This is a genomic window from Labilibaculum filiforme (assembly GCF_002843315.1).
Taxonomy (GTDB): Bacteria; Bacteroidota; Bacteroidia; order Bacteroidales; family Marinifilaceae; genus Labilibaculum; species Labilibaculum filiforme.
The window spans coordinates 230,685-342,011 of sequence record NZ_MVDD01000005.1; the positions used below are offsets into that span (position 1 = coordinate 230,685).

Annotated in this window: 88 protein-coding genes and 2 tRNA genes; 28 read left to right on the top strand and 62 right to left on the bottom strand. The window is 34.0% G+C overall.

All coding sequences use genetic code 11. The features are described 5' to 3' along the window. The first annotated feature begins 280 nt into the window (after positions 1 to 280). Positions 281 to 1,969: a S41 family peptidase gene (locus tag BZG02_RS09120; RefSeq protein ID WP_101261112.1), complete on the top strand. Its 1,689-nt coding sequence runs from the start codon at positions 281 to 283 to the stop codon at positions 1,967 to 1,969. A gap of 170 nt (positions 1,970 to 2,139) precedes the next feature. Here BZG02_RS09120 and BZG02_RS09125 read toward each other — a convergent pair whose 3' ends face one another. Then, entirely contained in the window at positions 2,140 to 2,907 is a 768-nt protein-coding gene (locus BZG02_RS09125) for a LytR/AlgR family response regulator transcription factor (RefSeq protein WP_101261113.1), read from the bottom strand. Between the two features lie 220 nt (positions 2,908 to 3,127). Here BZG02_RS09125 and BZG02_RS09130 point away from each other — a divergent pair, with 220 nt between their 5' ends. Continuing rightward, the gene (locus BZG02_RS09130) at positions 3,128 to 3,508 is read left to right on the top strand and encodes a MotA/TolQ/ExbB proton channel family protein (protein ID WP_101261114.1); all 381 of its coding nucleotides are present in this window, start codon (positions 3,128 to 3,130) and stop codon (positions 3,506 to 3,508) included. 73 nt (positions 3,509 to 3,581) lie between these two features. On the opposite strand, the gene polA is transcribed toward BZG02_RS09130, so the two are convergent. The 3 genes from polA to BZG02_RS09145 form a co-directional block, all read right to left on the bottom strand. Next, entirely contained in the window at positions 3,582 to 6,356 is a 2,775-nt protein-coding gene (gene polA, locus BZG02_RS09135; RefSeq protein WP_101261115.1) for a DNA polymerase I, read from the bottom strand. A gap of 171 nt (positions 6,357 to 6,527) precedes the next feature. After that, on the bottom strand, positions 6,528 to 6,977 hold the full coding sequence (locus BZG02_RS09140) for a 6-pyruvoyl trahydropterin synthase family protein (protein ID WP_101261116.1): 450 nt from the start codon (positions 6,975 to 6,977) through the stop codon (positions 6,528 to 6,530). 49 nt (positions 6,978 to 7,026) lie between these two features. Next, a complete protein-coding gene (locus BZG02_RS09145) occupies positions 7,027 to 7,326 on the bottom strand; it encodes an ArsR/SmtB family transcription factor (RefSeq protein WP_101261117.1) in 300 nt (99 codons plus the stop codon). Positions 7,327 to 7,529: 203 nt separating this feature from the next. Here BZG02_RS09145 and BZG02_RS09150 point away from each other — a divergent pair, with 203 nt between their 5' ends. Continuing rightward, a complete protein-coding gene (locus BZG02_RS09150) occupies positions 7,530 to 8,516 on the top strand; it encodes a polyprenyl synthetase family protein (RefSeq protein WP_101261118.1) in 987 nt (328 codons plus the stop codon). 4 nt (positions 8,517 to 8,520) lie between these two features. Here the strand turns inward: BZG02_RS09150 and BZG02_RS09155 are convergent, their stop codons facing one another. The 5 genes from BZG02_RS09155 to dtd form a co-directional block, all read right to left on the bottom strand. After that, complete coding sequence (locus tag BZG02_RS09155; protein ID WP_101261119.1) at positions 8,521 to 10,428, bottom strand: PAS domain-containing protein; 1,908 nt, start codon at positions 10,426 to 10,428, stop codon at positions 8,521 to 8,523. A 99-nt stretch (positions 10,429 to 10,527) separates the two neighbouring features. Further along, a complete protein-coding gene (gene deoC / locus BZG02_RS09160) occupies positions 10,528 to 11,427 on the bottom strand; it encodes a deoxyribose-phosphate aldolase (RefSeq protein WP_101261120.1) in 900 nt (299 codons plus the stop codon). A 286-nt stretch (positions 11,428 to 11,713) separates the two neighbouring features. Next, positions 11,714 to 18,691: a cadherin domain-containing protein gene (locus BZG02_RS09165; protein WP_101261121.1), complete on the bottom strand. Its 6,978-nt coding sequence runs from the start codon at positions 18,689 to 18,691 to the stop codon at positions 11,714 to 11,716. Between the two features lie 365 nt (positions 18,692 to 19,056). After that, on the bottom strand, positions 19,057 to 19,392 hold the full coding sequence (locus BZG02_RS09170) for a nucleotide pyrophosphohydrolase (protein WP_101261122.1): 336 nt from the start codon (positions 19,390 to 19,392) through the stop codon (positions 19,057 to 19,059). Positions 19,393 to 19,395: 3 nt separating this feature from the next. After that, complete coding sequence (gene dtd, locus BZG02_RS09175) at positions 19,396 to 19,848, bottom strand: D-aminoacyl-tRNA deacylase (RefSeq protein ID WP_101261123.1); 453 nt, start codon at positions 19,846 to 19,848, stop codon at positions 19,396 to 19,398. Between the two features lie 178 nt (positions 19,849 to 20,026). On the opposite strand from dtd, the gene lplA reads away from it, so the two are divergent. Further along, complete coding sequence (gene lplA, locus BZG02_RS09180) at positions 20,027 to 21,010, top strand: lipoate--protein ligase (protein ID WP_180335681.1); 984 nt, start codon at positions 20,027 to 20,029, stop codon at positions 21,008 to 21,010. A 15-nt stretch (positions 21,011 to 21,025) separates the two neighbouring features. Here the strand turns inward: lplA and uvrC are convergent, their stop codons facing one another. The 29 genes from uvrC to BZG02_RS09325 all read right to left on the bottom strand — a co-directional run bounded on the left by uvrC (position 21,026) and on the right by BZG02_RS09325 (position 57,112). Beyond that, a complete protein-coding gene (gene uvrC / locus BZG02_RS09185; protein WP_101261125.1) occupies positions 21,026 to 22,849 on the bottom strand; it encodes an excinuclease ABC subunit UvrC in 1,824 nt (607 codons plus the stop codon). A gap of 25 nt (positions 22,850 to 22,874) precedes the next feature. Further along, positions 22,875 to 24,518, bottom strand: a complete 1,644-nt coding sequence (gene ade / locus BZG02_RS09190) for an adenine deaminase (RefSeq protein ID WP_101261126.1) — start codon at positions 24,516 to 24,518, stop codon at positions 22,875 to 22,877. Positions 24,519 to 24,686: 168 nt separating this feature from the next. After that, positions 24,687 to 26,564 (bottom strand): tRNA uridine-5-carboxymethylaminomethyl(34) synthesis enzyme MnmG, encoded by a 1,878-nt coding sequence (gene mnmG / locus BZG02_RS09195; protein WP_101261127.1) that lies wholly within the window; start codon positions 26,562 to 26,564, stop codon positions 24,687 to 24,689. Between the two features lie 148 nt (positions 26,565 to 26,712). Then, entirely contained in the window at positions 26,713 to 27,138 is a 426-nt protein-coding gene (ybeY, locus tag BZG02_RS09200; RefSeq protein ID WP_101261128.1) for an rRNA maturation RNase YbeY, read from the bottom strand. 5 nt (positions 27,139 to 27,143) lie between these two features. Then, positions 27,144 to 27,551 (bottom strand): ATP-binding protein, encoded by a 408-nt coding sequence (locus BZG02_RS09205; protein ID WP_101261129.1) that lies wholly within the window; start codon positions 27,549 to 27,551, stop codon positions 27,144 to 27,146. Continuing rightward, positions 27,544 to 30,837 (bottom strand): DUF4175 family protein, encoded by a 3,294-nt coding sequence (locus BZG02_RS09210; protein ID WP_101261130.1) that lies wholly within the window; start codon positions 30,835 to 30,837, stop codon positions 27,544 to 27,546. Before BZG02_RS09210 ends, BZG02_RS09205 begins: the two co-directional genes overlap by 8 nt. A gap of 21 nt (positions 30,838 to 30,858) precedes the next feature. Further along, a complete protein-coding gene (locus BZG02_RS09215; RefSeq protein WP_101261131.1) occupies positions 30,859 to 32,085 on the bottom strand; it encodes a murein hydrolase activator EnvC family protein in 1,227 nt (408 codons plus the stop codon). Positions 32,086 to 32,092: 7 nt separating this feature from the next. Further along, positions 32,093 to 32,956 (bottom strand): lipoprotein insertase outer membrane protein LolB1, encoded by an 864-nt coding sequence (lolB1, locus tag BZG02_RS09220; protein ID WP_101261132.1) that lies wholly within the window; start codon positions 32,954 to 32,956, stop codon positions 32,093 to 32,095. Then, entirely contained in the window at positions 32,946 to 34,718 is a 1,773-nt protein-coding gene (locus BZG02_RS09225; RefSeq protein ID WP_101261133.1) for a tetratricopeptide repeat protein, read from the bottom strand. The genes lolB1 and BZG02_RS09225 overlap by 11 nt, the downstream gene beginning before the upstream one ends. A 6-nt stretch (positions 34,719 to 34,724) precedes the next feature. Then, a complete protein-coding gene (locus BZG02_RS09230; protein ID WP_101261134.1) occupies positions 34,725 to 35,729 on the bottom strand; it encodes a sugar phosphate nucleotidyltransferase in 1,005 nt (334 codons plus the stop codon). Between the two features lie 104 nt (positions 35,730 to 35,833). Then, positions 35,834 to 36,268 carry a dUTP diphosphatase gene (gene dut / locus BZG02_RS09235; protein WP_101261135.1) on the bottom strand — a complete coding sequence of 145 codons (435 nt, stop codon included), beginning with the start codon at positions 36,266 to 36,268 and terminating at the stop codon, positions 35,834 to 35,836. Between the two features lie 175 nt (positions 36,269 to 36,443). Beyond that, positions 36,444 to 37,940, bottom strand: coding sequence for an oligosaccharide flippase family protein (locus BZG02_RS09240; RefSeq protein ID WP_101261136.1), 1,497 nt, complete (start codon positions 37,938 to 37,940; stop codon positions 36,444 to 36,446). Positions 37,941 to 38,309: 369 nt separating this feature from the next. Continuing rightward, positions 38,310 to 38,678 (bottom strand): YccF domain-containing protein, encoded by a 369-nt coding sequence (locus tag BZG02_RS09245; RefSeq protein WP_101261137.1) that lies wholly within the window; start codon positions 38,676 to 38,678, stop codon positions 38,310 to 38,312. A 20-nt stretch (positions 38,679 to 38,698) separates the two neighbouring features. Continuing rightward, positions 38,699 to 39,688: a DUF3187 family protein gene (locus BZG02_RS09250; protein ID WP_101261138.1), complete on the bottom strand. Its 990-nt coding sequence runs from the start codon at positions 39,686 to 39,688 to the stop codon at positions 38,699 to 38,701. Between the two features lie 47 nt (positions 39,689 to 39,735). Continuing rightward, positions 39,736 to 40,683: an ROK family protein gene (locus BZG02_RS09255; protein ID WP_101261139.1), complete on the bottom strand. Its 948-nt coding sequence runs from the start codon at positions 40,681 to 40,683 to the stop codon at positions 39,736 to 39,738. 76 nt (positions 40,684 to 40,759) lie between these two features. Next, positions 40,760 to 42,058, bottom strand: coding sequence for an HlyD family secretion protein (locus BZG02_RS09260; protein WP_101261140.1), 1,299 nt, complete (start codon positions 42,056 to 42,058; stop codon positions 40,760 to 40,762). A gap of 414 nt (positions 42,059 to 42,472) precedes the next feature. Beyond that, positions 42,473 to 42,889, bottom strand: a complete 417-nt coding sequence (locus BZG02_RS09265; RefSeq protein WP_218972201.1) for a GxxExxY protein — start codon at positions 42,887 to 42,889, stop codon at positions 42,473 to 42,475. A gap of 24 nt (positions 42,890 to 42,913) precedes the next feature. Beyond that, a complete protein-coding gene (locus BZG02_RS09270) occupies positions 42,914 to 45,121 on the bottom strand; it encodes a peptidase domain-containing ABC transporter (RefSeq protein ID WP_101261142.1) in 2,208 nt (735 codons plus the stop codon). 267 nt (positions 45,122 to 45,388) lie between these two features. Next, the gene (locus BZG02_RS09275; protein WP_101261143.1) at positions 45,389 to 46,309 is read right to left on the bottom strand and encodes a thiopeptide-type bacteriocin biosynthesis protein; all 921 of its coding nucleotides are present in this window, start codon (positions 46,307 to 46,309) and stop codon (positions 45,389 to 45,391) included. Positions 46,310 to 46,329: 20 nt separating this feature from the next. Next, positions 46,330 to 48,582 carry a lantibiotic dehydratase family protein gene (locus BZG02_RS09280; RefSeq protein ID WP_101261144.1) on the bottom strand — a complete coding sequence of 751 codons (2,253 nt, stop codon included), beginning with the start codon at positions 48,580 to 48,582 and terminating at the stop codon, positions 46,330 to 46,332. A 40-nt stretch (positions 48,583 to 48,622) separates the two neighbouring features. Further along, entirely contained in the window at positions 48,623 to 49,837 is a 1,215-nt protein-coding gene (locus tag BZG02_RS09285) for a lanthionine synthetase C family protein (RefSeq protein ID WP_101261145.1), read from the bottom strand. 77 nt (positions 49,838 to 49,914) lie between these two features. Then, complete coding sequence (locus BZG02_RS09290; protein ID WP_101261146.1) at positions 49,915 to 50,142, bottom strand: class I lanthipeptide; 228 nt, start codon at positions 50,140 to 50,142, stop codon at positions 49,915 to 49,917. Between the two features lie 254 nt (positions 50,143 to 50,396). Then, positions 50,397 to 50,594, bottom strand: a complete 198-nt coding sequence (locus BZG02_RS09295) for a hypothetical protein (protein ID WP_101261147.1) — start codon at positions 50,592 to 50,594, stop codon at positions 50,397 to 50,399. 216 nt (positions 50,595 to 50,810) lie between these two features. Continuing rightward, entirely contained in the window at positions 50,811 to 51,308 is a 498-nt protein-coding gene (locus BZG02_RS09300) for a hypothetical protein (protein ID WP_101261148.1), read from the bottom strand. A gap of 53 nt (positions 51,309 to 51,361) precedes the next feature. Further along, positions 51,362 to 52,519, bottom strand: coding sequence for a hypothetical protein (locus BZG02_RS09305; RefSeq protein WP_143470439.1), 1,158 nt, complete (start codon positions 52,517 to 52,519; stop codon positions 51,362 to 51,364). Between the two features lie 208 nt (positions 52,520 to 52,727). Further along, the gene (locus BZG02_RS09310; protein ID WP_143470440.1) at positions 52,728 to 53,855 is read right to left on the bottom strand and encodes a hypothetical protein; all 1,128 of its coding nucleotides are present in this window, start codon (positions 53,853 to 53,855) and stop codon (positions 52,728 to 52,730) included. Between the two features lie 674 nt (positions 53,856 to 54,529). Further along, positions 54,530 to 55,681, bottom strand: a complete 1,152-nt coding sequence (locus BZG02_RS09315) for a hypothetical protein (protein ID WP_143470441.1) — start codon at positions 55,679 to 55,681, stop codon at positions 54,530 to 54,532. Between the two features lie 110 nt (positions 55,682 to 55,791). Next, positions 55,792 to 56,181: a transposase gene (locus tag BZG02_RS09320; RefSeq protein WP_143470442.1), complete on the bottom strand. Its 390-nt coding sequence runs from the start codon at positions 56,179 to 56,181 to the stop codon at positions 55,792 to 55,794. Positions 56,182 to 56,407: 226 nt separating this feature from the next. Continuing rightward, on the bottom strand, positions 56,408 to 57,112 hold the full coding sequence (locus BZG02_RS09325; RefSeq protein ID WP_101261153.1) for a Crp/Fnr family transcriptional regulator: 705 nt from the start codon (positions 57,110 to 57,112) through the stop codon (positions 56,408 to 56,410). A gap of 213 nt (positions 57,113 to 57,325) precedes the next feature. Here BZG02_RS09325 and BZG02_RS09330 point away from each other — a divergent pair, with 213 nt between their 5' ends. Further along, a complete protein-coding gene (locus BZG02_RS09330; protein WP_101261210.1) occupies positions 57,326 to 57,745 on the top strand; it encodes an OsmC family protein in 420 nt (139 codons plus the stop codon). Between the two features lie 125 nt (positions 57,746 to 57,870). On the opposite strand, the gene pheS is transcribed toward BZG02_RS09330, so the two are convergent. The 4 genes from pheS to BZG02_RS09350 form a co-directional block, all read right to left on the bottom strand. Next, positions 57,871 to 58,893, bottom strand: a complete 1,023-nt coding sequence (pheS, locus tag BZG02_RS09335) for a phenylalanine--tRNA ligase subunit alpha (RefSeq protein WP_101261154.1) — start codon at positions 58,891 to 58,893, stop codon at positions 57,871 to 57,873. Positions 58,894 to 59,014: 121 nt separating this feature from the next. Continuing rightward, positions 59,015 to 59,839 carry a peptidylprolyl isomerase gene (locus BZG02_RS09340; RefSeq protein ID WP_101261155.1) on the bottom strand — a complete coding sequence of 275 codons (825 nt, stop codon included), beginning with the start codon at positions 59,837 to 59,839 and terminating at the stop codon, positions 59,015 to 59,017. A gap of 108 nt (positions 59,840 to 59,947) precedes the next feature. Beyond that, positions 59,948 to 60,760, bottom strand: coding sequence for a peptidylprolyl isomerase (locus BZG02_RS09345; protein WP_101261156.1), 813 nt, complete (start codon positions 60,758 to 60,760; stop codon positions 59,948 to 59,950). Positions 60,761 to 60,769: 9 nt separating this feature from the next. Further along, positions 60,770 to 61,153 carry a hypothetical protein gene (locus BZG02_RS09350; protein ID WP_101261157.1) on the bottom strand — a complete coding sequence of 128 codons (384 nt, stop codon included), beginning with the start codon at positions 61,151 to 61,153 and terminating at the stop codon, positions 60,770 to 60,772. A gap of 141 nt (positions 61,154 to 61,294) precedes the next feature. Here BZG02_RS09350 and BZG02_RS09355 point away from each other — a divergent pair. The 4 genes from BZG02_RS09355 to BZG02_RS09370 all read left to right on the top strand — a co-directional run bounded on the left by BZG02_RS09355 (position 61,295) and on the right by BZG02_RS09370 (position 63,108). After that, positions 61,295 to 61,369: transfer RNA gene (locus BZG02_RS09355), tRNA-Val, on the top strand. A gap of 29 nt (positions 61,370 to 61,398) precedes the next feature. Then, positions 61,399 to 61,473, top strand: a tRNA-Val gene (locus tag BZG02_RS09360). 326 nt (positions 61,474 to 61,799) lie between these two features. Continuing rightward, positions 61,800 to 62,366, top strand: a complete 567-nt coding sequence (locus tag BZG02_RS09365; protein WP_101261158.1) for an RNA polymerase sigma factor — start codon at positions 61,800 to 61,802, stop codon at positions 62,364 to 62,366. Further along, a complete protein-coding gene (locus BZG02_RS09370) occupies positions 62,359 to 63,108 on the top strand; it encodes a tetratricopeptide repeat protein (RefSeq protein ID WP_143470443.1) in 750 nt (249 codons plus the stop codon). The genes BZG02_RS09365 and BZG02_RS09370 overlap by 8 nt, the downstream gene beginning before the upstream one ends. 181 nt (positions 63,109 to 63,289) lie before the next feature. Here the strand turns inward: BZG02_RS09370 and BZG02_RS09375 are convergent, their stop codons facing one another. Then, positions 63,290 to 66,046, bottom strand: coding sequence for a CHAT domain-containing protein (locus tag BZG02_RS09375; RefSeq protein WP_180335682.1), 2,757 nt, complete (start codon positions 66,044 to 66,046; stop codon positions 63,290 to 63,292). A gap of 1,208 nt (positions 66,047 to 67,254) precedes the next feature. Here BZG02_RS09375 and BZG02_RS09380 point away from each other — a divergent pair. Further along, positions 67,255 to 68,118, top strand: coding sequence for a sensor histidine kinase (locus BZG02_RS09380; protein ID WP_101261161.1), 864 nt, complete (start codon positions 67,255 to 67,257; stop codon positions 68,116 to 68,118). 51 nt (positions 68,119 to 68,169) lie between these two features. On the opposite strand, the gene BZG02_RS09385 is transcribed toward BZG02_RS09380, so the two are convergent. From BZG02_RS09385 to BZG02_RS09395, 3 genes are all read right to left on the bottom strand, one after another. Beyond that, the gene (locus tag BZG02_RS09385; protein ID WP_101261162.1) at positions 68,170 to 68,499 is read right to left on the bottom strand and encodes a hypothetical protein; all 330 of its coding nucleotides are present in this window, start codon (positions 68,497 to 68,499) and stop codon (positions 68,170 to 68,172) included. A gap of 12 nt (positions 68,500 to 68,511) precedes the next feature. Beyond that, positions 68,512 to 69,534: a Holliday junction branch migration DNA helicase RuvB gene (gene ruvB / locus BZG02_RS09390; protein ID WP_101261163.1), complete on the bottom strand. Its 1,023-nt coding sequence runs from the start codon at positions 69,532 to 69,534 to the stop codon at positions 68,512 to 68,514. Positions 69,535 to 69,668: 134 nt separating this feature from the next. Next, positions 69,669 to 70,049: a response regulator gene (locus BZG02_RS09395; protein WP_101261164.1), complete on the bottom strand. Its 381-nt coding sequence runs from the start codon at positions 70,047 to 70,049 to the stop codon at positions 69,669 to 69,671. 761 nt (positions 70,050 to 70,810) lie between these two features. On the opposite strand from BZG02_RS09395, the gene rpiB reads away from it, so the two are divergent. After that, positions 70,811 to 71,251: a ribose 5-phosphate isomerase B gene (gene rpiB / locus BZG02_RS09400; protein ID WP_101261165.1), complete on the top strand. Its 441-nt coding sequence runs from the start codon at positions 70,811 to 70,813 to the stop codon at positions 71,249 to 71,251. Positions 71,252 to 71,380: 129 nt separating this feature from the next. Then, a complete protein-coding gene (locus BZG02_RS09405; RefSeq protein ID WP_101261166.1) occupies positions 71,381 to 71,824 on the top strand; it encodes an RrF2 family transcriptional regulator in 444 nt (147 codons plus the stop codon). Here the strand turns inward: BZG02_RS09405 and BZG02_RS09410 are convergent. Both BZG02_RS09410 and BZG02_RS09415 read right to left on the bottom strand, forming a co-directional pair. Continuing rightward, a complete protein-coding gene (locus tag BZG02_RS09410; protein WP_101261167.1) occupies positions 71,819 to 72,247 on the bottom strand; it encodes a VanZ family protein in 429 nt (142 codons plus the stop codon). The genes BZG02_RS09405 and BZG02_RS09410 overlap by 6 nt on opposite strands. A gap of 246 nt (positions 72,248 to 72,493) precedes the next feature. Then, positions 72,494 to 73,213, bottom strand: a complete 720-nt coding sequence (locus tag BZG02_RS09415) for a head GIN domain-containing protein (RefSeq protein ID WP_101261211.1) — start codon at positions 73,211 to 73,213, stop codon at positions 72,494 to 72,496. Between the two features lie 184 nt (positions 73,214 to 73,397). On the opposite strand from BZG02_RS09415, the gene hemW reads away from it, so the two are divergent. Further along, entirely contained in the window at positions 73,398 to 74,543 is a 1,146-nt protein-coding gene (gene hemW, locus BZG02_RS09420; RefSeq protein ID WP_180335683.1) for a radical SAM family heme chaperone HemW, read from the top strand. A gap of 54 nt (positions 74,544 to 74,597) precedes the next feature. Beyond that, positions 74,598 to 74,984, top strand: a complete 387-nt coding sequence (locus tag BZG02_RS09425; RefSeq protein ID WP_101261169.1) for a rhodanese-like domain-containing protein — start codon at positions 74,598 to 74,600, stop codon at positions 74,982 to 74,984. Between the two features lie 143 nt (positions 74,985 to 75,127). Here the strand turns inward: BZG02_RS09425 and BZG02_RS09430 are convergent, their stop codons facing one another. Both BZG02_RS09430 and BZG02_RS09435 read right to left on the bottom strand, forming a co-directional pair. Next, entirely contained in the window at positions 75,128 to 77,113 is a 1,986-nt protein-coding gene (locus BZG02_RS09430; protein WP_101261170.1) for a hypothetical protein, read from the bottom strand. A gap of 41 nt (positions 77,114 to 77,154) precedes the next feature. Then, on the bottom strand, positions 77,155 to 79,899 hold the full coding sequence (locus BZG02_RS09435; protein ID WP_101261171.1) for a TonB-dependent receptor: 2,745 nt from the start codon (positions 79,897 to 79,899) through the stop codon (positions 77,155 to 77,157). Positions 79,900 to 80,523: 624 nt separating this feature from the next. Here BZG02_RS09435 and BZG02_RS09440 point away from each other — a divergent pair. Continuing rightward, on the top strand, positions 80,524 to 81,561 hold the full coding sequence (locus BZG02_RS09440; protein WP_101261172.1) for a sensor histidine kinase: 1,038 nt from the start codon (positions 80,524 to 80,526) through the stop codon (positions 81,559 to 81,561). A 20-nt stretch (positions 81,562 to 81,581) separates the two neighbouring features. After that, complete coding sequence (locus BZG02_RS09445) at positions 81,582 to 82,286, top strand: response regulator transcription factor (protein WP_101261173.1); 705 nt, start codon at positions 81,582 to 81,584, stop codon at positions 82,284 to 82,286. Here BZG02_RS09445 and BZG02_RS09450 read toward each other — a convergent pair. Then, the gene (locus tag BZG02_RS09450) at positions 82,283 to 82,987 is read right to left on the bottom strand and encodes a ComF family protein (RefSeq protein WP_101261174.1); all 705 of its coding nucleotides are present in this window, start codon (positions 82,985 to 82,987) and stop codon (positions 82,283 to 82,285) included. The genes BZG02_RS09445 and BZG02_RS09450 overlap by 4 nt on opposite strands. 219 nt (positions 82,988 to 83,206) lie before the next feature. Between BZG02_RS09450 and BZG02_RS09455 the strand changes: the two genes are divergently transcribed. The 4 genes from BZG02_RS09455 to BZG02_RS09470 all read left to right on the top strand — a co-directional run bounded on the left by BZG02_RS09455 (position 83,207) and on the right by BZG02_RS09470 (position 86,558). Beyond that, entirely contained in the window at positions 83,207 to 83,578 is a 372-nt protein-coding gene (locus tag BZG02_RS09455; protein ID WP_101261175.1) for a carboxypeptidase-like regulatory domain-containing protein, read from the top strand. Between the two features lie 9 nt (positions 83,579 to 83,587). Then, positions 83,588 to 84,055 (top strand): toxin-antitoxin system YwqK family antitoxin, encoded by a 468-nt coding sequence (locus tag BZG02_RS09460; RefSeq protein ID WP_143470444.1) that lies wholly within the window; start codon positions 83,588 to 83,590, stop codon positions 84,053 to 84,055. Positions 84,056 to 84,215: 160 nt separating this feature from the next. Further along, entirely contained in the window at positions 84,216 to 85,040 is an 825-nt protein-coding gene (locus BZG02_RS09465; protein ID WP_101261176.1) for an energy transducer TonB family protein, read from the top strand. Positions 85,041 to 85,145: 105 nt separating this feature from the next. Continuing rightward, the gene (locus BZG02_RS09470; protein WP_101261177.1) at positions 85,146 to 86,558 is read left to right on the top strand and encodes a glycoside hydrolase family 16 protein; all 1,413 of its coding nucleotides are present in this window, start codon (positions 85,146 to 85,148) and stop codon (positions 86,556 to 86,558) included. Positions 86,559 to 86,588: 30 nt separating this feature from the next. Here BZG02_RS09470 and BZG02_RS09475 read toward each other — a convergent pair whose 3' ends face one another. The 5 genes from BZG02_RS09475 to BZG02_RS09495 all read right to left on the bottom strand — a co-directional run bounded on the left by BZG02_RS09475 (position 86,589) and on the right by BZG02_RS09495 (position 94,118). After that, on the bottom strand, positions 86,589 to 87,179 hold the full coding sequence (locus BZG02_RS09475) for a hypothetical protein (protein ID WP_101261178.1): 591 nt from the start codon (positions 87,177 to 87,179) through the stop codon (positions 86,589 to 86,591). A 372-nt stretch (positions 87,180 to 87,551) separates the two neighbouring features. Then, positions 87,552 to 90,995, bottom strand: a complete 3,444-nt coding sequence (locus BZG02_RS09480) for an efflux RND transporter permease subunit (protein WP_101261179.1) — start codon at positions 90,993 to 90,995, stop codon at positions 87,552 to 87,554. 11 nt (positions 90,996 to 91,006) lie between these two features. Next, on the bottom strand, positions 91,007 to 92,128 hold the full coding sequence (locus BZG02_RS09485; RefSeq protein WP_101261180.1) for an efflux RND transporter periplasmic adaptor subunit: 1,122 nt from the start codon (positions 92,126 to 92,128) through the stop codon (positions 91,007 to 91,009). Between the two features lie 30 nt (positions 92,129 to 92,158). Continuing rightward, positions 92,159 to 93,505, bottom strand: a complete 1,347-nt coding sequence (locus tag BZG02_RS09490; protein WP_101261181.1) for a TolC family protein — start codon at positions 93,503 to 93,505, stop codon at positions 92,159 to 92,161. A gap of 4 nt (positions 93,506 to 93,509) precedes the next feature. Continuing rightward, positions 93,510 to 94,118: a TetR/AcrR family transcriptional regulator gene (locus tag BZG02_RS09495; RefSeq protein ID WP_101261182.1), complete on the bottom strand. Its 609-nt coding sequence runs from the start codon at positions 94,116 to 94,118 to the stop codon at positions 93,510 to 93,512. A 347-nt stretch (positions 94,119 to 94,465) separates the two neighbouring features. On the opposite strand from BZG02_RS09495, the gene BZG02_RS09500 reads away from it, so the two are divergent. Next, the gene (locus BZG02_RS09500; protein ID WP_101261183.1) at positions 94,466 to 95,371 is read left to right on the top strand and encodes a hypothetical protein; all 906 of its coding nucleotides are present in this window, start codon (positions 94,466 to 94,468) and stop codon (positions 95,369 to 95,371) included. 32 nt (positions 95,372 to 95,403) lie between these two features. On the opposite strand, the gene BZG02_RS09505 is transcribed toward BZG02_RS09500, so the two are convergent. Next, on the bottom strand, positions 95,404 to 97,062 hold the full coding sequence (locus BZG02_RS09505) for an AMP-binding protein (RefSeq protein WP_101261184.1): 1,659 nt from the start codon (positions 97,060 to 97,062) through the stop codon (positions 95,404 to 95,406). A 530-nt stretch (positions 97,063 to 97,592) separates the two neighbouring features. On the opposite strand from BZG02_RS09505, the gene asnS reads away from it, so the two are divergent. The 3 genes from asnS to BZG02_RS09520 all read left to right on the top strand — a co-directional run bounded on the left by asnS (position 97,593) and on the right by BZG02_RS09520 (position 101,545). Continuing rightward, positions 97,593 to 99,038 carry an asparagine--tRNA ligase gene (gene asnS / locus BZG02_RS09510; protein WP_101261185.1) on the top strand — a complete coding sequence of 482 codons (1,446 nt, stop codon included), beginning with the start codon at positions 97,593 to 97,595 and terminating at the stop codon, positions 99,036 to 99,038. A 319-nt stretch (positions 99,039 to 99,357) separates the two neighbouring features. Continuing rightward, positions 99,358 to 100,812, top strand: coding sequence for an RNA polymerase factor sigma-54 (gene rpoN, locus BZG02_RS09515; RefSeq protein ID WP_101261186.1), 1,455 nt, complete (start codon positions 99,358 to 99,360; stop codon positions 100,810 to 100,812). Between the two features lie 130 nt (positions 100,813 to 100,942). Next, the gene (locus BZG02_RS09520; protein WP_101261187.1) at positions 100,943 to 101,545 is read left to right on the top strand and encodes a hypothetical protein; all 603 of its coding nucleotides are present in this window, start codon (positions 100,943 to 100,945) and stop codon (positions 101,543 to 101,545) included. Between the two features lie 11 nt (positions 101,546 to 101,556). On the opposite strand, the gene BZG02_RS09525 is transcribed toward BZG02_RS09520, so the two are convergent. Together BZG02_RS09525 and BZG02_RS09530 are read right to left on the bottom strand one after the other, a co-directional pair. Further along, positions 101,557 to 101,994, bottom strand: coding sequence for an SPOR domain-containing protein (locus BZG02_RS09525; RefSeq protein WP_180335684.1), 438 nt, complete (start codon positions 101,992 to 101,994; stop codon positions 101,557 to 101,559). Position 101,995: 1 nt separating this feature from the next. Next, positions 101,996 to 102,421, bottom strand: a complete 426-nt coding sequence (locus BZG02_RS09530) for an SPOR domain-containing protein (RefSeq protein ID WP_101261189.1) — start codon at positions 102,419 to 102,421, stop codon at positions 101,996 to 101,998. Between the two features lie 248 nt (positions 102,422 to 102,669). Here BZG02_RS09530 and BZG02_RS09535 point away from each other — a divergent pair, with 248 nt between their 5' ends. Together BZG02_RS09535 and BZG02_RS09540 are read left to right on the top strand one after the other, a co-directional pair. Then, positions 102,670 to 103,044: a methylglyoxal synthase gene (locus BZG02_RS09535; RefSeq protein ID WP_101261190.1), complete on the top strand. Its 375-nt coding sequence runs from the start codon at positions 102,670 to 102,672 to the stop codon at positions 103,042 to 103,044. A gap of 96 nt (positions 103,045 to 103,140) precedes the next feature. Then, entirely contained in the window at positions 103,141 to 105,432 is a 2,292-nt protein-coding gene (locus BZG02_RS09540) for an inorganic phosphate transporter (protein ID WP_101261191.1), read from the top strand. 131 nt (positions 105,433 to 105,563) lie between these two features. Here the strand turns inward: BZG02_RS09540 and BZG02_RS09545 are convergent, their stop codons facing one another. From BZG02_RS09545 to BZG02_RS09555, 3 genes are read right to left on the bottom strand one after another with little or no spacing between them, the layout of a single operon-like run. Next, on the bottom strand, positions 105,564 to 106,085 hold the full coding sequence (locus BZG02_RS09545) for a hypothetical protein (RefSeq protein ID WP_101261192.1): 522 nt from the start codon (positions 106,083 to 106,085) through the stop codon (positions 105,564 to 105,566). Between the two features lie 13 nt (positions 106,086 to 106,098). Continuing rightward, a complete protein-coding gene (locus BZG02_RS09550; protein WP_101261193.1) occupies positions 106,099 to 106,779 on the bottom strand; it encodes an SIR2 family NAD-dependent protein deacylase in 681 nt (226 codons plus the stop codon). Positions 106,780 to 106,835: 56 nt separating this feature from the next. Next, a complete protein-coding gene (locus tag BZG02_RS09555) occupies positions 106,836 to 107,669 on the bottom strand; it encodes a hypothetical protein (RefSeq protein ID WP_101261194.1) in 834 nt (277 codons plus the stop codon). Between the two features lie 270 nt (positions 107,670 to 107,939). Between BZG02_RS09555 and dnaG the strand changes: the two genes are divergently transcribed. Together dnaG and BZG02_RS09565 are read left to right on the top strand one after the other, a co-directional pair. Continuing rightward, complete coding sequence (dnaG, locus tag BZG02_RS09560; protein WP_101261213.1) at positions 107,940 to 109,895, top strand: DNA primase; 1,956 nt, start codon at positions 107,940 to 107,942, stop codon at positions 109,893 to 109,895. A gap of 20 nt (positions 109,896 to 109,915) precedes the next feature. Continuing rightward, complete coding sequence (locus BZG02_RS09565) at positions 109,916 to 110,440, top strand: pyridoxamine 5'-phosphate oxidase family protein (protein ID WP_101261195.1); 525 nt, start codon at positions 109,916 to 109,918, stop codon at positions 110,438 to 110,440. Positions 110,441 to 111,327 lie beyond the last annotated feature (887 nt).

Genomic DNA, 111,327 nt, shown 5'->3' on the forward strand with positions numbered 1-111,327 from the left:
ATTTCTGAAGAAAAAGGAATTCGCTTACTGTATTTAGAACAATTCTTAATAAATTCACGTACAACAAGTTTATTCCTTTTCCCAATTTTGTTTTCTTGCAGAATGAAAGTGCTTTAGGGTTAACAAATGTTAAAGTGAATTGTTTTAAAAAGGGAATAATTATATTTGTTTCAACCTACATTATATTTTATTTCTTCTTATTTGTAAATTCGTGCGTTAGGGATAGCAACAGCTAGGCTGCGGGGAGAGTTATTTTAAATATCAATTTAAACAAAAACATATGAAGCTTCGTAAAAAATCGGGAGCCATCTGGCTACTTGCTGTTTTACTTTTAAGTAGTGCAGTTTTCTGGGGATTTAGCAGAGACGAGAGAAATTTTGAGATCAGCAAAAACTTAAACATTTACTATACTTTATTTCGAGAATTGAATCTATTTTATGTAGATGAGATTGATCCGGGCGACTTGGTAAAGAAAAGTATGGATGCCATGTTAACAACTCTTGATCCTTACACCACTTACATCTCCGAATCGGAAATAGAAGATTTTAAATTAATGACCACAGGCGAATATGCTGGTATTGGTTCATTAATCAGTAAACACAAGGATGAAGTAATAATTGCCGAACCTTACGAAGGATTTCCTGCTTTTAAAGCTGGATTAAAAGCTGGTGATGTATTGTTGGAGATAAATGGAACATCGGTATCAAAAAAGACTACCGATGACGTTAGCAGCCTTTTAAAAGGACAACCAAATGTTCCGCTTACCATTAAAATAAAGAGACCTGGGATTGATAAAACCATGGAGAAAAAATTAGTGCGTGAAAACATTCAGTTAAAATCGGTTCCCTACTTCGGAATGGTTTCTGATTCGATCGGATACATTCTTTTAAATCAATTTACCGACAAGGCTTCTGGTGAAATAAAAGAAGCTTTAAAAACGCTTAAAGAACAAAATGCAAAATCGATTGTTCTGGATTTAAGAGGAAACCCAGGAGGTTTATTAGATCAAGCAATTGAGATTGTGAACCTTTTTGTAAACAAAGGAGAAGACATTGTAAGCACCAAAGGAAAAGTTTCGCAATGGGACAAATCTTATACTGCCACCAAAACTCCTTTTGATGCCGAAATTCCAATTGCAGTTTTGGTAAACAGAGGATCGGCTTCGGCTTCGGAAATTGTTTCGGGTGCTATACAGGATCTCGACAGAGGAGTTGTAATAGGACAAAGAACCTTTGGTAAAGGATTGGTTCAAACCACAAGAAATTTGACCTACAACGCAAAATTAAAGGTAACTACCGCAAAGTACTACATTCCTAGTGGCAGATGCATTCAGGCATTGGATTACAGCCACCGAAACGAAGATGGAAGTGTTGGAAAAATTGCAGATTCTTTAATCACTGAATTTCATACTAAAAATGGTCGTTCTGTTTTTGATGGCGGTGGTGTTCTGCCTGATTTAAAAATTGAATCGGAGACCTACAGTAGTCTGACTATTAATCTGATTCGCAACTTCCTGGTTTTTGATTATGCAACTTTATTCGCTAATAGTCACGAAAAAATAGCAAGTGCGAAAGAATTTAAAATTTCGGATCAAGAATTTGAAAAATTCTCCCAATTCATTAAAGAACAGAAGTTTGTATACGAATCGGAAAGTACCGAAATTCTAGATGCGCTTAAAACAGCGGCTAAAGAAGAAAAATACTATGACATTTCGTCGAGTGAGTTTGATGCACTTACTGCAAAATTAGCTCCTAATTTAGATCGTGACTTAAAGCGATTTAAAGATGAAATCAGCGATTTACTGGCACACGAAATTATTAAAAGATATTACTACCAAAATGGTGGAATAGAATATAGTTTAAAAGAAGATAAAACGCTTATGAAAGCGATTGAAGTGCTACAGGATAAAAATGAATACCTAGGCATTTTAGACGGAAGCATTGGCTTGCATGCGTTACAAGTAAAATAAAAACAAATTTCATATGATTATTATTTGATTTTTAGTCGCCATATGGAACTTACCATGCTGGGATAATCATCTCTCTGTGTGTCAAAACACCCTTGTCATGGACGTTTCATAAAATATAAAAGACCATCTTTCTGTTGAGAGATGGTTTTTTTTTGCCTTACACAAGCTAGTTATTGCATTCCTAAGGTTTCTTTCACTTGTTTTCGATAGGTTCTTCCAATATTTAATTGGATATCCTCCACTAAAATATGATTGTTAGAAAAACGCTTCAGTCTATCTTTATTAATGATAAAGGAACGATGAATGCGTAAAAACTGCTGAGGCAACCTATCTTCTAAATTACTGATGTTTTCTTTCGTTTTAATTTCCTCGGTACTGGTATGAATGCGTACATAGTCGGATAAACTCTCCAAATAAATGATATCAGGAAATTTAATTTTAATTGTTTTTCGATTGGATATAATCTCCAAATAGTCTTGTTTCATTTTTTCCTGTTCTAGCAAAAATTCCTGAATAATTTGTTGCTTTTCTCTAATTTGCCGACTCATTAAAAGAAAGGAACCAACAAATACCATTAAATAAAGTAGTGCCGCCAACAGAAATGTATTGGAAGCGTTTGGTCCTAGATTTTTAAAATTAAAATTTCCCAAATATATAAAAGAGAATATCAGTACTATTGTTTCCAGATACATCGATACCACAGCAGTATAAAACGAATAGAAGCCAAAGCGAACATATTTCTTTTGCATGTAGTATCGGGGAACCAAAAAATAGTTAAAGAAGTACGACGTACCCAAAACAATCGGGAACAACATACTTATAAAGAAAAATGCGGCGATATTATTCCCCCAAGACACACCAAAAACCAACGTTAAAGAAAGAAGTACAAAAATCCAGTAAAAGATATGGTAATATGGATTCGACGATTTTTTAATCATTTGCAAATACTTGATTATTGTTTGTAGAACAAATTACGATTTAGCCTGGAGCAAGCTAATATTTGACTGCTCGGTAAAGTTTCAACTAATTTAGCACAGAAAATAAAGATATCTAAACAAAGTGGATAAACGACAGGTATAGACCCGTATTCGACCTTGCCTGCACCACACGAATCGCCTTACTTTGGAGGTATAATATTAATCTTTAAAAAGTAAAAATATGACAGATTTGTTTTTTATGGGAGGAGCACTCTTTATGGGAATTCTTAGCCTACTTCTTATTGCGATGCTAGCATGGATTGCTTACTATTTTTTCCTAGCTTATTTTTCGAAGAATGAGTTACAGGAAAAATCGCTTCGGAAATTGCAGTATGGAAAATCAATTGGATTATTTGCCATGATTTTTGGCATACTTGGACAATTACTTGGGTTATTTAATGCCTTCTCGGTAATACAACAAAGCGTAGATATCTCTCCAAATGTAATTTATGGTGGATTAAAAGTTTCCATGATCCCTACATTTTATGGAATCATTATTTACCTATTCTCTATTTTATTATGGTTTGTTACCAGCTTTTTAATTGAAAAGAAATTAGAGTAATCGGAGATCGAAATAAAGAAAAAGCTCATTCTTGCTATAAGAATGAGCTTTTAAATTTTTATCTGTTGTTTAATTAATGCGCCTGCAACCAGTTCTCTCCTACTCCCATATCCACGGTAAGTGGAACCGAGAGTTGAATGGCATTTTCCATTTCTTGTTTTAAAATCAGCTTCATAGGCTCCAATTCGGACAACAAACAATCAAAGTTCAATTCATCATGTACCTGAATAATCATTTTTGATTGCATTCCTTCCCGTTTCATCCGGTTATGAATATTAATCATCGCTATTTTGATAACATCGGCTGCCGATCCCTGAATGGGAGCATTAATCGCATTTCGTTCGGCTACTCCGCGAACTATTGCGTTACTTGAGTTAATATCTTTTAAATATCTGCGACGAGATAGCAAAGTAACTACAAACTCATCCTTGCGAGCTTTCTCCACACTTTCATCCATAAACACTTTAACTCCCGGATACGATTCAAAATAGCCTGTAATGAGCTCTTTTCCCTCTTTCCGACTAATTCCTAGGCGTTCGGCCAATCCCCAAGCCGAAATACCGTAAATAATTCCAAAATTAGCTGTTTTAGCTCTGCTTCGCATGTCCTTACTAACCTCCTCGATTGGTAGTTTGTAAATTTTAGCTGCGGTAGCTGTATGGAAATCGGCCTCGTTGTTAAAAGCATCTATCATGTTCTGATCCATACTCATGTGCGCCATTAGTCGTAATTCTACCTGCGAGTAATCGGCAGAAAGAAAGGTGTGCTTTTCGGAGGATGGAACAAATGCTTTTCGGATGTATCTTCCCTGCTCGGTGCGAATAGGAATGTTTTGCAAATTAGGATTGGTAGAACTTAACCTTCCTGTTGCGGCTTCGGCCTGATTAAAAGAGGTATGTATCTTTCCTGATTTTTCGTTGATATAAGTTGGAAGAGCCTCTACATAGGTCGAAATTAATTTCTTTAAAGATCTAAAATCCAATATCTTCTGAATAATTTCATGCTTATCCTTCAATTTAGAAAGAACATCTTCGGAAGTAGAATATTGTCCCGATTTGGTTTTTTTAGCTTTACTATCGAGCCCCATTTTATCGAATAAAATATCTCCCAACTGCTTTGGTGAAGCCACATTAAAATCGGCATCAGCCATTTCTTTAATGTCTTTCTCGATGCTATCTACCTCTTGGTTTAGCACCAAAGCATAATCTTTCAGGGTTTTTACATCAATACTAACACCGGTAAACTCCATATCTGCCAAAATACTCAACAAAGGCATTTCAATGTCGCGAAACAAATCCAGTAATTCGTTTTCTTTCATGCGACTTTCCAACTCCTCTTTTAGCTCCAAATTTAAAACGCACTCTTCGCAATACACTTCATGCTTAATAGGTTCCTGCTCGAGCATTAAACTTAGTTGCGTTTTTTTGCCTTTTGTTTTGTCGTTGTTCGCAATTACCTGATAATTTAAAACCGAATGAGCCACAAATGCAAAATCGTGCTTTAATTCGGGCTGAATTAAATAATGCGAAATCATGTTGTCGAAAATTGGACCTTTCACATCTATCCCATGCCAACGCAATATTAAAGTGTCGCGTTTTATATCGTGACCTATTTTTAAAATATTTTCATCTTCGAAAATAAATTTAAATTCTTGAGCTACTTTTCTTGCCGCTTCGAAATTTGGTGGGAAGGGAACAAAAAAAGCTTTGTCGTTTCGATACGAAAAAGTCAAACCAAGAAGTTGAGAGGTATTTGGATCTGAATCGGACAGAATTGTTCTAAATGAGAATTCTTTCTGAACACACAATTCTGCTTTCAAATCGGCTCTTGAAGCCTGATTTTCAAGCACAAAGAAGCCACAAGATAAGTCGTTTACATCTCTTAGAATCACTTCTTTACGTTCAACTGTATCCTTGTCCGTAAATTTTTCACTCTCTTCGGCAAAAAGGTTCCCTTGATTTTTAAAAACCCGTTCGGCCAAAGTGAAAAATTCTAATTCCTTAAAAATGGCTCTTAACTTGACTTCATCAAAATCTATCAATTTAAAATTCTCTTCGTCAAAATCTATAGGAGCATCCAAAGCAATTTTTGCTAACACTTTCGAAAATCGAACTTGTTCTTCCGATTCAATGACTCTTTCTTTTTGTTTTCCTTTTAGCTTATCGGTGTTCTGATACAAACCATCGATATCTTTATAGAGCTCGATTAATTTTTGAGCTGTTTTAGGACCAATTCCCGGACAACCAGGAATATTATCTGCAGTATCGCCCATTAAGCCCAAATAATCGACAATTTGATCGGGATGCTCCACCCCAAACTTTTCCTTTATTTCGGGAACGCCCCAAACCTCCACTTCTTTTCCAGAACTTTTAGGTTTAAACATGAATATATTCTCGCTTACCAACTGTGCATAATCCTTATCTGGAGTCATCATGTAAACGGTATACCCTTGTTTTTCGGCTTTTTTTGCCAAGGTTCCAATTACATCGTCGGCCTCGTATCCTTCTACGTCGAACTCGGGAATATTAAACCCCTGTATAATTGATTTGATATAAGGAATTGATTTTCTTAAATCGTCGGGCATTGGAGGACGCTGTGCTTTATACTCCTTAAACATCTCGTGCCGAAAAGTTGGTCCTATTGGATCGAATACAACAGCAATGTGCGATGGTTTCTCTTTTTCCAACACCTCGAGTAGCGTATTGGTAAAGCCGAGCATTGCGGAAGAATTAATTCCTGTTGAGGTAAACCTCGGATTTTTAATGAAAGCGTAATACGATCTGTATATCAGGGCAAAAGCATCGAGTAAAAAAAGTTTTTTACCAGAATGGGTAACGGATGAGTGCATATAATTTCAATTAATAATTGGATTCAAACAAAAGTACAAGATAATCGCTCTTGAGCAATTATCCATTACTAATTATTACTGAATAATACCAAATTTGAGTTGCAATACCACAAAATTTAGACAATAAAAAACCCGGAATTTCTTCCGGGTTCGTACTAATATTTTCTTTTGTTACTCATTATCATCGGCATACCACTCGGCAAAGGAGGTGGCAGTTTCGTGCAGTTTTAAGGAGTGTAGTTTCACCTCTAAAGGCAAACGAATACGAATTTTTTCTGCAAAATCAACAATCATATTTTCACAAGTTGGCTGATAATCAGTAATAAAAAAACGATCGAACATTTGTTCGATATTCAATTGCTCGAGATTTGGTGTTGCCTTACTTAAAACAACGGAATGATCGAGTTGATCTACAATTTCTTCGGCAACAATTTTTTTTAAATCGCCAAAATCCATTACCATTCCCAATTTAGAGTTGTTGGTATCAGTTATTGGCTCTCCAATAACGGTAACAAACAAAATATAGGAATGCCCATGAATATTTTTACAAAGCCCATCGTAATTCCATAAGGCATGAGCCATTTCGAAACGAAACTCTTTGGTTAATCTTACTTTCGCCATCTACTTACATTGTATAAAAAAACCAGCAATATACTGGTTCTTGTTTATCTTATCCATGTGTACAATTGCTGATACAATCAACAATATTACTTAGACTACAGTGCTTCAGGAAATAGTAAGTATTCTTGCCTTCTCTGCTTGAAGAAAGAACGCCTTTATCTTTTAAAATTCCCAAATGATGAGAAGTTGTAGATTGCTCTATTTTTAATAATTCATGAATTTCAGTCACTGTAAGCTTTTTTCCATCCTCCAGATATCCTAAAATTGCAATTCTCATTGGATGAGCAATTGCTTTAAGCATGTTAGCTGCTTGCTCTAGCTTAGCAGGTTCTAATTCTCTAATTTTCATACACAACTATTATTCAAGTAAAGTATCAAATGCAAATATATAAATATTTCCTTGAATAGTCTAAAATAGACATATTGAAATAGTTAAATTTCTCGTTTTGTATATAATTTAGTTAAAGTCTTAATAAAAACTAGAATTATAAATCCGAATATTTGAATTAGGAAGCGTATTAGGAGAGCAAGAAATGATTAACTTTGGTTGCTATGAATGTGAAAAAAACCAGTATCAGCGATATAAAAGCTCCAATTAAGAAGGAGATGGAGCAATTTGCTTCCTTTTTTAAGGATGCAATGAAAACAAAAATTCGTTTGCTAGATATCATTAACCGCTATATTATTAAACGCAAAGGGAAAGAAATAAGACCTATCCTTGTTTTTTTAAGTGCGAAACTTAGTGGCGAAATTAACGAATCGACCTATACTGCAGCTTCTCTTACCCAACTATTACATACGGCTACATTAATTCATGATGACGTGGTAGATGAAGCCTACGAAAGAAGAGGTTTTTTCTCGATTAATGCTTTATGGAAAACCAAAGCTGCTGTGTTAGTTGGTGATTTTCTGCTCTCGAAGGGTTTACTTATTGCGCTCGACAATAATGAATTTGGACAGTTGAAAGTACTTTCGGAAGCGGTTCGGGAAATGAGCGAAGGGGAACTTCTTCAGTTGGAAAAATCGAGAAAATTAAACATTACCGAAGAAGTTTATTTCGATATTATTTATAAAAAAACAGCAAGTTTAATTGCTACCTGCACTCAACTTGGCGCTATTTCGGCAAAAGCAAGTGAATCGGATCAGCAAAAGCTGAAAAAATTTGGCGAATATTTGGGAATTGCTTTTCAAATGAAAGATGATTTATTTGATTACGAAAAACAAGGAAGCATTGGAAAACCAACAGGAAACGACATTAAAGAAAAGAAACTAACCCTTCCGCTTATTTATGTGTTAAAAGAAATTTCGGAAAAAGAACGTCGTTGGGCGCTTCAAATTGTTCGAAAACACAATAAAAATTCGCAAAAAGTAAACGAGCTAATTTCCTTTGTAAAAGAAAAGGGTGGTATTGCGTATACTAGTGAAAAAATGATTGAATATAAACAAAAAGCATTGGATATTTTAAATGAGTTTCCCGATTCGGAAGCAAGAGAATCCTTACTGAAATTGGTTGATTATACTATTAACAGAAAAGTTTAACCATTTAATTTATTGGCAGCTGAACCGTAAAAACACTTCCTTTCCCTGGCGTACTTTCAATTGATATGGTTCCGTTATTTTGGGTAATAAATTCGTGACAAAGTATTAATCCTAAGCCTGTTCCTGATTCTTCTAAAGTTCCAACCCTGGTATAATTTGTATCAATACGAAACAATCGTTTCTGATTTTCTTTACTAATTCCTATTCCATCATCTTCGATAGAAATAAGTGCTTTGGAAACTGTTTTATCAATATTAATTCGAATATTTCCACCTGGGTTTGTAAATTTTATCGCATTCGAATATAAATTTCGAATGACAGTATCAATCATGTATTCGTCGGCAAAAGCTTTTGTATCTCCTTTTTTAGTAATTACAACACCAATATTTTTTCGGTTGGCTTTGGCCTGATGAAGCATCACATTCGACTCTACTAAATTCAATAAATCAATTTGTTTGGGAGCATGTACTATTTTCCCCATTTGAGACCTGCCCCATTCCAAAAGATTTTTCAATAAATTATATTCCTGATTGGCAGCCGATAGAATAATTCCAGAAGCCTCATGAATCTGAGCTTCGGACATTTCTTTAGAATTTGTATGCAGATTTTTCGCTATTGGAAGCAAGGCATTAAATGGATTCTTTAAATCATGTGCAATAATTGAAAAGAATTTATCCTTAGTAATAATAGCCTCATTTAAAGCTATTTCGCTTTGTTTCCGGACGGTAATATCGCGGGCAATTGCCATTAGAGTTTCGCATTCGCCTGTTAAATTAAATTCAGGTATTAATTGCCACTCAAAATGAAGAATTTCACCTGCTACACAAATGCTAAAATCAACTCGATGTGGCTTTTTGGTTTTAAAAGCAGTATCAATTTCTTGTTCCCAAAATTTGCACTTATCGATGGGAAATCCCATGTCGTAATGAGTTTTCCCTATAAATTCTTCGGGTTTAATTTTCAATAATTGTAAGGTTGCCGAATTCACAAAAAGATGCTTGTGATTTTTATTGAATCGCATAATTAAATCGGGAGCATTTTCAACAAGACTTCGGAAACGTTCTTCACTCTCCTGTAGTTTACTTTCTGCAACTTTCCTTTTTTCTATATTTCTGATGGCAACAAAATAAATTTTTGCACTCGAAATTCGAATTAAGTTTGCACTTACCTCTACAGAAATTCGTTTACCGGATTTACTAATTAAACTGGTCTCAAACAACGTAAAACCATTTGTTTCCATATCCTTCAAACGAAGATTAAAATCCATAGAACAACTGGGTTCATCAATATCTGTAATATTTAATTGAGCTAGTTCCTCTTTAGAATATTCCAATAAATCACTTAAACGGGAACTAAATTCAACCAAACTTCCTTTTTCGTCGTGAACTAGGAAAGCATCACCAGCTGATTCGAATATATTTTTATAGAACTCTTCTCTTTGTCCGATGTGATCGACCAAATTGTAGTAGCTAGATATATCTTTACTACTTACAACAATCCTCTCTGTTACCCCTTTTTTATTTACAATAGGAAATAAATACTTCTCTTCGAACTTTATTTTATTATTTACGGTAGATGATTTTAAAAAACTACTCGACTTCCCATTATCAATAACCTGACTAGCAACGCATTCTGAACAAGGATCATTTAATCCATAAAAAATACGATAACACTTCTGCCCAATTAAGTCGGATCGTTTTAGCTTAGTTCCTAATAGTCGCTTCTCATTCACTTCCACGATGGTGAAATTGGTATCAATTACTGAAAAGCCATCCTTACCTTTCGCTAAAGATTTAGATGCATCGAACACTTCAGGATTCGGGGCCGATGGAATGAGTTCCCTCAATCTTTCAACTTCGTTTTCCAGCTCTTGAATTCGACGTTTCAACAGGTCATGGGAATCATTGTGCATGTACAATTGGGAAATAAAAAGGTGATGTTAAATAAACTTGTTGCAAGTAAATAAAAAAAGTCGGAAATGATCCGACTTTTAAGTTAATTATTGTATGTTTTAAAAATATTTTATCTCTTTCTGCTCACCGGTTTCCATAAAATGTATTTCTGACAACAGCTTATTAGCCAAACTTGAAGCTCCAATTCTTAAATATTTATTGTTTAACCATTTTTCGCCCAAGTTCTTTCTGGATATCGCAAAAAACTCGATTGCATCTTTCCCAACCGAAATGCCACCTGCTGGCTTAAAGCCAACCATTTTTCCGGTCTTATCGAAATACTCTTTAATGGCTTGTGTCATAATATAAGCAGCCTCTAAGGTAGCGTTTACAGGAACTTTACCGGTAGATGTTTTAATAAAATCGGCACCTGCCTCCATTGCAAGAATAGATGCAGTACGAATATTAGTTGCTGTTTTTAACTCTCCTGTTTCCAAAATCACCTTTAAGTGTCCTTTTCCACAAGCTTCTTTCTGACTTACAATTTCGTCGTAAACAGTTTGATAATTTCCCTCTAAAAAAGCACCAATTGAAATGACAATGTCAACTTCATCAGCTCCTTTTTCAACAGCCATTTTACACTCTAATGCCTTAACTTCTATAAATGATTGAGAAGATGGGAAAACACCGGCAACAGAGGCAATATTAACGCCCTCTGCTTTTAAGTTTTCATTTAATGTTGGCACTTGGTATGGGTATACGCAAATTGCGGCAACATTTGGCATGTCAAAATCGTTCTGGAAGTTATTTACATTTTCGGCAAAACTTTTGGCTCTTGCATGTGTGTCGGTTGAATTTAAAGTTGTTAAATCGATCAACGAAAAATTCTTTTTTAAATTCTCAACCGTGTACAAAGAATCAAAATCGGAAGCTAAAATCTGTTTTACCTGATTACTAACCTCTTGATCATTCAATTCTAAATTGTACGATTTCAAGATCTCTAAAATGTTTCTTTTCATCCTTGCTAAGTTTTAATTAGGATGGAGCGTCAAATCCAATACTTGTCGCTACATAATGTAAATAAATAAAAATAAACCAGTTGCGGACGTTTCCGCTGATTTTTCCATCTGCATAACAGAAAGATCTGTTGTGCTACTTTTCAGAACAACAAAACTAATCTATTTTTTACTCTTCCCCTATTTCTAGGATATTAATTTATTTGAACTTAGAATTGTTGCGGCAAAAAAAGCCAAAAGCATCGAAATGATGACTTTGGCCTTCTTCTAACTCAAAACAAACTATATTTTACTGTTTTACAATTTTAAATGCTTTTCGTAGTCCTTCCGATTCAATTACCAGCAAATATAGGCCACTCTGTAATTGTTGGATCGATTTATGAATTTTAGCTTCCCCACCAATCGTTTTACATTGTTCTTTAAACACCTGACTACCGGTCATATCGCACAAAAATATACTAAATTCACGATTGGCAAAATCGGACAAATCGATGTGCAATTCATCTGCAGTTGGGTTTGGATAAATACTCACTTTTGCCGCTGTAAAAACAGCGTCTATTCCTGTTGTTATTGCTACTTTAATTTCGAATTCTTGACTGGCAGAAAGTTGACCATCTGAAAGCTCTAAAGAGACATTGAAAACGTCAGACTCTGTTGGGATACCAGATAATGTTCCGGTACCATTTGCATAATCAACCAATGACAACCAACTTGACATTTCTAAAGCTGAAAGATTACATTTATCGCCATCAACATCTTGATACTTTATTGTGTAAGTATACTCTTCCCCTACTCTAGCTTCCAATATTGGTTCTGATAAAAATTCGGGAACCTCATTCACATCCTCAATATTGATCGTAAATCGTTCGTCGAAACTTAATCCGCCTTGATCGGTTACTGTTACTTTTATAGAATAGCTAATGTGATCTTCAGCATTAAAAGACGCTTTAGAGACAATCTTATCTCCATCTATATCGAAATAACTGTTCTCAGCCAACTTATAGGTGAAAATTTGATTGATATCAGGATCTGTTGTAGTAAGCACTCCAACTTCAGTACCAACGGCGGCATTTTCAGCAATTGTTAAGTTCGATAGCAGAATTGCTGTAGGTGCTTCATTCGAATTTAGAACCTCAATTGTAAAGTTCTGTTTAAAGCTTAAACCTCCCTGATCAGTTACTGTTATTTCAACAGAATAAGAATCCTCAACTACATAATTGAAAACAGCTTTGCTTACCAATTTATTTTCTATCAAGTCGAAATTTTCATTTTCAACAATTGTATAGGTGAACATTTGACTTGCATCTTCATCGGTAGCTGTAAGTGTTCCCACTTCAGTTCCAATAGCTAAATTCTCAGCAATTGTTGCATTTGATAGTTGAATTGCTGTTGGGGAATCGTTCTCATCTGTAATTTGAATCGTAAAGTTTTTTAAGTAGCTCAAATCACCTTGATCTGCAACTGTAATCTCGACAGAATAAGAATTCTGAGCTTCAAAATCTAAACTTAATTTAGTAATTAACTTGTCTCCAACTATTTCGAAATTCTCATTTTCAGCCATTGTGAAAGTGAAGGTTTGGTTGGCATCCTCATCACTAGCCGTTAAAATTCCTATTTCACTTCCGACTGTTAAATTTTCAGCAATAGTTAAATTTGAAAGTTGAATGGTATTAGGAGCTTCATTCACATCCATAATTGTAATTACAACATCTTCAACTGCTGAAGTATTAGTTCCATCACTTACTGATATCGATAGGATGTAACCAGTTGTCGATTCAAAGTCAAGATTTGTATTATCTACAAGCGTAATTTCTCCAGTTCCTGAATCGATAGCAAAAATAGCATCTGTATTACCTCCTGTAATCATCCAATTGCTAAAAGTTGTACCTGAATCAGCATCGGTTGCTAAAGCCGTTCCCACACTTGTATTATTTACTGCATTTTCATCCATATTAAAAGTCTGTGAAGCCGTAATAACAGGAAGTTGATCGTTGATATCAGTTACATTAATACTTACTGTTTGAACAGAACTGGTATTTACTCCATCGCCTACTGTTACGGATAAAGTGTAAGTAGTTGTTGTTTCAAAGTCCAAATTCGTATTGTCTGCAATCGTAATTGCTCCTGTTGATTCATGAATCACAAAAATTGCATCTTCATTACCTGCGGTAATTGTCCAACTGCTAAAAGTCGTACCTGCATCGTCATCTGTTGCTAAAACAGTTCCTACACTAGCATTGATTTCAGCATTTTCATTTACATTGAATGTTTGGCTTGCAGTAACAACCGGAATAGCATGAGTCTTAAACACAACTGCAGAACCATAAAAAGTGCCTGCAGAATTTATAGCATAAGCTTTTACCGAATACGATGTTCCTTCCGTTAATCCAGTAATGCTTTCATCAAAAACACCTGTTCCCGTACCCAAAGACTCCGCAAATTTAATTACTCCAGTTCCCCCTATTTCGGGATTACTATTTGTTGCCGTTTCAGAATAAACAACTCCTCGTTCGCTAATCGAAGCTCCTCCATCGGCTGTTACTTCTCCACCCATTGTAGCAGTTGTAGCTCCAAAAATTGTAATCGCTGCTGTTGCTACAGTGGGTGTGTTAATTGTAGTAAAATTCCAACTACTTGACGCTACCGTGATTTCAGAATTCCCATTATTGCTTACATCTTTCACGAAACCAGAACTAATCTCAATGGAAATCAAACTATTTACAGGTAAACTCTCCGTTATTTCTATACTAATAGTCTTATTATCTGCAGACTGTATAATTGCATTTTTATCTTCAAGTACAGACAAATCGTAAGTTTTCAAAATTGATTCTTCACTAATCAAAGAAAATGTACCTGTTGATGCAAGATTTATTTCTTCATCAAAGCTTACCGATAGCTTTGGTTTTAAATTCACAGCTGTTGCATTATCAAGTGGACTAAAAACGGATACTATAGGTTTTATGGTATCTATAACCGTAATGGTAAAGGCTTGCTCAACATATCCAGCATCATTAGTGGCTCTAATCACAACTGAGTGATCTCCTAAATCTGACTTAGCAGGGGTTCCTGATAATATTGCACCGGTTTGCAAACGGTAAACTTCATTGGTTCCAAACTTCGCATAAACAAGTGCTCCTGAAGATGTAAATGACAAACTCCAAATATTGTCATTCGTTAATAATGATACATCTTCATAAGACGAAAAATCCTGAGTATATTTCCGTACCCCACCAGATGACATAGAAAGGTAAAAATTTCCTCTTTTGTCCTGCCTAATTGAACTAACATTATTTGGTAAACCCGAAAGAACAGTTGTGATACTACTTCCATCATACTTTAAAATTGATTTTTTACTCCAAGTAGCAATATATAGATTGTCATCTTGATCAAAAGTTAAACCAAAAGGTCCACCACTAGGTACGCCATCTGATGAATCTAATAATAATTCTACTGCTTTAGAATCTTCATTTATTCGGGAGATAGTAGCTGAATTCCAATCAGCAGCGTAAATCCAGCCATCTTTATCTGTTAATGAAAGTGCTCCTCCTGCTATCGAGGCAATTGTTTCTTCGATAGCTGATGAATTATCTAGAGGCAAACGAGTAATCGACTGACTTGAATTACCATAACGAGGAATATACAAGTACCCATTTGCGATATGGAGAGCATAAACCTGCCCTGAAATTAAATCATTCCTCCACAATGTAGTATTACCATCAGGAGTAATTTTATATATTGTAGTTCCATTATTGGTAATCGCATAAATATTACCCTCATCGTCGCCAGCTACACCAGAAATAGAAACGCCTTCTGGAATATCACCAAAACTGCTTGCTTGATTTTGTCCATCAGCACTAGCCGTAAGCCAGGCAGGTACAGTTGGTGCTGAAATTATTGTTTCTAATTCCCCCTCGGTTGTGGCAACAATACTATAAGCGTATGGCTTATCGTAAGCTACAGTTAATTCTGGTGTTGTAGTAATTGTTGGTTTATTTACCGTTGTAAAACTAACTTGAGAACCATAACTTGTCCCAGCACTATTGGTGGCATAAGCACGAACATAATAAGTTGTACCGCTTATTAAACCTGTTATATCTGAGTCAAATGCTCCGGTTGCAGTAATTGCACCTTCTTCGGTTTTACTATCTGCTACTGTTGGTGTCCCCGATGTATTCCAACAAACGCCATGTTGAGTTGGATTTGGCGAACCAAGATCAGGAATACTTCCATTTGCCGTGGCTGTTGTCGTTGTAATACTGGAAATTGACTGAGTGGTCACAGTGGCTATTTTTGCTAAAGTTTTAAAATTCAATATTGTATTGGCTACAATACCCGCATAAGAGTTTCCATTACTGTCATCAATTGAGGTGGAAGCCAATTGAATAGCATAATTGGTATATTCTTCCAAATCGCTAGTAGGATTCAAGGTAAGGGTATTAGTTGAAATTGAAACTTGGGCTCCCGGAGAAGCTACATCAATAGTAACGGTACTCGATCCATCATCCAAGTCGATTATCTGAATATTACCTGTACCAAATTCGATATTTTCACTGAAGGTTAAGGTAATATTAGCTGAAGTCGATATACTATTAGCATCATTAGCAGGAACCGATGAATTTAAAGTAGGATTAACCAGGTCAACCGTGTGTACAGCACCAAGATTATAGGTTGCAGGTGGAGTATTAGCCGATACATCTGCAATATTTGTTGAAGCATTTAAATCCAAGCGTAATGTTCCTGCCCCACTAATTCCATTCACAGTTACATTCATACTTGTGCCTGAAGAAGCACTCACCGAAGCAATAGTTCCATTGGCAGTATTAACTTTTGTCAAAGAAAAGTCATCAACGCTTACATTCACAACCGACTCGTTAAACTCGACAACGAAAGTGATTGAAGTAGCCGTAACAGCTGGAGAACCACTGATGCTTATACTGCTAATTTCTGGTTTGGTAACATCATTAACCATTACCCTAACTTGAACCGCGCCCGTACTCTCAGCACTATTGTTATCTTGAACAGTAGTTGTAAAGGAATTTTGCGATCCTATAAGGTTGTTCGCAGGTGTCCAATAGGCATTATTCGAAGCATCAATGGTTTTATTTGTTGTTGCATTAAAAGAAGTCGCAGAACCTGAATCTGCACCAATATTCAATGTTCCAGAACTTAGGGCTTTTACAATAAAGGCATCAATGGTTCCATCTACATCGGTCTCATTTCCTTGCGCTTTTAATTCAGCAAGGGTAATTTCTATCTCCGTATTTTGATTAGTTGTTTCAACTACGGAAGCAAAACTTGTTAATGTTGGCGCATCATTATTTGCCTGAACCGTTACTGTAGAAGCAATTGAAAGTACCGCAATATTATCATTGCTACCTATATTACTACCACTGTCCGTTAAACTAGTTATAGTCACTACCCTATTAGATGTATTCGGTGTATTACTATTGTTCTGGTAGGAAATTGCATTGATTAAGCTTTGTAAGCCAACAGAACTTAAGGTACCTCCACTAAGACTTAATGTTACTGTTGTACCACTTACAGAAACACTATAGCTAAGAGAATTTGTAGCTGTGGTTCCCGAAGTCCCATTTGTAAGTGTGATGGCTGTTCCATCTAAATTTAATTTTTCACTGGAACCATCATTTACATTGGTAAGGTTCATTGTAAAAGCAGAGAGGGTCTGTCCACTTTCAACTGTAGAAGCTGATGCGCCAATAAATACTACGGCTACACTTCCATCTTCAGTATATGTAGGATTGTTTCCTGTTGCTGTCAAAGTAGGTTCATCATTTACTTCACTTATATCAAAACTAACCGATGCAGCACTTGAGGTATCCGTTCCATCATTAGTCGTAAACGAAATCGTACCTGCATTGGTTCCATTTAAATTAGCAGTTGGTGTAAAAGTTGCGGCATCTAATGCAGCATTTATATTAGCCAACGTACCAGCTGCCGTAAAACTAGTTGAACCGTTTCCACTACCTCCAAACGTAATACCTGTAGTTCCAGTTGTAAGCGTTCCTCCGGTTATTGTGAATGTAAGAGTTTGGTCATCTCCATCAACATCTACCACTTGAATATCATTAGCTAAAACAACATTTGTCTCATCTTCGGCTACTGTTGGAGCACTTGGGGCTGTGGCTGTTGGGGCGGCGTTGGAAGTGCCCGTAGTAAAACTCATACTCGTCTTATTAACACTATTTAAACGATTATAAGTCATTCCATAGGTATTATAAAATGCTGCCTTTCCTACTTGAATATAATACTCAGTGTTTGCATCAAGTGTCGTAGCTGGATTAATAGTTATTGTTGAAGTAGCAACACCCGTAACTTTTGCATCATTTCCTGCAATGGATTCTACAGTGCTATTATCACTTGTTTTAAATATCGTTATTGTCCCAAGACCTGCACTTGTTATTGCCTCATTAAAATTTAACACAATATTAGTATTTACATCTACTCCTGTAGCGTTATCAGATGGTGCAAATGATGATAACACAGGAGGTGCATAGTCTTGAGTAAGGTAGACAGTTGGGGAAAAAAGATCATCATCACCATCATTATCAAAATCTGCAATTAAGTACTCACTTGCATTCTTAAGAGGCAACGTAATATTAGGTACAACTTTAGAGAATACACCACTTCCGTTATTAGAATAGAAATTATAATCACCATCATAACTTATTAAACTGCCTTCATAAGCTATAAAGTCAATATCTCCATCTGAATCATAATCAATATCAATTATAAATCGATAGTCATCGGTAGAAGGACTTGCACCTGCAGTAGCTACGGGATTTGTTGCTGATGTAAAAATTCCACTTCCATTATTAGTAAAATAGCCTGTTGGAGCAAAAATGTCATCATCACCATCATTATCGAAATCTGCAACTAAGTACTCACTTCCATTCTTAAGAGGAAGAGTAACATTTGGTACTATCTTAGAGAAAACACCACTTCCATTATTTATATAAAAATCATAACTATCACCATCATAAGCTATAAAGTCAATATCTCCATCTGAATCATAATCAATATCAATTATAAATCGATAATCGCCATCATCAGTGGTTGCGCCAACAGTACCGACGGGATTTGTTGCAGAGGTAAACGTTCCAGCTGTTTGTGAAAAAGAATTTTGACTAAATAAAATAATGGCAAAAAAGAATAGTAGAAAAGTAATTTTCTTCATGGTAGTTTTGAATTTTGACTTGGAAATAAATCGATCATTACCATTATCCAGGTTGGAGTAAAAATGTTTCATATAACTGTTTTAAGGTTTTACATTTTAGGAGAGACTACCTGTTTCGATATTCTCACTTTTTTTAAACTAAGTAGTACACTACTACTGCATGTATTTACATAGATACTTACTTTTAATTGAATGACCATTATACTCATATTGGTGACGAACGTTTCAATGTGTTACATAAACAAGCATATAACATAACATTAAACCAAACAGTATATACTAATCCTTACAGACTATTTACTAACTAAACACTAAAGCAAATAAAAAGGCCAAAGTCTTCATAATGATGACTTTGGCCTAAGATAAATTTAAAATATATTTCAATGGACTAATTAAGAATCGAGTAACTTATTCAGAATAAGAAATTTAAATAAAACCTACAATAACTTAGTGTTATTTATATGCCTCTCCTTATCGCGATTGGTTTTCTTTTCCAAATTCTTCTGAAAAGCCTCATTTAAATCCACTCCTGTTTGATTCGCCAAACACATTAACACCCAAAGAACATCGGCCATTTCATCTGCCAAATCCACTTTTTTATCACTCTCCTTAAAGGATTGTTCTCCATATTTTCGGGAAATTATTCGAGCAACCTCTCCCACTTCTTCGGTTAAAATGGCCATATTGGTTAGCTCATTAAAATAACGAACTCCATATTTTTTAATCCACCAATCTACTTTTTCCTGCGCTTCCTTAATTCCAATCTCATTCATGATCTATTCTTTGTTTTTTGTATCCATTATAATGGTTACCGGTCCATCGTTAACTAATGTAAGCTTCATATCGGCTCCAAACTTGCCAGTTTTCACGTTTTTTCCAGATTCATTCTCCAAACAAGTAACAAAGTTCTCATACAAAGGGATAGAAAGTTCAGGCTTTGCGGCATGAATATAGGATGGACGATTGCCTTTTTTCGTTTTCGCATGAAGTGTAAACTGGCTCACAACCAACATACTACCGTCAACATCCAATACGGATTTGTTCATCACTCCTTCCTCATCGTCAAAAATACGCAGGTTACAGATCTTTTTACTCAACCATTGAGCATCTACCTGAGTATCCGAATTTTCAATCCCTACCAATACGACTAAACCTTGTTCTATTTCACCAATTATTTCCGAATTCACGCTCACAGAACCTTCCGTAACACGCTGAACTACAACACGCATACTATATATTTTATAATTACAAATAAATATTTTATCCAAATATAATACTTCATCAACAAGTAAAAAGCTTTCGCTTAAGCTGATTTGAAAAACAAACAGCCTATTAAAATTGATTCTAAATTAAAATATTTCCCAATTAATAATGATATTTGTAAACTCAAAAATAAACAAACAAAGCATGTTGTATTTTATTAGTTCCTCTCATCAGCCAGCATTTAACTTAGCAACCGAAGAATATTTACTTAAAAATTTCGATGAAGATTTCTTTTTTTTGTACCGTAACTCTCCTGCCCTAATTGTAGGTAAGCACCAAAATACCCTTGCCGAGATTAACTTAGAGAAAACAGAACAGGAAAACATTCCTGTGTACCGTCGTCTGTCGGGCGGAGGCACCGTTTTCCATGATGAAGGCAATTTAAACTACTGTTTTATTAAAAAAGGGGAAAAAGGGAAACTGGTGAATTTTCAAAAATACAGTCAACCAATTATTGATACGCTTCAAAAATTACATGTAAATGCTAAGTTTGAAGGAAAAAGTGATTTAACCATCGCTGGAAAGAAATTTTCGGGCAATGCATCGCATGTGTATAAGAATAAAGTAATGCAACATGGAACAATGCTATTTTCAAGCGATTTAGAGCAGTTAAATCAACTACTAAAGGTTAATCCATTAAAGTTTAAGGATCGTGGCGTACGATCGATTAGAAGCAAAGTGACCAATATTAGCGACTATCTTTCCCATCCGTTGTCGGTGGAGCAATTCAGTCATCTGATCCTTGAAGATCTGCAACAAAAATTCCCAGAATCCAAAAAATTTGAGTTTTCTTCTATCGACCTAAAAAATGTAGAAAATTTAATGTCCGAAAAATACGATAATTGGGAATGGAACTATGGCTATTCCCCGAACTATAATTTTGAAAAGCTATCCAATTTCGAAGGAGGTGCCATCTTGGAACTTAACCTGCAAGTTGAAAAAGGAATTATTAAAAATCTAGAAGTATTCGGCAATTGCATTGAAAACAAGCAGGTTTTAAGCTTTAAAAAAGAAATGCACCACACACACCATAACAAAGAGTCTGTAAATAAAGTGCTTAACACGCTTCCTATAAACTTATACTTTAAAAAAATAACTCAAGAACAGCTATTATCTGCTTTTTTTTGATAAAAAAAGCAAAAACTATTTTTTAAGTAAAGAGGATTCATTAAAATATTTCCAAACAGTTAAAGCTTTAGCATTCCCCAGCTCTATCCCTAACTCTGCAAGCGTGGCCTTTTTCACATACTCAACAGATTTAAACTTTTGAATCAACTTTTGAACCGATTTAGGACCAATTCCTTCAATTTTATCCAATTCGGAACCGATGAATGCTTTTGACCGCTTTTGTTTGTGAAAAGTAATTGCAAAACGATGCGATTCATTTCGTAAATACTGAATCGTTTTTAAAGTTTCCGAATTCTTATCAAGATACAAAGGATATGGATCGCCGGGAAAATAAATCTCTTCTAATTTCTTAGCGATTCCGACTACCGAAATTTTCCCTCTTAATTCTAATTTGTCAAGACTATTCAAGGCTGCTCCTAGTTGACCTTTACCTCCATCAATAACAATTAACTGTGGCAAACTTTTCTCCTCTTCCAGTAATCTTTTATAACGTCGGTAAATTATTTCTTCCATAGAAGCAAAATCATTAGCTCCTACAACTGTCTTTATATTAAAATGCCGGTAGTCCTTTTTATAAGGTCGCGCATTTCGAAAAACTACACAAGAAGCCACGGGATTCGTTCCTTGTATATTGGAATTATCGAAACATTCAATATGAACGGGTGCATCTTTCAAACGCAAATCAGTTTTCATTGTTTCAACAATTCGATCTGCATGCGTCTGTTTTATCGTTTTATCGCCTTTCTTTAACTTCTCGAGGCGGTAATATTTCACATTGCGAAGCGATAGGTCCAGTAATTTCTTCTTGTCGCCACGTTGAGGAACTATAAATCGCACATTTTGAATAGATAAATCAAGTTCAAAAGGAACTAAAATTTCTTTAGCGGTACTAAAAATCTTTTGTCTAATTTCTGTAATAGCCAACACCAATAAGTCCTCTTTACTCTCGTCCAACTTTTTCTTCAGTTCAATAGTATGAGCTTGTATTATCGCACCATTTACAACTTTCAAAAAGTTGACGTAAGCTGCATCTTCATCATCCAGAATAGAAAAAATATCAATATTATCAATAGAGGGATTTACAATGGTTGATTTGCTTTGATACTTTCCAAGCAGTTCTAATTTCTCTTTAATTACATGAGCTTCTTCAAACTTAAAATCAGTTGCCAACTCCTGCATCTTCTCTTTCAAAACCGAAGTAACACTACCAATATTTCCTTTTAAAATATTTCGAATATCTGCAATCTTGGAATCGTAATCTCCTAAACTTTCCTTTCCCTCACAAGGAGCCTTACAATTACCAATATGATATTCCAAACAAAGCTTAAACTTTTGCTCCTTTATCCCCTTTTCGGTCAGCCTCAAATTACAAGTTCTTAACTGATACAAAGAATTAATCATATCCATTAAAACTCTTACCATTTTAACACTAGTGTAGGGACCAAAATATTCCGAACCATCTTTTACCAAATTACGAGTAACCTGTACTCTTGGGAATTCTTCTTTCTTAATACAAATCCAAGGAAAAGATTTGTCATCTTTTAAAAGCACATTGTAGCGCGGTTGGTGTTTCTTTATTAAATTATTCTCTAGTAAAAGAGCATCCTCTTCCGACTCCACTACAATATGACGGATATCCACAATTTTACGAACCATTATATTGGTTTTGGCAGAATCATGAACCTTATTAAAATAGGAAGCAACTCTTCGTTTGAGTCGCTTCGCTTTGCCTACATATATTATTACTTTGTTCTCGTTAAAGAACTGATACACTCCTGGCTCTTCCGGAAGAGCAGCCACCAGAGTTTTCAAATAGTCTATATTTTTATTTTTTATCACCTAATTTACTTTTTACGAATATAGCTTAGTCTTCTTTAAAAAGATCAACCACTTTGAATTGTTTTACATCAAATAGCCCTTTGTCCGATAATTTTAATTTAGGTATTACTAATAAGGACATAAAGGCAAGGGTCATAAATGGCGATTCAAACTGGGAACCAAGAGTGGTTACAAATTTACTTAAACGCATATAATCACTCACCAACTCCTCTCCTGTTTTATTCGACATCAATCCTGCAACCTCTAATCGAACCGACTCACTTTCTCCATTATTTACAGCAACAATACCACCCTTCATTTCAACTAAAGTATTTATTGCATGTAGTAATTCTTCATCGCTAGTTCCAACTGCAATTATATTATGACTATCGTGTGCAATACTTTCGGCAATAGCACCTTTAGTAAAACCAAAACCTTTGGCAAAACCCATTACGGGCTTACCATTATCGTATCGGCTCATCACCACCATTTTTAAAACATCATTATTCACATCGGAAACAACATTACCATCAACAACTTTTGCATTACACAACATAGAATCTGTAATAAGATCCCCATCCGTCACTACCATTGCTCGCAACAAACCACTTTTCGCTTCAACTGTCAAATCGGATACCTCAATTGGTTTGCGACTAAAATTATTTAAGATGATTTCGTTTTTCACCTGAAATAAAACTTTCTTGTCCTTATAGATGCATATTCCTTTTCGAAAAACCTGTTCCACCACAAATGATTTCGGATTATCAATCACGATAAAATCGGCAGCATCACCAACTTGAAGTAAACCTAAATCCAATCCATAGTGCCGAATTGGATTATAACTTGCAGCTCGAAGTAAAGCAAATAAGTCAAGACCTCTTTTCAATCCTTTTTTTATCAGATGATCAATATGCCCTTTCTCGATCAAATCATCGGGATGCAAATCATCAGTACATAGCATTACTTTATCGGGATGTGTTTCCAATAAAGAATACAAAGCATCAAAATCTTTTGCAGCACTTCCCTCTCGAATTTGAATCATCATTCCTAGTGAAATTTTCTCCAAGGCTTCCTCCAAAGTAGAACATTCGTGATCTGCCGAAATACCAGAAGCTACATATTTTTTGAGCTCCGCACCTTTTAATCCGGGAGCATGACCATCAATTTTCTTCCCCAACTTTTTGCAAGCAACTATTTTCTTAAGTACTTCGAGATCGTCGTTCACAACCCCGACATAATCCATTACCTCTGCCAGACAAACCACCTCCTCTCGCTTTAGTAAGCTTTCCACAATATTACTATCCAAAATAAAACCAGAAGTTTCAAACGGAGTTGCAGGAACACATGATGGAACCCCGAAACGAATTTCTAATGGAACCTTCCCTGCATCGTTAATCATGAAATCAACACCAATTTCACCAAGTACATTTGCAATTTCGTGCGGATCGGTAACCAAACCTAAAGTACCTTGGCGTACGGATAAATTTGCAAACCGACTTGGTATAAGTAGGGAACTTTCGATATGCATATGTGCATCAACTAAACCTGGTAAAATATATTTATCTGGGACGAAATCTCTTCTGACTATGGAGATAATTCTCCCCTCTTCAATCACGACTTCCGCATTAATTATTTCACGAGAAATAACATCTACTACTTTGCCTGATATTGAAAAACTATTACTTGTCATAGTTAAAATTTTATCGTTTCTAAAAACTCACAACGACCAGACTTGCTAAAAAAGGATAATGACACCTTCAAAAACGCCCGAAATCAGCTTCTCAAGAGATGAAAAGTCAATTTCGGGCGTTTTAAGGAGTAAACTATTTCGAAATACTCCTTAGTTCCACGTGGAACGTTATCGTCCCATTAGCACTAAAAGAACATTAATGTCACTAGGCGAAACACCCGATATTCGGGACGCTTGACCGATAGTTTGAGGCCGTATTTTATCTAACTTTTGTCTTGCCTCCGTCGAAATTGATTGCAAACTTGTGTAATCAAATCGCCCTTTTATATTGATATTTTCCAAACGAGTTAACTTTTCTGCGATTAACTTTTCTCGATTAATATATCCAGAATATTTAATTAGAACCTCAGCCGCTTCTATAATTTCTTCTCGTCTATTCGGAATTGCATCCACCATTTCTTTTAATGGTGCAATATCCTCCACCAAATCCATTATTTGCACTTGAGGACGAAGAATAATATCGTACAACTTCACACCTTGCTTTAATGCAGAGGTTCCCAATTTCTCGAGTACTGGATTTAAGAATTTCGGCTTACAGCTAAACTCTTTACAAAAGGTAACTAATTTATCTCTATATTCAATTTTCTCTTCTAGTAAATCCATTCTTTTCTGTCCTACTAATCCTAACTTAAAAGCCTTAGGACTTAGACGAAAATCAGCATCATCTTGTCTTAGTAATATTCGATATTCAGCTCTCGAGGTAAACATCCGATATGGCTCGTCCACTCCTTTAGTAACCAAATCATCGATTAAAACACCAATATAAGCTTCGTCTCTATTTAAAGTAAAAGCCTCTTTTCCTTGTACCAATAAACTGGCATTTATTCCTGCCATCATTCCTTGTGCACCCGCCTCTTCGTAACCAGTAGTACCATTAATCTGACCAGCAAAAAATAAGTTCGCTACCAATTTTGTTTCCAAAGTATGATGTAACTGTGTTGGATCAAAATAGTCATACTCGATTGCATAGCCCGGACGATACATTTTTACATTTTCTAAGCCTGGAACTTTTTGAAGTGCTTTTAACTGAACATCCCAAGGAAGACTTGACGAAAACCCGTTGATATAATACTCGTGAGTATGTTCCCCTTCTGGCTCTAGAAAGAGTAGGTGTTCTTGCTTCTCGGCAAAAGTAGAAAGTTTAGACTCAATACTCGGACAATATCTCGGACCAGTACTTTGAATAGTTCCATTATACATGGGTGATTCTTCAAAACCTTCTCTAAGTCTATCGTGAACTTCAAGATTCGTATAGGTAATATAACATGGTCTTTGAGTAAGAATACGGTCGACATGATCGGTTAGGTATGAAAACTGGTAAAATCCTTCTTCCCCATCCTGTCTTTTCATTGCCGAAAAATCGATACTTCTACCATCTAAACGTGCAGGAGTTCCGGTTTTCATTCTACCAACCTCAAAGCCAATTCCCTTTAATTGTTCACTAATTCCAACCGATACAGGTTCTGCTGTTCTACCCCCTTTTTCTTGATTTTTTCCAATGTGCATTAATCCATTAAGAAATGTACCATTGGTTAATATTACCGTTTTAGCCGTAATATCAATTCCTAATTTGGTACTTACTCCAACAGCCTTGCCATCCTCTATAATAACTCCAACAACGGCATCCTGCCACATGTCCAAATTAGCTGTATTTTCCACAATTTTCCTCCATTCCGAAGAAAAAATCATTCTATCGCACTGTGATCTTGGACTCCACATAGCAGGTCCTTTAGAGCGATTAAGCATACGAAACTGTATAGATGATCGATCTGTAACAATCCCTGTGAACCCGCCCAAAGCGTCTAATTCACGCACAATTTGACCTTTCGCAATTCCGCCAATAGCAGGATTACAAGACATTTGCGCAATTTTATTCATATCCATGGTAACCAAAAGAACCGAAGAACCTAGGTTTGCCGCAGCTGTTGCCGCCTCACATCCGGCATGACCGGCACCCACTACTATAACATCATACTTTGGCAACATATATTAAAAGATATTTGTATTCATTATTCCTTGATTAAGGCAAAAGTAACCATTTACCTATACTCCTAAATATCAGCACGTTACGAATATCCACATTCGTAATAAACATCTAATATTCAGAACAGTAAACTAAAAAAATTTCACAAATTTAATCAATATTGGAAAGTAATGCTAATGATTCGTCTTCCTTTTGGGTCATTATTTCCTGATCCTCATCTGTTTTATCATCAATCCCCATTAAATGAAGAACTCCATGAATCATTACACGATGTAATTCCTGAAAGTAATCACATCCATATTCCTTTGCGTTATCCATCACTGTATCAATACTTATGAATAAATCTCCGGATATTATATCGGAAACCGTGTAATCAAAGGTTATGATATCGGTAAAATAATCGTGATTTAGGTGTTCACGATTCATTTCAAGCAAGTAATTATCGGAGCAGAAATAGTAATTAATCTCTCCTATTTCGAAACTATTATTAACAACAACGCGATTGATCCATTCGCTTAAACGCTTCTGATCAATCGCGGGAATACTAGTTTCACACGTATCGTAAGTAATCAACATTGTTTTTATCCAAAAATAAATTTCATTTCTACTATTGCACCATTCTCCCCAAATTCAATTTTATCGGCAAGATGATTCATTAAAAAAATACCTCTACCATGCGTCTTCTCTAAATTTTCAGGAAGTGTAGGATCAGGAATATTCGAAAAATCAAATCCTTTCCCCTCATCCCATACAACAAAACTAATCGAATCGTCATTCACATTGTATCCGATTTTCACATTTTTAGTGACATCTAGCTGGTTGCCATGTAAGATCGCATTATTCACTGCTTCAATAAGGGCAACAGAAATTTTCCCGTAAACTTCTGCACTAAGCTTGTGCGATGAAGAAATTTCATCGATGAGCTTTTCAACTCGGCTTATGTTCTCTAGTTCGGAAGGAAAGATTAGCAATTTTTCTGATTTAGTCATTATTTATTTTGATCATGTAATCCAAATACAATTTATTATAGTAGTCGAGCATTTTTACATAAGAGTCATCGAAAACACCCTCAAAATCTGTTCGTATTCTTTTATACTCAAATATTTCTGTAGGGTTACTCAATTTTATAATATTTCCAGAATTACTTTCTCTTTTCTTTTCAAAATCTTTTTCCCTATGGGCATTTTCTGCTTCTAACAAGCGAGAAAGAATTCTATTCTGCCGATTTAGGGTATTCGAATTTAGAGAAAAATTTGTTATGTCCAATTCTGTTTGGTCAATCATTTTCATGATTTCACGTAATATTTGCTCCGTTTCATCTCCAACGCCACCTTGTTGAATCATCTCTTTCAAATTTTGCTGAAACATTTCTTGTCTTTGTAAGAACTGGCCCAACTTCTCTTTGGAAGAATTTTTACCATTTCCAGCTTTCATTTCCTGAATCATCTCCTCAAGCATCTTTTTTAAAGATTGTTGTTCCGATTGCATTCCTGAAAAAGATGGTTTCCCTCCTTTTTTGTCCCCCATTTGATCTCCAGGCATGGCATTTGCCATTTGTTCCATGAGTTGCTTTAACGCTTCGGAAAGAAACAATGCTAATTCATTAACTTCAGTTAGCACTTTTTGTTGTGTAATATTCGCTTGAATTTTTCTTCGGTTATTGGCTTCGTCAAGAACCTGATCAAGATAATTACTAATATCGAATATTCTATTTCCAATTAAAGCAGCCACTTGGGGTGAGTGGGAAGATAAAGCTAATAAAGAATCTTGAATTAATAAATACTCCTCCTTTAAGCCTCCTTGTTGTTCAATCATTTTTACAAATAAAGGATTTCGGTAATCCACCATTTTATAATCGTTTAATATGGATTCCTGCTGAAACGAAAATTCCATCAAGTTATACATCAAGCGAATTAAATTATCGATATCGACAGAAAGTTGAGCACCTATACTTTTGGATAAATTAGAGTTTAATTTTTGAGCAAGCGCTTTTTGTTTTTTCGAAGTGGCTTTCATATTATTGGCAGCCTTCGAATTTTTTCCATTCTCTAACAAATTGTTTGACTCGTTCATCATTTCAGAAATAGACTGAAGATCGTCGGATGGATTTTGAAATTGATAAGGATCAGAAATACCAGAATTTTTCTCCAAAAGATTTTCAAGATCTTTTTTCAAATCTTCCCATTTTTTGCTCTCCTCAACTTGCTGAGAATTCATTTTTTCTTCCTGCTTACGCCCTAGGGTACTAATTTCTTCCTGATCATCGGCTATTTTATCGATCCTATCGATAATTTTATTCATATTAACCTCAATATCATAACGTTCTAACAAACTTAGGTTGCGATTCATTTGTTTCTGAAAATCGTCGAACGACATGTTAGTTTGGTTTCCAAGCTTGTTTAAATCTTCCGATTTAAAATCTTCGGCCAATTTGTTAAATTCTTCGAATAATTTCTGTAACTCATCATCCATAACATTTTCGAGAAGCTTTTCAATTTGCTTTTGCTTTTCCATTAGCAAAGAATCTTTCGGATTGGAAGAATTTAGTAATGGATTCTTTTTTTGATTCTCCTGCTTGATGTTATTTAGCAAATCCTCCAATTGTTTCTTTTTAGAATCGATTTGTTGAAAAATTTGTTGCTGTTGCCATTTGTCCCCAGTTCCGTCCAATAAATTTTTCTGCAGTCGTTTTATATCCTCCTGAATAGATTGACTCAAATCAATTCCCTTCTCGATTCGATTCGAAATACTATCCTGTATACTTGTGTTTAGATCGTACAACTGTTTGGAGTCTGGAATTAATAATGAAAATTGTTGCGAGCTAGTCATTTTTGGTTTGTTCACCCCATCGTTATCAAAAACTTCAAAATAATACTGCACTTGGCTTCCTTCATTTACTTCTACAGTTGCGAAATCGAAAGCGTAGTAAAACTCTTGAACACTTAAATTCTTGCTAATATTTATAGGGATATAAACCGGTAACTGATCATTAATAAGGTAACAAAACCGTAGGTTCGAAAATCCATAATCGTCTTTTAAAACGCCTTTAAAATAGTAAGCTGTTCTTACTAATGAATCTTGTATTGTCGATACCGAAATTTGCGGATAAAGATCTGGAATAACATCAATAGAGTAATTTGCAAATAACTGTTTTTCGAACTGTTCGTTTCCTACATAAATCTGATAGGCATTCTTTTGCTTGATTGTTTTTGAAAAAATAAACGTTTTTCCTTCGTTTTGTTCGTTAATTTGATTGAGCGTGTCGTTAAAGACCAACTGTACCGAATTAGTATCTTCCCCTTCTATTTTCCAGGTTAACTTGGCACCTTCGGGAACACTTATATCTCCTAAATTTTGCTCTTTTCTTACTGGTAATTTAGTATATGGAGGAGCTACTACCGCAAGTTCAAAAGTCTTTATTCCAGGCTTTAATAAAAGCTCCAATTTATAAGTTAAAGAATTTATTTTACCTGCCTGTAAATAGAAGTTGATTTCCTTATTTATATTCCTGAAAAGATAGGTAAAACCATTACTTCCCTTCTTTTTTAATAGAAATTGATTCCCTTCGGTTATCAAATAAACCTCAGCTGGAACATATTTACCTTCTGTATGTACTTCAAGTTCGAAATCCGAGCCTCTAACCACTTTCATGGATTGTTGTGCTATAACAAATTTAAAATCGGCTGGGGGGTTGTATTCCTGCCTAAAATGAACTAGACGATTAGCGCTACTGGAATACATATCTGGCAAGGCAATGTAGGTTCCTACAATTGCTACAAAGACAAGAAAAAAGTATTTTAAGTAACTAAGATTCGATTTAAAGGAGATTGCTTGTCGAAAAGGAATTAATTGAATAGATTCCATTCTTTGGTTGATACTAGCCATTAAAAGAGAGTCGTTATGAGCATCGCTTTTAGTGGTAAGTTCGGTAAGCTCCAAAGTATTAATTAATCGATCCTGTAAATCGGGAAAATATTGTGTAATGATATTAATTGCCTGTCGATAACTAATTCGACTTCCAATTTGCAACAAACCAATTATTGGCAAAATAATTAGTTTCCCAGTCACTAAAAGAACTAATAAAATCGAAAAAACAGCAAGAAACGTGCGGATGGAAACTGAAAAGTAGAGTAGATATTCGGTATAAGTTACAATCAGAAAATAAGCCAAAATCAGAACGACACTTAGCAGAATTCCCCTTAAAAGTTGATTCTGATAGTATTTGCGAATAAATCGGTCTAATTTATTTATAAAAATTTCCTGACTAGAACCCATAGTAACTACTACGTAAAAGAGTTAATTCCGATACAACCACAAAGCAGGATCTAATTTTGTACTCCCTTTCCATAATTGGAATTTAAGAACAGTTTGGCTTTGTGCCTGATCGGTATACACCACGCCAATTTTTTCTTTAGAAGTAACCGTATCCCCTTTTTTTACATTTACCGTGGATAGGTTTGAATAAACAGAGAAAAACTCTCCGTGACGAATAATGATGACATTATTGAGACCTGGCATAGAGAGAATGTGTGTTACTTCTCCTTTAAATATAGAACGACATTCTGCATTGCTATCTGTCGTGATATTTATACCGTCGTTTCGAACATTAACATGCTTTAATACTGCATGCTTGTGCTCCCCAAACTTTTCGGAGATAAACCCGGTTTTGGTTGGCCAAGGTAATTTTCCTTTATTTTGATCGAAGGAATCGGAGAGAATTTTCTCCTCGGGAGTTAAGCCAAATTTTCCTTCCCCATTATTTTTCTTGGCGGCTAATTTAGCCTGACTTTCAATAATCCGTTGAATTTCCTTCTCTAACTTTTTAGTGTAATCTTGCTGTGTTTTTAAATCATCTCTTAACTGCTTCTCGCGCTGTTTCAATTTCGAAACAATCTCTGACTGTTGTGATTTTTCTGCAGCTAAACTTTGATTTTCCTTTGTTTTATCAGTTAATAAAACAACTTTTTCGCTCTTCGTAGTTTTTAACTGCAACAAGTTTGAATTTAGAGTCTCTCTTTTAGAACCAATCAATTTACCTTGTTCTCTGCTATACTCCGAAAATTGTTGTAGGTATTTGTAACGTTTATATGCTTGGTTAAAATCTTTCGAAGACAATAAAAACATTAGTTTCTCGTGTGAATTTCGCTGCTTATATGCGTACTGGATTACTTTTGCATATTGCAATTTTAGTTTCACTAAGTCCTCTTCCAGCTCCTTTACATCGCTATTAATAGTTACAATTTGAGCATCCATAAACGTGATTTCATTCTCAATGGATTGAATCAAAGCTTCTCTCGACTTAATTCTTTGAGTTAATATATTTAATTGCCCTAATGTTACATTTTTATTCTTTAGCGTATTGGAAAGCAAAGTATTGGTATATGCAATATCCTTCGCATTCTGATCCTTTCTTTTCTTCAATGTAGAAAGATCGTGTTGCGAAAAAGCATCTACTGAAACTAGAAACAGCAATGCAATTACTAAGTAGACTATTTTATTAAAGCTTAATTCTCTAATTCCCATAGGACTTTTATGGATAAATTTGCTCGTATTTTTCGGGGATTGTAAACGAAAACCGCAGTTCTTCACTAAATGTAATCTTGTTAAATTTAATGTTACAAGATAATAAATGTTTTGGATCCTTTACTTCAAAAGTTAAGCGTTGAGGAAACTTCCTGTTTTCAAAAACGGTAAAATCCCGATACTTTACAGCAATGTCTCTCGAGGCATCAAATTCTTTTACATTAATATCGGTAATCCTCATTAAAGAAGGATCAATATCTACTCTTTGATAGTTAAACCGATTCAATTTTTCGAGCTTATCCTTTTTTAACTTTCGATCAATCTTTCTGGCCTTATCGGATATAAAAACATATTTATTCTCGATAATTTTTCCATTAAACGATCGAATAAATGCCTTTTCTTTCTCTTCATTATCCATTCTAAAAATAGAATTGGTAAGTATACTTTGAAAAGAATAAAAGTCTAAATCAAGATTCAATTTATCCGAAAAGAAGCCAAAATCATCAATAAAGTAAGTCTTCTTCAACCGATCAATCATCTTTACCGAATCGGGGGTAATTAGTAAACGGGCAACTGGTATTCCAACAGAAGCTGTTATATCGATCCAAATAATACTATCCTTTTCAATTTTGATCGAGCCTTTAAAGCTTTTTGTTATTCCATCCACCGAAAAACTTGCAGTGAAACGTTTCACATACAAACTCTTATAATTTAAACTACTATCCAGTAATTCAGTATATAATTTATTATCGGATATTGGTTTTGCCTTCTCAACCCCTAACTCATAAAAAGATTTACAGGAAAACTGAAAAAGGGCAATAATAACAATTAAAGCCCTCACCACAGTTTTTGTATTAATTTTATTGCTCATCTTGTTCCGTCTCCTCAGGAATAATCCCTGTTTTAATCTTTTCGGCCAAATACATTGAACCTTCACCTATTTCTTTCGCTTTTTTCCACTCCTCTAAGGCTTTTTCTTTACTGCCTAAACGAAAAAGTATATCTCCGTAATGTTCGACAATTACAGGAGATTCTCCTCCACCAAATTCGAGCGCTTTCTCTAACACCGTTTTCGCATTTTGAAACTCTCCCATCCGAAACAGAACCCATCCATGTGTATCCAGATAAGTAGAATTTTCAGCCTCTAGACTTACACAAAGAGAACTCATTTTTTTAGCTTTTTCCAATTCTTCGCCTTTCACCGACAAATAGTAGCTGTAATTATTCAATACAACAACATTTTCGGGTTCAAATAGCAATACATCATCGTAGGCTTTAAAAGCCTTTTTTGCATCGCCCATTTGGTAATATGCATCGCCAAGGTATGTTTTAAACTGTACCCGTAATTTTACATTTCCACCAATGTAAGCAAACCCTTCCTCTAAAGTTTCAATAGCTACTTTATACTCCTCTTTTTGAGCCGCAGCAACACCTTTAAAAATATATAGGAGTGGTTGACTAGGGAAATATTTTAATGCTTCTGAACTTTCCTTAAACATACTTTCAAAATCCAACATGTCGTTGTCGATTAAAAGCAATTCTTCCCAAACCACATAGTTTGTTTTCTCCTCTTCGAGTACTTTTCGCAAATGAAATCGGGCGCCCTCATTGTCTTTTCTTTTCCGAAGAAAATCGGCATATAAGGCATGAACTCGTACTTGACCAGGATGAACTTCGACTAATTTGTCTAATAATTCTTTCAGATATTCATCGGACAAGCTTTCATTTTCACCATTCATTAAAATGGAAATTAGGAATTGAATTTTTTGATCCGATTCAATTTCAGAATTACTAAACGCCTTAAAAAGAGACACATTACTTTTTTCTATTTCGCCTTTTTTACGATAAAAATCGGCTAAATAGAAATGAACCAACCCATTTTCCGGGTCAATTTTCAGTATTTTTTCGTACTGTTCAAATGCCTTTTCCTCTTGTTTATCCTCGGTATATAAATCGGCTAACATTCCATAAAAATCAGCTCGATATGGATTCTTCTTGATTAATTTTTGAATTTCGGCATAAGCCATTTTACGATTACCGGCAGCAATATACAAACGCTCTTTTTCTAAGGAAACACCTTCCTGAATACCTTCTTTTTTCTCCAAACGATCATACACCTCAATGGCTTCGTCGAATTTTTCAACCGAAGCAAATATAGCAGCCTGCATATAGTAAAAGTCGTACCGTTCGGGATGCATTTCAACCAACTCGTCGTAAACAGCGCAAGCTTGTTCCATCATTCCTTTTTTCTGATAGATATTCGCTAACTGAATTTGATACCAGATATTTAATGGTTGCAAAGAAACTGCACCTCGGGATAACTCCAATGCACTAGTAAAATCTTCTTGACTCATATAGATATTTGCCAATTCGTAACGAACAACAGCACTCGACGGATCAATTTTTAGACAGGTTGCATACAAAGAGAGACCTTTATCTAACTCTTGCAACAATACAGCCTTTGTTGCCTCTGTAAAAGCAAAATCAAACTCTAACTTTTGAGCCTCAGTTAATTTCACCTCTTTCTGTACTTTTTCTTTTTTAGGCATAGCCGTAATTCCCCCTGCAAACACAGAGCTCAACGTCAAACTACTAACAAGAATTGCTATCAAAAATTTACATCCCTCCTTCATCCATCTTTATTTTGAAAAGGTCGCAAAATCACCAACATTCCATTCCGAAACATCTCCTTGTATATCCACAAAATTACCTATCATAGAATTTTCGAGGTTTAAGTTTTCAAGGTTTGAATTTCGCTGAATAATTGAGTTACGAACCAAAGTATTACTTACTGTTGTATTTGCACCTACCGAAACGTGCGGTCCAATTACAGAATTCTTAATTTTCACATTTTCTCCAATATAACATGGAGGTATAATAATAGAATTTACGGCTGTAGCCGAAGCACAAACCAATTCATCCTCTTTATGATATTCCAATATTCGTTGATTGGTATGAACTGTTGCATCTTTATTTCCACAATCCATCCATTCAATAACTTGTCCTGGTTTAAAGGTTAACCCTTTATTTTTCATATTTTCCAAGGCATCTGTAAGCTGATATTCACCATTTACAAGCACCTTATTTTTCAATAGGTATTCTAATTCATCTCTTAGATTATCGCCATCTTTGAAATAATAGATTCCTATGATTGCAAGATCGGACACGAAATTTTTTGGCTTCTCAACAAAGTCAGTAATATTATTCTTGTCGTCAATTTTCACCACTCCAAAAGCAGATGGATCGGCAACTTTTTGCACCCAGATCACACTATCGGCTTCGGCATCTAAAACGAAATCGGCTTTGAACAAAGTATCGGCGAAAGCAACAACAACCTTGTCGGATAAAGAAGGTGCTGCGCAAAAAATAGCATGAGCCGTTCCTAAGGCTTCTTCCTGATAGTAAATGCTGGCTTTTGCTCCAATATTTTTAGCAATACCACGTAATCTATCTTCAACATCCTTGCCAAAATCACCAATAATAAAGGCTATTTCATCAATTGCCTCGTCGGAAACTTTTGCAATTTCTTCGACAAGTCGTTGAACGATAGGCTTTCCTGCAATAGGAATTAAAGGTTTTGGCACTGTTAATGTATGAGGACGCATGCGTTTCCCCATTCCAGCCATTGGAACAATTATCTTCATCTTTTTAAAATATCTAGTAGTAGTGAATTGTAAAATAACTAAAAAACGGATCAAATGTACAGTTTTGCAATTAGTTTTGATCCAAATTAATAATTTTTAACGCATTAAGCTTTTCCTGTATGTCCGAAACCTCCGGCACCTCTTTCAGAAGCTTCCAGATCCTCCACCGCTTCCCAACTAACAGTTTCGTGTGCAGCAACAACCATTTGACAGATTCGATCGCCATCTTTTATTTCTACGGAACTATTGGAGAGATTTGCAAGAATCACACCTATTTCCCCTCTATAATCCGCATCAATAGTTCCAGGTGAATTCAAAACGGTAATGCCTTCTTTTAAAGCCATTCCAGAACGAGGACGAATTTGAGCTTCATATCCAACAGGAAGTTCAATAAATAATCCTGTTTTTATCAATTTTCGTTCTAGTGATTCTAGAATAACAGGCTCATCAAGATTAGCTCTTAGATCCATACCTGCAGATAACTCGGTACTGTATTTTGGTAGATCGTGTTTCGATTTATTAACGATTTTAACTTTCATCTATTTTTTATTTTTATTATTTGATCGACGGAACTTACTTTATAATTCTCTATTTATAAATATAAATAACGTGATACATGGCTTCTATCTAATGACTTCAGCTTAAAGAATGTTTGATTTTTTTTTCGAATGGCTAAGATACATTTTTCAAATTTCTTATGAAAGGCAAGTTTACCTACTTATTTCCTTTTCCTTTTATCCCAACTATTTTTCCTAAAGAATGCCACAAGTGCTCTTTTTGAATTACTACAATAATAAAAATTAAAAGCAAAGGCGTTTTTGCAGCCATTTTTGCCCATTCGTTTTCTAATGGTATATAGCCAGCCACAACAAATAAAATTGCAGCCAGTAAGAAATAGAGTAATATTCGTTTTAAATCGTATGGAACCGGATAGTACTTTTGTCCGGCGATATAGGATATCACCGTAATTGAGACAAAGCATACTAGAACAGCGTATGCTGCTCCCATGTATCCAAATATAGGGACTAAGAGTACATTTAATGCAATGGTAATTACCGCTCCAATAATAGCTATATAGGCTCCCATTCTGGTTTTATCTGTTAACTTATACCATAAGGACAAAGAGAAAAAGATTCCAAAAAATAGATTGGCGAGTAGCACATAAGGCACCATTCCTAATCCTTCGTGATAACGAGTATCAATCAGAATTTTTACAATATCGAGGTAAAACATCACGCCAAGAAAAATAATTAGACCAAGAATGACAAAATACTTTAAGACTTCGGCATACACTTGTTTTGAATTTTGCTCCTTAGACTGTGAAAAGAAAAAGGGTTCGAAAGAATACCGAAATGCTTGAATAAACAAAGTCATAATTACGGCTAATTTGTAATTTGCTCCATAAATACCTGTTTGATACAAAGGATTTTGAGATTCCGGAATTAACTCCGGCATGATCATTTTATCCAAATTTATATTAAGCGTTCCACAAATACTCACCACTAATATTGGCGATGAATAAGCAAGTATTTTTAAAAGCAATTTACGATCTAAGCATAACTTCACCTTTAAAATATCAGGTAACAACAGAAGTAAATTTATGAAACTAGAAACAAATATGGCCAGAAAGATATATCCAATTCCAAATTCAGGATTCCAGACTTTTGTGATTGGCACTTCAGGAAAATGGTGGTAAATCCAAGGACAAAGCACAAGGAAGAAAAGATTTATTCCTAAGTTAATTCCTATATTAATTAACTTTAATCCGGCATACCGAAACGCTTTGTTTTCCTGACGCAACTTTGCAAATGGCAATGCTGTTATTGCATCGAATCCTAATGTAAGCGCGAGCAATACAATAAAACTCTTATTTGTAGGAACGTCGAAAAATACAGAAAGTGGATTTAAAAAACCTGCAATTACAATCCAAAATAAAAAACTGGTAGTGATTAGAGAAATAAATCCCGTTGAAAAAGTAGTGTCACTCTCTTTTTCCCTACTTGCAAATCGAAAATAGCCAGTTTCCATTCCATAGGTTAGAACAACTAGCAGTATGGCAACATAGGACATTAGATTGGTAACAATTCCATAGTCTTCCGGAATAAATAATTTCGTGTACAATGGTACCAATAACCAATTTAGTAATCGTCCAATTATGGTACTTATCCCATAAATAGCGGTTTCGCCGGCAAGTTTTTTAAGAGGATTCAAATCGAATGATTTAGTGCGTTAAACTTGGCAAATATATGATAATTTTATTTTTCATTTTGTAAAGTGCCTGAAAATGAATTCGTAATTGTTCCACGTGGAGCAATTCTTTTTTTTCTAAGAAAAAGACCGTTCGGTATTTATATCAAAAATAAATAAGCCTTACACAAACGATTTCGATGGAAATATTTGATAATTTGAGTCTTATAACCGACTGAAACACTTTTTTATCCCAATTATTTTTTTCACTTTTGTTGCCATACGCGTTAAGGAACGTTTATGTTAGTGTTTGTTGTTTAAGTATTTTGTGAAAATCCTGGCCTCTCGGTCAGGATTCTTCTTTTTTATAGCCCTTTGTATTTTTGATAAAGCCTATCGAATACTTTTTCCAAATGGTGTTAAAGCAAAACCTGCAAGCTTAACATGTTGCATAGCAAAAGGAATTCCAATTATTGTAATCGCAAACAGAAGTGCAAATAACAAATGCGTTAAAGCGATCCACAAACCTCCAATAAAAATCCAGATAATATTTAGAAGAATACTTAAGCATCCACCTGCATGCTCATTGTGTTCCACTCTTTGTCCGAAAGGAGCAAGCCCCAATATGGATAATTGTATTATTTTTAAACCAAATGGAATTCCGACAATCGTTAAACACATTAAGAATCCACATATAATGTATTCGATAAAAATGAATATACCCCCAAAAATGATCCAAATAATATTGCCAATTAAACTCATTATATTTCTTTTTATAATTATTAATAATGAAATGTAATTCCGAATTGCAGCACAAAATCTGGAGCAGTATTTACAATAATATCCTCGGCGAAAGCCAGAGATAACGCAATTTCTTTCTTAATAAAATACTCTGTTCCAATTACTAATTGTGCCGAAGACTTACCCAATTGTTTTAAATTAGTTTTTCCGTAAAAACTTGAGTGAAAGTCTATTTGCGATTTAAAATACAAGTGGTTGTTGGTATTAAAAACCAAGCCAAAGCTTCCAAAACCAACATTTTCACATAATTTATCCTGTAAAAGTGCTCCTTTACTTATTCGCAAATATCCTCCCGAATAGTAGAAAGAGAATTCATTTCGCTGTGGTATAGAATTAATTGTACCAGCTAACTGAGCCCCGAAATCCCACGTTCCACTACCTACTAAATTATTCTTATTGCCACTGGGAACTTTAAGAAACGAACGTAAAGAAAGATCGTGTTTTTGGTTTGTCACAATAGGTAATCCCATGCTAAAAGTAATATCCCCAATGCTTAATTTACTTTTATTCATCTCAAAAACCACTTCCTCCTCTTCCATGAAAAAATAAGCTAATTCGTCCGTGGGCATCAATACTCTCGATTTACCAGGCAAGTTGAACACTTCGTGCCAATTACTTATAAATGCGTCCATTACACCGCCCGAATGTTTAACTACCGGTATAGAAACTCCAAGTTCAAAATTGGTAAACAGCCCATAACTAAATACAAGCTCGTTTCGATACATTTCGCCATCCAAATAAATAGTTTCTTCCTCTATTTGTGCGCTAGTGGCATTATTGGCTATATTAAAATAGTTGCCGAATAAGAAGGCATTCTTTTCGAGAACTGCTCCTCCTGAGTTGGTAGGAATGGCAAAAAAGTGAACTAATGGACCTTGGTTATGCGTTTGAACCGGTCTCACCGCGTGCTGACCATGTGCGTAATTAGCAAAAAATACAATTGTTAAAAAAAAAAATCCGATACTCCTCATGAACACTTTGGGCCTGATAAATAGAATCAAAGTGTCAAATCTACAAATTATTCAACAACTTTCCATACTAAAGCGGCAGCTCCAATTACCCCAGAATTACCTTCCACTGAAGAAAGTAGTAATTGTGTTCTCCCTTTAAAAACAGATAAAAGGTTCTGTTCCATGTGGTAGTATGTAGGTTCTAAAAGCAAACTGCCAGCTTTCGATAATCCGCCCGAAAGAAATATTGCTTCTGGATTATTTAATGCAATTACATTTGCCAAAGCAATTCCCAAAATTTTCCCGGTAAATTCAAAAGCTTCTATTGCTATTTTATCGCCAGCATGAGCTTCAATTGCCAATCTTTTAGCACTCATTCTGCTAAAAGGAACATTTCTTAATTCGCTTGGATAGGAGAACTTTGCGAATAGTTTACTTACTGTTCTTTTAATTCCGGTAGCTGATGCATAAGTTTCCAAACATCCCAATCTTCCACAACCACAATGTCTTCCCTCCGGACGAACAATCATATGTCCCATTTCCCCTGCAAAACCAGTGTGTCCATATACCAATTCACCATTAACCACAATTCCTGATCCTAAACCTGTTCCCAAGGTTAAGACCATAAAATTTTTCATTCCCACGGCTCCCCCAAATAACATTTCGGCCATGGCAGATGCATTTGCGTCGTTGGTAACAAACACCGGAACTTTAATTCGTTGATTCAAAAGTTTTCCTAGTTCGAATCGTCCTTTCCAGGGTAAATTAGACGCATCCTGAATGCACTGATCCAAATAATTTGCATTGGGAGCACCAACTCCTATTCCCACCAAATCGCAATTTAACTTTTGCGTGAGCAATAAAATGCGGTCGCACAAATCGTCGATGAAAATAGAGAATATCGAATATTTTTTTGTGAAAATAAAATCTTCAGCAAGTATATTCCCCTTCTTATCGACCAAACCAAAAACCGTATTTGTTCCACCAATATCTATCCCAACCGCTAGCTTTTGCATATTATTTTGATTTTATATCCAAGTTTATGGGAAATAGAAAAGCCAACGATATTCCTAATATTAATCTGATATAAAGCTACATACGCTCTTTAATTAAAGACCGAATCGGATTAAAAATACGTTGCAATAATCGAAGATCTTCCGTAATTATTTCTGCCTGACCTTCAATTTGTTGTGCAAAGTCGAGCTCGATACCATAGTTGGTAACTAAGCCTTTTGGGAAATCAACATCTAAACTGTATTTCTGATCCTCTGGTACTTTAGATATGGATCGAATGGTTCCTTCCAGCATCCCATATTCAAGATAAGGATAATTATTAAGTTTTATATTCACTCGTTGTCCTATTTTTACTTTACCGGCTCCTTGCACTCCCAATTCCACTCTAGCTATAATTTTGGTAGCATCTGATGGTAAAACAGTGAAAACTCTTTCTCCTGACTTCACATTTTGATTGGAACTATAGAAACGATTAAAAGTAACTTTCCCATCGATTGGAGAAGTAAGAATATATTGCTGTTCCCAAATAGTAATTTGCGCTTTCAGATTATCGAAGCCTTGAATAAGCAGATTTTGCAACTCTTTTCGCTCCCTTTCCTTTTGCAATTCTAAATCGATAATTTGCTGATTTACTTCCGAAATATTAATTTGGGTAGCTGCTAACGAAGAACGCGTTCCATGAAAGGAATAATTTTGCTCCAAAAATTGTTTTCGCGCATTTTGGTAATCGGAATGTGAAATTACTCCTCGAACAAATAAGCTAGAGTCGCGAATAAATTGTTTTTTAGAAATACCTAACTCTGTTTCCGAAATCTCTTTTTGTTGGTATTGCCTGTTGTAATATAAATTGTATTTACTAATTTGATCCTTATAAGCTATAATTTTGCGATCGTAATAATCCAAATCGAAAAAACGTTGATAATCAACATAGGCTTTTAAAAAACTATTGTAATAAACTTGAATTTCGCCCAAGCGAAGGTTAGCCTCCAGTAAATTCGACTCAATTCCCTCAATACCCGACAGATGAGTATGAAATTCGTTCATCTTTTCTTTTAGCAGAAAAACATCCTCGTTCACTGCAGGATTCTCTATAATCGCAAGCAGCTCCCCCTTTTTCACCACTTGATTATCGGTAACATATAATTTTTGAATTTGTCCGGATGAACGAGCAACTAACTCGGCTGGCGGATTAAGCGTAGTAAGAACCAACTTGGAGTATATAATATCCGGATACCGGAAAAACCAACTTCCAACTACTACTGCAATAATCACGACAAAGAAAAGCGTGGTTCCACTACGAATAATCCAACTAGGCATTCGTTGCAAAATCTCCTTTACTTCATCCGATCGTAATTCAATATTTGTATCCTTCTCCATAAGATGTAGATGCTGATTAAATTTATGACGCTGATTTTTAAGATTTAAGTATGATGATTAAGATTCTTTCATGAAATTCAAACATCATACAATTTTATAAACTGATACTCAACAACCTTATCTATTAGATCACTGTGTTTGTAATTATCACTTTTCATCATAACCATCCTAATAATCTGCATTAGTTTGTTTCTTTCTTCATAAGACCAATTCACACCATTAATTTTAAAAATTTAAGTATGATGATTAAGATTCTTTCATGAAATTCAAACATCATGCAATTTTATAAACTGATACTCAACAACCTTATCTATTAGATCACTGTGTTTGTAATTATCATTTTTCATCATATCCAACCTAATAATCTGCATCAATTTGCTTCTTTCTCCAAAGATCAATTCGTACCACTGACTTTTATGATTCAGTATGATGTTTAAGATTCTTTCGTGAATTACTAAACACCTTTCTTTTGAACTGAGGTTTACTCCCAAAATTCAATAATAAACCTACTTCAACCTTGGTTGCTCTCAAATAATTAACCAACTGCACTTCGTGTTCTGCCCTGAGTGTTTCTACCGCTTTTAGTTCAAGAATAACACAATCTTCAACTATAACATCAGCATAAAAATCACCGATTAATTGCCCCTCATAGTGAACCTTAATATTTTTTTGTTGATCGAATTTTAATAATCGTTTATCTAACTCAATCAATAATGCATTTTCATAAACAGATTCGCGAAATCCTACACCTAAATTATTGTAAACAGTATAGTAAGCGTCTAAAATTTTATCTGTTATTTCACTGTGTTTGTAATTATCATTTTTAATCATAGTCATCTTAAAAATCTGCGTCCACTAGTTTCCTAATTCCAGTTGATTTTTCACTAATTCGTAATAAGCTCCTCTTAATTTTGTCAGTTCTTGGTGATTTCCTTCCTCAACGATCTTCCCTTTATCCAAAACAATAATTTTATCGGCACTTCGTACGGTACTTAATCGATGCGCCACAACCACTACGGTTCTTCCTTTATTAAATTCGTCGAGATTATTCATGATTGCCTTTTCGTTGTTGGCATCTAAAGCATTAGTTGCCTCATCAAAAAACAAAAACTGAGGGTTTTTATAAACTGCCCGTGCAATTAACACCCGTTGCTTTTGTCCTTGACTTAAGCCATGACCATTGGCGCCAATTTTAGTATTGTAACGCAATGGTAAACTTTCCACAAACGTGCCAATACAAGCCACCTGAACGGCATACAATAACCTCTTTTTATCGATATGCTCTACTCCTACCGCAATATTTTTAGCAATGGTATCCGAAAAAATAAAACCATCCTGCATTACCACCCCGCAATTTTGTCGCCACATAGAGGAACTGTAACTATCGAGCGACACTCCTCCCAATGAAATACGGCCTTTGGTGGTCGGATAAAAGCCCAGCATCAGCTTAATTAATGTGGTTTTACCACTACCCGAAGCACCAACAATTGCCGTCGTTTTTCCTTCTTCAATCTTCAAATTTACATCGTCGAGAACCATTTCGGAATGTGGTCCTTCGTATTGAAAAAATACCTTTTCGATGTCGATCGTTTTTTCCTCGGGAATTTCTGTTAAGCGATCCTCATTAGGCATTTCTTCCTCTTTCATTTCGTGGATCTCACCCAATCGCTCGAGCGATATTTTTGCATCCTGCCAGGAATGAATGAACTGCACCAAATTATCGATGGGTGAATTCAATTGACCTAAAATGTAGGACACTGCCAACATCATACCCAAGGTCATGCCACCGTCTAAAACCGATTTTGCGGCTAAAAAGGTGATGATGATATTTTTGGTCTCGTTAAAGAAAACAGAACCTGAAACCTGATACTGATTCAAAGCCAAACCTTTGGTACGCACCTTAAACAATTCGGCTTGTATTTGTTCCCACTCCCAACGTTTTTGCTTCTCGCAATTGTTCAACTTAATTTCCTGCATGCCAGTAATTAACTGAACCAATGTATTTTGATTGTTCGACAATTGGGCAAATCGTTTTCCATCCAACTCTCTCCTTTTTTTGAGGAAAAGGTTCACCCAAATAATATACAAAGCAGATCCAAAAACGAAAACAAGAAATATTTGTAGATCGTAAATGGCCAAAACAATTCCAAAAATCACCAGGTTCACCATCGAGAATAGAATACTCAAGGTAGATGATGTCAGGAAACTTTCGATTCGGGTATGATCTTGAATTCGTTGCAACAAATCACCAATCATCTTAATATCAAAAAAGCCAATGGGCAATTTCATTAACTTGATGAGAAAATCGGAGATCAATGAAATATTAATTCGGGTGGAGATATGCAACAATATCCAGCTACGGATGAATTCTACCGACATTCGGGATATGAATAGTACCAATTGAGCAATTAATACCAGATAGATAAAATCGAGATTCTGGGTGTTGATACCAACATCAACAATTGACTGGGTAAGAAATGGAAAAATAAGTTGTAATAAAGAACCAAATAGCATTCCCAGCGCCAACTGCACCAAGAATTTCTTATAAGGTTTTAAGTATTTTAACAGAAAACCTATGCTCTTTTTACGGGAAAGATCTTCATCGCCCTGAGCGAAAAAATCGGGTGTGGTTTCCACCAATAAACAAAGACCTTTCAATTCCCCCTGACTTTGTGTACTTGCCCACGACTTAATAAATTCCTCCTTGGTAAACTTTAGCAAACCGGATGCCGGATCGGCAACATGTACCGTTGTTGTCTTCTTTCTTACCTCGATTTTGTGAACAACTACAAAGTGATTTTGTCCCCAATGACAAATAGCTGGCAGGGTAGCATCGTTTTGCAGTTGCTCGTAGCTAATGCGCACCCCTATGGTTCGCAAACCAATGCTTTCCGCCGCATCGGCAATGCCCAACATCGAAACTCCCTCGCGGGTAATGTGCGATTTATCGCGTAATGATTGTAAACTGAAGTTCTTACCAAAATGAGCGGCTATCATTCGCAAACAAGTCGGGCCACAATCCATGGCATCCAATTGGCGGAAATGGGGAAATTTTTTCTTCAAGGCAATCGGGTGGTTAGTAAATTTATTATTGTGAAGCTAAAAGTAGAGAAAATTGTTGGAACAGACTAAACATGTATCATTGAAGTAACTTAGTATACTACTCCCCTTCAGCATAAAACATCCGTAAATTTACTACGAAAACTATCCACATCATAAACTAATAATAGCACTACAAAAACATTTATATTTTTTCTAAAAACAGGAGGGAGTGAAAAACACTAGAACGAACCATTAGTCTATACTAAGACAATCTGGGTAATTTGGTTTTTAAGAAAACTTTTGCAAAAAAGGTTTATATTTATTCTTTGCAATTTCCGATTTGTAATATCTGTATAAGAAATCATAAATCACCATTTCATGTAATCGTTGTTTTGATTTAAATAATCTATTCACCAGCATGTGAATATAACTACTCATTAAATCATCTAAAGCTCGAGGTAGTTTTTTATTTTTATCTATTGATATGATTTTCTTTGAGATATGCTCCGTTCTAATCGATTTTTGTTGAAGTAAATCAAATAAGGGTAACATATCACTTTTAGAATCCATTTCTCTATTTAATACATTACTAATATTTTGTCGTTCATTCCTGAATTTCTTATCTAGCTGAAGTTTTAGCATTTTATTCATGCCAAATTCTCGTCCAAAACCTTCCTTTAGATTTTCCAGCAAATGTAATTTTTGTTGATCATCGTAATTAAAATCATCCAATAAACTATCTATCGCTCTAACAGCAAACAACCATCGGATTATTTCTCCTTCATCTCCTTTAATCATATCAATCATATTAATAATCATTTCACTATCATGAAAAAAGAGTTCTTCAGCCAATTCAATAGTATTTTCACCATATCTTTCTATTTCTCGTTGATATGTATCTGTTTGAATTGTCCATAACAAATCGTTTTCAATAAATGAAAGTGATGTATTGTTAACCAAACTAATTATATGATAAATTTTTTGCGGATTATTATAATGAAATCTGACCCGCAAATGAGTTTTGGGATCAGAATACCTTATAAAAAACCATTTGTCAATTATCTTTTTTGAAAGAAGTTCTTCGACTACTGGTTTTATTATTTGCGCTAGGATATCATCAGCCGTTTTAGGGCCACAATATAACTTATAATACAACCATTCATCTCCCAGTATAAAAGTGCGTTTTACAGTGTTTTGTGATTTAATCATAACTTACTAAAAATTATTTTCTACTTGTCCGTTTTACTTTGGTTCTGAGACTTATAAAACGAAAATATCACCTGATTGATAAAACTGTCTGTCCTCCTTTTTACTATTGCATCTTCGGGTTTAAATAAAAATTCTTTTAACTGAAACCTTGATCGTTTTTTTACTAATGACAGTAATGTTTTTATACACAACATATTATTTAAGTGGAATAATAGTTCATTATCTCCATCTGCTAATAATACATAGTCAGGTAAACTATGTTCCATTTTCCATAGTTTGACTTCTTTTTCAATATTTGCATCATCTCTAGCTTTAATTACTTTCTTAAACTCTTCTTTTTTAATATTCCAAATTGCTTCAGATAATATAATGTTTTTATATTTTACTCTTGGCAAATAACCATATTCATTTGATAATCCTCCCCAATTAAAACCAACTCCAGCTCTTAAATCTTGTGTTTGCAAATCACATAAAAACTGGTAAACAGGTAATGCATTAAAAGAAAAATTATGAGCATTACTCAATCTTGGAATAATTTCTTTATTTAAAGACTTTGAACTTAAAACTATTTTTTTTCCATTTTTAACTGATACCACTATATCTTTAATAGAAATCTGATTCTCTTTAGAAACCGAAGATTTAGCCAAATAAGATATTTCAAAATCTCTTAATTGAGGCCTTAGTAAGATGTTTCCAGTTCTTGATTCTGGTAAATGAACAATCTCTGCTAAAACAGAATTTTGAAATATGTCTTTTTCAGTTTCGGTAATTCTATTTACATAACTATATAAATCGGAACTACTATGACAAAACCTTCCTAATAAATTAGCAGCTGAAGATCCTCCAACAGAACTAAATTTTATTATTGGTTTCTCATCAATCCCTGATGATGAAATAATTCCCACCATTGCGTTAAACGTGGAGGGTAAATCATCCCAATCAGCATTAAAATCTTTAACATCTTCGTCGGTAATTTCTATTTCACTTAATCCTTTTGATAAAGTTTCATTATATTTTTTAAGTAAAAGAGACTGTAGTTTGTTCCATTTTATATTATAATCATTTTGTAGTTTACCTACAGGTAATGCAATATCATCAACTAATGGATTCAGATCTCCATTATCGGTGTTTTGAATATAACCAACTCCTGATTCAACATCCAATGCTTGTAATAAAGGGACTTCCCTCTCTTCGTATCTTCCATAAAACGCTTCTTTGAATTTTAATAAATTTTCATTAGCTCTCTTAGGCGTCAATTTGTTCATTAATTCAATACCTTTTAATACATCGTTTGAAATATCAGAATTCAATTTTAATTCCTTGGCAGAAATTACTAAATCAGTTTGAAATAAATATTTTATATCATACTTCGATTCAAGGTTTGACAGTTTCTCTATTATTTTTTTATAGATATCTGCAGACATTCCTATTGCTTTATTTCTAATATTGACAATATCATTTTCAAATTCTTGAAGTAAATCAATAATATCATCAATATTTTTAAGAGGTTTTAAAATACCAATTATTTGATTAAGAAACTCTGTACCTGTAACTGATGGCTCCAATTCACTAATTAGCAATTGGCTATCAATAAGTTCTTCTATGAATGATTTAGCTTCATCAAACGAAATTTCATCATCAACTAAGAGGTTTGCTAAATCTTTAATTTTAGCACCTCCTTTTGAAGCATTTAATACTTGTTGTAAATATTCAGAGTCTTCAACAGCTATTACAAAATGATTCCTTTTACTATTATTGTAACGATACTCTACATATCTTAATTTATCTCCTGATTTATAAATACTTGAATTAGGGGAAAATTTGACTTGCTCTTTGATCTCTTTAATTTTAGATAAATCTATAGCTAATGCACAAAGATAGTTCATGTCCAATCTTAGATGTGCATAATACTTTTGGTCATCGTCTAGCTCAATTTTATTTTTATCACCAATTTTTCCCAAACCATAACCGGCAAATAAACCAAATGGCGTGCATCGGCTTCCCATTCTTAATAAATACTTAGTAAGCGACTCTTTTAATCGTTCAATATCTTTTGTTTTTGAAAGTTCATTATTTAACCATTTTAACAATTGGCTATGCAATACTGGAGATGCAAGGAAAATAGCTTCTTGAATTTTTGAACTTTCGAAGATCTTTTTTAGATCTTTGTCAGAAGTATTTTTATTTACAAAAATTGACTGTATATAATTTAATGATAGCAAAGGCACTCTTAGAACAAAATTATCAAAACTCTTATATTTAAAATTATTCATATGATATTCTTCAGTATTAATAAACTAGTTGTATACAAAATTAAGACAAGAAGAGACACTCATCCCATTTCGGCTCAATATTTGAAACGGCACTTATAAGTACTAAACCAATGCCCGCAATTCCTTCCAAAAATCCATATTCATTTTGCAAACCTCCATGCTCTGGTGTTTTCCAAACTTTATATCCTGCTAAGCCATCATTATATTTTGCCATTTGCAAAGTTTCTTCAAACCAATATTTTGCTGCTTCTTGAAATTCATTTCGTTGAGTATAATTATACATTCTATTGTAGATATGTGCATTACCGGCAGCTCCATGACAAATTCCTGCATCAACTACTCCTGAGACTTTTTCTTCTCTTCTTTTTGTAGAATGTAAAACAACTTCTATAGCTTTTTCTTTCCAGTCTTCATTATTGGCATTTAATCCTGCCACATACAATGCTATTCCAATTCCTAAATCGCCATAACACCAAGCAAGACGACTATAAGCAGAAGTTTCTGTTTCGCACACATAAGAAGGAAAGTTGGAAATATTTTCACTAGTATCTTGTTGTTGATTTAATAAATATTTTACAGAACCTGACAACAACTCGCTTGTTTTATCCTTAACAATACCTGCAGAATAAACCTTACTTAAAAAAGCAATGATACTTGCCAAACCATGCGATAAACTAATATTAAAACCTTTTGTTTGTTTCTTATGATCTAAAACTGATATCCATCTAGTTCCTTCTTCGTCTTTTATAGCAATTTTATTCAATTCTTTTATGAATTCAGCTAAATATTTTTTTGAATCATTTGTTTTTCTTTTTAAGAAGTAAAAACCTAAACCAACTGCTCCATGTAAGAAATCGTAATTACCATTCTTAATTTCAGATATCATTAGAGTATACAAGTATTCATCAAGCCCATCTAAAATCTCATTTAAATCAGCATCTAACAAATCTGCTTCAGTAAGTAAAGTTAATGATGTACCAATACCAGCTAAACCACTTGCATGAGTATGAAAATTAAATCCATTATTTATATCATCAAATACTTTAGATATTAATTCTAATCCAAAATCATATGGTTCTTGCTTATCTGTTAATTTAGCATAATATAAAAAAAACAAGGCAACTCCCAACTTACCCCCCATAAGTCCTTGCCCACTCTCATATACTTCCTTTTGCGATATTAATATTTCTTCAAACTGGGAAAGTTTTGATTCAATTTTTGTTCTATTTAATTCAGGTATTTTCTCCCAATCCATAATAATTTTAATTAAAAGAGCTAATACAATGTATTAGCTCTTGATTTGGTATTTAATAGGTTTCTAGAATGTTGTTACTAACAAAGCGCAAATGTTGGGCGCTTTTCAATTGCACACGGCATGCTACAGGCCATGGCAGTCGCTGGTTTATCATCGCAATAAAGTACAGAAACCCAGGTACCATCACATCCATTATCCCCAGTTTGCCCCCCAGGAAGACGCCCCCCTTTTACTTCACTCATGTTTAAATTAGAGATTGTTTCTTTTTTTAAAACCAACTTACTGTTTAAACTTTTCTTTTTCATGATAATAATTTTTTAATTAGCCCTTCCTCCACAAGTCAAACTTGCGCGGTTCTTCTCATTTTAGTAGCTTTGCCCTTGATCAGAGTAGCTCAGCTACCAAAGTCGTTTCCGGAGTGAGAACGGATATCTGTTTTTTTATTCCGGAGCGACTTTATTCTTAAAATTTATTGTTCTTTTAAGTACACTAAAATAAAACAGTTCACTGCCAAAATTGGCAGTGAACTGTTTTATTTAACAAATATCTCAATTTGTAATTAATCTACAATATATGATTGCAAGGTTCTAGAATAGGAAATAGATTTTTCCGAATCTTTTAAAAATTCCAATATTCTATATAAATTTCTTTCCGAAATACTCAACCTTTCAGCTAACTGCATTGGGGTTCCAGTTGCTTTTCTCTTTGCAAGATAAATGACTCTTTCTATTAATTCTTTATTTTGGGTAATATTCATAGGGGCTTCGATTTGGTTAATTACTACACTACTTAATTCCGCAAAAAGAGAAAAGGTAACCCATATATCTGTTAAAATATGTGAAACAGCTCACAACTTCTTAAACTACAATGTAAAATGCCTATCTATTATAAATATTTCGTCACGTACATATTTTGCATCCGACCGGGATTGTGATAGAGGTTACATGCAAGGTCTTTATCATGCATTTTACCATTATTCATTAAATTTATCTTCGCCCCATTTCTGGGGATTATTAGAAATATAATTTGCAATTCGATGGTATTTTTGATCATCGCAAATGATGTGATCGTGAAATCCTTCCTGCCATTCAAAACCAAAATCGGTTTCCCATTTACTTCCAACTTTAAGAGGAAATCTAACTTCGGGAAAAGGAGTGTATTCGTGAATTTGGTACTGGTCATTTCGAGGTGGATGCAACCAAATTCTATTTTCATTTTCGATGATACCAGTCTGATAATTAAAGCCGAACACATCCACATTTGCCGGACACCAAACGGCTAAGAATTGATTTATCGAATCTAATTTCCATGCCTTCCCATGACAAACCAAAAATAAATCTTCTTTCTGAATGGAACCAGAAGCATCTGTTTTCACAATCTCAAATTGATAGATCTTCTTTTGATTATAAATTTGAGCAGAAACCAAAAATAGTACGAAGAATAATAAAATTAATAGGATCGATTTTTTCACTTATCACTGATTATAGACTTAACAGGCAATACGTTGTACGAAATCCATGCAGATTATTGATCTAATCCTATGTATTTTGAATGTTTATATGCGTGATAATCGGTTAGGAAAAAATCATCTTGAAGAGTATTTGAATAAGTTTCTATGGCTTTTGATTCTATCTCTTGTATTGTTTTCTTCACCGACTCAGCATTTTTATTGCTCAATTTAGCTAAAGCTTCCTTAATTTCTTTAAACGGGTATACAGTGTACCATGTCCCCGCTAAAAATAATTTGCACTCTTGCTGTAATGGTAACAATCCAAATGATTTCCGATTCTCATCAATTGTAACAAAATCAATCGGTGGATAAGGAGGAATACAATCATAAGTCTTTTTATCAGTAGGAACGAAACTAAGCTCTTCGTTAGTAAAATCTTTTCGAATCTCTATCTCAGAATTAATTCCATACTCATTGGTAAAGTAAGATTCTGCAGTTATCACAAACCTTGGAGATAAATTTCCTTTAAAAATTTCCCTATGCAGTAAATCTTTTATCCCTAAAGAATTTAACCTTCTAATAAAATCGTAATCTTCTGTGGTTTTAGCGCTTAATAAACACCTACCCACTTTACCATAAACATGCCGATAAAAGGCAAAATAACCAGGACTCAAACGATCTTTAAATCGAACAAAATTAGGAATACCATTCATCTCATAATCCATTTTTAAGAGAGATGTAAATTCATAAATAGCCATGTTATGTTCCTTGAAATCATTCATAGCAGTTATTCTTTGATCTTCCGCAAGCATGTAAGAATACTTCTTATACAAATACGGATTCAAGCTATTCTCGTACTGTTTTCTTAATTCTGGATATTTTTGTTCAATTTCTTTCCATTGTTTTGTCATTCGAAAGTCTGTAAAAGTTGCAGTTTTAAAATCCTCCAATTGATAACCTAACAATACTAATTCTTTAGCTAATTCCAAAGCTTGATTCCACTTGTTGCAACGAATCGCACAAACACAAGCGTTGTGAATATCTCGGTAAAAATGCTTTGGATATTGCGCCAATACCGTTTGATAAGTTACTAATGCCGACTCAAAATTTTCAAGTGTAATTTGAAGCTTTGCTTGGTTTACTTGTTTGTGATACTCAATGTAATTCATTTGTGCATTCCCAACAATACTTATTCCCATAAGCAGTAGGCTGATAAATAAATACTTTTTCATTGTATAGTTTTTTAAGATAGAGAGATTGCACACAACCTATATATTTTCGTTAAATTCTCCAGAAAAATTAATTCTTGTATTTGCCATTTTATCGCATTCCTGTTCTTTACAAATATTAATGTAAAAGAATTTCTGTCGATCAAAATTTAGCTTGATAAAAAGAGCAAATTATCAATACCCTCCCCTTCTACTCTTCTCATTTTTGTAACTACAATCCAAAAAAGTGAGTCTCCTTTATCTCTTTATAATCCCCTAAAAAGAAATCATCTAAACTCGATTTTTGAAACAAACTCTTAGCATCCGCTTCATATTTTTTGATCACCTTCAACTTTGCCATTGGATCAGAACTTGTAACTCTTTTCAAGGAATCATTAATTTGCTGAAAAGGATAATTTCCATACCAACTAGTACGAAGAATATCACTGTTCTCTTCATTCAATGCAAATAAACCAATAGCCTCTCTATTTGCATTTATTTCATTCCGCTCTTCTTCTTTCATATTCATAAACAAGGATACTTTTTCTTTCTCAAAATCGACTTTTAAAGCAGGTTTTCCAAACGGACGAGTAGGATCGTGATATACTACCGCATCGGCATAAAATTGAGGTTCAATATTGCCGTTTCGTAATTCTGTAAGAAGAATTGTCTGCCAATTTAGAGCATCCACACTTTTGTATAAATTCGAATTCTCTTTTATTTCTGGATGATTATCTGCATTATTTTTCATACCAAAATAATGACGGTACAAAATCCAATACTTTAAATTCAATGTATCCTTATTATGTACGTAGTTTGGAATACCATCGAGTTCATAATAGGTTTTTAGCCTGATTGAAAGTTCAAGAAAATCTTTATCATTTTTTAGAGTTCCGTACCCGCCCCCAGAACTAGCAAGCATTTGATCCTCTTTGAACAACTGATAATACTTATTTCTTAATCCTACATTCAATCCCTCTTCATACTCCTTACGTAAACTCGTATACTCCGAAGAGAAAGACTTCCATTTATTACTATTTCTAAAGGCATCAAAAGCTGATTGTTCAAAATCTTCCAACTCATAACCATGAACTACCAATTCTTTAGCCAAAGTCTCAGCTTCGGAGTACTTTTCGCAACGAATCGCACAAACACAAGCGTTGTGAACATCTCGGTAAAAATGCTTTGGATATTGCGCAAATACCGTTTGATAAGTTACTAATGCCGACTCAAAATTTTCAAGTGTAATTTGAAGCTTTGCTTGGTTTACTTGTTTGTGATACTCAATGTAATTCTCTTGTGCATTTCCAACAATACTTATTCCCATAAGCAGTAGGCTGATAAATAAATACTTTTTCATTGTATAGTTTTTTAAGATAGAGAGATTGCACGCAACCTAACTATAGCATTTTACATTAAAAATGCCCAGTATAAATAATTACCAATTCCAGCACAATATTCTCATTTTCAACTATTAGTCATCTCGTAAGAGACGTGATAATTTCTAATGTTTCCGAATAGTGCTTCTGAAACTAAACATAAATATAAAACATTAAAAGTAAAAATGACAAAAAATATGTTAATTTTATTCAGACTTGATAGCCCATATGGTTTAACCAATAACAAAAATAATTAGTTCAGCAGAAATGGAGCAAAAAAACCCATCCGGAAAAACCAGATGGGCTTGAAATATTATTTTAAGCAGGGATTACAAGATTCCGCCTACTTTTCTTAACGTTTTACTATTTTGTTTATAATGAATCTAAAAGTAGATAAAATTGTTGGAACGGACTAAATAGAAACATATTGCAATCCCAGTTAAAAATTCATATTCGACCCTTTTATAGCCAAATAATTTAATAATTAGATGTGAAAAATAATTCAACATGATTATAATCCTTACGTTAAAATGTTTTCTAAGTACTATGAGTAATGTGTTGTCGTATTTTATTATTTACAATTGACTATGATACAGCTCGTTTGATAATTGCTAATTGCCCATTATTAATTTATAATTACTTAATGTTATAAAAGTTAGTCGACAAAGATTTCCTTTTTCACTATTTTATCTTCACTTACAATCACTAATCTATAATTTCCTTTTGTAATAAATGGTAATGTAATATCCTGCTCATCATCTTTCTCAATTAAATACTGGTAAACCGGAACCGCATTTTCACACTCTTCAGCACGAAATAGTTGCACCAAACTTGGACTTGTAAGTTCTGGTTTGTAGAAGCTCTTTAATTTTTGATAAGTACAATTCATCCAATCATACCAATAAGGTATATTTGTAGCACTCGCCTGCAAATTTGGAATTACAGTATAATCGTAGCATTCATTAGATCGTGGCAACAAATAAAACTTACAAGTGTCATTTCCATCTGTTATAGGTTTACATTGCTTTGGTAATGTTTGAGTAATCGTAAGAAAGTCTTCCTTCAAAAGTCCTTTTAATATACTAGCCATATAGGGGCTAGTTTCATCTTCGCAAATATGACCATAACCAGCATAAACAACCAACTTACCTTTTTCTGGATCATACAATTTATAAATATTATTTGCTTCCCCTAATTCTCTTTCCTTTTCGTAAGATTCATAAGGAATTAAAATAAAATCAAGTTCTAACGCTTGTCTTATAAGCATACCAAATATCGGCTCACTAATATAAACTCCCGTCTTTTGTACCAATGGATATCCTCTGTCAACTAATGTGCTATCCATATATATTCCAGCATTTAAGGCTTCAATTGCCAAGTACTTATAACCTGCTTTCTTTAAGTGCTTTAATTGCGAATACATAAAAGCTCTATTTTGTGCCATATGATGAGCTTCATTAATCATGCATACATTGAATTTAGAATACAATTTATTTAATTCCTCCTGAGAACTTTGTTTTCCATCCAAATTCAAATCTTCCTTATAAAGAGTTGTTTGATCATATCGATTATCATATCCAACTTTTGCCTCATCATATCTACCCAAAAAAGAATACAAGGTTCCGTAGGCTTGCCAATAAATACTTTCATACGACGTATTTAGATATAAACTTTTATCAGTTTTTAATTTCAAATATCCGTTAAAATAGGAGGTATCATTCACTGCAGCAAACGGATCAGAATTTTGAGAGTAAGCCGATAAACTTAAACAGCAAAAAAATACAATTAGTACACGTTTCATTTTCATAACACTAGACATTATATTCATATTAAAAAAAAAATAATTTTAAAATTATTCCAAGAACTATTTCACTAAAAAAGGAACTGCAACTCTTTTAATGAAATCTTAATTTACTTTTATGTTTCATTGATTAATACGCTACTTAATTCCGTAAAAAGAGAAAAGGTAACCCTAATAATTGTTAAAATATGTGAAATAAATTGCAGTGTACTGACGTTGCATGCAACGTCTACGGCATTCGATATTTCGATAATGCCGTGCACATGATTGGGCATCACCACAAATGCGTGCCATTTTACAAATGGAAAATGATCAGGAATCCCGAACCAAAATTGATGGGCCAGCTTTCCAATGGAAGATAATTCCATTTTCTGATCAGAAATAGAACCAAAAAACCACTGCCTGTTATGGCTGCAGATAGTCACGTAATACCTGCCTTCGTTGAAATAATTCCACCACACAGCACGAGCCGAGGGAATGCGGTATTTATTTTGGAATTTTTTCATTTTACTTAAAAAAAAGGTAAAGTTTCCCTGAAAGGGAAACATCCTATCGAAATATCCCAAATAAAAAAAACGAATTAATGTTAATTGAACATGTTATTATGGCTTAACAATAGCGAAAATATAAGTATTAATCATATTTCCAGATAATAATCGCTACCAAAAAAAAGATGTAAAAAAACCCATCCGGAAAAACCAGATGGGCTTGAAATATTATTTTAAGCAAGGATTACAAGATTCCGCCTACTTTTTTTAGTGCTTTACTATTTAGAATTTTAATTTTTCGGCCGTTTAACTCAATCAACTTATCGGATTTAAACTCGGAAAGTAAACGAATAACCGATTCGGTAGCCGTGCCAACCATATTGGCAAGCTCTTCGCGTGTTAGAGCTATTTTAAGCGTACTATCCTCAGTTAAACCAAAAGTTACTTCCAATTGAATTAATATCTCAGCTAAGCGCTCGCGTACGGTTTTTTGTGCAATATCAGTAATGTAATTGTTTGCTTCGCCAAGTTCTTTGCAGGTAATCTGCATTAATTCCATGGCAAATTCCGAATTTTCCCGAATCAATTTGGTGAGCACATTTCCAGGAATGAAACAAACTGTTGCATCTTCGATCACTTTTGCCGATGTACAAGCTCGCTCCTGACTGAGCACTGAACGAAATCCGATTAAATCGCCATTTTTTGCGAAACGAATAATTTGTTCTTTGCCTTCCATACCGGTTTTAAAAACCTTTAATACTCCCGAAAAAAGAAAGTAACATCCTTTCGCGGAATCGCCTTCGGAATAAATAATACTGCCTCTTTTATAGAAATGAACGTCTTCACCCCAAAATAAAAGATTCATATCTTCAAGCTTCAAATTATGAAATCTTTCCCCGAATTTCTCGGCTAGTTGGTTACAATTTGGAAGAACTGGATGCTGCTTCATTAAATTCAAATTAAAACTGAAATCAATAGTACTAATTCAAGAACAATTCGATTAATCGAACCTTCGGTCCCCATAAAGTCGTTAAAAAGATTATTGGATTTGAAGGGTTTTTCCTACTTTTATTACCATCGTAATAAAAATGGTAACAGGATCAAATATACAAATTTAAGTTTTACTTATGCAAAAGGTAAAAAGACTAAAAATACAGCAATTATGAAACACAAAGTAGAATTATCGTGGCAAGGAAATTTAGCTTTCGAAACGAATATGGACGGGCACAAAATGATTACCGATGCTGGTATTGAAGTGGGAGGCGAAGACAAAGGTTTTCGTCCTAAAAAACTGCTCTTGACCGCCTTAGCGGGATGTACTGGTATCGACACCGCATTAATTGTAAAGAAAATGAGACTCGACATTCAAGATATTAAAGTCTCCGTAGAAGGTGAACTAAGCGAAACACAACCCTCCTACTATAAAAATATGCACATTACCTATGAGTTTTTTGGCAAGGATTTACCTCAAAAAAAATTGGAACGGGCAGTAAAATTATCCGAAGAAACACAATGTGGCGTAAGCGCGATGTACAAACAGGTGATTCCTGTTACTTCGCAAATCATTTACCACGAACAATAAGATGTGAGCAAGGAGATAATAGATTTGAGATTACAAAAAGAAAGTGCTTCTGCAATCAGAAGCACTTTTATATTATCATATGAGTCTATCTCAAGTCTCACATCTGAAATCTCATTTCTCTTAATTTAGAATCCTGCAGCTGAAAATTGCTCCAAAAAGCGGATGTCGTTCTCGAAGAATAAACGAAGATCTTTAATGCCGTATTTTAGCATGGTGATTCGTTCAATTCCCATTCCTAATGCAAAACCTGTATATTTTTTGTTGTCGATTCCGTTTAATTCCAAAACATTTGGATCGACCATACCACAGCCTAAAATCTCTAACCAACCGGTTCCCTTGCATACATTACAGCCTTTTCCACCACAAAGTGAACAAGTAACATCAACCTCGGCCGATGGCTCGGTAAATGGGAAATATGATGGTCGCAAACGAATTTCTGTTTTCTCTCCAAAAAATTCTTTCGCGAAATAAGTAAGCGTTTGTTTTAAATCGGCAAACGAAACATTCTCGTCGATATACAAACACTCAATTTGATGAAAAATACAGTGTGCACGTGCCGAAATAGCTTCGTTACGAAAAACACGACCAGGTGTTAGGCATCGAATTGGTAATTCCATTTCAGACATATCGTGAGCTTGAACCGAAGAGGTATGCGTACGTAAAATTACATCTGGATTTTTTTCGATGAAGAAAGTATCCTGCATATCACGCGCCGGATGCTCTTCTGGAAAATTCAAAGCGGAAAAGTTATGCCAATCATCTTCAATCTCCGGTCCTTCGGAAATTGTGAATCCTAAACGAGAGAAAATTTCAGTGATTTCATTTTTCACCAAAGATAGCGGATGACGGGAACCTAATTTTACCGGATCGCCCGATAAGGTTAAATCCAAGCCCGACTTTCCAAAATCTACATTGGTGAAAGTCTCTTTTAGAGAATTTACTTTATCTAATGCAGTTGTTTTTAGCTCATTAAGCGCTTGTCCTACTGCTTTTTTCTGATCATTCGGAACGTCCTTAAAATCTGCAAACAAAACAGCAATAGTTCCTTTTTTACTAAGGTGTTTGATTCTAAATTGTTCAACTTCCTCTAGCGTAGTTGCCGAAAATCCATTCAGCTCCTCCAGTAAATTCTTTATTTTGTCTAACATATTTTTAATCTTTTGAAATCCAATAGTCGGCAAAGTTACAAAAAGTTTTTTCTCCTTGTTACTGAGGTTTCTATTTTAGCCGGAAGATTCCTTAATTATTTCCAATAAACTTATTCTTCTTTTAGTATTCGAGAATTTTCACATTCATTTTTACATCCTCGAAAGGCCGATCGTTTGCATCTGTTTTAAGGTTCACAATTTTATCTAAAACATCCAAACCTTCAATTACTTCCCCAAAAACCGTATAGTTGTTATCGAGGTGCGGAACCCCGCCAATTGTTGTGTATGCTTTCCGCCTTGCTTCCGAGAATTCCAGCTTTTTATTGGTACTGTTGTATTCAAACTCGATAGATTCCTTAATGGTTTTCGCTATAGCTCTGAACTCATCCACCATACCGGCTTTTTTTAATGAATCTAAAAGCGCCCTTTTACTAGTAGTTAAATACTTTTTTACAATATGCTTTCGCAGAGGAACATTCACCTCTTTTTCCATGAGTGTTAATTCTTCATCGCTAAATACTCTGCCATGGGCAATATAAAACTGCGATACATCCGATTCTTTAAAAATATTTACTTTATCGGGTTTACGTGGTGCTGCTATTGCGCCTTTTTTATGAAAAAATTTCGGGTTGAATTCCGATTCTATCGTCCGGTTCGAACTTCCGTAACCAATCATTTTACCTGCAGGCGCATTTCTAGAATCCTGCGATCCTCCTTGAGCCACAAATCCTTTTATTACCCGATAAAATAAGGTTCCATCAAAGTGACCATTTTCGATTAATTGCAGAAAGTTTTGCCTGTGTTTTGGAGTTTCTTTATACAACATCAATTTGATATCACCCATATTTGTTTCTATCAAAATAATAGAGTTAGTAGCTTGCCCGAAAGAGAGTTTCGCAATTAGTAAAATTACAATTCCAACTAAAATTTTCTTACTTAGATTCATTCAAGGTATTTGTTTACAATTTCCCGACTAAGATAAATATCGCAACAGTGAAAGCCAAAAAAAGCCTCGTTTTAATAACGAAGCTCCTTTTTACATCTGCTACTTTCTTTATTTTACTATTTTTATTTTCATCGATATATCCATCAGTGGACGATCGAATTCATCGGTTTCCACTTTGGCAATCGAATCAATTAACTCCTGTCCTTCTATCACTTCACCAAAAACCGTATAATTTCCATCCAAATGCGGAATTCCCCCAAGAGAAGTATAGGCTGCTATTTGGTCCTTGGTGAAAACAATTTTCTCGTCCGTAAACAAGGAATCCACTTCGAACGTAATGTGGTCTATCGCTTCCGATAATTTATCTAAATCCCCTTCCATTTGGTATTTAGCAAGAAGTTCGGCCTTTTCTGTTTGCACCTTTTGAAAAATCGAAGTCTTCAATTTTTCGTTTAGCTTCATTTGTAAAGAATCCAATTCTTCAGGCGTGTAAACTTTACCTTGAGCAATATAAAACTGCGATCCTGCTGATTTCTTTTCCGGATTGATCGCATCTCCTTCTCGAGCCGCGGCTAAAACACCTCGCTTATGAAATAAACCTTCCCTAATTTCTGCTGGTATCTGATAGCCTGGTCCGCCTTCTCCCAGGCGTTGGCCTAATTTCGCCGCTTTCGAATCCGGATCACCACCCTGAATCATGAAACCATTAATTACCCGATGAAACAAAGTACCATCGAAATACTTTCCATACGCCAACTTTACAAAATTATCGCGATGAACAGGAGTCTCGTCATATAAACGAATTTTAATAGTTCCATACTGCGATTCAATTTCAACAATCCTATTTGTTTTCCCCAACTCCAACTTTTCCTGGCAGGATACAAAAAGAAAAACAATAGCAATACAAATAAGATTTTTCATAGGTCTTTACTAAATATTTTTTTGCTTTACTGATTCTAAATTCTCCGACTCCAAATAGTCCATGTCTTTGAAATACTCAACAATGGACGATTTTAGCAATAATTCCTCTTTTTCCTTAGAAAAAGGAGGTACCATTTTATTTTTTTTAAAAATTGGCCAACCATTCTCATCCGAACCTTCCATTTGATAGTAATTCCATTTCATCAACAGCGTACAAGTAGCCAAATTGATGTGGTCCATCTTTTCGTCCTTTTCGTACTTTTCCTGAAAGCCTTTTCCTCGTTCCTGAATCCCAATTAGGAGTAAAGTGCCATTTAAATCGGCATCCACATTAAAATCTTCAGAAATTTTATATAAAAGTTTATTCCAGTCCCTTTCTAAATTATTATCCATAGTATCAATTTTTTATGACTGTTAAAAGTAAAGCTTTCTGACTATATTTAAAGCACTGTAGAAATATATTTTCACTTTTTTAATTATTCTTCTTGCAGATGAAATATTTCCATCTTATATTTGCATCGCTTTTAAGGGCAAGGGCGATTAGCTCAGTTGGTTCAGAGCACTTGGTTTACACCCAAGGGGTCATAGGTTCGAATCCTATATCGCCCACTATTTAAAAGCACACATTCCCAATAATCGGGCGATTAGCTCAGTTGGTTCAGAGCACTTGGTTTACACCCAAGGGGTCATAGGTTCGAATCCTATATCGCCCACGAAAAGATCAGATTTTCATTAGAAAATTTGATCTTTTTTTTTGGTCCTAATTGCTCATTCGTAAATCTTTTTATTCCATCTACCGTATATTAATTATATCTGGTCAAAAAAATAGGCTTCTTCTAACCATACAAATTTGAAAGAATATTGTATCTTGGATCGGTTTATGTTAATAGATTATTTTCTAAATTTTAAACATTAGTTTATTTTTTATTTTATCAGACACTTAATCAGACACTTACATTATGAAGTGCACTTTTTTTTACTTTTTTTTACTTTTTGTGGGTTACCTTTTGGCCATTAGAGGAATAAAGGGATAGGAAATATGGATTACACTACGGAAGCGATACTTGAGGGGATCAGTATGAGCAATAATGATGTATTAAACTACATCTACAAAAAGTTCTTCCCTAGTATTAGAAATTTTATAGAGAATAATAACGGTAACGAAGAAGATGCAAGGGATCTTTTTCAAGAAGCGATTATTGTAATCTACCGTAAAATGAAAAAAGAACCTTTGGTTCTGAATTGTAATTTTAAAACCTATGTCTATTCAATTTGTAGACTTTTATGGTTGAAACAACTTGAGAAAAGAAAAAATAGCAATGAAATTAGTTCAGAAGCTATTTTGGATAATCGACTAGATGAAGCAACTGAAACGTACGATCAAACCGAAAGGTATAGATTGTATCAAAAGCACTTCAAACTATTAGGCTCAGATTGTAAAAAAGTACTTCAGTTAACACTTGAAAAGGTTTCCTTAAAGGAAATTTCCGAAATTATGGGATACAAGAGTGAGAAGTATGCGAAAAAGAAAAAATATCAATGCAAGCAAGCACTGATGGAAAGTATTAAAAGTGATAATGAATTTAAAGAAGTATATGATGAATGAAATGGACTTTGACCGTATCGAGGATTTTCTTGACGGTGATCTAACAGAAAGCCAGTTGAAGCAGTTTGAGCAGGAGTTGCTCAGCGATTCAGATCTTCAAATGGAACTAGACCTTCATAGGGAGGTTAATGATGCCATAATGGAACAAGACGTTATGGATCTAAGAAGTAAATTAGAGGCTATTGAAGTCCCTAAAAATACGATTCAGAAACGAAAGCTGAAGTTTTTGACTAAGTGGAATATTGCAGCAGCATCCTTGGCTTTAGTAATTGGTCTGGGAAGTTTGATGTATATTATGAATAACCAATCCGCCTATTCAAATGATCAAGTTTTTAGTAATTACTACAAGCCTTACAATGTAGTTATCAATACTCGTTCGTCGGACGTTATGATTGATAATTTACTGGTGACGGCATTAAAAAGTTACGAGACAAAAGATTATCGAACTGCTCTGACTTTATTCAAGAAAATATTAGACAAAGATAGTACCAACATCACTGGTAATTTTTATTCTGGTATTTCCAATATCGAAATTAATGAGTACTCGAAAGCAAATAAAAACTTTACCAGAGTACTTCAACACAAGAATAACCTTTTTATTGAGCAATCTGAATGGTATCTTGGTTTCTGTTATCTCATGACAAATGAGAAAGAAAAAGCTCTAAAACAATTTCATGTAATTGCAAAAGGAAATAGTTTCTATAAAACAAAAGCTTTAGAAATTATTAATAGATTAGAATAGATCATTTCATCATTCATCAAAATAAAGTAAAAGCCGTCCAAAATTGGATGGCTTTTTTGATCTATATCTAAAATTAAATCAATCTCTAAAAGTTTATATTTTAGGTATTTAGTAAAGGTTTAGAACTCATCCCTACTCAATAATGGAAACCCTATAAAAACGAATCCTCGCTTACTAAAAATTAACTAAGACTAACTGTTCGTCTTATTTTCATTTTTAGCGCAATTAATACCAATAGAATAATACCAATAAGACCAGAAGCAATGTACATCAGTTTTGTGAATAAACTATTATCGTACAAAGGTTCCACATCACCTAATGTAACATATCCAGACCAAAAATAAGGGTGAGATTTTAGAGCGTCAGCAGTTTGTAAATATTCCAACTTAGCCTGACGGAGCGCATCATCCTTTTTTAATCCTTTCGATAAAAAAGTATAGAAATTACTCATTAAATTTGAGCCTGTTTTATCTTCAACCGTCCATAAAGTCATAATTACACTAGGACAACCTGCATAGAAGAAACCACGGGCCAAACTCATAACCCCTTCTCCTTTTAACAGCTTACCATCCCCCGTGTTACAAGCACTTAAAACCACCATCCTAGCATTAAAATTCATATTGTATATTTCATGCGTATTGAGTAAACCATCTTGTAAGGAATCGGAATTTTGAGTAAAAACCAATTTAGAATACATCGGATTTTCGTCATCAATGATAGTATGCATAGCTAAATGTAACACATCATAAGTACTCGAATTGGCTTTAAAATTAGCTTCTGTAGCCAAATCATCAACAAATAAATCTCCAGGCATTACTTTGGAAATATTAATGACTTCCTCTTTTACTCCAGGCAGTGGATATAATTTATCACGATAGGCTCTTTCTGAAATAAGAATAGAATCGTTCACGTCGTTATAGGAGGGAGCAAAAGCTAAAACAGATTTAGAAAAAGAAAAGCCATAACTTTTAGAATGTTTTTTAAACCCAAGAGTAGCCGAATTATTATAAGTAATTGTATTATCCTTTATTAAATATTCCAAATTACGATAATTCATTAGCGTAGAATCTGCTTCTTGTTTCAACAATACACCAAAAGGAATATATGCCATTTTATCATCGGGCACTATCAATAAATTTTTACCGATACATAAACTTTCCTTGTCCTTTAATAAATTTTGATACAAATGATAAGCTGACTTGGTATATCTCCTATAATAATCTGTACTATTTGTTGTAAAATCATTAGTTTTTAAACAACTACGAACTTCCTCTAAATGATAATCGAAACTATCTTTATTAATAACCTGCCGTTTTAAATCTAAACTATCTTTTGTAATAGAAAAGGAAAAGAGCGCTGAATCGGAAATAGAATATTCAATTAATAAATCATTTTGCCCTAATTTATTTTGTAAATCTTTAATACTTATGGTTTTTGTGTCGTATTTTAAGGAATAGTATTCCGGAAAGTCTTTCTCGAAACGCAACACCATACTAGTAAATTCTTCATTCAAATTAAAAAGTACATTTTGCCAGCTACTAATAGAATCCCGATTAGGAACCTGCATTCTTCTCTCCTCATGAACCAACTCACGATATTTCGAAATACTTAATTTTAAATTTCTCTCCTGCTCCTGTAATTCTGCAGAAATACCACCAAAATCTTTAGCATTAACATCGTTTAAAGACGACAATAAACTTGCAGATTTAGATCGCTCTGAATAACGAAAAGCTTTTTCTTTGTATTTTTTATCCTTTGTAAGTTTATAAAGGTTAGCAGCTATTTCAATGGCTTGATTATAGGTTTCTTTTTCATTTTTTGAAAGTGCAAACTTACTTTCTTCATCCTGATAGGCAATTCTAATTTTATCAATAATATCCAAACAAAGATCATAGGTTTGTAAACTAAAATCCAAATCAGAAATACTATTGGTCTTGCTATATAACTCTTTCAAAGTATTTGCCTTAGGCTTTAATATTTCCAAAATAGAAAGTTGTGGATCTATCTCCTCCATAAACGGATTTACATACACCGTACTATTATTAAAATTATCCAATTCAGCAATCAATGCCTTTTGATAATACTTAAGCGCATTTAAATGATCATTAGACTTAGAATAAAAGTCACCAAAATTCTTCAAACAATGTGCGGTATCTGGATGTTTATAGCCAAAACTACTGCTATAAATAACCAAAGCTTTATTTAGGTATGGTAATACATTAGTATTATTTTTCATTTCATTCTGAAACACCGCATAATTTAGATAACAATTCCCCAAAAGGTAATAATCAGTATTATGCATCTTGATTATTTCCTTAATACTTCTCTGATAATAGGAATCTGCAGCTTCGTAGTTTTTTATTTTTTTATAACAGCTTGCTATGTTATTATAGGTAGATGAAAGATTTTGCGAATTACTTTCCTCTTTTACATTTAATGTCTTTAAGTAATATTTTAATGCTTCAGAATACTTTTGTTTTTTATATAAGTTAACACCCAAATTATTATAAATTTGAGATAACCACTTGGAATCTCCATCCACTTCTAATAATGATAATGCCATTTCATAATAAGTTTGGGCTTTGATTAGGTCACCATAATTATTAAAAATATTTCCTTTATTTACATAAATAGGAATTAGTTTTGGAGTACTCTTCCCAAAAATTTTTAAAGTAAAAGCCTCCGCTTTATTATAAAATTCCAAGGCTCTTTTTCTATCTCCAACTCTATTTAATAAAACTCCAAAATTGACGTAGGTACGATAAATTAAATTGTTGTCTACTAATCCACCAAGTTCGATTGTTTGAATTGCATTCTCAAAAGACTGAACCGAATATTCAAACTCTCCCTCATTTAAAAAAACAATCGCTCCATTAAACTGCTCTTGAAGTAACGAATCCCGATTAACTATTTCAGCTTTTTTCTGTTTATCTATCACCGAATTCGACTTAGAATTGATACTCCCAGTGAAAAGTAAGAGAAGAAAAAGTGGTAAAAGAAGAAAAATAAATATCTTTTTTTGAAAATTCATCACGCTATAGACAGTTTTTGTAATGTTCTTACTAACAATTCATTAAGTCAGGTATCTAGACCAATAAAAATCTAAATATACTGTCTTTTTTTAACTTTTTTAAAAAAAAAGTCTTTTTACAGGGTTACCTTTTTCGAAAAAGGGGAATAAAGGGGTGTAATTAAAAACTTAAACAATTCAAATCTAACAAAACCTAATAGCAATGAAAAATTTTGAAATAGTTTCTCTGGAAGAATTACAAAATACAAAAGGTGGTTACAACGAAATGACCGATAGACCTATTTTGGATGATTGTATTGTTTAAATAATACCAAAATTGACCAAAAACCATTTTCCTATAATAAACCTAGTACTGACCAATAAGACCTAATAGCAATGAAAAATTTTGAAATAGTTTCTCTGGAAGAATTACAAAATACAAAAGGTGGTATCAACGAAATGACAGATAGACCTATCTGTGATGATTGCCTTGTTTAAATAGTACCAAAAATTGACCAAAAACCATTTTCCTATAATAAACCTAGTACTGACCAATAAGACCTAATAGCAATGAAAAATTTTGAAATAGTTTCTCTGGAAGAATTACAAAATACAAAAGGTGGTTACAACGAAATGACCGATAGACCTATTTTGGATGATTGTATTGTTTAAATAATACCAAAAATTGACCAAAAACCATTTTCCTATAATAAACCTAGTACTGACCAATAAGACCTAATAGCAATGAAAAATTTTGAAATAGTTTCTCTGGAAGAATTACAAAATACAAAAGGTGGTTACAACGAAATGACCGATAGACCTATTTTGGATGATTGTATTGTTTAAATAATACCAAAAATTGACCAAAAACCATTTTCCTATAATAAACCTAGTACTGACCAAAAAGACCAAACAGCAATGAAAAATTTTGAAATAGTTTCTCTGGAAGAATTACAGAATACAAAAGGTGGTATCAACGAAATGACTGATCTTCCAATAATGGATGATTGCCTTGTTTAAATACTACTTAATTATATTTCCCAAATCATATTTTACAAGTAAAATAAGTTTTTGTTTTTTTTGATTTAAAAAACAAAAAACTAATCGACTCTATTTTTAAGACCATATTCATTTACATGGAGAGACGTCCAACATATAAAGAACTGGAACAACTGCTGAAAGAAGAAAAAGCCAAAACTGCTAAGGCAGAAGAGCTAAAAAATTCTTTTTTAGCAAACATGTCGCATGAAATTCGAACCCCAATGAATGCTATTATTGGTGCTTCCGAATTGTTACGCGATGACTCCCTATCTAAAATAGAGCGAAATGAATTCACCAATATTTTGAATTCTAGCAGTAAGGAACTGCTTGACTTATTTAATCGGATACTTGAACTTTCTCAACTAGAAAGTGGTTCGATGAATTTCCATGAATCGGAAATTTCGATACACAATTTATTCATCCGACTATACTCTACATTTGGACAAACTATTAGTGAAACGAGGAAAAATTTAAGCCTAAATTTTTCTGAAGATCTTCAAGAAATAAAAATATTTACAGACCTTGATAAACTGAACAAGGTTCTTAGTTACCTTCTCGAAAATGCAGTGAAATTTACTGAACGAGGAGAAATTGAATTTGGTTGTGCTATTCAGGACAGAAATAATATTCTTTTCTATGTGAAAGATACTGGACCAGGAATACCAAAAGCCGAACAAGAAAAAATATTTAACAAATTCACGCAAGTGGATAATTCCTACACTAGAATTTATTCTGGTGCTGGCTTGGGTTTGAGTTTATGTAAAGAGATTGTATGCTTGTTGGGTGGTAAATTATTTATCGATTCTCACCCTGGACATGGTTCCATTTTTTACTTTACAATTCCTTTAAAATATTCCGAATCGGACGTTATCTTAAAAGAACAAATAGAAGCTATTTTAAAGCTTAATATTAACGATATATATTCTTTATCAACTATTAAAAAGAATATTGCTATTTAGGGAAGTTACTAGGTAATATGAGAGGAGCTTGCTGGTCACAAGCTCCTTTTTTTATTTGTTTTTAAAAGATATTTCTTTCAAATTAAGTAACAGGTCAAATACGATAGTAAGAATCAAGAAATTAAATTTTTGCTCCCAATCAAGAAAAAATCCCAGGCAAGCAACAATCATAAATATGATATTTGCGAAACGTAAAATCTCCATGAATTTAAACAACTTTATACTTTCATAATTTGTAGTCCCCAATCGATAAAAAACATTTAAAATAAGTCCTAGGCTTAAAATACTTAAACCATATTCTTCCGCTTGTAAAATAAATAGAGCCCCAACAATGATAAGTATGGTGGCAATGGTATAAATAATTGGTAAAATCTTCTTCATCGATATTTTTATTTAAAAAAGCAGTTCGGGATCCGTAAACTTATTTTTTCCCAAATGTGAATATGCCAAGGGAGTCACCTCTCTTCCCCGCGGAGTTCTTTTTATAAATCCTTCCTTGATAAGAAATGGCTCGTAAACCTCCTCTATGGTACCACTATCTTCACCAACTGCAGTTGCAATAGTTGAAATTCCAACCGGACCACCATTAAATTTATCAATTACCGTATTTAGAATTCGATTATCCATTTCATCCAAACCGTGCTTATCAATATTTAAAGCTTCTAAAGAAAATTTTGTAATACTTAAATCGATATTTCCATTTCCTTTTACTTGTGCAAAATCGCGAACTCTTCTTAAAAGTGCGTTTACAATTCGAGGAGTTCCTCTACTTCGAGAAGCAATTTCGCCAGCAGCTTCATGAGAAATTTCCACATTTAAAATTTTTGCCGATCGTTCTACAATTTTAGTTAAAACCGGAAGGTCGTAATACTCTAAATGACAGTTAATTCCAAAACGAGCACGCAAAGGAGAAGTTAGTAAACCAGAACGAGTGGTAGCTCCAATTAAGGTAAAAGGATTTAATTCTAACTGAATGGAACGCGCAGCCGGCCCCTTATCAATCATTATATCGATCTTGAAGTCTTCCATAGCAGAATACAAATACTCCTCTACAATCGGACTTAAACGATGAATTTCGTCGATAAATAGAACGTCATTAGGTTCCAAATTGGTTAAAAGTCCAGCCAAATCTCCAGGCTTATCCATTACCGGTCCCGAAGTAATCTTTAATCCTACTCCCAATTCGTTGGCTAAAATGTTAGACAGAGTTGTTTTTCCTAAACCTGGAGGTCCATGAAGTAAAACATGATCTAAAGCTTCTTCTCGCATTTTAGCAGCAGCTACAAAAATGCTTAAATTCTCGACCGTTTTCATCTGCCCACTAAAATCGCTAAATTGAAGTGGTCTTAATTTTTTTTCATACTCTTTTTCGTTATCCGAAAAGTTATTATCTCTGATATCCAGATGATCCTCCATTAGAAACAAGATTTGATTACACTCATTCGTGAACAATGAAGTGATTAATACAAAAAAAGTATTAGAATTTTTATTGATCGTTTTCTCCTAACAGCATTTATACTTTGGAGGCAAAACTGAAACTACAAATTTATTTAAAGATTTAAACTTTTAAGGACTTTAAACAGATTATCAATTTCAAAAGGTTTAGCTATGTGTCCGTTCATACCACTGTTAAGACATTTTTCTTCATTAGCAATCATGATATCGGCGGTTAAAGCGATTATTGGAATAAGCTTTCCCTCTTCTAAATTTCGAATTGCTTTTGTAGCTTCTATTCCATCCATCTCTGGCATCATGATATCCATTAAAATGAAATCGTAATTGCCATTTTTAAATTTCTCTATTGCCTCTAGTCCATTATTGGCAACATCAATAAAATAACCAAAACGTTTTAAAGTAAATTTAACAACCGTTTGATTTAGCTTATTATCCTCAACCAATAAAATGGAATAGTTTTTTGTCTCCCAGCTCATACTTTATTTCGTGGATTTTTCAATAGGTCGCAAGATAAGAAAATCATTACAAAAACTAAGTACTTAAGCGAACTAAAGATTTCCATCTAATTTAAGCTTTAAACAGGAAATTCACTCTTATCAACAAGCTTTATATTATTATTTATTTTTTTAAATTTCTTAAAAGAATATAATGATTAATATATCCTGTTAATAGTGTTGGTAACAGTTTTGAATTTTTATTGATTTTTCGCAATAATTGTATCCGCCAACAGGAAGTTAACAGTGATTGTTAATTTTAACACTATTGATATTCAATAAAATACTGAGGTTATTAACAAGCTGTTAATAACGATCTGTTGTGATAAAAATTTCGTTAAACTATATTAACAGTCTGTTGAAAACCTGTTGAGAGATGTGAATCTTGAAATGAAAAATAAAGTTGTATGGGTAAGCTATTTTTTCTATACCAGGATGAAATTGTATCCTCCAAATAAAAGATTGTAAAACTTAGTAAGGAAAAATTAACAGTCTGTTAACTGAATGTGAACAAAACTGTTGATAGTGAGAATGCGTTAATGTAAGTGTTTTATATTAAGTATTTTACAATTATATTATTACTCCAATCAAAGAGGGTATATAAAAGTCGCTTTTTATTACTCTAATGAGTAATTTTACTTAGTTTTGTAAGCTTAAATAATGAATATATTTTGCGGATTTAAAAGATTTAGATTCTAAAATTTAGAATCTATTAATCTACTTTTTTTTGAAAAAATACTACTATGAAAGGATTAAAAATTGCTATTGCATCAGATCATGCAGGTTATCAATTCAAGAATAAACTTGGAGAATTTTTAAAAGAAAATGGTTGTTTGGTTACTGATTTCGGAACCGATTCGGAAGCTAGTATGGATTACCCTGACACAGCACATCCATTGGCTGCAGCAGTTGCTGCTGAGGAGTTTGATTTTGGATTTACTTTATGTGGAAGTGGTAATGGAATTACGATGACCGCTAATAAGCATCAAAAAATTCGTGCTGCTTTATGTTGGAATGCAGAAATTGCTGAATTAGCAAGATTGCATAACAATGCAAATGTATGTGGTATTCCGGCTCGATTCATTTCTTATGAAGAAGTTGAAAAGATCGCAAAAATATTTTTATCTACTGATTTTGAGGGAGGTAGACATCAAACTAGAATTGATAAGATTCCTTTAAAATAGGATTTTAATGTTTTGATAAACAGAATCTAAATAAGGAATTAAAGAATTAAAGATGCTTTATTAGTAGTAAATATTGTTATATTTGTGCTGATTGTTAGATAAATGTGAGAGTAATACTAAATAGAAATAATGTTATCGAATACCTGTAAATATGCAATTCGTTCAGTAATTTATTTATCGCTGAATGGCACTGAAGGAAAGAAAATTGGAATCAAAAAGATTTCTGAAGATTTAGAAATTCCTACTCCATTTTTGGGCAAAATATTGCAAAGTTTAGCCAGACAAAAATTACTAACTTCAACAAAAGGACCTCATGGAGGTTTTGGTATGGGCAAAAAGCCATCAGAAATTACCTTGATGAATATTGTTGAAATTGTGGATGGTTTAGATATGTTCGAGAATTGTTTAATTGGAATGAGGCCGTGTAAATCTCATACAAGTAAGCAAGCTCCTTGTCCGGTTCACAATCAATTTGGTAGTATCCGACAATCTATTTATGATTTATTTAACGGCAAAACAATTGGTCAGTTAATTGATGAAATGGGAACAACGGAAGAATTTATTAGTTTATAATATTTTCTTTAAAAAAGATATTTTACTAAAGGGCTTGCGGTTTAACAGCAAGTCCTTTTGTTTTTTTAGCCAAGGATATAAAATAACAGCAAGTATTCCGCCCAAAATATCAGCGGTTAAATCCCAATAATCTCCGCTTCTATTGGTAAAGAAATTTTGTTGCAAATATTCAATAATACCGCCGTAAAGGGCTATTAATGAAATTATAATAGCTGTTATGTGTAGGCGTTTCCATTTTGTTTGAATACTTAGTTCTGCAAAAAGAAAAATACCCATGATAAAGAACATTGCGAAATGAACAATTTTATCGAAGTGTGGTATTTTTACGATGTTGGTTTTTGGAAGGTCATCGCCAGGAATTGAGCAGAGAATAAAAATGACTATTGCCCAGAGAATGTTACGCCAAAATAATTTAGTATTCATAAAGTTTGCCTGAAATTTATTCAAAGGTACTACGCATTTTTAAGATTTTTAATTTTTTAAAGCAATACTTTTTTCAACTATTAAGATAATTTACTTAGCCGTTTATTGTTTTATAAGCTTAAGATATAGTAATAAACTAAGTTCTATATATAGCTGTATTAGGATAAAGTAAGCAAGTGCTAAAAGGAAACAGTCAAAAAAAAAGAAATCCTTGGGATTCCTTTTTCACGTTATATTGTGTTTTATTTAATATTTTTTTAGACTACCAAGAAAGGAAATATCACTAGTGATTTTCGGGTTACCTTTGTATTTTACCGAACCAATACCAGAAATACTTACTCGAAGATTTTCTTCTACACAGATTTTGCCACTACCAACACCACTAATATCGATACTTCCCTTTTTAACAATTAAATCGTAGGCACTTACGCTTCCGGCTCCGGAAATATCAATGGAAAATTCGTCGCACTTGCCCGCAAGTGTTACGGTTGATGCTCCGCTATTATCAATTCTTAATTGGTTGGCTGTAAGTTCTAAATTGGCCGAAGAGGCACCATTTATTTCTATGTCTAATTCATCGAATCTAAGCATTTGATCGCTTTTTAAGCTTATAGCTCCATTTGCTTTTAATCCGCTAAGGTGTTTAAAACCAATGTATAATTTAAGCTCTTTCGATTTGTAAATACTTTTTTCTGTAGAGATATAAAGTACATCTCCTTTTACTATGGTTTTAATTATTTCCATTAGGTTTTCGTCGGCAACTACTTTTAAGCTATAATCATCGTTTTGCGAAAGAATTATGGTAAAAGCTCCGTTTACCTTAATGGTTTCGAAGGCAGGAACTTCTCTATTTTCGCTTTGCACATTGCCATTGCCTTTTATCCCATCGGCATGTGCAGGAAGAACACTTATAAAACTGAAAAACAGGATTAATAGGGACGAGATTGCTTTTGAAATATATTTCATAACTATTATTTTTAAAAAAGTTGGGTTTAGCTTTGTTGGTGTAAAGACACATTTAAGAATACAAGTGTTGCATTTATTTTATAAAGTGATTCATTTTATTATCGAAAATTTAGCAAGATTTTTAATTATTTTTCCGTTGAAGAGGAAAGTTTGTGAAATGAATCTAACTTGCAAAAAAAAAAAAATGATTGATATGTCGGGAGTATATTTTCACATTCCATTTTGTAGACAACTTTGCCATTATTGTGCTTTTCACAAAAGTATTTCTTTGCAGGCAAAAGAGGATATGCTGGAATGTTTAAAATTGGAATTAAAGCTTAGAAAAGATTATTTAGGAGATAATTCTTTAACTACTATCTATTTTGGAGGAGGAACGCCATCGGTGTATCAAGCAAACGAAATTGAATCGTTAATTGAAGAAGTGGCTAAGTATTTTATTATTGAGCCCAATGCCGAAATTACATTAGAGGCAAATCCAGATGATCTCACCGAAAAATACTTGCAAGAGCTTGCTAAAACTCGTGTAAATCGACTAAGTGTGGGAATTCAATCGTTTCACGATGAAGATTTGATTTTGATGAACAGAAGACATACTGGGAAAGAGGCTTTTGATGCTATTCGCAGAGCGCAAGCTTTTGGTTTCGATAATATTTCTGTAGATCAGATTTATGGAGTTCCTGGTTTGACTATGGAGAAGTGGAAGGAGAAATTAGAATTGGTTTTCGATTTAAATGTGCAGCATATTTCGTCCTACCATTTAATGTTTGATCCAAATACAATTTTTACGAAAAAGTTGGAAAAAGGGCAATTGGTAGAAATGGATGAAGAAGATAGTTTTGAGCAGTTTAACTATTTAATAGACGTTGCAAGAAAACATGGATTTGTTCATTACGAAATTTCTAATTTTTCGAAAGAAGGGTATATTTCTGAGCACAATTCTAGTTATTGGAAACAGAAAAAGTATTTAGGAATTGGTCCATCGGCACATTCTTACAATTTAGAACAAAGAGAATGGAACATTGCAAACAATTATAAATACATAACAGCAATTCGGAATAACGAGAGTTTTTCTGAAAAGGAAGATTTGAGCGAATACGATAGGTTTAATGATTTTGTATTGACTTCGCTTCGAACTTATTGGGGAATGGATTTAGAATTGGTACGTACCGATTTTGGAGAAAAATTGTATCAACATTGTATCTTAAAAACGAAAAAATACCTTTCTTCGGAACATATCCGACAGGAAAAAAATAGTATTATTTTGAATGATAAAGGGGTTTTTGTATCGAATGATATTATGTCGGATTTTTTCTGGGTGGAGGAAGAATAGTAGCTTAAATTATAAATAGTACTGCATTACTTACGATTAATAATTCTTTTTAGGATGAAAATATTTATTTCCTTTTTTCTTGTGTTTATTGGACTTGGTGTTGCCAATGTATTTTCACAAAACGATTCCATTCAGATTTTAGATCCAAGTCATTTTAATCGGGTAATGCAATTAAATAAGGAGTCGGTAGTTGTTGATTTACGGGCGAAAAAAGAGTTTAAAAAAGGGCACATTATGGGTGCTCATTTAGCAATCGATTCAAAAGAATTATATCGTTTGATTGATTCCCTTGGAACTTCGAGGGTTTATCTTTTGTACTGCAAATATGGTGATAGAAGTATTGATGCAGGTAGACTGATTAACGAAAAATATAAAATTTCGGTTTGTTCTTTAGATGGAGGATTGGATTTTTGGTTGGAAAGTGGTTTTGGATTGGAATAAATGCTTTTGCGATGCTGCAAAGTGAGTAATGAATATTTGAAAGTGTGTTTTATACAAAAAAGAGCTTTTACTAGATATACAGCTAAAAAGTAAAAGGCAGATCCCAAAAGATCTGCCTTTTTTAATAGGTGTGTATTTCCAGTTTATAAGCTGGCTTCGATCCACGACCAAGCGCTGATATCAAGTGCTTCAGCATCTTTACCACTGTTTAATTGGTACTTACTAGTTTCACCAGTTAATAGATTTGCGTCAGCAGTTGCACTTTCTATTTGAACGTTTGTTAAAGCACCAGCATCTTTCATATCAAGATCTATATCGTAACCAACAAGGTGTAAGCCAGTGATTGTAGCGCCGGATTCTTTTTTGAATTGTAGAGCGGTACCTCCAACTGTTGAAATTGCAGTTACATTCTCGAATTGTGGATTGTTATTGATCTTATCTCCTTCAAAAGCAGTCGAGAATCCTTCAATAGTATGAGAAATGTAGGTGTTCGTTATTTTTCCATTCCATCCTTCTGTCCAATCAACCGAATCATCTTCATTATTTTCTAAATATAGATTACTTACAGCTACGGTTCCTCCGAAGAATTCGATACCATCATCAGATCCATCGATAACGGCAACATTTGAGATACTTGTACCAGAACCAACAGCATATAATGAAACCCCGTTGTATTGTGATTCAGAATTGATTTGAGCACCAGTTCCTTTAATTACTAAATACTGAATAGAGCCAGAGTTATCATCATCGGTAGATCCACCATAAATAAAACCACCTACTTCAGCTTCAGAATTTGCCCCTGCAGTTGTTGTAGCTTTACCACAAATAGTTAAACCACCCCAGTCGCCTGGTTGACCTAAGTCGGATGCAATAACAACAGGTTTTTCTGAAGTACCATTAATGTGGATACTTCCTCCCATTAATACCGCAATATAAACTTCAGTTCCACCAGCAGTAGCGTGTATTTTTGTTCCTGCAGGAATGGTTAAAGAAGCACCATCTTCAACAATATAAGAGCTAGTTAAACGGTAAGCTTTACTAGCATCTAAAGTTACATCTCCAGTTACGTTTCCTGATAATTCTTCAACTATAGCAACTTCAGCATCTACCCAAGTCCAGTTTGATGGATCTACAGTAGCAGTAGCATTGTAACTATTGGTAAGCTCAGCGGCAACACCTTCAATTACAACATTTGCTAAAGGACCATTGTCTTTCATATCGATACTTACAGCATATCCGCTTAAAGATAAACCAGTGATGGTAGCACCGGATTCTTTTTTGAATTGTAAAGCAGTACCTCCTGTTGTAGAAACAGCAGTTAGATTTATAATTTTTGGATTATTATTTACTTTATCTCCTTCAATAACGGTAGAGAAATCTTCAATAGTATGCTCAACATAGGCATTAGTAATGGTTCCGCTCCAACCTTCAGTCCAATCGATAGCATCATCTTCATTGTTTTGCAAGAATAAGTTTGTAACAGAAACAGTTCCTCCAAAAAACTCAACACCATCATCAGCACCGTTAATTACAGCAATATTTTCAACACTTGTTCCCGAACCTACGGCGTAAAATGAGACTCCGTTGTATTGCGATTCTGAGTTAATTTGAGCACCGGTACCTGTTATAACAAGGTTTTTGATAGATCCTGAATTATCAGCATCGTCGGTACCACCGTAGATAAATCCACCAACCTCAGCTTCTGAATTAGCTCCTGCAGTAGTTGTAGCTTTTCCACAAATGGTTAATCCACCCCAGTCGCCAGAATTTTTGCTAGCCGAAGTCATAACAACTGGACTAGAAGTAGTACCGTTAATATTAATTTTAGCACCCATTAAAACTGCTATATAAACATCTGTTCCACCATTATCGGCTATAATTTCGGTTCCTGCAGGTATGGTAAGAGTTAATCCTTCGGGGATAATAAAGGAACCACTAAGGTCGTACTGAACACTTGCATCAAGGGTATAATCCTCGGTTAATGTTCCTTTCATTTCACCACTTTTTAGTAGTTCTATTACTGTTTCACCTGGAGTTGGTACTGGATCATCATCATCATCCGAACAACTTGATAAAAACGGTATTGCTAAAATTGCAAGACCTAAGATTTTAACTGTTAATTTTTTCATTTTAATTTCAATTTTGGAATATAAAAAAGTTATTTAGTTTTCTAATTCAAATTTATTTTTAGACCTAAACTAAGGCGGATGCCTTTTTTGTAGGACTTAATAGTTTCGTTGGAAGCATTTCCTGTAGTTGGTTGAATCTCCTGAGTTTGTTTGATTTCTGGATTCAATAAATTTTTACCGGAAAGCTTAATAGAGAATCGATCGGATAGTTTTTTGCTTACTACCATATCAAGAGTTACAAATCCTTTTTCAATAATTTCATTATTAAAAAATCTGTCGCTATAGGTGTTATCTTCGGGCGCACCTAAGGCAAAGATTTTATCGGAAGAATAGTTTGCTGTAAGGGCTGCCTGAAATTCTTTTGCTTTATTGTTGGAGAAACTAAGTGTACCATTCAGAATTAAATCGGAGGCTCCCTGCAGGTCAGTTTCGGTTTTGTTATTGTATTGAAATGCTTTAAGAAGATCCTGTTTAAACCACATTTTGGTGGCATTAAAAACCATGTTTAGTTCAGGCATTCCTGTAGCTTTTGATTTTAGAACAGCAAATCTTGTTTCGAGTTCAAGCCCATAAACATCTGCTTTATCACCGGTGTTCTCATAAATAAAATTTCCCGATGATCCCCTTGTTAATGCAAGGTTAATAGGATCGTTAATCATTTTATAAAAAGCAGAAACCGAGATTAATTGCTTAGGAGTTGGGAACATTTCCCATTTTACATCTAGATTGTAATTTTCTGAATTTTTAAGATCAGGATTTCCTTTTGTAACACGACCTGTTGGAGATACATATTCGAAGGGAGCTAATTCCTTAAATTCCGGAAGTGTAATTGTTTTACTTGCGGCCAATCGAAGTGCACCCTTATCTGTTAGCTGATATTTTAAATTAAGGGCTGGAAAAAAATGGTCGTACTTGTTTTCAAGAACCCCAATTCGTCCAACATAATTGGCTACATCCCAATCAATATCAAGTTCATCTTTTTCGTAACGAACTCCGACATTTCCAGTTAATTTATTCAATTGAAAAGCTGTATTTGCATAAGCAGCATAAACCTCTAAGTTTGCATTGTAAGTATCTGCGGATCTTTCACGTACGATTAAATCATTGCTATTATACAAGCTCTGATTCAGTAATGCTTCATTAAAATTGTCAATGGAGGCAACTTGAACACCCTTGGCTCTAATTCCAATAAATAAAGAGCTAAAATCTCTTTCTTTTTTTCTAAAGTTTCCGCCAAAATTCAATTTTAATTTTCTATCGTCTTGATCGATGAATTTTAGCTCCTCTTTTAAGTATCCATTAATTTCAGAATCTTTAATATTTTGTTGTGATTTTCTTTGCTGAAAATCTCCTACATGAGCAAACTGAACGGTGTTTTCATCGAGAATATTTACTTCGTTTCGAATACGGTTTGGTTCATCCGACTCAACTAAATTGTAAGCAAGTGCCCAATTTAATTTGTTATTTTTAGTGATTTTGTGAGTACCAAGTAGCTGACTAATCAGTAAGTCGGTTTCTTTCATGTTCTGATCTCGTACGAATGCTCCATTTTCTTGTGGATCCTGGTCGAAGACATAACCTTGTCCGTTTCTGCCTTGCTCATATAATTCATCAGAAGTTTTATGTACCCACAAAGTATTTACATGAATACTATTATTAGGATTAAAATCGTAAGTGAGATTTAAAAGACCTGTTGTATTAATTTTTGATTGGTAGGTTTCGGCATCAGTAAAAGAATTGTCCAATACATTCGAACGATACTTCTTAAATACTCCATCTGAATATTCAGACTCATTTTCGTGCGAAAGAGTGGCGAAAATGGACAAATCTTTTTCAAATAGTTTGAATTTCTTTCCTGCTAAAATGGAGAAATCATAACCCAATGGAAAGTTTCTAGTTTCAGTATTCCAACTTTTTTGATTGATTGCATTAATTGTATTGTACGACTCATTGTTAAAACCAAGAGTAAGATTCTTGTAATTTTGAGTCGTTTTAAACTTATTGAAAACGTCACTTTTAAGAACAGTTGTATTTGCTTTCGCCGAAACACCAACGGAAATTTTTTCGCTATAAGTTTTCGATACAATATCAATATTTCCTGAAGTAAGATCTCCGTAATTTTCAACCGAAAAGGTTTTACTAATACTTACGTTTTTGATAAGATCTGTTGAGAATAGGTTCAAATCGATGTTCTTTTTTTCAACATCATCCGATGGAATTGGTAAACCATTCATGGTGGTGGATAAGTATCTATCCCCTAAACCCCTAACATATACATCTCCCGAATCTTCATTTTTTGTAACACCCGAAATTTTAGAGGCGGCAGTTGCAGCATCCGAAACACCAAGCGATTCTAATTCTTGAGCTCCTATTGATTGTTTAATTTCAATCGACTTTTTTTGATCTATTAATAGAACAACTTCTGATTCTCTATTGGCTTTTGCAATCACTTTTACGTCATTAAGCTCAACAGTCGAACTTCCCAATTCAAAATTAATAGTCACCGAATTTCCCTCATTTACAGTGATATTCTCTTTTGATAAGGTTTCGTAGGAGATAAAAGAACATTTAAGAGTTACTATACCTGTAGGAATATTCGATAGGGTGTAATTTCCATCAAAATCGGTTACTGTTCCTATTGTAGTACCATCTACATATACCGATGCTCCAATTAATGCTTCTCCGGTTTTTCCATCCTTCACATTTCCCGTTGCACTTCCCTTTTGCGCAAATAAACTAACCGATGAAATGCTTAGTATTAAAACTAAGATTACTTGTTTAATCATTTTTTAAAAAATAAGTCAATACGTTTTTACTTTCTAATCACATTGCGATGTTAGGGAAGTTGTGTGATTAGAATGATAAGAGTGTTTTAAGTAAAAATTATCAAAACCAACGGTTGATGTTAACTTTAGGTTAGCCTTGGCTTCGTTTGTAAAACAAATGTGAAGTGAGCGTTAATTGGGTGTTTAGTAGAATGCTTGCTCGTACTGGTAAATAGTATGTAATTAATGTGTTATCTTTAGTTGTTTCATTATTATTACAATCCTTTTACGGAATAGTTACAGTGTTTTTACTGGCAGTTTATTTTTGATATATAAATTTTTTTACGGAAAAAATCAGTGGAAAAATGGTACCAAAAATTTTTGTTCCAGACGAGGACTAATTTATTTGGATGAACTTATTTTAAGTCGTTATTGTTAAGATTTTATTAATATTTAAGCTATTGAATTACAAGAAGATTAATGAAAACTTAACATAGATTTTCAATATTATACTACTTTTATTTAAATATTTGCCCTGTGTATTAGGAAGGATATATAAAGAGAGATAAGTTTTCCTTTTTAAAAGCGTAATTGACTGTTTAATAGGAGTATTATTAAATATTTTAAAAATATTTTGAGATAAATATGAAATTGATTTCATCGAAAAAAGTTACTGTTTATTTAAGTTTATTTGTCGCGTTGCTAAGTATAGTAATATATGGCATTGGATATATTGTACCTTTTAGTGTTTTGTATTTGTTGTTGATTGTGGGGGGAATGGGACTGTCGGTTTTTTTCATGTCTGGATATCTTGTCGATCGATTTTTATATTCCAAAATCAGAATATTGTATAAAACTATTCATGATACTCAGATAATTGATAAGGATTTAGCTCAAAAAGTGCAAAGTACCGATGCCTTGCATGCTGTTGAAATGGAAGTGGTGGAATGGAGTGAGAATCGTGGATCCTTGGTTGCTCAACTTAAAAAGCAAGAGAAATATCGGAAAGAATTTATTGGGAATGTTTCCCACGAACTAAAGACTCCTATCTTTAATATTCAAGGATATGTTCTTACCTTGTTGGATGGAGGTTTGGAAGATGAATCCATTAACAGAATGTATTTAGAGCGAACCGAGAAAAGCATCAATCGTATGATTACAATTGTTAAGGATCTGGAAGTTATTTCAAAATTAGAATCTGGCGAATTAAAATTGTGTTTCGAACGTTTTAATATTATCGATTTAATAAATGAGGTGCTGGAGATGCAGGAAATTAGAGCGAAAAAAAATAGTGTAAAGCTCGTTTTTTCTCAAGAAAATGATAGTTCTAAATTTGTGTATGCCGATAAAAAAGAAATTTTTCAAGTCGTAAATAATTTGCTTGTAAATTCTATTAAATATGGAAAAAGCAAAGGGACAACTCATATCGAAGTTATGAGTATGGATAAAAAATTCTTAATCGAAGTGCGGGATAACGGTATTGGAATTGAGTCGGATAATTTGCCTCGAATTTTTGAACGCTTTTTTAGAGTGGACAAAAGTAGATCCCGAAATATGGGCGGTTCAGGTTTAGGCCTTGCCATTGTTAAGCATATTATTGATGCTCATAATCAATCCATAAATGTTAGCAGTACCTACGGAGAGGGAACAAGTTTTACGTTTACACTTGATAAAGCGAAATAAACTAAATAACCAAAAGTATAATGGAAAGTAGCGATTACAAGATTTTATTGGTTGACGATGAATCTGATATTCTAGAGTTTTTGAGTTACAATCTGAAGAAAGAAGGTTTTCAGGTTGCCACAGCTGGAAATGGTATTGAAGCCATCGAAAAGGCAAAAAAATTCCATCCTCATTTAATTATTTTAGATGTAATGATGCCAGAAATGGATGGTATTGAGACTTGTGAAAAAATTCGGTCTATTCCTGATTTTCAGGATGTATTAATTTCTTTTTTAACTGCACGCGGTGAAGATTATTCTCAAATTGCCGGTTTCGAAGCTGGTGCCGATGACTATATCAATAAGCCAATTAAACCAAAAGTATTTATTAGCAGGGTAAATGCTCTTTTGAAGCGAGCTGGTCGAATAGCTGATGATACCTCCAATTTCAATTCTCAAATAATTACAATTGGTAATATCTCCATTGACCGCGAGCGCTACCTTATTATTCAAAATGAAAGAGAATTCTCGTTACCAAGAAAGGAATTTGAATTACTGCTATTGTTGGTATCCCGACCACAAAAGGTATTTACCCGCGACGAAATTTATGTGGCTATTTGGGGCGAAAAAATAATTGTTGGCGATCGAACAATCGACGTTCATATTCGAAAACTTCGCGAGAAAATAGGCGAACGTTTTATTCAAACCATTAAAGGGGTAGGATACAAATTTGTTGATGTAGACTAAGCATATGCCAGGGTAGCAATACTAACTTTTGCTCCCTCTGCTTTTAGTAATGCATGGGCACATGCTTCCAAAGTCGATCCTGTGGTTACTACATCATCTACTAGTAAAATATGCTTATTAATTAGACTCGATGGTTCAAGTAGGTCGAATATATTATCGACATTTTGCCATCGTTCTAATTTATTTTTTTTGGTTTGCGATTCTGTATGAATCAGGCGAACTAAATTTTTTATTGCAATTGGTTTTTGCATTGCAGTACCAAGACCAATAGCTACCATTTCGGCTTGATTGTACCCTCTTATTTTTTCTTTTTTTGTATGAAGCGGAACGGGAATAATTACATCAATATCCTTAAAAAATTCCGATTTTTTTAAACTTTCCCCAAAGTGTCTGCCCAAAGCAATTCCAATTTCTTTTTTGTTGTGATATTTTAATTTATGAATCAGTTTTTGAAATTGGCTCCCTTTGCTAAATGTATAATACGAAGCAGCGTAACTAATATTTACTCTTCCCCAAAATAAAATGGAAACAGGATTATTTTTATTCAAATGAAAATCAGTCTTGGGTAAATCAAATAAACATTTGGTGCAAATAGTGTCTTCATTTTTAAATAGGTAATTACTACAAGCCTCGCACAATCTGGGGTAAAACAAATTTAAAAAGTCGTTTAAAAAAGTAGCTATCGTGTTTTTAATTTTCATTTGGATTAGTTTGTAATATTTTCTCAATAAAAAGTTAACGCATACTTAATACTTTAATAAGCTTCTGCTAATCTCTTTTAAAGGCTACTAAACTACATTTGTTGCTGTAAGAGAATAACAATTAATCAGTTTTAAAATGTTATTCTAAAAGTAATAAATTAAGTTAATTAAAAAATACTTGGAGAGAAAGTACGCTCTTTAAATTCAAAAACAGAAAAAATGAAAAAGTTTGTATTCCTTTTTGTTGCACTACTTGCTTTAGGTTTTGAAAGTCAGGCGGTAAAAGTAGTTACGCCTGTGGGCGATAAAGAAATGGAAGTTGCCGAAATGGCAGCAATAACAACAACAAGTTTATCTGGTGTTGTTTTGGATAACGAAACTGGCGAAGCTTTAACAGGCGTTGCAATTCGTTTCGAAGGTTCGAACGAAACAGTTTACACTGATTTTGATGGGAATTTTAAAATTGCCAATGTAGTTCCTGGAAACTATAATATTTTGTCGAGTTACATTTCGTATAGCGACAATAAATTAAAAGATGTAAATGTGAATGGGCTTAATAATGTTATTCGCTTGGTTTTAAAAAAGGATTAATTTTTAAACATGAGTAGAAAGTTAACAGTTGTTTTTGGCATTTTATTTTGTCTGATTGCAAATCACTCTGTGTCGCAGGTGATTAAGGAGGTGGAAGGATTGTATTACGATACAACAGGCGATCTTTATACGGGAACCTATACCGAATTTTACGACAACGGAAATAAACGAATTGAAATGAATTTGGACGAGGGGAAGCGAAATGGAAAAATTACGCTTTACTTCGAAAATGAAAAAGTTCAGGAGGTTCGCTCTTATGTTGTTGGATTAATGGATGGCACGTGGATTACCTGGAATGATAATTCTGTGAAAATTGCGGAAGCAACCTATAAACGGAATAAAAAGCATGGAAAATGGTACATCTGGGACAATAATGGCGTTAAAAGGTACGAAATGGAATATAGTGAAGGAGAGAAAATTGGCATCTGGTATATTTGGGATAAAGATGGAAATCTTTTAAAAGAACGTAAGTTTTAGTAAATTCAACAATAATAGTTCTCTACGAGTCGCTTAATAAAAATTAAGCGGCTTTTTTTGTTTATTCTAATTGATTGTAATGAATACCTCAAAATTGTTAATATTTTTGCAATAGCAGCCTTACTATAATTATAGCAATCCGAAAATAGAATAAAATTTAATGATTTCCTTTTATCAAATAGTACGAAATAGTAAAAACTGGTTGGTGCAATCCATTCGCTTTCTGTTTACCGAATTCGCTGATTTTCTTCGAAGGAATAAATATGGCGTGATGGGAACACTGGCTTTTCATATGCTGTTAATAATAATTTTATTGGCTTTTAAATTGAATACTAATCAGGCTTATTTAGAAGCAGAAATTACGATTGATATTCCCCCTGAGCTGGCAGAACAATTTTTAAAAGAGGATAAAGAAAAGATAGAGGAGGCCTTAGAAGAAAAAAATTCTGAAATAACTAAAAGCGTTGACGAACTTCTTCGGTCAATTGCCGTAAACCAAAACGTTGCAAAATCGAAAGCAGATCCAGCTCAAAAAATCGATAAAATGATCGAAGAGATTCGGAAAGGTTTGGAGGAATATGGTTCGGATGATATTGCAGGTGGTTCCGGTGATTTGAAAGAGTTTAAAAAGGATAGTTTAACAGCTGCCGAGGCAAAGGAAAAACAAAAATTATTGGATGCTTTGGAAAGTATTGAATATAGCGGTCCGAGTAGTGTATACTATAGTTTAGAAGGTCGACATAAAATTTATTTACCTATCCCTGTATTTAAATGTGAAGGAGAAGGAATAGTTGTTGTTCAAATCACAGTGAATCAGGCGGGAAGAGTAGTTGAGGCGGAGGTGTTGGCGAAGGAGTCGGGAGTGGAAGATGATTGTTTATTTGAGGCAGCTTTACAGGCTGCTCGGCGAACAAGGTTTAATGTTAGCACAAGTGCACCGCAAGAACAAATTGGTAAAATTACCTATCATTTTGTAAAGCAATAACACTATTAATATGGTTTATTGGTATAGCATAAAAATATAATATTGATTATTAACCAATATTATATAAATTGGGAACTCGTTTTTTTATTAAAAAAATATTTTACTATGAGCTTTTTTTTAGCATACAAACTTCGTAGAGCTTCTGATACTGTTGGTATTGAACGTAAAAGAGATGCCCTTAGAAAAGACTTTGAAGAATTTGAATCTTTTGCAATTTCTGATGAATTGAAAGATTATTATGATTTGGAAGCAACGGTTTTGTCCGAAAAATTTAAATCAAATAGAAAATTGATTGAAAGTAAGAGCTATAAAAAGAGTGATCTTTTTAAAGAAGAAAAGAATTTTAAGCGATTTCAAAAATCTACAAAATTCAAAACTTATTTTCGTGTGAAGGACTCGAACGAGTTGTCTACTTTTGAGCTAACTAAAGCATCAGAGGAAATTTCCCGATTTAAAGAATTAGATAAGATTGTTCATTCGGCGAGTTTTAATAAGAAAGAACAGACTGATGAATTGAACGAGTTTAAGAAATTGCAGAATTCGCAACGTATTAAGGATTTTTTCAAATTCGAAAAATCAAAATCCTACAAAATTTTTAGTGCACTTCAAGCTTCTAAAGAATTGGAAGATTATTTGAAATTGGAAGAAAAAATAAGTTCAGAGGAGTTTCGTTCCGAAAAAGCGGATTTGTTGGATAAAAAGAGATTCGAAAAAACCGATGATTATAAAAAACTTCAAGAATATTTAAAATTGAAGGAGTCGGATAAGTATAAAAAGTATTTTGCATTAAAGAAAAAGAATTCTTTTGCAGAAGTAAGCAAGTGGGAACTAAGCTTTACGGAAGAATTCGATTCTAAAAAATTAGATTCTGAAAAATGGATCAATAAATATTTTTGGGCTGAGGAATTGTTGAATAAAGGATATAGTTTGAATTCCGACCTACATACCTTTACCGAAGGAAAAAATATCGATTATTCTGCTTCTTCCATTTTATTGCAGGCGCGCAAAGAAAAACAAGAAGGTTTGTTGTGGAATCCAGCAATTGGTTTTGCGCCTAAAGAATTTGATTATACTTCAGCCATTATCAATACAGGAAAGTCATTTCGCCAAAAATATGGTCGTTTCGAGGCTAAAATTAAGCTAACAAACCCGAATCAGGTAACCCATTCGTTTTGGATGGTAGCCGATAAAAATATGCCACATATTGATGTTTTAAAGACCTCTGACGATGGTAAAATTAAGATAGGGAATTATTGGGGAGCCGAGAATCAAATCAATTCAAAACAGTTTAAAATTAAAGGAGTTGATATTTCGAAGGGATACTTTATTTATACTTTAGATTGGAATAAAAATGAGTTGGTTTGGAAAATTAATGATGTGGTAGTAAAAACACAAACCGAAGGTGTTCCGCAAGATCCAATGTATTTAAATTTTAGCATGGGTATTACTAAAGAACAAGCAAACGTAAATGCGTCACTCGAAATTGATTGGGTAAGATGCTACAAAATAAAGGAATAAAAAAAGTGCCCAATTCAAATGGGCACTTTTTTAATTTAGTGAAGTTCCAACATTAAATACACTAAAGTAATTATCAATTGAATCGGCAAGTTGAGATTTTAAATCATCCAACTCTTCTTTTTCCATTTCCTCTTCATCCCAATAGGTAAGAATAATATTCAGATAATCTTTAATTAGTTCCGGAGAGGTTTCTAAACCTAAATCACGTCTTAGTAGGAGATTGAATTCGGCAAACCATAACAATGCAATTTTATGTTCGTGCACAGTTCCTTCCACGAAAGAACTAAGAGATTTAAACTCTAAAAATTTTTTAATGGTTTTTTCCGAGGCTAAGTAGTACAATCTTGTGCCTAATTCTAGGAATTCTTTTTGAAGCTTTTTAAAATTACTTTTGCTCTTTTTTTCGCACAATATCTTCATGAAAAAAGCATTAATTCGGAGAAATTCTTCGCGTTTTTCGGTGGATATAATAGTAGCGGCAGGAGTTTTTTTGGAGTCTTTTTTTGTTTCAGTTTCGCTAGCAACTTGAATAGTGTTTCTCTTTTCCTGAATTAAATAGAAAATTAAGAAAGCGAGTGCCGCCAAGCTTAAAATCTGTAATAGGATTGAGGTGGTTTCCATGGCTTGTATTTTTTGACATATGATTACTAAGGTTGAAAACTTGTAACAAGTTTGTAATTAAAAATTTACGAAATATTATGTTGGTACACAAGACTAGAATCCCTGTTTTTATTTATCGTTGATTTTATTGGATAAACAGACTGTTTTTCGGGACTAAAAAATGATTTTAAGTTTTTATAAATTAAGTGGCAAATTTGGTAAAATTGCGCTTGTAAAAATTATGTTTATAAGATAAAATTTGTGTTCAGATTGTTTCCAAATCTGTTTCTTTTTTTATTTCCTAAAATGAATTTGAAATTAAACAGTATTATTTTTTTTAAATTAAAAAAAGCCGACCATAGGGTCGGCTTCTTTCTAGCAATGATTTTGTGTTTATTTTTTAGAGAATAAATCGTATAAACGATGTTCTATTTGTGTGGATAACCGGAACATTACCGGCGCAATAACTAGGGTTAAAAAAGTTGCAAAACTTAGTCCAAATATAATTGTCCATGACATTGGTCCCCAGAAAGCTGTACTATCACCTCCAAATGATAAATGAGGATTAAATTCACTAAACAGGGTAAAAAAGTCGAAATTCATTCCCAGTGCCAAAGGAAATAATCCAAGTACCGTGGTTATTGCAGTAAGCATTACCGGACGTAATCTTGTTTTACCTGCTTGAGCAATACATTCAACTTCTTCAGCAGAAGTTAAATAATTCCGATTACTCATATCGCTTGTTTCAATTTTACGTTTCCGCAATAAATCAATGTAATCGATAAGTACAATTCCGTTGTTTACTACAATTCCGGCCAAGGAAATAATACCAATTCCTGTCATTAAAACTACAAATGGCATGTTGAAAATTCCTAAACCAAGAAATACGCCGATGGTACTAAATAGTACGGTAATCATTATAATTAATGGCTTAATTGCAGAATTAAATTGGGATACCAATATCAAAGTAATTAAAGCAAGTGCTAATAGTAGCGCTTGAGTTAAAAAGGCAGATGTTTCCTCCTGCTCTTCCTGTTCTCCGGTTAATTTATGCGTATAGCCTTTTGGCATTTCGAAATCGGCTAAAACCGTTTTAATTTTCGCATTTATTTCGTTGGCATTAAAGCCTTCTTCTACGTTCGAAAATAGGGTTACAACACGTGTATTATCTATTCTATTGATTCGTTCGTAGGTGGAACCGTAGCTATAAGTAGTAACTGCCGAAATGGGAATTTGAACCATTTGGTTGTTAATTGGACTCATTATATTTATTTTCTGATTCATTAAAGATGGAACATCGTAACGGTATTTATCTGCTAAACGAAGCATTATATCGTACTCATCTTCTCCATCTTTAAATTTCGAAACTTCTAAACCATACAGCGAATTACGAAGGGCACGTGCTACTTGGTTGGTTGATAAACCAAATCGTCTTACTTTATCACGATCTATATTAATTAGCATTTCTGGTTTTCCTTGGTCCAGATCGAGCTTTAATTCTTCAACTCCAGAAATTCGTTCGTCGTCTAATTTTTGTTTTACACGATTTGCCTGAATCAATAGTTGTTCAAAATTATCTCCCGAAATTTCAATATTAATTGGGTATCCTACTGGCGGTCCGTCGGAATTTTTTTCCACGAAAATTTTAGCACCTACAAAACCATGAAAATTAGCAGTTAACTGCTTCATTATTTCCGAGGTACTAACTCCATTTCGTTGCTTATATTCAACGAAAGAAATACTTGTTAATGATTTATTTGCAGATCGGGAACCTTCAAACATGCCACCTTTACCGGATCCAACATTCGTGGAAATGGATCGAATGATAGTCTTATAAGGTTCCATAGTTTCCTTCACAATTTTTTCTACCTGAAACGATATTTCGTTCGATTTATGAATATCTGTACCCAAAGGAAGCTCCATGGTTACATACAAGGATTTAGGATTGTTATCGGGAAAGAAAACGACCTTAGGAGCTCTACCAATTTGGAAGTAGAAAATAACAGAAAAAATCATCAGCGCGAAGGTTCCTAAAAAGAAAAGCAAGGGACGAATACCTTTAAGTGCATACCGAAGCGTTTTTTCGTAGGAGTTTTCAAGTATTACTAAAAAGTACTGTTGAAACCAACGTGCAAATGGTTTTAATACTATCAGATTTAGGAGAATTAAAACTCCTACACACGAAAGCAAATTTGCCAGTACATAGGTATCTAATACTCCAAATACTGTAAATGCATAAAATGGGATAGAAGCAAGAAAGAAGGATCCTGAAATTAGTAAAAATTTTTTCGAATTAATCTTTTTGGAAATATCATCTATTTTAACAAAAGTGGCAGTAAATACAGGGTTTAAAATTAATGCAACAAATAAAGAGGAGGACAATACAATGATTAATGTAATGGGCAGGTATTTCATAAATTCACCCATAATTCCGGTCCATAATAGCAATGGAAAGAAAGCGGCTAGAGTAGTTGCTGTCGAGGAAATAATTGGTCCGGCAATTTCACTTACTCCTTGCTTGGTTGCTTCTAATTTCGAGAGTCCTTCTTGGTGTAGTCGATATACATTTTCAACTACCACAATCGCATTATCTACGAGCATTCCTAAAGCCAAAATTAAAGAGAACAGAACCATTTGATTTACGGTGTATCCCATTTTATTTAGCAGGATAAAGGAAATAAACATCGACATTGGAATTGCCAAACCTGAGAATAGTGCATTACGCAAGCCCATAAACAAATAAAGAATCAGAATCACCAATAACATTCCCATGATAATGGAATTCTCCAAATCGCTAACTTGGCCACGAACATCTTCTGAAGTATCATCGGTAACGGTTACTTTTAGGCTTCTTGGTAGGTTTCCCAACTCTTTTTCTTTCGAGATAATTTTATAAATCTCGTCGGTGGCTGCGAGTAGGTTTTCTCCTGATTTTTTAGAAATGGAAAGGGAAACAACAGGATTATTATTTAAACGGGAAATAGAGGAAAGTTCTTCATAACCATCCTCAATATCGGCTACATCTTTTAGGTAAACAACTCTGCCATTAGTAACTTTAACAATGGTATTTTCGATTTGTTTCATGTTCGTGTAATCGGCACTTGTCCTGATACTACGTCTTGTGTTATCAGTTATTAAAGTACCGGCACTTACAGTTACATTTTCGTCGCCAATAGCAGTTTCAATGTCATGAAAAGAAACACCATTTGCCTCCATTTTGTGTAAATCGGCATTAATTTTTATTTCTCTTTCATCAATACCTTTAATATCTGCCTCAGATACTTCGGGTAAAGCTTCAAACTTATCTTGAAGGTCTTCGGCAAAACCTTTTAAGTCGTCTAAACCAAAATCACCAGATAAATTGATGTTTAAGATTGGAAAATCGGCGATATCAATATCCTCAACGATAGGATCTACATCTAAATCATCAGGCAATTCGCTTAGCGATTTATCTACCTTGTCTTTAGTGTCTTGTAGCGCTTGTTTTACATTTACATTGGTGTTAAATTCTACTACAATCAAACTCATATCCTCGTAAGAGGCAGAGGACATTTTTTTTACTCCTTTAAGTGATTTTAGTTCCTTTTCAATGGGTCTGGTTACTAAATTCTCGATATCAACAGGTGAATTTCCTGGATAAGGAGTCGTGATCAGAATATTTGGGATCACCACTTCGGGGAAGTATTCCCGAGGCATACTTTGGTACGAAAACCATCCAAACAGACAGAGAATTGCAGTTAGAATAAAAATAGAATTCTTATTTTTTAATGCACTGTAGGTTGGTTTAAACTGCCTTTGATTTTCTTCGGCAGTGCTGGTATCTTTGATTTTATCCATTTTATTCGAAATTATTTGGTGCTAATCAGCGATCCGTTCACAACTTGAGAGTATCCTTCTGTAATTATTTGATCACCAAGTGTTAGTCCCGATTCAATTAGGGATACATTGTTATAGGTTTTGGATACATTTACATAGGTTTTTCTGGCTACAAGATGTTTTTCTTCTTGCTTAGCTACATACAGGTAGTTTCCTTCAAAGTCTTTTTTAATAATTATGGAAGGAATAACTATTGCATCCTTAACTTCATAATCTTTTATTTTTACTACTGAAATTAAATTTGGTTTGATCAGGTGCTTTGGGTTGGTCAAATTAATTCGAATTTTAAAACTTCGGTTTCCTGGATCAATAACATTGGATGTTCGGTATATTTTTGCTTCGGTTTGGTAATTAATTGCTGGGAAATCTAATGCTGCAAGTTCGCCAGCTTTTATATATGGTAAAAAGCTTTCGGAAACATCTCCCTCAACATATACATTATCGATATTTACAAGCTGGGCGAAAGGGATAGAAGGGCTTGCTAATTCTCCTTTTTTCTGATGTATTTCATCCACAATACCGTTAAAAGGAGCTTTAATAATTGCCATATCTTTTTGTGCTTCTAAACCTTCCAATTTACGTTCGAGACCTTCTTTATTTGTTTTTGCCTGCAGGTATTCTATTTCGGACCCGATTTTTTGATTCCACAAACGCGATTGTCTTTCGAAGATAGTAGTGTTGAGCGCTAAATTTGTTTTTACTTCGTCAATTTGTTGCTGAATTTGTGAGGTATTTAATTTTCCAAGAATATCTCCTTTATTTACATGCTGTCCTTCCGTTACATCTATCGAAATAATATTTCCGGCAGTTTCTGGTGTTATGGTGATGTTTTTATCGGCTTCCACATTACCGGTTATCTGTATGTAGTGTTCAAATTTCGAAGGGGTCAATTTCTCTACCAAAACGTTTATGGTTTCTTCGTCATCACTCGCGTTTTTAATTTCATTTTCTAAATCAGAAATTTTTTCTTTCAGTAAAACAAGCTCCGATTTATATTCTTTTAATTGTTCGGCTTTGTTTTCATTTTCTTTGGCGTTCTGAGCAGAACACGCAAAAAGTAATGGAATAATACAGGCTATAATTAAGTGCTTCATTTTATATTATTTTTTGTGGAGTGTTAGATATTATAAATTACCCAAAGCTTTTTCGAATGCAATTTTCGAATTTAATAGCGTGAGTGTTGAATTGATGTAAGCTGAGTGCGTATCTAAATATTGTTTTTCATTTTCAGAAAGTTCAGTACTGGTCGAAATTCCTTCGTTGAATTTGATTCGTGTTCTATCGAAAATTCGCTTGGCTATTTTTAAACCTTCTCTATCATTTTCATATTTCTCCTGTGCGTTCAACAAATTGGTAAAAGACAGACTAACATCCATTTGTAGATTTTGTTGTGTCATTTCCTGTTGATTTTCCAGTTTCATAAAATTGATTTTTTCCTGCTTAATTCTAGATCGTTTTTGTCCTGCCGAAAAAATTGGCATTTTTAACTGAAAACCTAAAACCGAGGATTTAAACCATGGTACTTCCGATTTGAAAACATTGGTGTAATCGGAACTTGTATTTTTTCCATAGTTATAAAAGGCTGATATAGTTGGTAAATAAGCTGCTTGTTCTTTCTTAATTATTAATTCTTGTGCTTTCATTTGAGTTTGGAGCACTCTAAAGTCGATATGGTTGGACAGATTAAAATTGTTGATAACAGGCGATTCTGTGCGAATAGGATCAACAAGTTCCTCTAAACTATTCGTTAATTCAAGCTTTTCATTAATTGCTAATCCCAAACCAAAATTTAAAATAATTCGTGAAGTTTGAATAGCTCTTTTGGCATCGGCCAATTTATTTTTACTGGTATTTAGTAGTAGTCGAATTTGATCAACATCTAGTTCCTCTCTAAAGCCATTTTGATGATACGCACTGGTTTCGTTTAATAGTTTCTCATTTATTTCTACATTTTCCAGAATGGTTTTGTAATTTTCTTCGGCTACTAAAACAGTAAAGTACGACTGCGAAATGGTATTGATAATTTCAATTTCAGTTTTTTCTTTTTGATCGTTTGATAGTTGAACAAATACTTTTGCAGCCATTGTACCAACAATATACGATCCATCGAAAATTTTCTGATTCACACTTATAGATGCTGAACTAGTATAACGTTGCCCAAATTTAATTGGCGTATAAGTGCCTGGCGTTCCTCCAAAAAACTCGGAAGGCAACAACGAAACCGATAAATCAAGATTGTTACTGTAGTCAGCAGCAACATCAATTTGTGGTAAACCATCAGCAATTGTTTCCCAAACTTTCTTTCTGGCTACTTGTAAATCATACGCAGCTCCCTTTACCGAGTACGAATTTTCTAAAGCATATTGCTGTGCTTCGGCTAAGGTGAATTGTCGGTTGAATTCAGTTTGTGCTTTCGCAACAGGACTGAAACCAAGTAAAATCACCATAAAAATTAGTAGGATGTGTTTCATTGTATTACTTAAATTTATTTTTAAAATATTCTATTCCTTTATTTGTGCAGATACCATAAAGATGATAAATGGTTAATTCTTGGTGCATATCTTTATTAAAAACTTCGTCGGGTGAAAATACCTGATATTCTGTAACTCTAAGGTTTAGGTAAAAACTCACCAAATTTTTACTGATAAAATCAATATTTAGTTCAGGTCGATAGAATCCTTCATCAATTCCTTTATGCAAATTGTAATGAAGTTCAAGCTGTAATTTTTTAATCTTAGCATCTTTCAATTTCATCCATATTTCAGGATAATACTTTTTTAAATCGTAATCTAAAGAATCGCTTTTTTGTGGAAGTATTTTATTTACAAATTCGAAAAATTCAAAATATTGATCGAGTGCATTTAAGCCTATTAACTCTTTGGATGTAAATGAAAATTGTGGGTTTTTTATTTCCCAGTCACAAACTTGATTTATTAATTCGGTTTTGTTTGAGAAAAATAGGTACAGGGTTTTTTTCGAAATGCCCATTTTAGAGGCAATATCGTTCATTGTAATACTTTTAATGCCGTATTGGAAAAATAAAGTCCAACTAGTAGTAATGATATTTATTTTTTGCTCATTCATAAATGCAAATATAAACTTTTAAAAACTATGGAAACTATTATTGTACTAAAAGTTTCCTGATCTTTTTTTGAAGTTGAGTTAGCAGTTTATTTTATAGTGGCACGAACTATTTGTAAATGTAAAAATAAGAATGTGAAGGCGTTTTTTCTTTTGTAAATAGGTAATTCGAAGGTTTTTATCGGTAAATGGCAATTAATTTGTTTCCGAGACTTAACTAAACAAAATGGAATCCGGTATATTTGTTGTAATAATTGCAAATAGGAAACGTTTAGGTAGAAAGCTTTCTCCACATAAAGATTAATTTATATGGCAAGTTGTATACTGCAAAAATTTAAAATTTAACACAAATGAAAGCAACTTTAACGATACTATTATTTCTGGTTACCGGACAGTTGAGTGCGCAATCTTCAGGCGGGAAAAAGTCTCAATCAGCGCAAACTACTGAAACTACAAGGTCCTCTAGTCCTGGAGTTCAGCGAACAGACTACTATAGTTCCTGGACCGAACGAACTGCTAAAGTGGTTCCTTTCGGAGAGATTCATTTAAGCGCATTGGCTGTTAGTCGATATGGAAATTATCCTAAAACAGAAATTAATTCCCAATTATTACTGTTTCCTTTTGCCCCGAATGTGGGAGTGAAACATGAATGGTTTGGTAAAAATACAATCGTTTCTAGTCAGCATACCTTTTATTATCCTACTTTAGGACTTAAATGGGCAAGAAGTAGTGGATTTGAAGATCAAATTCCTAAATCGGCCGAAATTCCGCATATTTTCACTTTCCGAAACGAATTAATTGTTAGTCATATTATTAATCCACAACCTAAAGATTGTTTTGTTAAAATCCCCGACTTGGTGCTAACGGGTAGATTAGGATTTGATTTTTCGCTCAGAACAGGAGATGCTGAATTTCCTTTGTTGGATTATCATTTCTTGTATCATCGAACAGCATCCTATCACAATAGCCAAAAGCTTTATTTTATAGGATTGGAGTTGGATGGAAATGTATATAAAAATTTTAATTTCTCGATTAATGCTGATTACTATTCTATCGATTTTAATGGGGAATGGGCAGCCGAAAGTCAAGGGAAAATTCATTGGCATCGTAACAGTAAATTTTCTGTTTCAGGAGGATATAAATTGTACTATTTAGATTCTAATTATGGTTCTCAGTTTTTAGCAATGCCAGTGATCGATTTTGTGTATAAATTTGGCCATCAAACCAGGCTTCAAAGAGGTTTATTTAAAAAATAAAAAAAGCCATTCTGTAAGGAATGGCTTTCTGTTTATTGGTGATATAAGTTGGTATATAAGTACCTTTTTATATTTCGTTTCGGAGTTTTTTTGAATTCCTCGGGAAAAACAATTACTCGCGATATTTTCATATAAGCAGGAAAACTTTTGTTTAAAATTTGTTTGTCCTTATTCAATGCCTCCTCAATTTCGTCCTTGCTTAATCCTTCAGCATCGCAAGCTTCGTAATCGGGGTAAACCAAAGCAATTAATTTATGATCTTTATCATCGGTCACAATCGATTCTTGAATAAATGGCATGTTATTTAAATGCGCCTCAATTTCTTCGGGGTATATATTCTGACCCGAAGGTCCAAGTAGCATATTTTTGCACCTTCCTTTTATGTAAATGTTATCTTCTTTATCAATTATTCCAAGGTCTCCAGTGCCTAACCAACCATCTTTACTAAGTGTTTCTTTAGTAGCTTCGGAGTTTTTATAGTAGCCTTTCATCACATTATCACCCTTTACCTGAATTTCTCCAACAATAGTATAAGGGTCGTTAGATTTAATTCTAACTTGCATTCTATCAACTACCTTACCGCAAGAGTGGGAGCGAAAATTTTGACTTGGACTATAGCTTATTAAGGGGCCACATTCGGTCATGCCATAACCAACGGTAAATGGAAATTCAATTTTTTTCAAAAAATCCTCCACTTCTTTTCCCAAAGCTGCACCACCAATAATTACTTCAATAAAATTTCCTCCAAAAGTTTCTAAAAGTGTGTTTCTGATTTTTTTGTAAATTTTCTTTTCCAACAATGGAATTTTCAGCATCAACTTTACTCTTCTGCTTTCCAATACAGGCAATATTCTTTTTTTGTAAATCTTCTCCATAATAAGAGGAACCAAGCAAATTAATCGAGGTTGTACCTCCTGAAAAGCTTTGGTTATTATTTGTGGAGTAGGAACTCTTGAAAGGAATGTAACATGACAACCACAGCAAAATTCGGTTAGGAATTCAAACATACAGCCAAATACATGTGCTAATGGTAAAAAGGAAACGACCTTATCTTGTGGACGTAAATCAATATGATCGAAGCCAATCTTTACGTTAGAATATAAAGATTCGTAGGCCAACATTACCCCTTTCGAAAAGCCGGATGTGCCCGATGTATAGGATAAAACAGCAATATCTTCATCTTTAGGATTGGCATAGCCCAACTTTTCTTTATCTACCTTATTCTCTTGAGATGCAATATTTGCTTTATCAATTGCTTTTTTTAGTTTATTGCACGATGAGCATAAAACATCATAGTTTTCTAAAGAAATAATGCCTTTTAGTTTTTCAATTTTTGAATCATCAATTTTATTGAAAATATTCTCGGTAGTAAAAAGTAGGGTAGATTCGGAATGATTAACGATGTGATGAATATCGCTGGAGTTAAAATCGGGAAGTATAGGCACAATAATGGCACCATAGGTTATTGTTCCTAAATAAGTAACTGCCCAATTGTTTAAATTACGACCAATAAGCGCAATTTTGTCTCCTTTTTTTATTCCTAATTCTTTAAACAGGAGGTGCATCCACTGTATTCTTTGGGCAACTTCCTGATAAGTTATTGTGTCTTTTTGGTAATTAGTAAATGCCGGGTACTCCCAGTTTTTATGTATAGATTTGCTAATTGAACTTATTAACTTATTCTGATTCATATAGTTACTAGATTGTTTGAAGGGCCTAAAGATACTAATCCTTCTAAAATTTCATAATCATACTTGTGTTAAAATTCTTGTTGCTTTAAATAAGTATCATGAAATCAATCGTTTGCATCCAAAAGTTAATTCTAGAAAAAAATAGGTATTCAATTCGGTTTACTTATTTATAGTTGGTAATGGTTTTCTTTTTTTTTGAATAAAATGTAGCTACTGTTTGGTGATTGTCTTTTTTGTCCCTTATTTGTAAAAGGATATACCTATTTAAGATCATCGCTATGGGCTGATAGATAGTAATATAGCTCTGTAAATTTCTTCTGAAACTTAGTTTTAGTTATTTCTTTTAGCGATTTTTGTTTTGGGAAGTGATGATATTTTTTAAGCTTATCAGGAAGGTGATTTGGTCGAAGAATTTGAAAATTAAAGCAATACTTAATGGAGTATTATTTATTATTATAGCCGTAGACTTCATAATTGAATCCAATTTTATATTTTTGTAAACTTATTATCTCATTAACCAGTAATATAAAATGGAACAGAAAAGAATTAAGATCAAGAACCTGTTAGTTTCAAATGAAGTTGGCAGTGAAGTAAATGTGAAAGGTTGGGTTAGAACTAAGCGTGGAAATAAGCAAATTAATTTTATCGCTTTAAATGATGGTTCTACGATTCAAAATCTTCAGATTGTTGTTGATGTTCCTAATTTTAATGAGGATTTATTAAAGAAAATTTCTACCGGAGCAGCTATTTCTGTTATTGGCGAGGTTATCGCATCGCAAGGAAGCGGACAAAGTGTAGAGATTTCTGCAACTAGAATTGAAGTGTTAGGGGTAGCAGATCCCGAAAAATATCCTTTACAACCAAAGAAACATTCGTTAGAATTTTTAAGAGAAAAAGCGCATTTACGTTTCCGTACTAGTACGTTTAGTGCGGTTTTCCGTATTCGTCATGCAATGGCTTTTGCAGTACACGAATTCTTTAATAAAAAAGGATTTTTCTATATGCATACACCTCTTATTACCGGTTCGGATGCCGAAGGTGCTGGTGAAATGTTTCGTGTAAGTACTTTAAATGCTAAAAATCCACCTTTAAACGAGGATGGTAGCATTAATTATAAGGAGGATTTCTTTGGAAAAGAAACCAATCTTACCGTTTCGGGTCAGTTAGAAGGGGAATTAGGTGCTATGGCTTTAGGGGAGATTTATACCTTTGGTCCAACATTTCGTGCCGAAAATTCTAACACCACCCGTCACTTGGCTGAATTTTGGATGATAGAACCAGAGATGGCTTTCTATGATATTACTGATAATATGGATTTAGCCGAAGAGTTTTTGAAGTATATGATTAAATATGCTTTGGATAACTGTATGGAAGATCTGGAATTCTTAAGTAAGCGATTACAAGAGGAAGAAAAAGGGAAAAAAGACAGTGAGAAATCTATGGAGTTGATCCAAAAGTTGAGGTTTGTTTTGGAGAACGATTTTGTGCGTTTAACTTATACAGAGGCAATCGAGATTCTTCGTAACTGTCAACCAAATAAAAAGAAAAAATTTCAATATCTTATTAACGAATGGGGAGCCGATTTACAGTCGGAGCACGAGAGATATTTGGTAGAGAAGAAATTTGAAAAACCTGTTATCCTAATTGATTATCCGAAAGAAATTAAATCGTTCTACATGAAACAGAATGAGGATGGAAAAACAGTTGCGGCTATGGATATTCTTTTCCCAGGAATTGGTGAGATTATTGGAGGATCGCAAAGAGAGGAAGATTTGGATAAATTAGTGACTCGTATGAAGGAAATGGGAATACCTGCCGAAGATATGGATTGGTATTTAGATACTCGAAGATTTGGTACAGCCACTCATAGTGGATTTGGATTGGGATTTGAAAGAATGATGTTGTTTGTTACCGGAATGGGTAATATTCGCGACGTAATTCCTTTCCCAAGAACACCAAAAAATGCTGAATTTTAATTGGTGATAATCACTTGATATAGGAAACCGTATTACATATGTAGTACGGTTTTTTTTTTGCTTTAATAGGTATTAAAATGAGTATAAACGTCCCATTTTATTGCTTATTTTATTCCGATAAGGAGTTGTTTAACAAAGGTTTTTAGGAAAATCGGAAGAAAGTAAATCACTTATTTTGAATAAATTACTTCTTCCTTTTGTACTTAAGATTTTGATACTTACTCATTTTGGCTTGAAAATTGTTCTTGTACGTTTATCTTCTTGTAAGTTCACAAGAGAATATGTACCTTGCTTCATTCAAAAATAGAACAGAAACAGTATGCTAAAGCAAAGTTTACAGCAAAAATTATTGCAGAAGTTATCACCTCAACAAATTCAGGTGATAAAATTGTTGGAGCTTCCAACTTTGCAGCTCGAAGAACGAATTAAAAAGGAGTTGGAAGAGAATCCTGTTCTGGAAGAGGGAAATAACGAAGAGGATTATCATGAAGATAGCCAGTCCGATGAAGCTCCCGAAAAAGACAAAGATCAGGAAGAGTTTTCTTTAGAAGATTATATGAACGATGAAGATACTCCCTCTTATAAACTTTCTGCACAAAATTATTCGCAGGACGATAAACACGAAGAAATTCCTTTCTCGGGAGGAACCACTTTTCATGAATTACTGATATCCCAATTAGGATTACGTATTCTTACTCCCGAAAAATATGCTTTAACCGAATATTTAATTGGAAATATTGACGAAGACGGCTACTTAAGAAGGGAAATTGAAAGTATTGTGGACGATTTGGCATTCTCAATGGGGGTGGAAACTACCTATGAAGAATTAGTAGAATTGTTGCGCGTAATTCAGGATTTTGACCCAGCAGGAGTGGGCGCACGAGATTTACAGGAGTGTTTACTATTGCAAATAGAGCGGAAAGGCAAATTTAATCCCGATGTAAAATTAGCTAAGCTGATTCTGAAAAAAAATTTCGAGGAATTTACCAAAAAGCATTACGATAAAATTCAAAAGAGAGTTGGGGTAAGTGATGAAGATTTTAAATGTGCTGTGGACGAAATTTTAAAATTGAATCCGAAACCAGGAAGTACATTTAATAACCCATTAGATAAAGCATCGCCTACTATTATTCCCGATTTTATATTGGAAGAAGAGGACGGTGATTTGTTGCTCAGTTTAAATTCCCGAAATGTTCCCGAATTGCATATTAGCAGAGCTTATTCGGAGATGATTGAGGATTTTTCGGGCAATAAGAAAAATCAGTCGAGAGAAAATAAGGATGCAGTGATGTTTGTGAAGCAAAAATTGGATGCTGCTAAATGGTTTATCGATGCGATTAAACAACGGCAAAATACATTACTACTTAGTATGAATGCAATTCTGGATTTTCAGAGAGAGTATTTTCTGGAAGGGGATGAACGCAAACTAAGACCGATGATTTTAAAAGATATTGCAGAAATAACTGGGCTCGATATTTCCACCATTTCGCGAGTGTCGAACTCAAAATACATACAAACGCATTTTGGTATTTTTTCACTCAAATATTTTTTCTCCGAAGGTTTACAAACCAATTCTGGGGAAGAGGTTTCTACCCGTGAGATTAAAAAAATATTACAGGAATGTATTGATATTGAGGATAAAAAGAAGCCATTAACCGACGATAAATTAGCGGTTATTTTAAAGGAGAAATCCTATTTAATTGCACGGCGAACAGTTGCAAAATACCGCGAACAATTAAATATTCCTGTGGCCAGATTAAGAAAAGAATTATAAATTTTGTTAAAGAATAAATGAGTTGGTGCAAAGACAATTATCTTTGCACTTTTGTTTTGTTAATGGGCTTAGGCAGATGATATAGGTAGTTTTCACCTTCATTTCCCCTAGCCAACAATCTACTGTAACTATGAATTTTGCTCGAATAATTTCAGGAGTGGCACATCCGATGTTAATGCCATTAATTTCTGTTTTTGTAATATTTCATTCCGGAACCTATCTCGATTTCACACCACACCAATTAGTGCGGGTAATTTATTTAATAGTTGCTATCTCAACTGTATTACTTCCCATGAGTATATTGCCATTACTAAAAAATATGAATATTATTTCGGATATAGGTTTAGAGAAGCGTCGCGAAAGACTTATTCCTTTAGCAATAACTATTCTGTTTTACTTTTTGGGCTACTATATGTTGCTTAAGTTTCCAATTACAAGAATAGTTGCTCATTTACAGCTTGCAGCAATTATCTCTATATTTATTGTAACGGTAATCTCATTAAAGTGGAAAATTAGTCTTCATATGGCGGGAATTGGAGGCTTTTTGGGAATGGTAATTGCTTTTACAATACTTTATTCCAGCTCTTTAAAGTTTGTATTTATGGCAGGAATTATTGTTGCAGGATTAATTGCTTATTCCCGGTTAAAATTAAACCTGCACACTCCTTCTCAGGTTTATACAGGTTTTATAGTTGGTTTAGTAAGCATCTGTTCTTGTCTGCTTCTAATGTAAATTCTATCGATTTATTGGTGCAACAACCACAAATCTGGTGTTTTATTTAATTCTCGTAATCGAATTAGTTCTTTTAGGGCAGTTTCTTTTTTATTGAAGGATTGAATTACAACCCGAAACTTACCATTTTGCTCCAATACTACGCTTGGATATCCTTTTTGGTACAATCGGTCTTTAAATCTTTCAGCCTGATTATTGTTATTATAGCTAGCAGCTACAATGTGGTAATCAAACGAATTCCTATTTGTGGCGATTTGTTCGCTTGTAAATTCTGTTTTGCTGTTATCCGATTCTGGTGTTATATCAGGAACCGATCTTTTTACTGTATGTTCAGCAATATTTCCCTTTTCTACCGGAGTAACTGTTTTTTTATCCTTACAAGAGGAAAAAAGAAGAAATACAAGAATTAAAAAGAAGTTAAATTTTACCATTTCGAATTTATATTTCAAATCATCGTTTTATATACAGCCAATTATCTTTGCTCTCTTCGCTCGCTCTTGCTACTTTTAGCTCCTGAAAAGCAATCGCTCTATCCGAAAAAGCTTTATAAGAAACTCGGTGAAAACCATTTGAGGCATCAAATACTTCCGAACTATAACCTTCTTTGCTTAATTTGTCTTGCAAACGTTCCGCATTATCTATATTTTGAAAACTTGCTGTTATTAAAAAATATTTATTGGGAACTTGTTCTACCACTGGTTCTAATTTCTTTTTAGATACTGGTTCGGTTATGGCTTCTGGTTTTGTACTTTCTTTAGCTATTTCCTTTTTACTAAGCTCTTCTTTAACCGGATTTTTTGCTTCGTCCTTACAAGCCGAAAGACCAACAGAAAGAAGAAGTGAAACAATAAATACAGGTGTAATATATTTTCTCATAAGGGTAGGATTAATATAATATTAACAAATTTACAATTTTATTAATGATTTCAATAATACTTCGTTTATTTGTGATTTGAAGAAGGACAGTGCAGTTTTTCTAGCTTAGCTTTGTTTCCTGTCATTTTTTTTAATGCACGAATATTTTTCGAATGACTAATATAAGTAGTAATTATGGTTTTTAAAAAGATGATCAAAACATAATTTGTAAAAATTAGTAAATAACGAATCATTTAAAAAATAAATATATGAAGACAATCGCATTGGTTGCCCACAATCAAAAGAAAAGTGTAATGCTTGCTTGGGTAAAAAGACACAGAGATGAACTTAAAAAGCATCAATTAATTGGTACAACTAATACTTCTGAGTTATTAAATTCGGTTTTAGATTTAGAGGTGAAAGGTTTTGGCCATGGACCTAATGGCGGAGATATTCTTTTAGCTGCTCAAATATTGGAAGGGAAAGTAGATGAAGTTATTTTCTTAATTGATGCGGAAACACCACACGGACACGAGCACGATATTCAAACATTAATTAGAACTTGTGTATTAAATAATGTACCGATGGCATTAAATGTTGCTACTGCCGACTATTTAGTAAAGCTCAACAAATCAGAAGAGTAAGTCTGTTAACATTAAATTAACACAAAGATAACATTAGTGAAATATTAGCCACTTTATGTGTTTGTATGTTTGCGAGGAATTTACGAACTTAATAAGATGGAGAACTTTTACTTAATTATTGTAGTAGTGCTTTTTGCACTGGCTATTTCTGACCTTATTGTTGGGGTTAGTAATGATGCCGTTAATTTCCTAAACTCCGCATTTGGTTCCAAGGTTGCCCCTCGTTGGATTATTATGACGATTGCCAGTCTTGGAATTTTGGTGGGAGCAACTTTTTCCAGTGGAATGATGGAAGTAGCCCGTAAAGGGATATTTCATCCCGATCAGTTCTACTTTGCAGAAATCATGATTATTTTTATTGCGGTAATGTTAACAGATATTATTCTGTTGGATTTTTACAATACCGTTGGCTTACCAACATCAACTACCGTATCGATTGTATTCGAATTGCTTGGTGCTGCTGTTGCGGTTGCTGTGGTAAAAATTATGAACTCTCCCGATCAAACAATGCTTGATTTAGGAAGTTACATTAACTCTGCAAAGGCATTGGCCATCATCACCGGTATTCTGATGAGTGTGGTTATTGCATTCATGTCAGGATCACTGGTGCAGTGGGTTACGAGATTTATTTTTACCTACCGATTCGAGAAAACTTTTAAGTATTTTGGGGCTATTTTTGGTGGTTTTGCAATTACTGCCATCACCTATTTTATTTTAATAAAAGGAGCCAAAGGTTCTTCTTTTATTAGCGAGGAAACGCTTAATTGGATTCATAATAATACACTAAGCATTATATTGGGTTGTTTTGTTGGTTGGACCGTCGTTTTGCAAGCTTTAGTGTGGTTTGTTCGTTTAAATATTTTAAAAGTTATTGTTCTGGTAGGTACTTTTGCTTTGGCAATGGCATTTGCAGGGAACGATTTGGTTAACTTTATTGGAGTTCCTTTAGCTGGTTTTAAATCATTTCAAGCATTTATAGCTAATCCAGGTACAGATCCTTATGGAATGACTATGGGAATTTTGGCCGAAAAAGTTCATACCGAAACTTACCTTTTAATTATTGCAGGCGTGATCATGACTATCACGTTGTGGTTCTCTAAAAAAGCAAGAACGGTTACCGAAACCGAAATTGGCTTGAGTAATCAGAACGAAGGAGATGAAAAATTTGGATCGTCTTTCTTTGCTCGACTTTTAGTGCGACGATCTTTATCAGCAAATAGTAGTATTAAGAATATTTTACCGCGTAAGTTTCAGGAAGGAATTCAAAAGCGATTCGAGAAACCTGCAGCTCCGGTAGGAATAGATAAAAAGGATATTCCAGCCTTTGATATGATTCGTGCTTCGGTAAACCTTACCGTGGCAAGTATTTTAATATCTATTGGTACCTCCTTAAAATTACCTTTATCTACTACCTATGTTACTTTTATGGTTGCAATGGGGTCTTCACTTTCCGATAGAGCGTGGGATAGAGATTCTGCTGTTTATCGAATTACTGGTGTGCTTACTGTAATTGGAGGATGGTTTTTTACTGCATTTAGCGCTTTTACCGCAGCCTTTATTTTTTCTGGTTTAATTAATTGGTTGGGCGGATATGCTATTATTGGCTTATTAAGCTTAGCAGTTATTTTCGTTGTTCGTTCTCATGTGTTTCATAATCGCAAATCAAAAGAGGAAGAAACAACAGAAGAAATCGATGAAGAAGATGCGTCTATTATCAGTAAAGGAGAAATTTTAGAACAGTTAACCTATGCCGTTTCGGTAGTAACAAATAAAATACCTAAGGTTTATGCTAAAATTGTGAATGGTTTGGCATTCGAAGAGCGTAATACGCTTAAAGAATCTCTTAAAAAGGTAAGAAAGCTCGATAAGGAAGCAAAATCGTTAAAAGATAAGGTTCCTTTGGTTGTGAAGAAACTTTCGGAGGATAGCATTACTACCGGACCATTCTACGTTCAATTACTTGATTATTTAAGGGAAATTGCTCACTCGATTAATTATATTGCCGAACCTGCTTTCGAATATGTGGATAATAATCACAAATCGCTGGTTCCAGAGCAAATCGACGAATTAAATACAATACAAACAAAGCTGGAGGATTTTTTCAAAACGATAAATCGATTACTAAAGGATACTAATTACGATCTGGATCAAATCGAAGTAGTGTTTGTAAAGCAAAAGGATTTGTTGACTACCTTAAAAAAAGCGAGAAAAGAACAAATTAGAAGAATTAAGGCCGAGAAAGTAGGAACAAGAAATTCAGTTCTGTATTTGGGAATCCTTAATGAAACGAAAAACTTGGTTCTTTATTTAGGAAATCTATTAAAAGCTTCTCGTGATTTTACAACCATGAATGGAGCAGGTAGTAGTAGTACCGAAGAAGATTTATAATTGAAAAGAATTTTAAATAAACAAAGGGTATCCAAATTTTTGGATGCCCTTTCTAATTTTGTTAGGTTACGAACATCGGTGTAAATCCGATAGAATTCTTTAATTTTTTGTCGCTTTTTGGGGAGTGAAAATTATTTAATTTTTCGTTCGAGTATGCCTTCCATCTCAAAATATTTATCAAATTCTTTTGGATTTTTTTCAACGAATTCGCGAAAGCTTTTCGAATTAGGAAATGTCTTGTTAAACTCATTTTTTGAAAGAAAGAAAACCTTGTAGCGATTGCCTGAAACAGGTTTGAAACGATATATCATAAAACCTTTATCGATATCCGTACCTATAAATTGCAAGTTGAAATAAGTATTCTTGCTTACTTCCGATGCAAACATCCGAATATTTATAATTGATTCAATATGTTTGGTCGAATCGGCATATTCTTTCAATTGCACAAGGTATTCGTTGTCATTAAATGGAATTACTTCCAAATAACCAGATGCTTCTTCTGATTTACTTTCTGGGGAAAGAATCCATTCTCCCAATAAACTTTCTTCTATTATAGAGTTGCTCGGAGAGGATATTGGTACTTTCGATTCATAATGATTACAAGAAGTCATAACTAATATTCCCAATAATAGTAATAGCACTTGTGTTTTCATATCTAAATATTATTTAATGAAGAAGTTCGAATAGTTTTTCCATTCCAACGCTTGCTTTTTCTCTAATATAAGTAATATTTCTGTTTGATTGCACAAATGGCTGATTTGGATCGATAATGTAAACAGAAGTTTCATTCGGTATAAAATCGATTAAACTTGCTGCCGGATACACATTTAGCGAGCTTCCAACAATTACAAAAATATCTGCTTTGGCTACAATATTAATAGCTTTGTTAATTTCCCATACGCTTTCTCCAAACCATACAATATGCGGTCGTAGTGGCGAACCTTTTTCGCAGGTATCCTTTAAAGTAAGCTCCCAGTGTTTTAAATCATAAACTAAATCAGGATCAACCGTACTTCTTGCTTTCTTTAATTCACCATGCAGATGCAACACGTTCGAACTACCTGCTTTTTCGTGTAAATCATCTACGTTTTGGGTTATAATACTAAGCTCAAATTGTTTTTCGAGTGCTGCAAGATACAAATGTCCCTTATTTGGCATGCAATCGAATAACTGTTTACGGCGCTCGTTGTAAAATTGATGCACTAAATGTGGATTTTTTTTCCAAGCTTGCAGACTAGCTACTTCCATTATATCGTATTGCTTCCAAAGCCCACCCATATCACGAAAAGTTCGAATTCCGCTTTCAGCACTTATGCCGGCTCCGCTCAAAACAACTAATTTTTTCATGCCATTTAAGTGGTTTAAGGCTAAATTCAACTTTATTTTCTAATAAAATAAAGTTACTAATCTATTTTTTTAAAATCACTTTTTAAAAAGCCATCTGCTTCATTTCCTTTAACCATATGAAAATCAAAATAATAAAATTTTGCATCGCTTGCGCCTATTAATATTTTAAAACATCTGGCCTTACTTTTGGTATGTTCAGGACCAACCTTATGCAAAAAAATTACTTGACTATTTTTATTCCGAATCGCTTCCTCAATTTCATCAGCAGTAACCAACTTTACTTTTCCGGAATATACTTTGCTGATTTTGGCTAAGGTATTTATTTCGGAAGACAGTTCATCCTTAAGTAAATAGAGTGTTTTGTATTTTGTTTCAGCACTATTTTTATTGTAATATTTCAGAATGTTTTCTGTAATAATTTCTGGATTTTTATTTACTAATGCAATGTGATTTTGCATAAATTCTACAATCGAACTAAGTTTATAGATGTATGTTGCTTCATCCACATTAACATACGAAAGGGGAATAGAACAAAGGTCGGGCATATTCCCAATCTCTTCGGCTGGTCCGCCTAAAACCAGACTCAAAAAATGATACTGGGCATTTGTTTTATCTTTATTAAAAGTAACCGTGCTAGTCACTAAAAAGGAATAGTTTCGTTCGTGTTTTTTCTTCTGAAATTCATCAATCGAAATAAATTCATAAGCTGTAGCCTTCCAATTTTCTTCAACAGCTTCTTTAATTTTATAATTATACTCACAAAAGGGATTGTCTTCCAATACAACAAGTGTTTTGGTAGTGTAAAAGTGTTTGTAATCTGTTGCATGTGGTAAGTGTTCTTGCGAAAACAGTTGGAAACTCGCTAAACAAATTACTAGGCATGTAATCATCCTATTCATTGTGTGATACATTATTAGTAGTTAGATACATTGGTTTTCTTTATCATTTCTTTTCTGATGAAAAAATATTTCAGATATTGAATTTAATCAAATTAATTATGTCCATCAAAATTGTTAACGAATTGTGCACAGTAATATTTTACAGAGGGAAGCATTAATAAAAAGATGATTTTTGGTTTTTTAGGATTGGATTTAATTTAGAATTTTTAAAATGTGTTAATCTTTCAATTTAATTCAATCTTGTTTCCTATTTTTGTTGGTATGATTGATCAGTCAACAGTTGCACGAATTTTCGACTCTGCAGAAATTTCCGAAGTAGTTTCCGATTTCGTGACTCTTAAAAAAAGAGGTGTAAATTATTTAGGTTTGTGTCCTTTCCATAACGAAAAGTCACCTTCCTTCACTGTTTCTCCTGCCAAAGGCATCTATAAGTGTTTTGGTTGCGGAAAAGGAGGAAACGCTGTGAATTTTATTATGGAGCACGAGCATCTCGATTATGTAGGTGCTTTAAAGTATTTGGCTAAAAAATATCATATCGAGGTAGTAGAAAAAGAGCTTTCGCCCGAGCAGGAAAGACAAAAGAATGATCGGGAGAGTATGATGATTGTGAATTCTTTTGCACAAAAATCATTTACGCAGAATTTGCACCAACATGCACAAGGTATGGCCATAGGAATGGGATATATGCGAGAACGTGGTTTTCGCGACGATATCATTAAGAAATTTCAGGTTGGATATTGCCTAGAGGCATGGGATGCTTTTTCGAATTATGCGGTTGATTCTGGTTATAAAAAGGAATATCTGGTGAAAACCGGATTAAGTATCGAAAAAGAAAACCGATTGCTCGATCGTTTTCGAGGCCGGGTAATTTTTCCAATCCACGGAATTGCCGGTCGTGTTCAAGCATTTGGAGGAAGAATTCTTAAAAATGATGCCAAAGCAGCCAAGTATCTAAATTCACCCGAATCGGAGGTGTATCATAAAAGTCGAATTTTGTATGGTATTTTTCAAGCTAAAAAATCCATTGTTCAAAACGATAAATGCTTTTTGGTCGAGGGGTACACCGATGTTCTTTCTTTTCATCAAGCTGGAATCGAGAATGTAGTTGCTTCTTCAGGAACAGCACTTACTGCCGATCAAATTCGTCTGATTAAAAGATTTACCAATAATGTTACCATTATATACGATGGCGATGCTGCTGGTATTAAAGCCTCTTTGCGCGGAATCGATTTGGTATTGGAACAGGAAGTAAACGTAAAAGTGTTACTATTGCCACAAGGCGAAGATCCCGATTCATTTTCCCGTACCATGGGTGCTACCGAATTAATGGAATACATCGAAAAGAACGAAAGCGATTTTATTGTATTCAAAACCACCCTGCTTTTAAAAGATGCAAAAGACGATCCGGTGAAACGCGCCAATCTTATTATCGATATTGTACGTTCCATCGCGATAATTCCCGATGGAATTATTCGGGCGGTTTATGTGCGGGAATGTAGCAATATCCTAAATGTTGATGAAAGGGTTTTATACACCGAAATCAATAAAATAATCCATAAAGTAAAAGAAGACACCTGGAAAAATGACCAAAGATCAAATATTCCCGAAGATGGTGCTTCCGATAAGTTAGCAGAGAATTCTGCATTTCTTCGATCGGCAAATGAATGCGATTTGGAAGAACGTGCTCTGGTTAGAGTTTTGCTCAATTTTGGAAACGAAATTCTGTTTAGTGAGAAAGACGAAGCCGGAAAAGAAGAAAAGTTATTGGTCGGACAATACATTATTACCGAACTTTCCAATGATGAACTAGAATCCGTGAACCCGTTATATCAGTTAGTTTTTGACCAATACGGCGAAAATATGGTGAAGGAAGCTTTCAACACAAAAACATTCTTTCGCGATCATCCCAACGAAAAGGTGAACCAATTGGCGGCTGATATCCTCAGTGAGCCTCACCAATTAAGTGGTTTGTGGACTCGAAACGAAAGTGTTGTTGAATCGGAGGAAATGAAGTTGAAAGAAATTGTTCCTAAATTGGTGAATGAATACAAAGGCAAAAAGGTTCGTTTATTAATGAAGGAAGTAATGCAGGAAATGCAAAAAGCTCAAGATACCGGCGATTCCGACCGAATGATGGAGTTGATGCGACAAAAAATGGTATTAGATCAAATTAAAAATGCCATTTCAAAAGAACTGGGAAACCGAACCATATCATAGAATTTATTAAAATTATTTAAATGAGAACCGTATTTATAGAAGGCAAAGAACAAATAGATAAAATTATTAATTCGTGTGATATTTGTAATGTGGGAGTTATCGATTTGGAAAACAAACCTTACGTAGTACCAATGAATTTTGGTTATCACAATGGAAATATCTATTTGCACGGCGCCGATTTTGGTAAATTTATAGATTGTTTGAAAGCGAATCCCGAAGTTTGCATTACTTTTTGCACACCGCCCGAGCTGGCTTTTCAGGATGCTCATATTGCATGTAGCTATCGTATGAAAGGAAAAAGTGTTGTTGCCCGAGGAAAAATTGAGTTTATCACCGATTTCGATCAAAAAGTAGATGCCTTAAATATTACAATGGCGCAGTACACCGATAAAAAATTTACCTACAACTCCCCAGCTGTAAAAAATGTTGAGGTGTATCGATTAAAACCCGAAGAGCTTACCGCCAAAGAATTTGGTGCTCCACACGGCAATAACTTTCCTTGGCAAGTCGATCGCGATAAAAAGAAATCACAAAAAGACCAATAAAATAGTAAGCCTTCTCCTCTCGAGAAGGTTTTTTTATATTATCAATTGGGCGTTTCCCTCATAACTTCGGGTCAGGCTTTCCGTTACTACTCCTCGCTTTACTCTTTTCTTATTATATAGTATCAGTAAATTAATTCATCTGCCTCACACCAATTGTCGAATGATTTTATGCACCGCTGCGGGGTATTCCCTCCAATCCTTAACGCGAATATGGCTGAAGTTATTTTTACAACTTGGTTTTTAAATGCTGTTCAACGATTAACTCTATAAATGTTGATATAAACCAAGGACAGTAAATTTAATTCTAAATTTAAAAAATAGCTATTAATTGGAAATAATTGGGGAAACAAGTTTGAGGTTCCTATTTTTTTCAGTCAGGTTACCAGTACGTTAAGAGGAAGTTAAAAAAAACTTTTCAAAAGAATTAGGAAGTGGGAAAAATAATAGGTTATCTTTGCACCGCTTTCAACGGAAAGTGTTCAACGGTTAGAGTGATTTAGGGAGTGATTTTTGTTTCACAAAAACCGGAGTTTATTTTTCTTTGAATTTTTTTCACTTTGGGTTTGGATATGTAGATTTTTATTTCTTATCTTTGCACCCGCTTTAAGGGTTAACGAACTCGACGAGTCACTAGGAAACATGGGGCTTAGGAGTGCAATTAGCTTTAAAAAAAAGTTGAAAAAACATTTGCAGGTTAGGAATTAAATTCTTTATCTTTGCACCCGCTTTAAACGGCAAAAGTTCTTTACAAGATTGTGGTTGAAACGGTTTTACACCGGCAAAAAAAAAGATAAAAAAAAACTTTACTTTTTTCTTGCAGATGAGCTTAAAAAGTCTTTATCTTTGCAACCGCTTTTAGAGGCAGTAACGACTGTCTTTTAGGAATT

Bases quoted from the DNA above. Each gene is read 5' to 3' on its own strand.
- BZG02_RS09120 (WP_101261112.1), top strand. From the start codon at position 281: ATGAAGCTTCGTAAAAAATCGGGAGCCATCTGGCTACTTGCTGTTTTA.
- BZG02_RS09125 (WP_101261113.1), bottom strand. From the start codon at position 2,907: ATGATTAAAAAATCGTCGAATCCATATTACCATATCTTTTACTGGATT.
- BZG02_RS09130 (WP_101261114.1), top strand. From the start codon at position 3,128: ATGACAGATTTGTTTTTTATGGGAGGAGCACTCTTTATGGGAATTCTT.
- polA (WP_101261115.1), bottom strand. From the start codon at position 6,356: ATGCACTCATCCGTTACCCATTCTGGTAAAAAACTTTTTTTACTCGAT.
- BZG02_RS09140 (WP_101261116.1), bottom strand. From the start codon at position 6,977: ATGGCGAAAGTAAGATTAACCAAAGAGTTTCGTTTCGAAATGGCTCAT.
- BZG02_RS09145 (WP_101261117.1), bottom strand. From the start codon at position 7,326: ATGAAAATTAGAGAATTAGAACCTGCTAAGCTAGAGCAAGCAGCTAAC.
- BZG02_RS09150 (WP_101261118.1), top strand. From the start codon at position 7,530: ATGAATGTGAAAAAAACCAGTATCAGCGATATAAAAGCTCCAATTAAG.
- BZG02_RS09155 (WP_101261119.1), bottom strand. From the start codon at position 10,428: ATGCACAATGATTCCCATGACCTGTTGAAACGTCGAATTCAAGAGCTG.
- deoC (WP_101261120.1), bottom strand. From the start codon at position 11,427: ATGAAAAGAAACATTTTAGAGATCTTGAAATCGTACAATTTAGAATTG.
- BZG02_RS09165 (WP_101261121.1), bottom strand. From the start codon at position 18,691: ATGAAACATTTTTACTCCAACCTGGATAATGGTAATGATCGATTTATT.
- BZG02_RS09170 (WP_101261122.1), bottom strand. From the start codon at position 19,392: ATGAATGAGATTGGAATTAAGGAAGCGCAGGAAAAAGTAGATTGGTGG.
- dtd (WP_101261123.1), bottom strand. From the start codon at position 19,848: ATGCGTGTTGTAGTTCAGCGTGTTACGGAAGGTTCTGTGAGCGTGAAT.
- lplA (WP_180335681.1), top strand. From the start codon at position 20,027: ATGTTGTATTTTATTAGTTCCTCTCATCAGCCAGCATTTAACTTAGCA.
- ade (WP_101261126.1), bottom strand. From the start codon at position 24,518: ATGACAAGTAATAGTTTTTCAATATCAGGCAAAGTAGTAGATGTTATT.
- mnmG (WP_101261127.1), bottom strand. From the start codon at position 26,564: ATGTTGCCAAAGTATGATGTTATAGTAGTGGGTGCCGGTCATGCCGGA.
- ybeY (WP_101261128.1), bottom strand. From the start codon at position 27,138: ATGTTGATTACTTACGATACGTGTGAAACTAGTATTCCCGCGATTGAT.
- BZG02_RS09205 (WP_101261129.1), bottom strand. From the start codon at position 27,551: ATGACTAAATCAGAAAAATTGCTAATCTTTCCTTCCGAACTAGAGAAC.
- BZG02_RS09210 (WP_101261130.1), bottom strand. From the start codon at position 30,837: ATGGGTTCTAGTCAGGAAATTTTTATAAATAAATTAGACCGATTTATT.
- BZG02_RS09215 (WP_101261131.1), bottom strand. From the start codon at position 32,085: ATGGGAATTAGAGAATTAAGCTTTAATAAAATAGTCTACTTAGTAATT.
- lolB1 (WP_101261132.1), bottom strand. From the start codon at position 32,956: ATGAGCAATAAAATTAATACAAAAACTGTGGTGAGGGCTTTAATTGTT.
- BZG02_RS09225 (WP_101261133.1), bottom strand. From the start codon at position 34,718: ATGAAGGAGGGATGTAAATTTTTGATAGCAATTCTTGTTAGTAGTTTG.
- BZG02_RS09230 (WP_101261134.1), bottom strand. From the start codon at position 35,729: ATGAAGATAATTGTTCCAATGGCTGGAATGGGGAAACGCATGCGTCCT.
- dut (WP_101261135.1), bottom strand. From the start codon at position 36,268: ATGAAAGTTAAAATCGTTAATAAATCGAAACACGATCTACCAAAATAC.
- BZG02_RS09245 (WP_101261137.1), bottom strand. From the start codon at position 38,678: ATGAGTTTAATTGGCAATATTATTTGGATCATTTTTGGGGGTATATTC.
- BZG02_RS09250 (WP_101261138.1), bottom strand. From the start codon at position 39,688: ATGAGGAGTATCGGATTTTTTTTTTTAACAATTGTATTTTTTGCTAAT.
- BZG02_RS09255 (WP_101261139.1), bottom strand. From the start codon at position 40,683: ATGCAAAAGCTAGCGGTTGGGATAGATATTGGTGGAACAAATACGGTT.
- BZG02_RS09260 (WP_101261140.1), bottom strand. From the start codon at position 42,058: ATGGAGAAGGATACAAATATTGAATTACGATCGGATGAAGTAAAGGAG.
- BZG02_RS09265 (WP_218972201.1), bottom strand. From the start codon at position 42,889: ATGATTAAAAATGATAATTACAAACACAGTGAAATAACAGATAAAATT.
- BZG02_RS09275 (WP_101261143.1), bottom strand. From the start codon at position 46,309: ATGATTAAATCACAAAACACTGTAAAACGCACTTTTATACTGGGAGAT.
- BZG02_RS09280 (WP_101261144.1), bottom strand. From the start codon at position 48,582: ATGAATAATTTTAAATATAAGAGTTTTGATAATTTTGTTCTAAGAGTG.
- BZG02_RS09285 (WP_101261145.1), bottom strand. From the start codon at position 49,837: ATGGATTGGGAGAAAATACCTGAATTAAATAGAACAAAAATTGAATCA.
- BZG02_RS09290 (WP_101261146.1), bottom strand. From the start codon at position 50,142: ATGAAAAAGAAAAGTTTAAACAGTAAGTTGGTTTTAAAAAAAGAAACA.
- BZG02_RS09295 (WP_101261147.1), bottom strand. From the start codon at position 50,594: ATGAATATTACCCAAAATAAAGAATTAATAGAAAGAGTCATTTATCTT.
- BZG02_RS09305 (WP_143470439.1), bottom strand. From the start codon at position 52,519: ATGAAAAAGTATTTATTTATCAGCCTACTGCTTATGGGAATAAGTATT.
- BZG02_RS09310 (WP_143470440.1), bottom strand. From the start codon at position 53,855: ATGAAAAAGTATTTATTTATCAGCCTACTGCTTATGGGAATAAGTATT.
- BZG02_RS09315 (WP_143470441.1), bottom strand. From the start codon at position 55,681: ATGAAAATGAAACGTGTACTAATTGTATTTTTTTGCTGTTTAAGTTTA.
- BZG02_RS09320 (WP_143470442.1), bottom strand. From the start codon at position 56,181: ATGAAAAAATTCCAAAATAAATACCGCATTCCCTCGGCTCGTGCTGTG.
- BZG02_RS09325 (WP_101261153.1), bottom strand. From the start codon at position 57,112: ATGAAGCAGCATCCAGTTCTTCCAAATTGTAACCAACTAGCCGAGAAA.
- BZG02_RS09330 (WP_101261210.1), top strand. From the start codon at position 57,326: ATGAAACACAAAGTAGAATTATCGTGGCAAGGAAATTTAGCTTTCGAA.
- pheS (WP_101261154.1), bottom strand. From the start codon at position 58,893: ATGTTAGACAAAATAAAGAATTTACTGGAGGAGCTGAATGGATTTTCG.
- BZG02_RS09340 (WP_101261155.1), bottom strand. From the start codon at position 59,839: ATGAATCTAAGTAAGAAAATTTTAGTTGGAATTGTAATTTTACTAATT.
- BZG02_RS09345 (WP_101261156.1), bottom strand. From the start codon at position 60,760: ATGAAAAATCTTATTTGTATTGCTATTGTTTTTCTTTTTGTATCCTGC.
- BZG02_RS09350 (WP_101261157.1), bottom strand. From the start codon at position 61,153: ATGGATAATAATTTAGAAAGGGACTGGAATAAACTTTTATATAAAATT.
- BZG02_RS09365 (WP_101261158.1), top strand. From the start codon at position 61,800: ATGGATTACACTACGGAAGCGATACTTGAGGGGATCAGTATGAGCAAT.
- BZG02_RS09370 (WP_143470443.1), top strand. From the start codon at position 62,359: ATGAATGAAATGGACTTTGACCGTATCGAGGATTTTCTTGACGGTGAT.
- BZG02_RS09380 (WP_101261161.1), top strand. From the start codon at position 67,255: ATGGAGAGACGTCCAACATATAAAGAACTGGAACAACTGCTGAAAGAA.
- BZG02_RS09385 (WP_101261162.1), bottom strand. From the start codon at position 68,499: ATGAAGAAGATTTTACCAATTATTTATACCATTGCCACCATACTTATC.
- ruvB (WP_101261163.1), bottom strand. From the start codon at position 69,534: ATGGAGGATCATCTGGATATCAGAGATAATAACTTTTCGGATAACGAA.
- BZG02_RS09395 (WP_101261164.1), bottom strand. From the start codon at position 70,049: ATGAGCTGGGAGACAAAAAACTATTCCATTTTATTGGTTGAGGATAAT.
- rpiB (WP_101261165.1), top strand. From the start codon at position 70,811: ATGAAAGGATTAAAAATTGCTATTGCATCAGATCATGCAGGTTATCAA.
- BZG02_RS09405 (WP_101261166.1), top strand. From the start codon at position 71,381: ATGTTATCGAATACCTGTAAATATGCAATTCGTTCAGTAATTTATTTA.
- BZG02_RS09410 (WP_101261167.1), bottom strand. From the start codon at position 72,247: ATGAATACTAAATTATTTTGGCGTAACATTCTCTGGGCAATAGTCATT.
- BZG02_RS09415 (WP_101261211.1), bottom strand. From the start codon at position 73,213: ATGAAATATATTTCAAAAGCAATCTCGTCCCTATTAATCCTGTTTTTC.
- hemW (WP_180335683.1), top strand. From the start codon at position 73,398: ATGATTGATATGTCGGGAGTATATTTTCACATTCCATTTTGTAGACAA.
- BZG02_RS09425 (WP_101261169.1), top strand. From the start codon at position 74,598: ATGAAAATATTTATTTCCTTTTTTCTTGTGTTTATTGGACTTGGTGTT.
- BZG02_RS09430 (WP_101261170.1), bottom strand. From the start codon at position 77,113: ATGAAAAAATTAACAGTTAAAATCTTAGGTCTTGCAATTTTAGCAATA.
- BZG02_RS09435 (WP_101261171.1), bottom strand. From the start codon at position 79,899: ATGATTAAACAAGTAATCTTAGTTTTAATACTAAGCATTTCATCGGTT.
- BZG02_RS09440 (WP_101261172.1), top strand. From the start codon at position 80,524: ATGAAATTGATTTCATCGAAAAAAGTTACTGTTTATTTAAGTTTATTT.
- BZG02_RS09445 (WP_101261173.1), top strand. From the start codon at position 81,582: ATGGAAAGTAGCGATTACAAGATTTTATTGGTTGACGATGAATCTGAT.
- BZG02_RS09450 (WP_101261174.1), bottom strand. From the start codon at position 82,987: ATGAAAATTAAAAACACGATAGCTACTTTTTTAAACGACTTTTTAAAT.
- BZG02_RS09455 (WP_101261175.1), top strand. From the start codon at position 83,207: ATGAAAAAGTTTGTATTCCTTTTTGTTGCACTACTTGCTTTAGGTTTT.
- BZG02_RS09460 (WP_143470444.1), top strand. From the start codon at position 83,588: ATGAGTAGAAAGTTAACAGTTGTTTTTGGCATTTTATTTTGTCTGATT.
- BZG02_RS09465 (WP_101261176.1), top strand. From the start codon at position 84,216: ATGATTTCCTTTTATCAAATAGTACGAAATAGTAAAAACTGGTTGGTG.
- BZG02_RS09470 (WP_101261177.1), top strand. From the start codon at position 85,146: ATGAGCTTTTTTTTAGCATACAAACTTCGTAGAGCTTCTGATACTGTT.
- BZG02_RS09475 (WP_101261178.1), bottom strand. From the start codon at position 87,179: ATGGAAACCACCTCAATCCTATTACAGATTTTAAGCTTGGCGGCACTC.
- BZG02_RS09480 (WP_101261179.1), bottom strand. From the start codon at position 90,995: ATGGATAAAATCAAAGATACCAGCACTGCCGAAGAAAATCAAAGGCAG.
- BZG02_RS09485 (WP_101261180.1), bottom strand. From the start codon at position 92,128: ATGAAGCACTTAATTATAGCCTGTATTATTCCATTACTTTTTGCGTGT.
- BZG02_RS09490 (WP_101261181.1), bottom strand. From the start codon at position 93,505: ATGAAACACATCCTACTAATTTTTATGGTGATTTTACTTGGTTTCAGT.
- BZG02_RS09495 (WP_101261182.1), bottom strand. From the start codon at position 94,118: ATGAATGAGCAAAAAATAAATATCATTACTACTAGTTGGACTTTATTT.
- BZG02_RS09500 (WP_101261183.1), top strand. From the start codon at position 94,466: ATGAAAGCAACTTTAACGATACTATTATTTCTGGTTACCGGACAGTTG.
- BZG02_RS09505 (WP_101261184.1), bottom strand. From the start codon at position 97,062: ATGAATCAGAATAAGTTAATAAGTTCAATTAGCAAATCTATACATAAA.
- asnS (WP_101261185.1), top strand. From the start codon at position 97,593: ATGGAACAGAAAAGAATTAAGATCAAGAACCTGTTAGTTTCAAATGAA.
- rpoN (WP_101261186.1), top strand. From the start codon at position 99,358: ATGCTAAAGCAAAGTTTACAGCAAAAATTATTGCAGAAGTTATCACCT.
- BZG02_RS09520 (WP_101261187.1), top strand. From the start codon at position 100,943: ATGAATTTTGCTCGAATAATTTCAGGAGTGGCACATCCGATGTTAATG.
- BZG02_RS09530 (WP_101261189.1), bottom strand. From the start codon at position 102,421: ATGAGAAAATATATTACACCTGTATTTATTGTTTCACTTCTTCTTTCT.
- BZG02_RS09535 (WP_101261190.1), top strand. From the start codon at position 102,670: ATGAAGACAATCGCATTGGTTGCCCACAATCAAAAGAAAAGTGTAATG.
- BZG02_RS09540 (WP_101261191.1), top strand. From the start codon at position 103,141: ATGGAGAACTTTTACTTAATTATTGTAGTAGTGCTTTTTGCACTGGCT.
- BZG02_RS09545 (WP_101261192.1), bottom strand. From the start codon at position 106,085: ATGAAAACACAAGTGCTATTACTATTATTGGGAATATTAGTTATGACT.
- BZG02_RS09550 (WP_101261193.1), bottom strand. From the start codon at position 106,779: ATGAAAAAATTAGTTGTTTTGAGCGGAGCCGGCATAAGTGCTGAAAGC.
- BZG02_RS09555 (WP_101261194.1), bottom strand. From the start codon at position 107,669: ATGATTACATGCCTAGTAATTTGTTTAGCGAGTTTCCAACTGTTTTCG.
- dnaG (WP_101261213.1), top strand. From the start codon at position 107,940: ATGATTGATCAGTCAACAGTTGCACGAATTTTCGACTCTGCAGAAATT.
- BZG02_RS09565 (WP_101261195.1), top strand. From the start codon at position 109,916: ATGAGAACCGTATTTATAGAAGGCAAAGAACAAATAGATAAAATTATT.